Source organism: Methyloversatilis sp. (assembly GCF_051861465.1).
Lineage (GTDB): Bacteria > Pseudomonadota > Gammaproteobacteria > Burkholderiales > Rhodocyclaceae > Methyloversatilis.
The window spans coordinates 1-115,343 of record NZ_JBHYCQ010000008.1 but is presented as its reverse complement, the minus strand read 5'-3'; the positions used below and the strand labels follow the sequence as shown (position 1 = coordinate 115,343).

Below are 115,343 nucleotides of genomic sequence, written 5' to 3'. Positions count from 1 at the left end.
CTTCGCCGAACAGGAAAAGGACATCCTGATCCGCGTGACCGAAGCACGTGCAAAGGTGGGGGCCATCCAGGCCACGCCGGAGCTGATCAACGACCCGCAGGCATTCGCGAAATTCCAGGCCGCCCAGGGCGAAATGGGCAGCGCGCTGTCGCGCCTGCTGGTGGTCGCTGAAAACTACCCGCAGCTCAAGTCGGATGCCAACTTCCGTGACCTGCAGGCGCAGCTCGAAGGCACGGAGAACCGCATCACCGTGGCGCGCAACCGCTACATCAAATCGGTGCAGGACTACAACGTGACGGTGCGTTCCTTCCCGAGCAACCTGACGGCGATGGTGTTCGGGCATGACGTGAAGCCGAACTTCACGGTCGAGAACGAGGCCGAGATTGCCCGCCCGCCGACGGTGGATTTCGGCACCGCACCGGCGAAACCGGCGGGCGCCACGCAGTGAGCCCGCAGTGAACCTGTTGTCCGGCCTGCGCGCCGCATGCGGCGCGCTGCTGCTGTTCGCCGCACTGGCCTTCGCGCAGCTGGCGGTACCGCCGCTGACTGCGCGCGTCACCGATCAGACCGGCACGCTGAGCGCGGCCACGACGGCCGCGCTTGAACAGTCTCTGGCGGCCTTCGAGGCGCGCAAGGGCAGCCAGATCGCGGTGCTCGTCGTGCCGACGACCGCGCCGGAAACGATCGAGCAGTACGCACTGCGCGTCGCCGAAGCCTGGAAGCTCGGCCGCCAGGGCGTCGATGATGGCGCGCTTTTGCTGGTGGCCAAGGACGATCGCGCGCTGCGCATCGAGGTCGGTTACGGGCTGGAAGGCGCGCTGAGCGACATCACGGCCAAGCGGATCATCGCCGAAATCATCACGCCGCGCTTTCGCGAAGGCGACTTCGACGGCGGCGTGCGTGCCGGCGTCGAACGCATGGTGTCGGTGATCGACGGTGAGCCACTGCCTGCGGTATCCCCGAAATCCGGTCAATCGGCCGGCGACATCGAAGGCTATGTGCCGGTGCTGTTCGTCATTGCGCTGGCCATGGGCGGCATCCTGCGCTCGGTGCTCGGCCGTCTGCCCGGCGCACTGGTAACCGGCGGCGCGGTGGGCTTCGTTGCCTGGCTGATGGTGGGTGGGCTGGGCATCGCCATCGCCGCCGCCATCATTGCACTGCTGGTCACGCTGTTCGGTGGTGGCGGGCGCGGCATCGGCGGTCTGGGCGGCGGACGTGGCGGCGGTTTCGGAGGGGGCGGCGGCTTCGGCGGTGGCGGCGGGGGTTTTGGCGGCGGTGGCGCGTCGGGCCGATGGTGAGCAAACGAATGAACGAGCGAACGAACGAGCAGGTTAGCGGAGTTAGGACATGACCGTGCTGCGCATGCTCAAGCATGCCTTCCATCTGCCGTGGCAGATGCGCCGCGCCTTTCCGGCGGAGACGCTGCGCGACATCGAACAGGCGATCACGGCCAGCGAAACGCGCCACGCGGGTGAGCTGCGTTTCGTGGTCGAGGGCGCGCAGGCGCCGCTGGCGGTGTGGCGCGGTCAGACCGCACGCGAGCGGGCGATCGAGGTGTTCTCGCTGTTGCGCATCTGGGACACGGCGCACAACAACGGCGTGCTGGTCTACCTGCAGATGGCCGACCACGACATCGAAATCGTCGCCGACCGCGGCATCCGCGCCCGCGTCGGCGACGCCGAATGGGCGGTGCTGTGCCAGCAGCTCGAAGCGCGCTTCGCGCGCGGCGAATTCCGCGCCGGCGCGCTGGAGTGCGTCGAGGCGGTCACGCAGGCACTGGCGCGCCATTTCCCGCCCGACGGCCACCCGCACAACGAGCTGCCGGACCGGGTGGTGCTGCTGTAGAAGCCGGCCGGCATCCGCCGGCGCAACCAACCCGCCGTTCCGTTGCCCAAGCGCGGACTGTCACGACCGGCCGGGTAAAATCCGCCCATCGGGCCTGTACGGCGCACCCTTGCAGTCCCTCTCGGAGAAAGATTTGCTGAGCTATTTCGAACAACGGGTCGATCCGTATCCGGACGGCACGCCCCCTTCGCCACCCAAAGGACTGTTCGCCTTCCTGTGGAGCGGCACCGAGGGCATGCGCGGGCTGATCCTGCTGATGACCGCGTGTACTGCGCTGATCGGCGTGTTCGAAGCCATGCTGTTCGCCATGCTGGGCAACATCGTCGACTGGCTGGGCAAGATCGAGCCGGCACAGCTGTGGGTGGAGGAGCGCACCCACCTGCTGATGCTGGGCGGCATCCTGCTGGCCAGCCCGCTGCTGATCGCCTTGCAGACGCTGATCAAGCACCAGTCGCTGGCGGGCAACTTCCCGATGCGGCTGCGCTGGAACTTCCACCGGCACATGCTCGACCAGAGCATGAGTTTCTACCAGGACGAATTCGCCGGCCGCATCGCCGCCAAGGTGATGCAGACCGCGCTCGCCGTGCGCGACACCTGGATGATCGTGGCCGACATCCTGGTGTTCGTCGTCATCTACTTCGTCACCATGGTGGCGGTGGTCGGCAGTTTCGACCTGTGGCTGCTGCTGCCTTTCGCCGGCTGGCTGTCGCTGTACGTGGCGGCCATGGTCTACTTCGTGCCGCGGCTGGGCAAGGTGGCGCAGTCGCAGGCGGACGCCCGCTCGCTGATGACCGGGCGCATCACCGACGCCTATACCAATATCGCGACCGTCAAGCTGTTTTCGCATTCGGCGCGCGAAGCGCTGTTCGCGCGCGACGCCATGCGCGAATTCATGGTGCCGGTGTACGCACAGAGCCGGCTGGTCACCGGCTTCGAAATCGTCAACCACATCCTGAGCATGGGACTGATCGCGAGCACTGCCGGCACCACGCTGTGGCTGTGGATGCAGGGCCAGGTCGGGGTCGGCGCGGTGGCCGCGGCAACCGCCATGGCGCTGCGCCTGAACGGCATTTCGCACTGGGTGATGTGGGAACTGGCGTCGCTGTTCGAACAGATCGGTACCGTGCGCGACGGCATCAACACGCTGTCGCGGCCGCGGCTGGTGAATGACCGTGCCGACGCGCAGCCGCTGCATGTGACGCGCGGCGACATCCGCTTCGAGCATGTCACTTTCGACTATGGCAACGGCCATGGCAGCGGCGAGCGGGTGATCGACGACCTTTCGCTGCACATCCGGCCGGGCGAAAAGATCGGTCTGGTCGGCCGCTCGGGCGCCGGCAAGTCGACGCTGATCAACCTGCTGCTGCGCTTTCACGACGTCGAGGGCGGCCGCATCCTGATCGACGGTCAGGACGTGTCGCTCGGCACCCAGGACAGCCTGCGCGCGCAGATCGGCATGGTCACGCAGGACACCTCGCTGCTGCACCGCTCGGTGCGCGACAACATCCTTTACGGCCGTCCGGACGCCGACGATGCCGACATGATCGCCGCCGCCGAACGCGCGGAAGCGGACGAATTCATCGCCGATCTGGTCGATCCGAAGGGCCGGCGCGGCTACGATGCCCACGTCGGCGAACGCGGCGTGAAGCTGTCGGGCGGGCAGCGGCAGCGGGTGGCGATCGCCCGCGTCATGCTGAAGGATGCTCCCATCCTGCTGCTCGACGAGGCGACCAGTGCGCTTGATTCGGAAGTGGAGGCCGCGATCCAGGCCAGCCTGTACCGGCTGATGACCGGCAAGACCGTGGTCGCGATCGCGCACCGGTTATCGACCATCGCCGCGATGGACCGCCTGATCGTGCTCGATCGCGGCCGCATCGTCGAGGAAGGCGACCACGCGACACTGCTCGCCCGGGGCGGGCTGTACGCGCGGCTGTGGGCGCACCAGAGCGGCGGCTTCCTCGGCGAGGATGTCGACGACCGCGTGGAAGCGGCCGCCGCCGTGGCCTGAACAGACGACAACGACCCCACCGGGGCTGCGGTCGAGGCGTCAGCCGGCGGAGCGGCGATCCGGAAAGTCGATGAGCACGCGGTTGCGGCGACGGTCGACCATCGGCGCGGCCGCCCCTTCATTCATCGGCTGCAATCCGACCAGACTGGCCATGCCGGCGCGCGCGAGATCGAGCGCTGCCACGTAGTCGCGCGCCAGTCGCAGAATGCGTGCGCTGTTCGGCGCGCCCAGCGGGCGGCGCACCACCGAGCGCGCAGGGGCGGCATCGCCATCGTCGGACGGCGTGCGCCGCTCGCGCATTTCTCCGCGCGCCACGTCGGTCACCTCGCTCTGCATGCGGAACAGCCGCTCGCGCAGGGACACGAGCGAGGTCGTCAGGCGGACCACGGTGGCCATGGTTGGCGGTTCGTTCGCGGCATCCGGACCGGCCGCGCGCGATGCATTCGATGTGCTGCGCAAACGTGTGAAACGCGTCTCCCACACGCAGGCATCCCACTCGCTGTCGACATTGCCGCCGGCCGCCTGCCAGGCGGCGACGACATCGAGTTCGCGTTCCCACGGCATGCCGAAACCGGCCTTCTCCGCCTGCAGCACGTCAACGGGCGGGAGGAATTCGGCTGCGATGTCCTCCCCCGTTCCGGCGCCGGACCTGAACTGGCTTTCGGTGCTCATGTAAGGTCCGGAGTCGGGGCTCTTTCCTGCACGTTTCATGACGGTCTCCTCCATCGTTGGTCGACGCTTCGTCCTGCGCGGCGCGTGGCCGCACGCGCGAAGCTTTCCTGGATCGCCGCTTGCAGGGCGCGGGCCTCGGGCGGTGCCGGGGTTTCATCGTCTGCCGGCCGCTCATTCGAATGTTCTTGGGTGGCGCAGCGGCAGGGCCTGCAATCGGCACACAATACCCACCCGCAGCGGGGCAGGCGCGCGTACCGTTTCAGCGTAGAGGTTTTCGCGCAGGTTTCCCGCTGCACTGCAGCGACGTCGCCCTGACCCCATTCAAGAAAGCGCACCGCATGTCCGAACCACCCGATGATGCAGACCTGATCACCCGCTCCACGCTGGGCCACTACGATCGCCATGCCGAGGACTACTGGCAGGGGACGCGCGACCACGACGTGAGCCAGAACATCTCCGCCCTGCTGTCATTCATCGAAGCCGAGCCGCCATTCGAGCTGCTGGATTTCGGCTGCGGACCCGGCCGCGACCTGAAGGCGCTGAAGGACATGGGCCACCGCCCGACCGGGCTCGAAGGCGCCGCGCGCCCCGCCGCGATGGCACGCGATTTCAGCGGCTGCACGGTCCTGGAACAGAATTTCCTCGAGCTCGACCTGCCGCCGGCGCGTTTCGACGGCGTCTTCGCCAATGCCTCGCTGTTCCATGTCCCGTCGCGTCTGCTGCCCGAGGTGCTGGGCAAGCTGTTCGCCACACTCAAGCCCGGCGGCGTGCTGTTCAGTTCGAATCCGCGTGGCAACGGACAGGAGGGGTGGAATGGCGAACGCTACGGCAGCTACCACGACCTCGACGGCTGGCGCCGCTATCTGTGCGACGCCGGCTTCGTCGAACTGACCCACTACTACCGTCCGCCCGGCCTGCCGCGCGAACAGCAGAACTGGCTGGCCAGCGTGTGGCGCCGACCGCCCGACTGAGCGGGCCGCACGCAGCGTCGCGGGAGCCGTGCCTGTGGGAGCGGCGGTCTGTGGGAGCGCTGAAGGTTTTGTGGGAGCGGCGATCCACTGCTGGCCCTGCATGGCCAGCCGGCTCTGCGGGCGGCGAGCAGTGCTCGCCGAAACCCCCGCTCCGCCCTCGCCGCGATACGCACTTCGCACAACGACGGTCGCGGCACGATCGCGGCGGGGCCGCCGCTCCCACAGGCCGCTCCCACAAAACCCTCGCCGCTCCCGCTGAGCGGCGGCGTCAGCGCGACCAGGCCTGCATCGCGCGACCTTCCGGCAACTCGGTTTCGCCGGCCGGATTCAGCGGCCAGTGCCAGGTGTCGTGCTGCAGCCAGCCGGACGCGGCAAGGCGCGCCGGCAGATCGGGCAGCAGGAGCATGTCGGCGGGCCCGGGCGGCGGATGCGTCTGTGCGTATTCGATGATCAGGCAGGCGTGCGCCGCCTGCTGCAGCGCATCGACATGCGCCTGCTGGATGGCACGGCCGCGCCGCTCGACCTCGGGTTCGGCCATGCCCTGCCGCAACCACGCGCCGCAGGGCAGCAGCGGCAACTGGCTCAGCAGGTTGACCGATGCGCACCAGGCATCACCGGGCAGCGGCGGCATCGCAGCGCGTGGGTCGCGCGCGGGGTCGGCAATCAGTCCGGTCACGTCCTGCATCACGCAGGCGACGCGCCCGGGGTAACGGCGCACCGCGTCACGCGCTGCCGGCGCGAAGGCGACGTCGACCAGATCGATGCGTTCGAAGCAGTCGAGCAGGTCGTCGAGCGGCACGTCGTGCAGCAACCCGGCGCCCATGACCCAACCCCTTTTCGGCGCATCCAGCGCCTCGGCCGCCTGCCGCGCCGATACCAGCAGCGCGGCGCGCGTGCGGGCCAGGTGATCGGCCCAGTGCCGACGCAGGCGCCGGTGGCGCACGACGAGCGCCGCCGCTTCGCGCCGGTAACCCAGGCGCCCGGCCGCGGGCAGACAGTCGATGCGCCACCAGGCGAACAGTTCGGCGATCACGGAAGGACCGGGCCCCCGGGGGCGTGCAGCGCACGGGCGCGCGGCGCCGGATCCTGCCGGTAGAACAGCGCCAGTTGTGCGTAGAGATCCGGCCATACGTCCTGGATCAGATCGGGAATCTCGAAGAAGCATTCCGACATGACAGCGAAGAATTCGGCCGGGCTTTCCGCGGCGTAGTCGTCGATGCCGGTTTCGACACCGGCTTCGATGTCGGCGCAGAAGCGCTGGTACGCGTCCGACCAAACCCCGGCCCAGCGCGCCACGCTCATGCCTTCGTGCAGCGGCGGCAGGCCGTCGGCATCGCCGTTTCGCATGTCGAGCTTGTGCGCGAATTCGTGGATGACGACATTCACGCCGTCGGCCGCGTGATCGTCCGGCTGCCAGGACAGCAGCACCGGGCCGCCGGCCCACGCTTCGCCGATCAGCGGCTCCGAGTACTCATGCACCACGCCGGCGTCGTCCACGCTTTGCCGCGGCACCAGGAAGTCACCCGGGTAGAGCACCACGCCCACCCAGTCGTCGTACCAGTCCAGCCCCAGCCTGAGGATGGGCAGACAGGCCTGCAGCGCGATCTCGAGCAGCTGGTCGTCGTGCAGCACCATGTCGTGCGCGCCGTGGAATTGCCTGCTCGCGATGAACTGACGCGCCAGCTCGCGCAGCGCCGGCCGGTCGGCCGGATCGAGATAGGCGAGAAAGGGCAGCCGTGCCTCGATGCGCGCCCAGGCATCTGGCGTCACCTCGGGCAAGTCGGCGTCGGCTGGCGCAAGCGCGCGTCTGAGCCAATGAAACATTTGGCAATGGTCCTTGCTTGCGTAAGGTCAGGGGCGCGCCTATCGTACTGGCTCCGCAACCATGAAAGGAGGTGATCCGTGATGAAACGTCTCGCGATCCTGTTGGGGCTGGCGATGTTTGCGTCGTCCAGCGTTGTCATTGCATGCCCGGGCGAAAAGCACGGCGACGCCAAACCCCAGAGCTCCCAACCGGACAAGCCGAAGACCTGATTCGGGCAACTGTCGTGAGACAGGTGTCTGCGGGGCGACCGAGCGATCGGTCGCCCCTTTTCGTTTCTGTGCCTCACGTGTCGGTGGCATCCGTCCATGCTGCTGCGCCGCAAGCCCCCGCGTCCCTGATCAGCGATAATCCCGAATATGGTTTCCGTCGTCCATTCCCTCGTCAGCGCAGATACTGCCCGCACCACGCTTGAGCTGCTGGTCGACGGTCTGGGTGACGCCGAGGCCGCCACGCTGCGCGCCGCCCACGACCGCGTAGCGACGCTGTACGCCGGCCGCACGCTCGGCACCGGCGAGCCGATGCACGAACACGTGGTGGGTCAGGCGCTGATCTGCGCCTCGCTGCGGCTCGACCTCGAAACCCGTCTGGCGGCGTTGCTGTTCCCTCTGCACGAAGTCATCGACGACGCCGATCAGCAGATTGCCGAACAGTACGGCCAGTCGGTCAGCGAGCTGGTATCCGGCCTGCAGCGGCTCGACCATCTGCGCCTGATCACCCGCTCGCACGCCACCAAGAGCACCACGGGTGCCGAGATCGGCAACCAGGCCGAGGTGCTGCGCAAGATGGTGCTGGCCATGGTGGCGGATGTTCGCGTCGTCATGCTGCGACTGGCGTCGCGCGTGCAGAGCCTGCGCTGGCTCACCGTCAATCCGAACGAGCAGCGCATCGACATGGCGCGCGAATCGCTCGACATCTATGCGCCGCTCGCCAACCGGCTCGGCGTGTGGCAGTTGAAGTGGGAACTGGAAGACCTGTCCTTCCGCTTTCTCGAACCGGAAACCTACAAGCGCATCGCCAGGCAGCTCGACGAGAAGCGCGTCGAACGGGAAGCCTTCATCGCCGATTCGATGGCGCGGCTGCGCGCCGAACTGGCCGGCGCGGGCATCAAGGCGGAAATCCAGGGCCGGCCGAAACACATCTACAGCATCTGGAACAAGATGCGCGCCAAGCGCATCGAGTTCGCCGAGGTGTACGACGTGCGCGCGCTGCGCGTGCTGGTCGACGAGGTGCGCGACTGCTACGCCGCGCTGGGCGTGGTGCACCAGCTGTGGCAACCGCTGCCGCGTGAATTCGACGACTATATCGCGCACCCGAAGGGCAACAATTACCGCTCGCTGCACACCGCCGTCGTGGCGCCGGACGGCCGCTCGCTAGAGGTGCAGATCCGCACGCGCGAGATGCACCAGCACGCCGAGATGGGCGTGGCGGCGCACTGGCGCTACAAGGAAGGCTCGGGCCAGGACAAGGACTACGACGACAAGATCGCCTGGCTGCGACAGCTGCTGTCGTGGCGCGACGAAATCGCCGACCACTCGGAGTGGGTGGAGCAGTTCAAGCGTGCCGCGCTCGACGACACGCTGTACGTGCTCACGCCGCAGGGCAAGGTGATCGACCTGCCGCAGGGTGCAACGCCGATCGACTTCGCCTACCGGCTGCACACCGATCTGGGCCACCGCTGCCGCGGTGCGCGTGTGAACGGCCAGCTGGTACCGCTGAATACGCCGCTCGACAACGGACAGCGGGTCGAAATCATCGCCGCCAAGCAGGGCGGGCCGTCGCGCGACTGGTTGAACCCGCAGCAGGGCTATCTCGCGACCCATCAGGCACGTGTGAAGGTGCGCCGCTGGTTCGCCCAGATCGAGGAAGGCGAAACGCTGGCGCAGGGCCGCAACTGGCTCACGCGCGAGCTGTCGCGCGAAGGCGCGACGCAGACCAATCTGGACGAACTGGCACAGAAGCTGGGTTACAACAGCGTGGACGCCATGCTGATCGCGTGCGCGCACGGCGAGGTCGGACCGCGCGCGATTCATGTTGCACTCAAGGGTGAAGAGCCGCTCCCGGACGAACCGCTGATCAAGCCACGCGCACCGCGTGCGGTGGGCGAACGCGGCGTGCTGGTGGAAGGGGTCGGCAAGCTGCTGACCCAGCTCGGCCGCTGCTGCAAGCCGGCCCCGCCGGATCCGATATCGGGCTTCGTCACGCGCGGGCGCGGTGTCGCCGTCCATCGCAGCGACTGCCCGAACTACATCAACATGGTGGCGCGCAACCCGGAACGCGTGGTCGACGCGCAGTGGGGCGAAATCGCCAGCCAGGATCCGGAATCGCGCTTCGCCGCCGACCTGCTGGTCGAAGCGCATGACCGGCAGGGTTTGCTGCGCGACATTTCCGAACTGCTGTCGCGCGAGCGCATCAATGTGACGGCGGTGAGCACACTGTCGAAGGCCGACATGGCGCGCATGAGCTTCACGGTCGAAATCGCCAGCGTCGGCCAGATCCAGAAGATACTCACCCTGCTGCGCGACGTCGACGGCGTGGTCGAGGCGCGGCGCGGCTGAGCCGCCCGCCCCCGCACACACCGACCACGCTCAGAAAAGTTCGACTTCGCCGGTCGACATGGCCGTCTGGCTGACCGCATTCAGGCTCATCACCTGCGTGGCGGCGTCGGCTTCGGCCAGCAGGCGCGACAGCACCTCGTTGCGCTGGGTCACCCGCGACACGCCGTCGCGCTGCTCGACGTCTCGGTGCGCGTCGAATACGCCATTCACGTAGTGCGCCATCAGTTGTGACTGTTCGCGCACCCGCGCCAGCACCTGGTTCACCATGTCTTCGAACTGCATCGACACGATGCTCTGCATCACCGTGTCGTGGATGGCACCCGACAGCTCGTTCACGCGCTCGGCCTGCAGGGCGGCGTGACGGTTGATGTCCTCCATCCGGCGCCGCAGCTGTTCCGCGTTTGCCTCGGCCGCGCGCGCCGAACCGATGTCGGTGCTCGCCGACTGCGTCACCACCTGACCCGTTTCAACGATGGATTCGTTCACGTGCTTGAGCAGCGCACCGATTTCGTGGCTGAAGGATTCCGTGCGTTGCGCGAGCTTGCGCACTTCGTCGGCCACCACCGCGAAACCACGCCCCGCCTCGCCGGCACGCGCCGCTTCGATTGCCGCGTTCAGCGCGAGCAGTGAGGTCTGGCGGTTGATCTCGTTGACCTGGCCGATCAGGCCACGCACCTGATCGAGCTGGCCGCGCACGCCCTGAAACCGTTCGGCGATGACGGTGCTGTCGGCGCCGAGCTTTTCCGCGGTGGCAACGAACGCAGAGAGCGCGGTCTGGGTGTCCTGTGCAAACTGCTCGATGTCAGTGCGACGCCGGGCCTGTTCTTCGTCTGCGGCCAGTGCCTGCAGTTGTTCGACCATCGCACGCAGCGTGTCCTGCCCGCTGCTTTCGCGCAGCCGGCTCGCAGCGCCCGACACGATGCCCTGGCTGTGTTCGAGCGAACCCTGCAAGCGCTGGAACTGTTCGCGGCTGCCGGTGGCGAGGGCCGAACACAGTTCGTCATAGCGACCGACGCTGTGGTCGATCTCCGCCATGCGGGCAGCCTGACGGGCCGCATGATGCCAACGTGCCCGCCGGCTGAGCACCTGCGACGCGATCAGGCTGGCGATCGCTGCCGCCAGCAAAGCGTGGATCCATCCTGTCGCCAGCCCGCTTGCCGACAAACCTGCCGCGGTGCCGCTCAACACCAGTCCTGCCCATACCGCGACGTCGTCGCCCCGCATCGACCGCATGCCCATGATTGCCCGTGTCCTGTCTGTTGGAATTGTTCGACGTGAGCTTAATCGGTCGATCTGGACAGGGTCTTGAATCGGCGGTCGTGAGAATTGACCGGGTTCGGCAGGAATGGCGGGCGCGCGGACAAGGCGGAGGGGCGGGGGCGGGCGGTGCTGGTGGCCCCAACAGGAATCGAACCTGTACCTACCCCTTAGGAGGGGGTTGTTGTATCCATTCAACTATGGAGCCGGCGGCCGCGATTGTACCCGGGTGACCGGCTTGCTGCGGTGCGGCGATATACTGCTGCGCCGCTCCACTTTCCGTGTTCCCCATGCCACTGATCACCCTCGATGACGCCTGCCTTGCTTTCGGCGACGTGCCGCTGCTCGACCACACCGCGCTGGTGGTCGAACCCGGCGAGCGGCTGGCACTGATCGGACGCAATGGCACCGGTAAATCCAGCCTGCTGAAGATTCTCGCCGGCGACGCCGCGCTCGATGACGGCACGTTCTGGCGCCAGCCCGGCATGAAGCTGGCCTATGTGTCGCAGGAACCGAAATTCGAACCCGGCGCACGCGTTTTCGACGCGATCGCGCAGGGACTGGGCGAACTGGCGCAACTGCTGATCGATTATCACGACGTGGCCGACGCGATGGCGCACGGCGACGAAACCGTGTTCGACCGCATGTCGGAACTGCAGGATGCGCTCGAACACCATCAGGCCTGGCGCTTCGAACAGCGCATCGAACAGGCGCTGGAGCGGCTGGCGCTGCCGGGCGACGCGAAGGTGGAATCGCTGTCCGGCGGCATGCTCAAGCGCGTGGCGCTGGCGCGCGCGCTGGTGGCCGAACCGGACATGCTGCTGCTCGACGAGCCGACCAACCACCTCGACCTCGACGGCATTGCGTGGCTGGAAACGCTGCTGAACGATTTCCGTGGCGCCAGTCTGGTGATCACTCACGACCGGCGCTTCCTCGACAGCTTCGCCAGCCGCATCCTCGAACTGGACCGCGGCCAGCTGCGCAGCTACCCCGGCCGCTACGCCGAATATGTGGCGCGCAAGGCCGACGAACTGTCGGCCGAGGCGCTCGAATCGGCGCGCGCCGACAAGATGCTGGCGCAGGAAGAGGTATGGATACGCAAGGGTGTCGAGGCGCGGCGCACGCGGGCGCAATTCCGCGTCAAGCGACTCGACGAGTTGCGCGCCCGGCGCGAGGCGCGCCGTGACCAGATGGGCCGGGCGCGCATCGAGGTCGATCGCGGCGAAGCGTCGGGCCAGCTGGTGGCCGAACTGGAAGACGTCAGCAAGCGCTTCGGCGACAAGGTGGTCGTACGCAACTTCACGGCGCGCATCGTGCGCGGCGACAAGGTCGGCTTCATCGGCCCGAACGGTGCCGGCAAGACCACGCTGCTCAAGCTCATCCTCGGTCAGCTGCAGGCCGACAGTGGTGTGGTGCGCAACGGCACGCGCATCGAGGTCGCTTATTTCGATCAGTTCCGCAGCCAACTCGACGATTCGGCCACGCTGGCCGAGGTGATCAGCCCGGGTTCGGACTTCGTCGAGATCGCCGGCAAGCGCACGCATGTGATCGGCTATCTCGGCGACTTCCTGTTCCCGCCGCAGCGCGCGCGTGCCAAGGTCGAGTCGCTGTCCGGCGGCGAGCGCAACCGCCTGCTGCTGGCGCGGCTGTTCGCCCGCCCGGCCAATGTGCTGGTGCTCGACGAGCCGACCAACGATCTCGACATGGAAACGCTGGACCTGCTCGAACAACTGCTGCAGGACTACGACGGCACCGTGCTGCTGGTGTCGCACGACCGCGCCTTCCTCGACGCCGTGGTCACGCAGACCGTTGCCTACGAAGGCGACGGACGCTGGCGCGAATACATCGGCGGCTACACCGACTGGGTGGCGCAGCGCGCCACGGTGCAGGCGGCCGCCAGTGCGGCAGCGAAAGTCGCCGGCGCGCCGGCTGTGAAAGGCGACAAGCCGGTGGCCGCCGCCGCTGCGAAGTCGAAGCTCAGTTTCAAGGAACAGAAGGAACTGGACGGACTGCCCGACCTGATCGCCACGCTGGAAGCGGAACAGACAACGCTCACCGATCGCCTGTCGGCCGGCACGGGTACCGATGCGGCGAAAGTATCGGCGCGCCTGGGCGAACTGGCCACGCTGATCGATCAGGCGATGGTCCGCTGGGAGGCGCTGGAGGCGCGCCGCTGAACCGGATCAGGCCTTCAGGACCGTTCAGGCTCGTCCGGCAACGCCGGTGTGGGGGGCGGTGATCCATCCATCGGCAGGCCAAGCCGGCCGAGCAGGGTTTCGTGGCTGACGCGCAGCAAGGCCTCGATCGCCGCAAAATCGTCCGGCAACGCCGGATCGTCCCAACCCTTGGCGCTGTGGCGCGCCAGATCGATGGCCAGCGACACGTTGCGGGTGCGCGGCGTCGCCGCATGGCTGCCATCCATCAGTTCGACCAGCAGCGAAGGCAGCTTCCAGGCCCGCACCAGCGCGAGCTGGAGTTCATGCGCGGTCACGTTGAACACCGCCTTTTGCGCGGCCGCCGTGCGCATGCCGGGGTTGGCGCGCAGCAGGTCACGCAGGTCCAGCGACAGTTTGGGCGCAAACACCCAGCACAGCACTTCAGCGACGTCATGCAGGAGCGTGGCGACGGTGATTTCGTCCACGTCCATGTCGTGCCGCATGAGCGCCCACTCGCGCGCCCAGCTGGTCGCGCGGCGCGCGCGTGCAATCACGCGCATGACGCCGAGCAGCGCCTGCGGATGGCCGTGCAGATGATCTTCCAGCGTCGGCAGGCCGTCGAAATGATTGAAGAAGGGCGAAATGCCGATCATCATCAGTGCCCGCTCGATGGTCGTGATGTCGTGATGCTGGCTGTGGCGATTGCGTGCTTCGATGAAGGCGAGCACCCGCAAGGTCATCAGCGGGTCGTGCAGCACGACCTGTGCGATGCTGCGTGCGCTGACCGAGTTCTCCTTTTCCCGCAGCACCGCAAGTTCACGCACGGTGCGAGCAAGAACCGGCAGAGGCTTGTCCCCCATGTACGCCACCCAGCCATCAAGGGTGGCGATCGAAACATCACGCATGATTCAGGTCCTTCGTTCAGATGACCTGTTTACGGCCGGGATGGGCGCCGGCTGAATGGTGGCTGCGATGCGTGGTTCAGTCCTCGTCGTCGATCGCCGCGTCGCCGGCCCAGTCATCATTGTCGGCCTCGCCATCAGCTTCGGCAACCAGCGCCATCGCATTGATCTGGGCGATCTGGTCGAGCAGGCTCGGCATCGGCGGGATGTCTTCGCCGGCCTGAAGGGTGCGGTGGGTGTGGCGAAAACCGAGTGCTTCGGACGTCGGACGCTGCATGGGCATGACTGGACTCCTTGAGCGGGCAGGTAATGACGGATGATGTCGAATACTTCTCCCTTTACGACGAACGGATTCAGGACTTGAAGGCATGTCGCACCCTGTCACGCAAGATTCATCACGGAAGTTGTCGCTGACCGGGCGCAGCGCCGACCTGTTCTGCCGCGTCATCGACAACTTCGGCGATATCGGCGTGTGCTGGCGGCTTGCGCGCTGCCTGGCGCGCGACCAGGGCTGGCATGTCAGGCTGTGGGTCGATGTGCCGGATGCGCTGGCGCGCATCAAGCCGCGCGGCGCTGCGGAGCCGGGCATCGAGGTCAGGCAATGGAATGACGACACCACGACCTGTGTACCGGCCGGCTGCGTCATCGAGGCCTTTGCCTGTGACCTGCCGCCGGCTTTCGTGACGGCCATGGCGGCGCAGCACCCGCCGCCAGACTGGATCAACCTGGAATATCTCAGTGCCGAAGCCTGGGTGGAAGGCTGCCATGGACTGCCGTCGCACGACGCGGCGAGCGGACTGACCAAGCGCTTCTTCTTTCCCGGTTTCACGGCGCGCACCGGTGGCCTGCTGCGCGAGCGTGATCTGCCGGCACAGCGCGACGTCTGGCTGGCCGATGCCGCGGCCCGGAAACACGATCTGGCGCGTCTCGGCATGGCCGTCGATGCCGGGGCGCTGCAGCTTTCCCTGTTCGGCTACGAAAGCCGATCGATCGCGACGCTGATCGAAGCCCTCGCGGCGCATGTGCAACCGGTGCAGCTGTGGGTACCGGAAAGCCGGTCGCTGACGGTGGCGGCCGAGGCACTCGGTCGGCCATTGCGCGCCGGGGACGTCGTACGGCGCGGCGCGCTCTCGCTGCACGTACTCGCCTTCATGGACCAGGATGACTACGACCGGCTGTTGTGGCAGTGCGACCTGAACATCGTGCGTGGCGAGGATTCATTCGTGCGCGCCCAGTGGGCCGCGCGGCCCATGCTGTGGCACATCTACCCTCAGGATGGTGGCGCCCACCTGCGCAAGCTGGACGCCTTCCTCGACCGGCATGCGGAGGGGCTGGCCGCCGAGGTGGCGACGCGCCTGCGCGCGCTTCATCATGGCTGGAACAGCGCGAACGCGGTCCCGGTGCAAGACTGGCAGGCCCTGCTCGGTGACCTGCCGCATCTGGCGTCGCACGCACGCCAGCGAGCCGTCGCACTGGCGTCCCAGGACGACCTCGCGACACAGCTTGTGATGTTTAATCAACCACCTATATAATGCTGGGTTTGCCGCGGCGAGCGTTGCAACAGGGGTTGCAAAGGTTCGAGCTGTACATCGGCGGCTTTCAATCACAACCCTCCCCACAGGAACGAACCCTGCATGAAAACCGCTCAGGAACTGCGCGCCGGCAACGTCGTGAAAATCGGCAACGAAGCCATGGTCGTGCTCAAGGCCGACTACAACAAATCCGGCCGCAACTCGGCTGTCGTCAAGCTGAAGATGAAGAACCTGCTGACCGGTTCCGGTCAGGAAACGGTCTACAAGGCGGATGACAAGTTCGACGTGGTCATCCTCGAGCGCCGCGAAGTCACCTTCTCGTACTTCGCCGACCCGATGTACACCTTCATGGATGGTGACTACAACCAGTATGAAGTCGACGCCGAGAACATGGGCGACGCACTGAACTACGTCGAAGACGGCATGGCGTGCGAAGTGGTGTTCTACGAAGGCCGCGCGATTTCGGTCGAACTGCCGAACTCGGTGGTGCGCGAAATCACCTACACCGAACCGGGCGTCAAGGGCGACACCTCAGGCAAGGTGCTCAAGCCGGCCAAGATCAACACCGGCTATGAAGTGTCGGTGCCGCTGTTCTGCGAGATCGGCGACAAGATCGAAATCGACACCCGTACCGGCGAATACAAGAACCGCGTGAAGTAAGCCGTTGCATCGCCGTTGTTCCGGAAAGCCCCGCCCGGTGCGGGGCTTTTCTTTTGCAGCGTACCGCGTGCGAGCGGCGAAGGTCTTGTGGGAGCGGCGGCCTCGCCGCGATGCGCACTCTGCACAACGACCATCGGGGCACTGCTCGCCGCCCGCAGGGCCGTCAGGGAATCGCCGCTTCCACCGCGGTGGCGCCGACAGTCCATGCAAGCCGTGAAGTCCGGGCGACCGGCGGGGTACACTTGCACAATGTCCCTGCACATTGTTCTGCCCGGCCTGCTTTGGCCTTCATCCCCGCACCACCCACCCGCCCTGCAGTCGTTGAAGACGCCGGCACTGTCGCGTCTGGCCGGTTGCGGCAGCACCTTGAGGCGGCCGGCGCTGGCGGCCGAATTCCTGCTGGCGTCGCTGTTCGGGCTCGACGAGCGGGCACCGTTCGGCGCGCTGCGCCGTGCCGGCCAGGGCGAGGCGGTCAACAGCCGGCAATGGCTGGCAGCCGACGCCGTACATCTGCGCTTCGCGCGCGATGCCCTGCTGCTGACCGATGCACCCGATGTGGCACCCGACGCGGAAGAAGCCGCCGCGCTGTGCGCGTCGTGGAACGCGCATTTCGCCAATGTCGGCTGGCTTTACATGGGCGCGGGCGGTCACGGCCATCTGGCGCTGCATGAACCCGTCACCGTCGACACCACGCCGCCGGGCGGCGCGCTCGGACGCAAGATCGACGTACGCCTGCCATCCGGTCCGGATGGCGCGAAGGTGCGTCAGTGGATGAACGAAACCCAGATGCTGTTTCACAGCCACCCGGTGAATGCCGCGCGCGAAGAGGCCGGGCGCCCTGCCATCAACAGCCTGTGGTTCTGGGGCGCCGGCGTGGCGGTCGCACGCGCGCAGGCGCGACCGATCCAGGTATGGTCCGACAACGCGCTGGCACGCGGCATGGCACTGACGGCCGGCGTGCGCACGGCGCCGCTGCCGGCACAGGTCAACGTGGCGTTGTTGCCGGACAATCTCGTGGTGCTCGACGCCGCGCTGGCCCCTTCGCTCTACCTCGACGCCGAAGCCTGGGCGCAGGCCGCGGTCACCATCGAGCAACACTGGATCGTGCCGGCACTGGCAGCGCTCCGGCGTGGCGATGTACAGACGCTCACGCTGACGCTGAGCGGCGACGACGGCCGCGTCGATGTCACCGTGCAGCGGCGCGACCTGATGAAATTCTGGCGCCGTCCCTTTTCCGTCGTTGCGTCGCCCTGATGCGCAGCCCCTGCCTGCCGGAATTCCGATGACCTGCATCAAGCACCGCCCCGTCCCGCTGCGCAGCAGCGAAATGCTCGCCCAGCAGGGCGTGCACCCGCTGCTGGCCCGCCTGTACGCCGCGCGCGGCGTACAGGACCGCAGCCAGATCGACTACTCGCTCAAGGCGCTGCTGCCGCCGGATTCGATGCGCGGGCTGGCCGACGCCGCGGTCATGCTGGCCGATGCGATCGAAGCCGACGCCCGCCTGCTGATCGTCGCCGACTACGACTGCGATGGCGCCACCGCGTGCGCCATCGGCATCCGTGCGCTGCGCGCTATGGGCGCCAACGTGAGCTATCTGGTACCGAACCGCTTCGAATACGGCTACGGCCTGACGCCGGAAATCGTCGATCTGGCGGCGCACGCCGAACCGGACATGCTGATCACCGTGGACAACGGCATCGCCAGCGTCGAGGGCGTGGCACGGGCGAACGAGCTGGGCATGTCGGTGCTGGTGACCGATCACCATCTGCCGGGCGACGAACTGCCGGCGGCGGACGTCATCGTGAATCCGAACCAGCCGGGCTGCACATTCCCGAGCAAGGCCATCGCCGGCTGCGGCGTCATGTTCTACGTCATGCTGGCGCTGCGCGCCGAACTGCGCAACCGCGGCGCGTTCGACGGCCGGGAAGCACCGAATCTGGGCAATCTGCTCGATCTGGTGGCACTCGGCACCGTGGCCGACGTGGTGAAACTGGACCACAACAACCGTATTCTGGTCACCCAGGGCATGCAGCGCATCCGTGCCGGGAACATGGTGCCCGGTCTGCGCGCGCTGTTCGCCGCGGCCGGGCGCGAGCCGTCGCAGGCACAGTCCTTCGACCTGGGCTTCGCGCTCGGGCCGCGGCTGAACGCGGCCGGACGGCTGTCGGACATGTCGCTCGGCATCGAATGCCTGATCACCGACGACTTCGCGCGCGCGCTCGGTCTGGCGCAGCAGCTCGACGCGATCAACCGCGAGCGGCGCGAAATCGAACAGGGCATGCAGGAAGACGCCGAGGCGCAACTGGCCGGCATCGATATCGGCGAGTCGAAGTCCTTGTCGCTGTTCCACCCGGATTGGCACCAGGGCGTCATCGGCATCGTCGCCTCGCGCATCAAGGAGCGCGCGCACCGCCCGACCATCGCCTTCGCGCGCGGCCACGAGGGTGAAATCAAGGGCTCGGGCCGCTCGATTTCCGGCCTGCACCTGCGCGACGCACTCGATCTGGTGTCCAAGCGCGAACCCGGCCTCATCATCCGCTTCGGCGGGCACGCCATGGCAGCCGGCCTGACGCTGCTCGAACACGACCTCGACCGCTTTCGAACCGCCTTCGAACGGGCGGTCGCCGACATGGTGGAACCTTCCGCGCTGACCCGCACCATAGAAACCGATGGTGCGCTGGAAGCGTCCCTGATGAACCTCAATGCGGCGACGCTGATCGAAGCTGAAACATGGGGCCAGGGGTTTCCACCGCCGGTTTTTTCCGACCGCTTCGAAGTGCGCAACCAGCGCCTGCTGAAGGACAAGCACCTGAAGCTCGCGCTGGTGAAGGACGGTGCAAGCTTCGACGCCATCTGGTTCAACCGCGCGGAACCGCTGCCGGCGCGCGTGACCGCCGCCTACCGGCTGGACATCAACGAATACCAGGGCGTACGCCGGATACAACTGATGGTCGAGCACGCCGAACCACTCTGAAAGCGGCGCCCGACCTTGCGCCTGGAAGCTTGATCTTGAATCTGAAGCGAAGTGTCGTCAGCGCCATGTCGCATCGAACCGTTGTGGTGTCCGCGCAGACTGATGATCGAAAGGACCGAAACACATGTCACATGACCGCTACTTCCGCCGCGAAATGTCGCGCCGCGACTTCCTCTGGTTGTCCGGCATCGCCGGCGCCGCGGTAACGCTGCCTCAGCTGACCGGCTGTGCGACCGACCCGATCACCGGCAAGCAGGTCGTCGTCGGAATGTCCGAGGAAGGCGAACTGGGCATCGACCGCCAGCATTCGCCGAAGCAGTTCTCGGCCGACTACGGCGCGGTACAGGACAACGCCCTGAACCGCTACGTGAACAACCTCGAACTGTCGCTGGCGAAGAACACGCATCGGCCGGAGGTGCCGTACAACGCACGCGTCGTGAACGCCAATTACATCAACGCCTACACCTTCCCCGGCGGCAGCATGGCGGTCACGCGCGGCATCATGCTCGACATGGACAGCGAGGACGAACTGGCCGCCCTGCTCGGCCACGAGACGGGCCACGTCAATGCCCGTCACAGTGCCAAGCAGGCCGGCCGTTCGATGATTGCCCAGGCCGGCGCCACGGCGGTGAATGTCGCGGTGGCGATGTCCGACTACCGGGGCGCCGCACCGCTGGCCAATATCGCGACCCAGGTCGGCGCCAGTGCGCTGCTGGCCGGCTACTCGCGCAGCGACGAGCGCCAGGCGGATGCGCTGGGCCTGGAATACATGACCAAGGCCGGCTACAACCCGGACGGCATGGTGAATCTGATGGACATGCTGCGCAGCCAGAACAAGGCCAAGCCCAGCCTGCTGCAGACCATGTTCTCGTCGCACCCGATGTCCGACGAGCGCTATGCCACCGCCGAACGCGAGGCGCAGGGCACTTATGGTTCGCTGCGCAACAAGAAGCTGTCGCGCGAACGCTACATGGACAACACGGCGTCGCTGCGTCGCATTGCGCCCGCCATCAAGGCGCAGCAGGACGGTGAGTCGCTGATGGCGAAGAAATCGATCGAAGAGGCGGAGGGCAACTTCGCGAAGGCATTGAAGGTCGCGCCGGACGACTACTGCGGCAATGTGCTGATGGGCAAGTGCCTGATTGCGCAGAAACAGTATGAAGATGCCGACCGCCATTTCGCACGCGCTGCGGAGGTCTATCCCGGCGAAGGCCAGGCGCTTTACCAGCGCGGCGTGTCCAGGCTGGCGCTGAACCGGCCGCAGGAAGCGCTGGCATCGTTCAATGCCTACGACCGCATCCTGCCGGGCAACCCGTCGACGCTGTTCCTGAAGGGTGTTGCCTACGAATCGATGCAGGACAAGCGCAACGCCAGCCAGCACTACGCGGCCTACATCCGCAGCGGCAACAAGGACGCGCAGGCGCAGTTCGCCTTTCAGCGATTGCAGAACTGGGGCCTGGTGAAGTAAGGAAACCGTAAGGCAGAAAATATACGGTGCGCGCGCCTGCGCAGCGACGCTGCACTGCGCCTTGTGGTGGCCGGTACGCCGGGGTTAGCATCACCGGGCGTCGTAGCTGTACGGCACACGGCGAGCATTGCACCGCACAGCAGGATGCGGTCACAACAACGACGATGAGGAGAGCAAGACATGTCCGAACAGAACAAACCCCAATCAGCCCGCAGAAATTTCCTGGCCAGAGCCGCCGGCACCGCAGCCGGTACGGCGGCAGTCGCCTTCCCGAGCATTTCGGTCGCCCAGTCGCCGATCACACTGCGCTTTCAGTCCACCTGGCCGGCAAAAGACATCTTTCACGAATTCGCCCAGGACTACGCCAAGCTGGTCAATGAAATGTCGGGTGGCCGCCTGAAGATCGACGTGCTGCCCGCCGGCTCGGTGGTGAAGGCGTTCGACCTGCTGGATGCGGTCAACAAGGGCACGCTCGATGGCGGCCACGGCGTGATCGCCTACTGGTACGGCAAGAATTCCGCGCTTGCGCTGTGGGGCTCCGGCCCGGCCTTCGGCATGGACGCCAACATGTTGCTGGCGTGGCACGAATTCGGTGGCGGCAAGGCGCTGCTGGAAGAAATCTACAAGAGCCTCAACATGGACGTCGTGTCCTACATGTACGGCCCCATGCCGACCCAGCCGCTCGGCTGGTTCAAGAAGCCGGTGTCCAAGGCGGAAGACATGAAGGGCCTGAAGTTCCGTACCGTCGGCCTGTCGATCGACGTGTTCACCGACATGGGCGTGTCGGTCAATGCATTGCCTGGCGGCGAAATCGTGCCGGCGATGGACCGCGGCCTGCTCGATGCGGCCGAGTTCAACAACGCGTCCAGCGACCAGGTGCTCGGCTTCCCCGATGTGGCCAAGGTGTGCATGCTGCAGAGCTTCCACCAGGCGTCGGAACAGTTCGAAATCCTGTTCAACAAGAAGCGCCTGGAGGCGCTGGCGCCCGACCTGCGCGCCATCATCGCGTCGGCCGTTCCGGCTGCTTCGGCCGAAATGTCCTGGAAGGCGATCGACCGCTACTCGACCGCCTACCAGGAAATGCGCGACAAGCAGGGCGTGAAGTTCTACAAGACGCCGGACCCGATCCTGAAGGCGCAGCTGGCCGCATGGGACAAGGTGACCGAGAAGAAGGCGTCGGAAAATCCGCTGTTCGCCAAGGTGCTCGAATCGCAGCGTACGTTTGCGAAGCGCGCCGCGGCCTGGCAGAACGACACCACCGTCAATTTCCGCATGGCGTACGACCACTTCTTCTCGAAGAAGGGCTGAGCCCCGGCGATAGCCAACAGACCGGCGCTACCGAACGGGGCGCCGGTTTTTTCATTTCGGGCATCGATGCGCGTGCCTGCCGGATCAGGAAACCGCCATGCAACAACTGCTGCTGCGCATAGATCGATTCAACACCCTGGTCGGACACGCCTTTGCGTGGACCGTGGTGCTGCTGACGCTGGTCATCACCTGGGAAGTGTTTTCCCGCTACGTGCTGAATTCGCCGCACGCCTGGGTGTTCGACGCCACCTACATGCTGTACGGCACACTGTTCATGATGGCCGGCGCCTACACGCTGGCGGCGAGCGGTCACGTGCGCGGCGACGTGCTGTACGGCTTCTTCCGGCCGCGCACCCAGGCCACGCTGGACCTCATCCTGTACTTCGTGTTCTTCATTCCGGGCGTGCTGGCGCTGTGCTGGGCCGGCTGGGACTTCGCGTCCGAATCCTGGGTGATCAACGAACATTCTTCGGTGTCGGCCGACGGCCCGCCGATCTACCCGTTCAAGGCCATCATTCCGCTGGCCGGTGCCTCGCTGATGCTGCAGGGCGTGGTCGAAATCCTGCGCTGCATCATCTGCATCCGCCAGGGTGAATGGCCGTCGCGCGTGCGCGACGTGGAGGAGGTCGACGTCGAAAAGCTGCGCCACATGGTGCACGCCGATCTGCCTGAAGAGGCGCCGGCCGGGAGCGCAAAATGAGAAAGGAACTGCGTTTCGGCTTCGGCCTGATGGCGATCATCATCGCCGCCACGGCCATCCTGATGCCCGCGCCGTCGGAATGGACGACCGGCCACCTCGGCCTGCTGATGCTGGCGCTGGTCGTGGTGGCCATCATGCTGGGCTTTCCGACCGCGTTCACGCTGATGGGCATGGGCGTCATCTTCGCCTGGCTCGCCTACCGCTCGCAGAACCCGGACATCGCAACCCAGCAGACGCTGGACCTGATGGTGCAGCGCGCGTTTTCGGTCATGACCAACGACGTGCTGATCTCGATTCCGCTGTTCGTGTTCATGGGCTATCTGGTCGAGCGCGCCAACCTGATCGAAAAGCTGTTCAAGAGCCTGCATTTGGCGATGTCCCGCCTGCCCGGATCGCTGGCGATCGCCACGCTGGTGACCTGTGCCATCTTCGCCACCGCCACCGGCATCGTCGGCGCGGTGGTCACGCTGATGGGTCTGCTGGCGCTGCCGGCCATGCTGCGCGCCGGCTACGACGTGCGCCTGTCGGCCGGCGTCATCACGGCCGGTGGCTGCCTCGGCATCCTGATTCCACCGTCGGTCATGCTGATCGTCTACGGCGCGACGGCTGGCGTGTCAGTGGTCAAGCTGTATGCCGGGGCCTTCTTCCCCGGCCTGATGCTGGCTGGTCTGTACATGGTGTACGTGATCATCATGGCCAAGCTGCGCCCCGACTGGGCGCCGCCGCTGCCCGAGGCCGAACGCCACGTTCCGCTGCCGGCACTTGCGTCGCAGGTGGCGCGCCAGTACGGCTCGCGTGCCCTGCCCTCGCTGCTGGCTGCGTTGAAAGGCCCACGCAACGCCGATGTGCCGATGGGCAATCTGCTCGGCCAGCTCGGACTCGCGCTGCTGCCGCTGATCGCGGTGACGGTATCGCTGTTCGCCATCCACGGCTCGATGACGGCGGTGAAGGTGATCGACGAAGTGCCGGCCGGTCTTGAATCGTTCGAAAGCAGCTATTCATCGTCAACACTGGCCGAACCGGACAGCGATGGCGGGCTGGCAGAGCCGCCGGCCGAAGGCGGACTGGGCGAACCACCGCTGGAATCGGGACTGTCCGAGCCGCCCGAGGCGGGCGTATCCGAGCCACCGCAGGAAGCAGGTCTCGCGGAACCGCCCGGAGCGGCGCCCATGGCCGCCGAAGCGCCGGCTCCCTCACTGGCCGAACCGGGTGCCGAAACGCCCGCTGCGAACGACGCCGTCGCCGCGCCGACCGCCCCATCGAGCTTCTGGATTGCCTGCGCCATCTGCGCCGTGCTGCTGATTGCGTTCTACGCCATCCTCAGTTTCGAGCGGCTGGAAATCTTCAAGATGCTGCTGTCGTCCTTCTTTCCGCTGGCCGTGCTCATCCTGGCGGTGCTCGGTTCCATCGTGTTCGGACTGGCGACACCGACCGAGGCGGCGGCGATCGGCGCCTTCGGCGGCGCGCTGCTGGCGGCGGCCTACGGCCAGCTGAATTTCGGGGTCATCAAGGAGTCGGTCTTCCTGACCGCCAAGACCTCGGCCATGGTGTGCTGGCTGTTCGTCGGCAGCGCCATCTTCTCGGCCGCGTTCGCGCTGCTGGGCGGACAGGAGCTGGTGGAGAATTTCGTGCTGTCGATGGATCTGACCCCGATCCAGTTCATGATCCTCGCGCAGTGCATCATCTTCATCCTCGGCTGGCCGCTCGAATGGACCGAAATCATCGTCATCTTCATGCCGATCTTCGTGCCGCTGCTGGCGCACTTCAACATCGACCCGCTGTTCTTCGGCCTGCTGGTGGCGATCAACCTGCAGACCGCCTTCCTGTCACCACCGGTGGCGATGTCGGCCTTCTACCTGAAGGGCGTCGCGCCGTCGCACGTGACCCTGAACCAGATCTTCGCCGGCATGCTGCCCTTCATGGGCATCCAGGTGATCATGCTGATCCTGCTCTACATGTTCCCCGGCATCGGCCTGTGGCTGCCGAACTATCTGTACAACTGACGTAACCGTCACAGCACGCTGCGGAGGTGCCGATGCACCTCCGCATTCCTGCTGCGCCACGTAAAATCCGATCGATGCCTCCTGCAGAACCGAATCGACTGCTGGTCCGCCTGCGCTGGACCGCCTTCCTGCTGCTCGCCTGCTCCTATGTGCTGGTGTTCTTCCATCGCACCGCGCCGGCCGCCATCGCGGGCGAGCTGACGCGCGACTTCGCGGTGGGCCCGGCGTCTCTGGGCATCCTGGCCGCCAGCTACTTCTGGATCTACACGGTGATGCAGATCCCGACCGGCGTGCTGATGGATACGCTCGGGCCGCGTCGCATCGTGGCGTTCGGGGGCGTCATCGCCGGCATTGGTTCGATCATCTTCGCCCAGGCGGATTCGCTGTTCGTCGCCGTGGTCGGCCGCGCACTTGTGGGGCTGGGCGTGTCCTTTCCATTTCTGGCACTGCTCAAGATCAACGCCGCCTGGTTTCCGGAAAGCCGCTTCGCCACGATGAGCGGGCTGACCCAGTTCATCGGCAACCTCGGGGCGGCCGTCGCGGCGACGCCCTTGGCCTGGCTGGTGGGCGTGGTGTCGTGGCGCTCCGTGTTCGTGTCGCTGGGCCTGCTGTCGATGCTGCTGGCGGTGCTGACCTGGCTGCATGTGCGTGACCGGCCGGAAGACGCCGGCCTGCCGTCATTGCGCGAGCTGTCCGGCAAGCCGGCGCATGCGCCACTGGCCGACGACTGGAAAGCCGGACTGCGGCGCGTCGCCGGGAACCGTTCAACCTGGCCCGGGCTGTTCGTCAATCTGGGCATCGCCGGCAGCTTCTTTTCATTCGCCGGCCTGTGGTGTGTGCCCTGGCTGATGAAGGTTCAGGGCATGGATCGCGCGCTGGCGGCGCAGCACGCCACCCTGATGCTGGTCGCCTTTGCCGTCGGCGCGCTGTTCATCGGTCGCCTCTCCGACCGGCTGCGCCGGCGCAAGAGCGTCATGCTGGTAGTCGGCACCGTCTATCTGCTGTGCTGGCAGCCACTGACCCAGGGCATACCGCTGACACCGCTGGCCAGCCATGCGCTGTTCGCGCTGCTCGGCATGTCGGCCGCCGCCTTCACACTGAGCTGGGCCAGCGCAAAGGAGGTGAATCCGCCGGCGCTGTCGGGCATGGCCACCAGCGTGGTCAACGTCGGCTGCTTTCTCGGCGCCGCCATCCAGCAGCCGCTGGTCGGCTGGGTGATCGAACGCGAGATCGGCGGCCCGGGCGAGCCGACCGCTGCCGCCATGGCGTCCGGCATGTCGGTGTTCGTCGTCGCTGCGCTGATCGGTCTGGCCGGTGCGGCCCTGGTGACCGAAACGCGCGGCCGCAATCTGACCGAGGTGCAGGCGTGACGCTGGGCAGCACTCTGCTCGGCCTGATGGTGCAGGTCATGCTGCCGCTGTCGCTGCTGGTCGCGGCCGGTGGCTGGTGGGCGATGCGCATGGGCGAGGGTCACGATGCAGGCGTGCTGCGCGCACAGCTGAACCGGCTGGTGCTCTACCTGTTCTATCCGGCCATCCTGTTCGCGGTCGCCGCCAGCACGCCGATCAGCTTCGAGTTGCTGACGGTGCCGCTGCTGGTCGGCATCGGCACGCTGGCCAATGGCGCGCTGCTCTATGTATTGCTGTGGAAGACACGGCTGGGCGCCGGATTGCACGACACAACGCGCGCGTCGCTGATGCTCGGCGGCATGTTCGGCAACACCTTCAACGTCGGCGCCCCGGTGCTGGAGTTCTTCTTCGGCGCCGGCGCCATGCGCTACGCCATCTTCAACGACATGTTCATGACCATGCCGGTCGTGTGGACGCTGGGCGTGTGGATCGCCACCCGGCTCGGTTCGCATGCCGACGGCGAACGCCCGGACGTGCTGCGCACCGTGTTGATGATGCCGCCGATCTGGGCTTTCGCGCTCGGACTGGGCGCGCAGTACAGCGGACTGGCCTACCCGCCGCTGATCGAGGCGGCGCGCTTCATCGGTCAGGCGGCCATCCCGGTCATCGTGTTCGTGCTCGGCATGACCATTCCCTGGCGCCGGCTGGTGCCGCGCACCGAAGTGCTGGTCGCCGCATCGGTCAAGCTGCTGGTCGCACCGCTGCTGATCTGGGCCATCGTGCTGCTGTGGTCCGACGCGCCGACCGAAGCGCAGCGCGCCTCGCTGGTCGAATGCGCCACCCCGACCTTCATGACCTCGCTGCTACTGGCCGAGCGCTTCAAGATCGATGCCGCCGCCTCGGCACTGCTGATCGGCTGGAGTACGCTGCTGTTCTGGCTGTCGCTGCCGCTGCTGATGGCGCTCGGGCTGTTCGGGTGAGAATCGGATGCAAGCTGCAAGATTCAAGCAGCAAGCATAAAGCGGTTGGGCCTTTCCTGTCGTGGCAGCCTCCAACTTGAGTCTTGCATCTTGAATCTTGTATCTGCGCTGCTTCGCAGCGCCAACCTGATCGACGGCCAGTGGATCGCGGCCGACGAAGGCGCCACGCTGACCGTGCGCAATCCGGCGACCGGCGAATGGCTGGCCGACGTGCCCCGCTGTGGCGCTGCGGAAACCGCCCGGGCGATCGACGCGGCTGCACGCGCCCTGCCCGGCTGGCGCGCACGTACCGCCGCGGCACGCGCCGGCGTGCTGCGTGACTGGTTCGCACTGATCCTGGCGCACGAAAAGGCGCTCGCGGCACTGATCACGGCCGAGGGCGGCAAGCCACTGGCCGAGTCGCGCGGCGAGGTCAAGTACGGCGCCTCCTTCGTCGAGTGGTTTGCCGAAGAAGGCAAGCGCGTCTATGGCGACACCATTCCTTCGCCGGCGTCCAACACCCGGCTGCTGACGCTGCGCCAGCCGGTCGGCGTGTGCGCCGCCATCACGCCGTGGAATTTCCCGCTGGCGATGATCACGCGCAAGGTTGCACCGGCGCTGGCGGCCGGCTGCACGGTCGTCGTGAAGCCGTCGGAACTGACGCCACTGACGGCGTTTGCGCTGGCTGAACTGGCCATGCGCGCCGGTGTGCCGCCGGGCGTGCTCAACGTGATCACCGGCGATCCGGCACGGATCGGCGACGCCCTGTGCGCAGATCCGGCGGTACGCAAGCTGTCCTTCACTGGCTCTACGGCGGTCGGCCGGCGGCTGATGGCGCAGTGCGCACCGACCTTGAAACGGCTGTCGCTCGAACTGGGCGGCAACGCACCCTTCATCGTGTTCGACGACGCCGATGTCGATACCGCAGTGCAGGGCGCGCTGGCAGCCAAGTACCGAAACAGCGGCCAGACCTGCGTGTGCGCCAATCGCTTCTTCGTGCAGTCCGGCGTACATGAAGCCTTCGTCGCCGGCCTGGCCGACGCGTCGGCGCGGCTGGTGGTCGGCGACGGCGCCGATCCGGGTGTCGAACAGGGGCCGCTGATCAACATGGCCGGACTCGAGAAGGTCGAGGCGCTGATCGCCGATGCGAAGGCGAAGGGTGCGCGGGTGCTGTGCGGCGGACGCCGCCATGCGCTCGGTGGCACCTTCTTCGAACCGACCGTGCTGGCCGATGTGACCCCTGCGATGCACATCGCACGCGAAGAGGTGTTCGGCCCGGTGGCGCCGGTGTTCCGTTTCGATTCCGAAGCGCAAGCCATCGCGCTGGCCAACGACACCGAATCCGGACTCGCCGCCTATTTGTATACACGCGATATCGGCCGCGGCTGGCGCGTCGCCGAAGCACTGGACTTCGGCATGGTCGGCCTGAACACCGGACGCATATCGAACGAAGTCGCCCCGTTCGGTGGCATCAAGCAGTCCGGCTTCGGGCGCGAAGGGTCGAAACACGGCATCGAGGACTATCTCGACATCAAGTATCTGTGCGTCGACATCGGCCACGCACCTGCCGCGTAACCGTCGAACCATGACTGCCACGTTCGCCGATCATTTCGCCACGCTGGCCAGCCAGTACGCCAGCAGCCGCCCGACCTATCCGCCGGCACTGTTCGACTGGCTGGCCGACCGGTGCGCCGCGCGCGACTGCGTGTGGGACTGCGGCACCGGCACCGGTCAGGCGGCGGTCGATCTCGGCCGCGTGTTCGAGCGGGTCATCGCGACCGACGCCAGCGCCGCCCAGATCGCCGAAGCCACCCCGCATGCACGCGTCGACTACCGGGTTGCACCCGCCGAGGCGTCGGGGCTGGACGATGCATCGGTGGATCTGGTCGTCGTCGCCCAGGCGCTGCACTGGTTCGATCTCGACCGCTTCTACCCTGAAGTGCGGCGGGTACTGAAGCCGGGTGGCGTGATCGCGGCATGGTGTTACGGCGTGCTGCATGTCGGCGACGAAGGCGACGCAGTGGCCCCCCTCGTGCAGCACTTCTATCGCGATGAGGTCGGCCCCTGGTGGCCCGCCGAACGACATCATGTCGAAACGGGATACCGCGATCTGCCTTTCCCGTTTCCGCTGCTGCCCGCACCGGACTTCGCGCTGTCGGCGCGCTGGACGCCGGCGCAGCTGCTCGGCTACCTGCGCAGCTGGTCGGCCACCGCGCGCTTCAAGGCCGCGCATGGCTTCGATCCGGTGGAACGGCTGTCGGTCGCGCTGCACGCCGCCTGGGGCGACCCGGACATGGCGCGGACGATCAGCTGGCCGCTGTCGCTGCGCGTCGGCGTACGTTAGGGACTGTTGCCATTGAATCGCGCGCCGCGTTTGCAGCCGCCACTCAGCGACGCGCGAAGCGGGCGCTCACGGCAGGCGCCCAGCTCGACGCAATCACGGCACCGGCGAGCATGAATTCGAGATTGACGAACAGGTATTCCAGCGGCGGGTAGGCGGTCGCGCCATCCCACGGCACGCAGCCCGCCAGCGCGACAACGGCGAACAACGGGCGCGCCCAGCGCCGGAACAGCAGCAGGCCGGCCGTCGAGATCGATGCCAGCGCCAGATAGACCATGCCGCCGGTGCCGGTCATCCAGCTGGTTTCGTCCTGCGCCGCAATGTACCCGCGGAGCGGCTCGGGCAGATCAGCTGCGGTGGCGATATGCGACACGACCGCCAGTACCACGCACAGCAGGTAGAGCGCGATCAGCAGGCGGAAAAGTCCGGGCGTCACGGCGTGTCGGTGCAGTGCATGAAGAGCGACGGACGCCGGCACGGCGCAGCACGACGCGGCATGGGGTGTCCGGCCGTGCTCATTCGTCGCCGCCCCGCCGACCGGCCTTGATCGCCGAGCGGTGCGTCTTGCCCGCCAGCCTTCGTTCGATCGCCGCGCGGCCGGGCCGCGTCGGACGGCGTGTCTTTGCGACATGGGCGGCTGTGCCGATCAGTTCGTCCAGGCGGCGCAGGGCCTCGGCACGGTTCTTCTCCAGACTGCGGAAGGTCTGCGCCTTGATCACCACGACGCCTTCATGGGTGATGCGCTGATCGCCGAGCACGAGCAGGCGCGCCTTCAGTTCGTCCGGCAGCGACGAGGCGCCGATGTCGAAGCGCAGATGCGCCGCGCTCGATACCTTGTTGACGTTCTGACCGCCGGCACCCTGGGCGCGAATGGCGGTGAATTCGATCTCATCCGGCAGCAGGGTGTAGGGCATGCGCATGAGGCAGGGCAAGCGTTCGGCAATGCTGGATTGTGCCCCGGACCCGTGCGTCGTACACCACCGGGGCATCGACCGGACGGTCCGGGGCGGCGTATCAGTTCCTGCGCTTGCGCGCCGGCAACAGACGGTCGTACTCCTCCTTCACGACGCCGTAGCACTCGCACACGCGCTTTTCCATCTTCGAGCGCTTGACGACGGTGATGAGGCCGCGCGAGCGCTCGATCAGGCCTTCCTTCTCCAGCAACCCCAAGGTCTGCGTCACGCTTTCGCGCCGCACGCCGAGCAACTTGGCGACCCGCTCCTGTGTGACGGCCAGCTCGCAGCCGTCGAGCCGGTCGATGCTCATCAACAGCCAGCGGCACATCTGCTGGGCCAGTTCATGGTGCTGGTTGCACACTGCGTTCTGCGCCGTCTGGCTGATCATCGCCTGCGTGAACAGCAGCGCCAAAGCCTGCAGATGACCGCCGAGCCCGAATTCGTTCTGCATCACCTTGCGACTGAGACGGTAGGCCTGACCGGCGCTCTGCACTTCGGTACTGGTCGGCATGCTCTCGCCGCCCATGAAGATCGAAATGCCGACCATGCCCTCCTTGCCGACCAGCGCGGTTTCGCTGGAAGAACCGTCTTCCAGCGAATAGAGCAGCGACACGATGCCGGCGACCGGAAAGTGCAGGAAATTCACGTGATCGCCGGATTCCGACAGGGTCCAGCCTATCGGCATCTCGACAAGTTCAAGATCGGGCAGCAGGCGCGCGAGGTCCTTGTCAGGCAGTGATGCAAGTATCCGGTTCGCCGTCGGATCGGGCGGCGATGCACTTTCGGAATCTTTTTTCGACATGGCCTGTCCCTTCCAGGGTGGGTTGGAGTGTGTAGACGTTCGGAAAACAGCGCGAATGGAAGGCGTGTCGCACTGCACCGCAGGCCGCTCAAGGCGACGCATCGGGGATGATCCGCGCCGAGGCCCGTCATGCGTATAGCCCTAATCGGGCCGGGTGACAACCCGCGGATTCCCCGGGCCGGTTGTCGGCTCATGAAGGACGTCCGCCGCGAACCGGTCTTTGGCCAGCGCAGCGAACGTGCGCCGGGCATTCGATACATAAAAAACCGCGTGCCGCTTGCGCGGACACGCGGTTTCACGGGGTGCCGGCCGATCAGCTCAGCGACTTCACGTGGCCGATCATTTCCGACACGACACCCTGCGCCGAGCCATAGCACAGGCGGCAGTTCTCTTCGAAGAACAGCGCGTTCTCGATGCCGGAATAGCCGGCGCCCTTGCCGCGCTTGATCACGATGACGTTCTGCGCCTTGTCGGCGTTCAGGATGGGCATGCCGTAGATCGGGCTGGTCTTGTCGGTGCGGGCCACCGGATTCACGACGTCGTTGGCGCCGATGACCAGTGCCACGTCGGCCTGCGAGAACTCTTCGTTGATTTCTTCCAGGTCGAAGATCTGCTCGTAGGGCACGCCGGCTTCGGCCAGCAGCACGTTCATGTGGCCCGGCATGCGGCCCGCCACCGGGTGGATGGCGAACTTCACCTCGACGCCCGCCTCTTCCAGCAGCTTGGTCATTTCATAGACCTTGTGCTGCGCGCCGGCCACCGCCATGCCGTAGCCGGGCACGATGATGACCTTCTGCGCGTAGCGCATCATCGAGGCGGCATCCATCGACGAGCATTCCTTCATCGTGCCGGTCGGGCCCGAGCCCGCCTGCGCTTCGCCGGTGATCGGCGAGAACAGGATGTTGGTGATCGGGCGGTTCATCGCCTTGGCCATCAGCTGTGTCAGCAGCGTACCGGCGGCACCCACGACGATGCCTGCGATGATCAGCGCCGGAATGCCCAGCACATAGCCTTCGAAGCCCACGGCCAGACCGGTGAAGGCATTGAACAGCGAAATGACCACCGGCATGTCGGCGCCACCGATCGGCAGCGTGATGATGACGCCCAGCACCAGCGACAGCACGAAGAACGTGATGATCTGGGTCGGCGTCGGGTCGCCGCTGACCACGATGCCGACGCCCACCAGAATGGTGACCAGTGCCAGCACGATGTTGACGGCGTTCTGCGCCGGCAGCCGCCACGCCTTGTTCATCAGACCCTGCAGCTTGGCGAACGCCACGCAGGAACCCGAGAACGACACGGCGCCGATCAGCGCGCCCAATGTGGCCAGCGTCGTGAACACCACGCCATGCACGCCCCCGCGCGCAAATTCGAGCGCGGCGATCGCTGCGGCGGCACCGCCACCCATGCCGTTGTAGATGGCGACCATCTGCGGCATGTCGGTCATCTTCACCACCTTGCCCGACCACCAGGCTGCGACGCCGCCGATGACGATGGCGAGGATGATGAGCCCGAAGTTCTGCATGCCGGGCGTGAAGAAGGTGACCAGGGTGGCCACCACCATGCCGATGCCTGCCCACACGATGCCCTTGCGAGCGGTCACTGGCGAGGCCATGGCCTTGAGGCCGAGGATGAACAGTACGGCGACGACGAAATAGGAGGCGTCGACCAGGAGTTTTGCAGTCACGTTGTCGGCTCCCTCAGTTCTTCTTGGTGAACATGGCGAGCATGCGCTCGGTCACGACATAGCCGCCGGCAGCATTCGCCGCGCCCAGCACCACGGCGATGAAGCCGATGGCGAGCTGCAGCGGATCTTCCGGATCGGCATGGCCGAGCACGACCATGGCACCGACGAGCACGACGCCGTGCACGAAGTTGGAACCCGACATCAGGGGGGTGTGCAGGATGACCGGCACACGGGCAATCACCTCATAACCGGTGAAGGCGGCGAGCATGAAGATATAGAGCGCTTCCATCATTCGATCCTTTCTTTTTTGGGCGGGCTCAGAGGCCGAACACCTTCTTCACCATCGTGTGACGCACCTCACCACCGTGGGTGAGCGCGGTACCGGAGATCACATCGTCGTCCCAGTCCGGCGCGAACTGACCGTCCTTGACGAAAGGTGACAGCAGGTTGAAAAGATTCTTGGCATACATGTCCGACGAATGCACCGGCATGCGCGACGTGATGTTCGTCGGGCCGATGACCAGGGCGTTGCCCACATGCACCGACTGGCCGGCGATCGTGCCGTCGACGTTGCCGCCCGATTCGCACGCCATGTCGACCACGATGGCGCCGGCCTTCATGCCCTGCACCATGTCGAGCGTGATGATGCGCGGCGCACGCTTGCCCGGGATGGCTGCGGTCGTGATGAGCACGTCGGCGTTGGCCACCGCCTTGCCCAGCTTCACGGCCTGCTGCGCCTTTTCCTCTTCGGTCAGTTCGCGCGCGTAGCCGCCCGCACCGGCTGCCGACACGCCGGTATCGACGAACTTGGCACCGAGCGACTCGATCTGTTCCTTCGTTTCCGGCCGCACGTCATAGGCTTCGACGATGGCACCGAGCCGCTTTGCCGTGGCGATGGCCTGCAGGCCGGCCACACCGGCACCGATCACCAGTGCGCGAGCCGGACGGATCGTGCCCGCAGCGTAGGTCAGCATCGGAAAGAACTTCGGGCACTGCCCGGCAGCGATCAGCACGCATTGATAGCCGGCCACGGCGGCCTGCGACGACAGCGCGTCCATGCTCTGGGCGCGCGAAATGCGCGGCACCAGTTCGACCGCAAAACTCGTGATGTTGCGCTCGGCCAGCCGCACGGCGCGCGCGCGGTCGGCATAGGGCTGCAGGAAGCCGGTCAATACGGCACCCGGCTTCAGCGACTCGATCTGCATATTGGTCGGCACGCCGACCCGCAGCACGATATCGGACTGCGTGTGGATCGCTTCGCTGCTGTCCACGATGGTTGCGCCCGCGGCGACGTAGTCCTCGTCGCTGTAATGGCTGCTTGCACCTGCGCCGGTCTGTATCTGTATCGCGGCGCCCAGTGCGGCAAACTTCTTGACCACTTCGGGCGTCAGCGCCACGCGCTGTTCGCCCTCGGCCGACTCCTTCGGCACACCAATGGTGACTGCCATGTACCCTCCCCCGTAATGAACTTCCTGCGCTGAACATCGTGCTGACGGGCCGCGTCGATGGCGCGGCGGTGCCGATGTTTCTGGATGCCCGGGCGGTCGCCGAAAGCGGCCCCCCGGCCGGCTTCGCATACTATCCTCAGGCAGCGCAGTGCGCAGGGGGGTATACCAAAATAAAGGTTTACTTATGAATCGACAAACCACGCCGAAACGAGCCCGCGGCGCGTCACGCCGGTCCAGCAAACGCGGCCTGGCACCGGGCTCGGTGGTGTTCATCGGCGCGACGCGCGAACAGGCGGCCGGCATCTCGCTGATCGAGTACGGACCGGACGCGTTGCAGGAAACCCGCTTCACGTCGCTCGAACAGTCGCGTCAGCATGAGGCCACGCTGCCGCTGCGCTGGCTGAACGTCTATGGCGTGCACGACACCCGCGTGCTGGCCGAAATCGGCCAGCGTTTCGGGCTGCATCCGCTGGTGCTGGAAGACATCGCCAACACCGAACAGCGGCCCAAGGTGGAAGACTACGGCGACCAGCTGTTCATCGTCGCGCGCGTGCTTCAGCTGTCGGATGACGGTCACACGCTGTCATCGGAACAGTTCAGTCTGGTGCTCGGCACTGATTTCCTGCTCAGCTTCCAGGAACGTCCGACCGGCAGTTTCGAACCGGTGCGCGAGCGGCTGCGCAAATCGCTGGGCAGCCTGCGCAACAGCGGCATCGACCTGCTGGCCTACAGCCTGATCGATGCCGTGGTGGACAACTATTTCGGCGTGATCGAGCGCATCGACGACCGGCTTGATCGACTGGAAGAAGCGCTGTTCGAACACCCGGCGAGTGCACAGATCGCCACGCTGCACGAGGCGAGGCGCGACACCATGGCGCTGCGACGCGCGCTGTGGCCGTTGCGCGAAGTGATCAGCAGCCTGCAGCGCGGCGACCATCCGCTGGTGACGCCGGAAACGCGTGTCTATCTGCGCGACGTGCAGGACCACCTGACATTCCTGATCGAATCGGTCGATGCGATGCGCGAAACGCTGTCCGGTCTGCTGGATGTGTACCTGTCGGCGATGAGCCAGCGGGTGAATCAGGAGGTGCGCATCCTGACCGTGATCACCACGCTGTTCATGCCGGCGGCGCTGGTGGCCGGTGTGTTCGGCATGAATTTCCGCCACATGCCCTGGCTGGATTCACCGCATGGCTTCCTGCTGGCACTGGCGCTCATGACCGGCATTGCGGCGCTGCTCGGCATGCTGTTCTGGCGCCGGCACTGGATGGACTGAGCCGTTGCGGCCAGGCGGCCGCGCTCAGTCCTTCATGCCGCCGAGCTTGCGCCGGGCCGAATCCAGCCGTTCGCGTTCGGCCTTCTCGCGCGCTTCGACGTCGATCAGCTTGATGAGGATGAGCGACACATTGTCACCGGTCGGCCGGCCCCTGTCCCGCGCGCGCTTGATCAGCGTTTCGGCCGCCTCGCGAGCCGAAAAGACGGACAGCACACCGCCGATTTCCTCGTCGGAAAAATAGGCCCAGAGGCCGTCCGAACAGATCAGGAAGCTGTCGCCGTCGGCCAGGTCGGTGGCGCCGCCGTAGTCGATCATCGGCTCCTTCTGCGCACCAAGGCAGTGCAGCAGCAGATTGCGCTGCGGATGCGTCTTGGCCCCTTCCTCGTCGAGCCGGCCCTGGCGGATCAGTTCGCCGACCAGTGAGTGGTCCTGACTGATGGCGACACGCTTGTCATGGCGGAAATGGTAGATGCGCGAATCACCGCAGTGCGCCCAGTCCACGCGACCCGACTGCATCAACAGCACGCAGGCGGTGGAATGCGGATCCTGTTCGGTCGTGAAACGGGTGAGCTTGATCACCACGTGCGCTTCCTCGACCACGCTGCGCAGCAGGTCTTCCGGCGTTTCGACCGCGGGCGCGTAGGCCTCGAAGTTGTCGCGTGCCTTCATCACGACCTGCTCGGCCGCCATCGCACCGCCGCTGTGCCCGCCCATGCCGTCGGCGAGCACCGCCATCAGCATGCCCTTGTGGCGGCTGTGCGGGAAGACTGCGGCGCGGTCCTGCTGTTCCTTGCGGTCACCGATGTGCTGCGCAACGCAACTGTCTAATTTTAGTGCCATGAAGGTTTCCGGGTACGTCCCCTGATTCTAGCCGTGCAGGCGGGTCCGCTGCGACCCGCGTCACCCGGCGTCACAAACACCGGAAGATTGTGACGAATATTCACACCGCCAGACTGACGTGCCGTTCATTGATTTCATCGATGTATTCGTCCAGCGCCGCAGCGTGGATACCGAGTTCGGACAGGATTTCCGGCCCGCGCACCGCCCAGGACGGGTCGCCCAGCCCCTTGTTGCGCAGGTAGATGTGGGTGGCGAGCGCGACGATGCCGATCGTGCTGCGCAGGCCGAACGTGTCATCGTCCGGCATGACGTGATGGTGCTGGATCGCCTGCACGATCAGTTCCGGCAGACCCCAGTTGCGGGCAACCCAGTAGCCCACCGTCGCGTGATCCAGCCGATAGCTCGTGTTTTCGAGCGCGAGATCGACCCAGACAGTGTCGTCATCGAGATTGAGCCGCTTCCAGTACTCCGGAAAGCGGGTGCACAGCAGCGGCACACCACAATCGTGGAACATTGCGGCCAGATAGGCCTGGTCCGGGAACACATTGCACACCGCGACGCGCTCGCTGGCGATCTGCGAGGCGATCGCGGCAATCTCGTCGCACCGCGACCAGAAGTGCGACATCTGCGGACCGGCTCCGCTCGCCACCTGACGGATCGAAATGCCTCGCACGAGATTCACGGTCTGCGACAGACCGACCAGCATCAGCACCTGCTCGGCGTTACTCGGCGCGCGGCCGCGGCTGTAGGCCGGTGATCGGCACAGCTTGAACAGCGCCGACAGCACGCCTGGATCGCGCGAAATGGATTCGGCCAGATCGCCCACCTCGAAATCCGGCGCTCGCATCAGGTTGTCGATTTCCATCAGCAGATGCGGCTTTGCCGGCAGCAATACGGCGGTGGAATCGAGCAGGGCATCTGCGGTATCGGGAATCTTGCTGCGCGCTTTTTGCATGGCGGGGGTTCTCTTCCGGATCTATTGCGGGTTACGTCAAGTAACGGCAGGAATTGCCGCAACTTGAACCGCAAGCGATGCGCTCATGCAGCCGTTGTCAGCGCCTCCTCCAACCATTCGATCCAGTGCCGTACCGGCGTTCCGGTGCCGGTCTGCAGGTGTGCGATACAGCCGACATTGGCACTGGCGATCCCCTTCACCGGCGCCGCCTGCAGCGCGTGCAGCTTGTTGTCGCGCAGCGTGCGGGACAACTGCGGCTGCAACAGCGAATAGCTGCCGGCCGAACCACAGCACAGGTGGCTGTCGGTGACCGGTGCAAGTTCGTAGCCGGCGGCACTCAGCAGACCTTCGGCGAGACCGCGCACCTGCTGGCCGTGCTGCAGCGAACAGGGCGGATGATAGGCAAGCGCGGTCGGCACCGGCGGCTGCGCCGCGAACAGGCCTTCGATCTGCACCCGCTCGGCGTGCAGGATTTCCGACAGATCCTTCGTCATCGCACCGACGCGTGCGGCGCGCTGTGCGTACTGCGGGTCATCGGCCAGAAGGTGGCCGTACTCGCGCACCGTGGTGCCGCAGCCGGACGCAGTCATCACGATGGCTTCGATCTCGCCGCTGTCGATGGCCGGCCACCAGGCGTCGATCAGCGCGCGCATGTCGCGTCGTCCGCCGTCCTGGTCGTTCAGGTGAAAGCGCAAGGCGCCACAACAACCGGCACGCGCTGCCTCGACCAGCGAAATGCCGACCAGATCAAGCACCCGCGCGGCGGCGGCATTCACGTCCGGCATCAGCGCCGGCTGCACGCAGCCGGCCAGCACGAGCATGCGTCGTGCGTGACGCACCGGCGGCCAGCTGCCGGCATCGCGTCGAGGCGCCACCTTGGCGGCCAGCGAGGCCGGCAGCAACGGTCGGGCGAGCCGGCCGAGCGCCAGTGCCGTGTTGAACACACCCGATCGCGACAGTCCTTCCCGCAGCACCCAGCGCGCCGCGCGCGCGGCCAGCGGCCGTTGCGTGCGACGCTCCGCCACGGCACGGCCGATATCGACCAACTCGCTGTAGCGCACACCGGACGGACAGGTGGATTCGCAATTCCGACAGGTCAGACAACGGTCGAGGTGCGGCAGCACGGTTTCGGCCGGTACGGCGCCCTCGAACATCTGCTTCATCAGGTAGATGCGGCCGCGCGGACCGTCGAGTTCGTCGCCGAGCAGCTGATAGGTCGGGCAGGTGGCGTTACAGAAACCGCAATGCACGCACTTGCGCAGCACTGCCTCGGCCGCGTCGCCCTCCGGCGTGCTGCGGATGAAATCGGCCAGTCCGGTCTGCATCGGGATCGCTCTTAAAGTTCGGAGTACAGCCGTCCGGGGCTGAACACGCCGGACGGGTCGAAAGCCTGCTTCAGGCGCTGGCTGACTGCCATCACCTCGGGCTTGAGCGGTTCGAACACGCCGAGCGCCCGGTCCACGGTCCGGCCGCCGCGGAACAGGGTGGCATGTCCGCCCAGCGCACCGACCACGTGACGCAGCGCATCGGCGTCGGTGTCGCTGCGCAACCAGCGCTGCAGGCCGTTCCATTCGGTCAGGCTGTCGCCATCGAGCGCCAGATGCGGCGCCGTCGGCGGCAGCGCGACGCGCCACAGCGGCGCATCGCCATCGAAGAAGGCGTGCGTGTGATTGCGTACCGACTGCCACAGCGCGGCCGCTTCGACGGCGTCGACCGCCTCGCCGCCGATCAGCTGTGCCGCGGCATCGAGCGCCGCCTGGGCGCCCGACAGCCTGACGTGCAGCCGGCCGCCATGCCAGCAGGTGGCGGAAATCGGCAGTGGCTGCGCGCCCCACTCGCGCAGGCGCTGCAGCGCCATCGCATCGTCGAGTTCGAGCAGGCAGGTCTGTTCGGCCTGGGGCACCGGCAGCACCTTCAACGTCACGTCGAGAATGAGGCCCAGCGTGCCGAAACTGCCGGCGATCAGACGCGATACGTCAAAGCCCGCAACATTCTTCATCACCTGGCCGCCGAAGCGCAGCACGCGCCCCTGGCCGTCCATCACGGTGACGCCGAGCACGAAGTCGCGCAGGCTGCCCGCAGCCATGCGGCGCGGGCCGGACAGGCCGCTCGCCACCATGCCGCCCACGGTGACGCCGGGGCCGAACAGCGGCGGCTCGAACGCCAGCATCTGCTGGCGCGCGGCCAGCAGCGCTTCGATGTCCGCCACGCGTGTGCCGGCGTGCGCCGTGATGTAGAGCTCGGACGGCTCGTAGGCGATGACACCCTGGGCACCGCGCATGTCGAGCGGCGCGCCAGCGAGCTGCTGCGCGAGAAAATCCTTCGAGCCGCTGCCGTGCGGGCGCAGTGTGCGGCCTTGCGCGGCCGCATCCAGCACCAGCTCGTGCAACGTCGAATGGAAAGGATGGGTCATGGTCAGAAGCGCGGCAGGTCGGGGTGCGGCAGTTCGCCGTGATGCACGTGCATGCCCCCCATTTCGGCGCAGCGGTGCAGCGTCGGCACCGCCTTGCCCGGATTCATCAGACCGGCAGGATCGAAGGCCGCCTTCACGCGATGGAACATGTCGAGCTCACCGGGTGCGAACTGCACGCACATCTGGTTGATCTTCTCCAGCCCGACGCCATGCTCGCCGGTGATGGTGCCACCCAGCGCGACCGACAGTTCGAGGATTTCGATGCCGAAGGCCTCGGCGCGGTGCAGCGAATCCGCATCGTTCGAATCGAACAGGATCAACGGATGCAGATTGCCGTCGCCCGCGTGGAACACGTTCAGGCAGCGCAGGCCGTACTTGTCCGACATCGCATTCATCGCTTCCAGCATGTCGGCCAGCTTGCGCCGCGGAATGGTGCCGTCCATGCAGTAGTAGTCGGGCGAAATGCGGCCGGCCGCCGGGAAAGCCGCCTTGCGGCCGGCCCAGAAACGCAGCCTTTCGGCTTCGCCGTCGGACACGCGGACTTCGGTAGCACCGGCTGTGTCGAGCAGCGCGCGCACACGGGCAATCTCGTCCTCCACTTCTTCTGCCGTGCCATCGGACTCACACAGCAGGATGGCCGCGGCATCCAGCGGGTAACCGGCATGCACGAACGCTTCGACCGCCACCGTCGTTGCCTGGTCCATCATTTCCAGGCCCGCCGGGATGATGCCGGCCGCGATGATGTCGGCCACCGCCTGACCGGCACGGCGCACGTCGTCGAAGGCCGCGAGCACGCAGCGCGCCACGCGTGGCCGGGGCACCAGCTTCACGGTCACTTCGGTGACGACGCCGAGCAGGCCTTCCGAACCGATGGTGACGGCCAGCAGGTCATAGCCCGGACTGTCCGGCGCGGCACTGCCCACCTCCATCACGTCGCCGGCCATGCTGACCATGCGCACGCGCAACACGTTGTGCACGGTCAGGCCGTACTTCAGGCAATGCACGCCGCCGGAGTTCTCCGCCACATTGCCGCCGATGCTGCAGGCGATCTGCGACGATGGATCCGGTGCGTAATACAGGCCGTGCGGCGCCGCCGCTTCGGACACCGCAAGATTACGCACGCCCGGCTGGACCACCGCCTGCTGCGCCAGCCGGTCGACCGACACGATGCGGTTCATGCGCGCCGTCGACAGCACGACGCCCTGCTTGTGCGGCGTGGCACCGCCGGACAGTCCGGTGCCGGCGCCGCGCGGCACCACCGGCACACCGAGCCGGTGACAGGTGCGCAGCACGGCGACCACCTGCGCCTCGGTCGTCGGCAGCGCGACGGCAAGCGGCATTTCGCGCATCAGCATCAGACCGTCGCATTCGTAGGCACGCAGGCGACCGGCGTCCGTGATCAGGCAGTCGGCCGGCAGCACGCGCGACAGTTCGGCAATCAGGACAGCCGGGGCGATCGCCGCGGGTGCAGCGGCAGCGGAACGGGTGTGGGCGGTTTCGGCGTGGGCCTGCGGCAATGCGCTCATGGCTCGTTTTCGGGTGCAATCATGCGGTCGATGATACCCGCAGACATCCGCGACGGCGGACGGTTGCGACGAAGCGATCCGGCGACACCGAAACGTGCCGACTTGAACGACGGCTGGCCGGGCATGACCCGCCGCGGGTGGAGCGGGTGCTGTGGGAGCGGCGATCCCACAGGGGCGCCGCCTGCTGACGCTTTCCGCTGAAAGCGAATGCGCGTCAGGCCTTCTTCTCGACGTAGATGGCGCGGAAGTCGTTCACATTGGTCAGCGTCGGTCCGGTCACGATGAGGTCCTCGATGCCGTGGAAGAAGCCGTACGCGTCGTGCACATCGAGCATGTGGCGGGCGTCGATGCCGGCGGCGCGCGCGCGGGCGAGCGTGTCGTCAGTGACCAGGGCGCCTGCGTTGTCCTCGCTGCCGTCGATACCGTCGGTATCGCCGGATACCGCATGGATGCCGGGCATGCCGTCGAGCGCAATCGCCAGCGACAGCAGGAATTCCGAATTGCGGCCGCCGCGCGGCTTCTGCCCCGGCTTGATCTGGCCCAGCGTCACCGTGGTCTCGCCGCCGGACAACAGCACGCAAGGCGGCGCCAGCGGCGTGCCGTTGATCGCGCACGCCTTGGCGATGCCGGCCAGCACCTTGCCGGCATCGGCCGACTCGCCTTCGATCATGTCACCCAGCACCAGCGGCGTCACGCCGTGCGCGCGGGCCACCTCGGCGGCCGCCAGGAGCGAGGCCTGGGCGGTCGAAATGGTGCGCGTTTCGCAACGCGCCAGACGCGGGTCATCCGCCTTCGGCGTTTCGGATTCGGGGCGCGACAGCCAGTTCATGACCGCGGTCGGCACTTCGATGTTGTAGCGGCGGATGATGGCCAGCGCATCCTCGCGCGTCGTGGTGTCGGGCACCGTCGGGCCGGACGCGACCACCGCCGGATCGTCGCCCGGTACGTCCGAAATGACCAGCGTGAACACGCGCGCCGGATAGCAGGCCTGCGCCAGTCGGCCGCCCTTCATCGACGACAGGTGCTTGCGCACGCAATTCATTTCCTGGATCGCCGCGCCGCTGGTCAGCAGCGCGCGGTTGACCGCCTGCTTGTCCTCCAGCGTCAGCCCTTCGGCCGGCGCGGACAGCAGCGCCGAGCCGCCGCCGGATATCAGCGCGATCACCAGGTCGTCTTCGGTCAGTCCCTGCACCGACTGCAGGATGCGCTTCGCCGCCTGCTGACCGGCCGCATCGGGCACCGGATGCGATGCCTCGACCACTTCGATGCGTCGGCACGGCGCGCCGTGGCCGTAACGGGTCACCACCAGCCCGGACAGTTCGCCCGGCCAGTTTTTCTCGACCGCCAGCGCCATCGACGCGGCCGCCTTGCCGGCGCCGACCACCAGCGTGCGCCCCTTGGGCGGCGGCGGCAGGTTGGCCGGCACGCACAGATCCGGGTTGGCGGCGTCGAACGCCGCCTGGAACAGCTTGCGCAGGAAGTCTTTGGGGTCGATTGTCTGGGTCATGCTTGCGGCAGCTCCATGTTTTGCATCCGGTCAGCACGCAACGCACGTGACCATGGGAATATATGAAGAATTCTAACTGGTACGGCCTTATATATAAGCCGACTTATAATCAATAGCTCTTATCCATCTCATCACGAGCAGCCATGGCCAACCGACTTTCAAAAATTACGACACGCACCGGTGACGGTGGCGAGACCGGCCTGGGCGATGGTACGCGGGTGTCGAAATGCAGTGCCCGCGTGCACGCGCTGGGCGACGTCGACGAACTGAACAGCGCGCTCGGCGTCCTGCTGTGCGAAGCGCTGCCGCCCGACCTTGCCGCGCTGCTGACCGACGTCCAGCACGATCTGTTCGACCTCGGTGGCGAACTGGCCGTGCCGGGCTACAACCTGGTCAAGCCCGAACAGGTGGCACGGCTGGAAACCGAACTGGAACGACTGAACGCCGAACTCAAGCCACTGAAGGAATTCATCCTGCCGGGCGGCACACGCGCGGCTGCGCTGTCGCACCTCGCGCGCACGATCTGCCGGCGCGCCGAACGCGCGGTGATCGCCGCCGCCGCCGAAGGCCAGGTGCCGGACGCCAGCCGGCAATACCTCAACCGTCTGTCCGACCTGCTGTTCGTCATCGGCCGCACCTTCAACCGGCTCGATGGCCGCGGCGACGTACTGTGGCAACGTGGCCGGGCGCACGACGGCGAGACGGGCTGAGCAGACCGCGTGCGGATGAGCGCCGAAGATGCGGGCCAAGGCAGCTGGATCCGGAACAATCACGATATCGCGATGACGCTGCGTTCTTCAGGCACGACCACGACCGGAGGGCCATCGTGACGCCGGCGAGCAGTGCCCCGACAGGCGTCTTCGACTCCGGCCTCGGCGGCCTGTCGGTGCTGCGCCACGCGCGGTCGCGCCTGCCCGCCGAAGACTTCCTGTATGTCGCCGATTCGGGCCACGCGCCGTATGGCGAACGCAGCGCCGACTGGATCCGTGCGCGCAGTCTGAGCATGGGCGAATTCCTGCTCGGCCGCGGTGCGAAAGCGCTGCTGATTGCCTGCAATACGGCCACCGCGGCTGCGGCGCACGCCCTGCGCGACCGTTGGCCGGAGGTGCCGGTGATCGGCATGGAACCGGCCGTCAAACCCGCCGCCGCCGCCACGCGCTCGGGTGTGGTCGGCCTGCTTGCCACCACGGGCACGCTGGCCAGCGCTCGCTTTGCTGCATTGCTCGACACCTTCGGCCGCGATGTCCGCGTGATCACCCGGCCCGGCACCGGCCTCGTCGAGGCGGTCGAACGTGGCGAACTGGACACGCCGGCCACCCGCGCGCTGGTCGCGTCGCATGTCGAACCGCTGCTGGCCGGCGGTGCCGACGTGATCGTGCTTGGCTGCACGCACTACCCCTTCCTGCGCGGCTTGATCGAGCAGCAGGTCGGGCCGTCGGTACAGGTGATCGACACCGGCGATTCGGTGGCCCGTCAGCTGGCGCACCGACTCAACGACGCCGGACTTCTGCGCAGCGGCAACCCTGGGGGAACCGAAAGCTTCTGGTCCTCGGCCGCCTCGGACACCGCGGAGCGGGTGCTGCAGCGGTTGTGGCATCCGGATGCGCGACTTGCAGCCTTGCCGGGATAAAAAAATCCCGCACACTCGTCGGATTCTTTTACGAATCAGACAGGTGGGCGGGTAAGACCGAAGGGTTGGCCAAGGGAAGCGGTATCCGGGGCGGTGAGCTGCCCCGGACGAGTCCCTGCGGCGTCAGCCAGTGAGCCGCAGCGGGTTGTCGGGTTGAAGGGATGCCATCTGTCGTGAGTGGGACGAGCCGTTGTGACGATCCGCCCGGTGACTGCGATCACCGCCTGCGGCGCCCGGTATGAAGCCGGCCAGAGCGAGCCGGAAGCGAACCGCGTCGTCCATGCACAGGATTCCGAACATCTTCGCGTGCCCCAGCGCTGTCAGACGTGAAGTGCGCCACCCGTGTTTGGGCAGAGAAGCAAGCGGGCTGGGCGCGAGGGTGATGGACACGGATGATTCGGGTTGCAATGAATGATGCGAGATGCTAAAAACTTTGATCCATTAGTACAAATATTATTTTTTTCTTGATTCGATAATAAAAAGGTTATGAATATTACGCTCCGGCAGTTGCAGGTGTTTGCGAAAGTGGCTGAAACCGGCAGCTTCACGCGCGCGTCGGAGCAGCTCTTCCTGACCCAGCCGGCAGTGTCCCAGCAGGTACGGCAGCTGACCGAAACAGTCGGCGAACCCTTGTTCGACACCATAGGCCGGCGCACCTTCCTGACCCCGGCCGGGGAGGAACTGCTGTCGGCGTGGAAGGGCATACAGCTTCAGTGGCAGCAATTCGAGGAAAACCTTCAGGCGACCCGCAGCCTGCACCGAGGCACACTCAGGCTGGCCGCGGTCAGTACCGCGAAGTACTTCGTGCCGCGGGTGCTCGGGCCCTACTGCGCGCAGCACCCGGGCATCGATGTGAAGCTGGAAGTGGCGAACCGGGACCGCCTGATCGAGCGCATGCAGGCCAATCTCGACGATATGTACGTCATGACGAAGCCGCCAGAGGACATGGATCTCACCTGCGACTCCTTCCTCGACAATCCGCTGGTCGCAATTGCGCCAGCGTCGCACCCGCTGGCCAACGCCGGCTTGCTGAAGCTGCAGGATCTCGCCAAAGAGCGCTTCATCATGCGCGAACAGGGTTCGGGCACGCGCATCGCGATCGAGAACTATCTGTCGCAGCAGGGCGCAACACTGAATGTACGGATGGAACTGGGCAGCAATGAGGCCATCAAGCAGGCGGTGGCGGGCGGACTGGGCTTGTCCATCCTGTCTCGCCACACGCTGCATCGCGACCCGCTGCTCGAGGATGAAGTGGTCATCCTCCAGGTAGAGGGGTTTCCGCTGATGTCACGCTGGCAGGTGGTCCGGCTGCAGCAGCGTCGCCTGTCGCGGGCTGCCGAAGCCTTTCTCGAATTGCTGCAGGCCTGGATACCCGCCTATCTGGGCACCAAGGGCATGGGAATCTGACGGCCTGGCTGCCGGACTGACGGAGCAGCTGCGGCGCCCTTCGCCGTGCAGCGGGCAATATGCCGTTCAGAAATCGGGGGATTTTACCGGCGGAATGCGGGAGGTACTCCCGCATTCCCGGGACAGGCCGTCGATCGTGCGTCGCGACAGCCTGCGGACGCCGTGCGATCAGCGCAGCAGGAAAACCGTAACCGCCAGCCAGCCAGCCATTGCGACGATCAGGTGCGGGTCGCGGAACAGGTCATACGACGGATCACCGCCACCACCGCGGCGGTGCAGCATGTACAGGTAGCGGAACAAGCCGTACAGCACGAACGGCAAGGTGTAGATGAGATCCGCCGTACCGTGGATGCGCACCGTGTCCTCATCGACCGTGTACAGCGAATACGCCACCACGGCGCAGGCGCCGGTAATTGTGATGAACTGGTCGAGCAGTGCGGGCGAATACAGATCGAGCACCTTGCGGTGCGCCCCGCCCGACTCGTCCATCAACATCATTTCCGCCCGCCGCTTGGAAAAGCCGAGGAAGAGGGTCAGCAGCAGGCCGCACATCAGCAGCCAGTTCGACGGGGGAATATCCAGACCGGTTGTACCGGCCAGCAGGCGCAGCATGAAGCCGGCGCTGATCAGGAACACGTCGAGCACCACGACGCGCTTGAGGCCATAGCTGTAGCCGAAGTTGATCAGCCCGTAGACACACAGCAGATAGACCAGCGTGTCACCGACCTGCCAGGCCAGCAGCAGCGAGCCGATCGAGCAGGCCGACATCAGCAGGATGGCCACCGACGGCGACAGCGCGCCGGATGCCAGCGGCCGCTGCCGCTTCGCCGGATGCAGCCTGTCCTGCTCGATGTCGCGCAGATCATTCAGCGCATACACCGCGCTCGACATCAGGCAGAAGGCGAGGAAGGCCACGATGGCCGCCTGCACCGTGGCCGCGTTGTGCCAGGCGTGACCGAACAGCAGGCCGAAGAACACGAAGCCGTTCTTCACCCACTGGTGGGGTCGCAGCAACTTGAGCGCGGCGGCAATCATGATCGGTGGCCGGATGGCAAACCTGCAGGCATTCAGCGGAAGTAACGCTCTTCGAAATAGCAGCCCTGCTGCGGCAGCCAGCCCGGAATCGCGTACCAGTAGCGGCGCGCCGGTTCGAGCACGCCGGCATGATAGGCCGCGAAATCGAAGCCGTGTCCGCGGATGCGCCAGAACTTCGCGCCGCGCACCGTGAGCAGGTCGACCTGCACGTCGCGGAAATACGGCGTGTAGTCGGTCAGCTCCGGCGCTTCCTTGCTGAGCACCAGCACATCGCGACCGTCGAGGCGGCGGAAATCGGTCAGCATGTCATCGTGGCGCGCATGGCTCGACGCCGGACCGAACACCGGCCAATAACGTCGGTGGTTGTAGCCGACGGTGACCGACGGCGAGTAGCCGTCGGTCATCAGCTCGTAGCGATTCACGTCGTCGCCGAGCGCGGCGATCACCTCATCGGTCTTGACCGTCTGCACCACGCCGGCGTACTTGCGTTCGCCCAGCAGCGAGGCCCAGCGCTCGACCGGCTGGCTGGCCACCGCCAGCACGGCCGCCACATGCACGGCAGCGATCACGGCAGCGAACCTGATCGTCCGCTGCAGCGTCACATCGGACACGCTGCGGCCATACAGCAGGAACACCAGCGGCACGAAGGAAAACACCCAGTGCAGGCCGATCGTCTTGACCAGCGACAGCAGGCCGAAAATCGACAGCGGCACGACGACCAGCCAGGGCAGCGCCGCCTGGCGCAGCCAGGCGCCCGGCGCGCGCAGCAGGCCCCAAACGACCATGGGCGTCAGCAGCCACACCATCATCGCGCCGTAGAGCAGCGGCGTTTCCCAGGACAGGTGGGCGTTGCCATGCCGGTTGAACACGTTGAACATCACGTTCGCCCAGCAGTGCTGACTGTTCCACCAGGCGTTGTACAGCCCGGCCGGCAATGCGCACAGCACGAGCAGCGCCAACGCCTTCCATTTCCAGACGGCCGGCCGCCACAGTGCCCAGCCGATGTAGGCAAAGCCGAGCAGCACGGCGAAGTACTTCGACAGGAAGGCGCCGCCCAGCAGCAGGCCGCTCAGCGCGAACAGCCCGAATGTGCGGCTGCGCACGGCACTCAGGAACACCAGCGCCGACGCGACGCTGAAATACACCAGCGGAATGTCGGTCGTGATGAGGACGTCGAGCACGCTGGCCGGCGCGAGCAACACCAGTGTGGCCACACCCCAGCGCGTGGCGTGCGGGTCGTCGCGCAGAAAGGCGAGCAGCATGAAGGACAGCAGCGCAGGCTGCAGGATGGCCGGCAGGCGCAGCCACCACTCCGCTTCCGACACGGCGATCAGCCCGGCGAGCCACCAGCCGACCATGGGCGGGTGGTCGTAAAAGCCCCCGGCGGGAATCCTGCCCCACCAGTAGAAATACGCCTCGTCGCCGGTGAAGGGCAGCGCTGCACCCAGCCAGCCGCGGAACAGCAGCGTGAGCAGCAGCGCCACAAAGTAGAAACGGCGCCAGTTGTGGGCTGGCGCCGTTGCGGAGAACAGGCTCACCGATCAGTCGCGGTCGGCAATGGCACGACGGCGCGCGCGCACGGCTTCGGCCAGCGTGTCGAGCAGCTCCACGCTCTTGTCCCAGCCGAGGCAGGCGTCGGTGATGCTCATGCCGTACTCCGGCTCCTTGCCGGCGACCAGGTCCTGACGGCCTTCCTTCAGGTGCGATTCCACCATGACGCCGAAAATGCGCTCTTCGCCACAGGCGAGCTGGGCCGCAACGTCGCGCGCCACGTCCATCTGCAGCGCGCATTGCTTGCGGCTGTTGGCGTGCGAGAAGTCGATCATCACCTTGGCCGGCACACCGGCAGCGGCCAGTTCGCGGCACACCTTGTCGACCGCCTCGGCGTCGTAGTTCGGCTCCTTGCCGCCGCGCAGGATGACGTGACAGTCTTCGTTGCCCCCGGTCGTGACGATGGCGGAGTGGCCTGCCTTGGTCACCGACAGGAAGACGTGCGGCGCCTGCGCCGACTTGATCGCATCGGACGCGATGCGCACATTGCCGTCGGTACCGTTCTTGAAGCCGACCGGGCAGGACAGGCCGGAAGCCAGTTCGCGGTGCACCTGGCTTTCCGTCGTGCGCGCGCCGATCGCGCCCCAGGCGACCAGGTCGCCGGTGTACTGCGGCGTGATGGTGTCGAGGAATTCGGTGCCGGCCGGCAGGCCCAGTTCGTTCACTTCGAGCAGGATGCGGCGCGCCAGGCGCAGGCCGTCATTGATCTGGAAGCTGTTGTCCAGATACGGATCGTTGATCAGACCCTTCCAGCCCACCGTGGTGCGCGGCTTTTCGAAATAGACGCGCATGACGATTTCGAGGTCGGCCGACAGACGCTCGCGCTGCTTCATCAGCAGCTTCGCGTATTCCATGCCCGCCTTGTAGTCATGGATCGAACACGGACCGATGACGACCAGCAGCCGGTCGTCGGCGCCGCGCAGGATGCGGTGGATCGCCTGACGCGCGCCGAACGTGCTTTGCGCAGCGACATCGCTGGCCGGCAGGTCTTCGAGCAGCTTCATCGGCGGGATGAGTTCGCGGATATCCTTGATGCGGACGTCGTCGGTGATCATTTGCATGTGAGCGTTCATGGCCTTCAGTTCGGGGACCGCGCAGGCACGGGAGCCGGTAAAAAGTTCGAGATTCTAACCCGGCGCGCGCGTTCGTTCGATGACGGCGCGCCGCCGGGGTCAGCGCGGGCTGTCGTGCTTCGAGTGGGGCTCGGAATGGGCCTCGGAATGCGGTTTCGAATCGCGCCACAGCAGATGGACCGCAAGATAGCCGACGATCGCTCCGGTGCACGCCATGATGAACAGCCCGGTAACCAGCGGCATGCCGGCCGCACCGAGCCAGATCCAGAACCCTTCCAGCCAGCCGGTCGCCAGTTCGCCGATCTTTTCGGCCGACTGTTCGATGTTCTGCACCTCGCGGTCGGAACCCGGCCGGTCGAGCACGAAACTGCCCAGTTCGTAGGCCGCCCAGTAGATCGGCGGGAACGTGAATGGATTGGTGATCAGCGTACACCCTGCGCTGATGGCCACGTTTGCCCGCATCGCGAATGCCGTCGCGATTGCGAACAGGAATTGCGCGAACGGAATCATCAAGCCGAAGAACAGGCCGATCGACACGGCCTTGGCGACACTTTGCCGGTCGGCGTGCCACAGCCGGTCGTCGGACAGGTAGCGGGCAAACGGCGCCAGCCAGCGTATCGCGAGCAATTGTTCGCGGGTGGGCATCCAGCGGGCGAGAAAGGGAGGCATGGGGTAGGCGCCGCAATCCGGGGGATGCGGCGGCAATCAGTCAGTGATCGGGCTGTCGCTCAGGCGGTGCCGCCCACGGTCAGTCCATCGATGCGCAAAGTGGGCTGGCCGACACCGACGGGAACACTCTGGCCTTCCTTGCCGCAGGTGCCGACACCGCTGTCCAGCGCCATGTCGTTGCCGATCATCGACACGCGGGTCAGTGCGTCCGGGCCGTTGCCGATCAGCGTTGCTCCCTTGATCGGGTAGGTCACCTTGCCATTTTCGATCATGTACACCTCCGCCCCCGAAAACACGAACTTGCCGCTGGTGATATCGACCTGGCCACCGCCGAAATTGACGGCGTAGAGACCTTTTTTCACCGAGCGGATGATTTCTTCCGGCTCGCGGTCACCATTGAGCATGTAAGTGTTGGTCATGCGTGGCATCGGCAGATGCGCAAAGCTTTCGCGCCGGCCGTTGCCGGTGGGCGCCACGCCCATCAGGCGCGCGTTCAGGCTGTCCTGCATGTAGCCGACCAGAATGCCGTCCTCGATCAGGGTCGTGCAGCGGGTCGGATTGCCTTCGTCGTCTATCGTCAGCGAACCGCGGCGATCCGGCAGCGTACCGTCGTCAACCACGGTTACACCGCGCGACGCCACCTGCTGACCGATGCGCCCGGCGAAGGCGGAACTGCCCTTGCGGTTGAAATCGCCCTCCAGACCATGGCCGATCGCTTCGTGCAGCAGGATGCCCGGCCAGCCCGGGCCGAGCACCACGCTCATCGTGCCGGCCGGCGCCGGACGTGCGTCGAGATTCACCCGTGCCTGATGGACCGCACGCGCCGCGTAGTCGCGCAGCACCGCGTCGGTGAAATAGCCGTAGTCGAAACGACCGCCGCCGCCGCTGGAGCCCTGCTCCCGGCGCGTGCCATCCTGCATGATGACGGTGACCGACACGCGCACCAGCGGTCGCACATCAGCGGCCATGTGACCATCGTTGCGCATCACCAGTACAGTTTCGTGCGTGCCCGCGATGTGCGCCATCACCTGCGTGACGCGGCTGTCTTCCGCACGGGCATAGCTTTCGAGCCGCTCAAGCAGTTGCACCTTCGCGGTGTCGCTGAGCGAGGCGTGCGGGTTGGCGGCCGAATACAGCGGCCGTGGCAGCTTCGACTTGCTGGTCAGCGTGCGCGCACTCAGGCTCTGGCCCTGCGATGCGATCGCGCGCGTCGCACGTGCTGCGGCTTCCAGCGCCGGCGCGCTGATTTCGTCCGAGTAGGCGAACGCAGTCTTTTCGCCCTGGATCGCGCGCACGCCCACGCCCTGCTCGATATTGAAGCTGCCCGACTTGACGATGCCCTCTTCCAGGCTCCAGGCCTCGCTGCACTGGTGCTGGAAATACAGGTCGGCATAGTCGATGCGGTGCGAGGCGAGCAGGCCGAACACCCGGTCGAGGTCATGACGCGCCAGATCGAAGGGCGCAAGCAGCGTCGATCGCGCGGTATCCATCATGTCGAGGCCGGGTACGGCTGCCTGGATGCCGGTCGTGCGGGTGGAACCTGTCATGGGTCAGTGCATCCTCTGTCAATTTGGGGGGCTGGACCGTGTCGAACCTAGCGTCCCAGCCTGTCCGCGATGGCATCTTCTTCCTGTCGCGGGAAAAAATACTTGTACATCGATTTCTCTTCCTTCAGATCGCGCCAGCGCCCGCCCAGTTCATCGACCCGGCTGCGATACATTTCGCGCGTCAGCCTGAGCAGCACCGCAGGTGCGCCGACACGGCTGCACATGCGTTCCTCGGCGGCCGGCACGAAGGACAGATATTTCTCGTAGAACACGCGGTGGCGCGGGTTCACCTCGATCAGCACGTCGTCGCAGTGCTGCAGGCGGAACGCGTAGATGCACATCAGGTGGAACAAGGTGCCCATCAGGCGTTTCGACTTGACCGACTGTTCCACCGCAAACTTGCCGAATTCGCACACGCGACGCCCGTCTCCGCGCAGCGCCGCCATCACGTCGGGGTAGGTCTCGTCGGCCGACAGTCCCGTGTCGGAATCGAGATTGACGGTAATCGTTCCATAGATGTGGCCATCGAACTCGGCCACAAGGGTGATGCGGTTCGGTACCTCGTCGATCTGCTTCTTCGTGTGATAGCCGCGCCACGAATACATCTTCTCGATCAGCAGGCTGGTGCCTTCGCGTTTCTCGTTGTCGCTGCTCAGCAGACGCACCCGGAACTTGTCTTTCTGTTGCGCCATTTCGCGCGTGCCGGCAATGTCTTCCTGCTCGATGCACATGGAACGCAGCCGGTCGACGTCCATGACCGTGACTTCAGCCAGCGTGTGCGGAAACTGCGAATGTGGGCGGGTGGGTTGATCAGCCATGATGACCTCAGCAACAAATGTTCAGCATGAAAGGCGTCGGTGTCCCAGAGCTGGAAGATTCTGCCGGATTTCAACGAGATAGTCCTCGTTCAGATCGCCAAGTACCACGCCCGGTCCACGCGCAAGACGATTCAGCACCTGACCCCACGGGTCGATCAGCATCGAATCGCCGAAGGTACGCCGCCCCGACGGGTGCACGCCCCCCTGCGCCGACGCCAGCACATAACACTGGTTTTCGACCGCGCGCGCGCGCAGCAGCAGCTCCCAGTGTGCGCGACCGGTCGTTTCGGTGAAGGCCGCACCCAGCACCAGCAGCTTCATGGTGCCGAGCGCGCGGAAAAACTCCGGGAACCGCAGGTCGTAACAGATCGACAGCCCGACCCGCCCGAACGGCGCCTCGAAGGCGACCGGCGTGCTGCCCGCCTCTATCGTGCGCGCCTCGTCGTAGTTTTCCGCGCCGCGGTTGAAGGCAAACAGGTGGATCTTGTCGTAGCGTGCCACCTGGAGGCCATCCGGGCCGTAGGCAAGGCAGGTATTGCGCACCTTGTCGGGACGATCGGCCACCAGCGGCACCGAACCGCCGACCAGCCAGACGCCGTGCCGCCGCGCCGCCTCCGCCATGAAGTGCTGGATCGGGCCGTCGCCCTCGTTTTCGCGGATCGCCACCTTGTCGGCTTCGTCACCTGAAATCAGCGCGAAATACTCGGGCAACGCCACCAGCTTCGCACCCTGGCGGGCTGCTTCGGCGATCCAGTGCCCGGCTTCGTCGAGGTTTTCGGCGACGTTCGGGCCGGACACCATCTGCACGGCAGCAACGCGGGTCAGGGCAGAAGTATTCATGGCGAGCCTTTCAGTTTGATGATGCGCCGCCGCGGCGCGATTCGGCAACCGGCACCTCCGACAAGCGGATCGCGATCCGTGCGCATCAATTTTCGGCCTGCTTGCCCGCGGGCGGCGGCACCGCGAGCTTGGCCACGACCGGATCGTCCCAGGAACCGGTCACACCGTACTGGAAGGCGAAAATCTGGCCGAGCGGATCGCGCAGCACCTTCTGGGCGAGGTAGGTGGCTACGCCGACCGCCGGATTGGCGATCAGCACGCCGACCGATACGCTGTCGCTGAGCGCCGGCTGCACGCGCACGACCAGATTCTGCGTTTCGGCCGCGATGTCGGCACTGCCGCTGATGCGCACGCGCGCCGCCGGGCCGGCCAGTTCGAAGTCGTCGGTTTTCATGATGCCACGCTCGACCGCGACATTGCCTTCGATCAGGTCGAACGCGAAACCTTCGCTGAACACGTCCCGGAAATCCAGCGTGATGCGGCGCGGCAGCGCCTGCAGGCTGAGGATGCCGAGCAGGCGCCCGGCACCGGGGTTGATCTTGCTGAACTGCCCCTTGCTGACCGACAGCTTGAAGGCACCGGACAGCGACGGGTAGTCGATCGACAGCGGATTGCCGTTCCAGCGCAGGCTGCCCTGCATGTCGGCGGTGCCCCGACGCAACGCATCGGCGTGACCGAGCCGGTCGAGCAGCTTGCCGGCGTCGTCCGCCCTGATCGAGAAATCGAGCCGCGTCTCGCGCACGCCGCCGGGCGCACCGAGCGGCTTGCCCCAGGCGCCGCTGGCATCGAAACTGCCCTCCGGCAGTTCGAGTGCCAGACGGTCGATCAGCCAGGCGCGCCGCTCGTTGCTGGCCTGCAGCGCCAGCTTGCCCAGCATCTTGCCGTCGAGCACGAAGCGCGCGGCTTCGATATCCAGCGCAGGCAGATCTTCGAGCACGTCGGCCGCGTCCGCCTCCGCATCGGGCAACGCCTGCACGCCCGGCTCGCCCGCCGTATTGATCAGCAACTGGTCGAAACGCGCCTGCAGGCGGCCTTTGCCCTGACCGGACCAGTTGATGCGGCCGCGCGCCTGCGTACTCGCCAGATCGATGTCCCAGGCGTCGCCCTGACGCTGCGCGTCGGCCTTGACCACATCGAGCCAGTGGTCCATCAGGCGCACATGCTTCGCGTCCAGCCGCACCCGGGCAAGCGGCAGGTCGTCGCCGCCGCTGTCCGCCGCACCGACCGTTCCTTCGGCGGCCGGCCGCGGCGCGAACGCGCGGCGCAAGGCGTCGAGGTCAAGCGTGTCGGCACGCAGCGACAGCGCAAGCCCGCGCTCCGGCATCGCCGGCTGTTGCGGCAGCCCGATCGCGCCCCGGTCGATCACCCAGCCGGTCGGCGTCGCGCGCCGCACGATGTCGGCGCTGGCCAGTTCGCCGAGCGTGATGTGCAGCAATTCGCGGTCCGGACCGATGGCGGGCAGGCCGCGCCGGGCGGATTCGCGCGGGTCGAGCGTGCCGATGCGTTCGATGCGCAGCGCCATCGGCTCGCCGGCCGCCTTGCCCAATGGCGCCGGCAGCGTCGAGGTCAGTTGGGCGAGATCGGCATCCAGCGTGATGTCCATGCCGTTGCGGCGCACGCCCAGGCGGGCCTGCCAGGCGGCCGTGCCGGCGAGCGCCGCCAGCCACGGCTGGCCCAGCTGGGTGCGCAGCGCGTCCATCGATGCGCGTCCGCTGGCGGTCACGTTCACCACGCCGCCGCCCGCCGAAGCGACGTCGAGCGTCATCGGAAAGCCGAGGGCCGTCGCCTGTGCGCCGCGCACGGTGAGCGCGCTTTCGGTGAATGCGATCTTGCCGGCCGCATCGGTCAGCGGCGGCACTCCGTCATCGATGAGCAGCCGGTTGCCGGAGAAGGTGAAATCGCCTTCGATCTTCGCGTCCTGCGAGTGGCGCAGCGGTATGGCCAGCGACACATTGAGGCGTCCATTGCCCTCGGCGCGGATGCCGCGGGTGAATCCGTCGATGCGCCCAGCCACCGGACTGATGTCGATGTAGCGCAGGAATTCCGATGTGACGCCGCTGGCTGAGCCGCGCACCAGCAGCATTTCCTCGGCTGCTTCGAGGTCGGGGATCTCGGCCGTCGTGGTGCCCAGTTTCGTGTTCAGGATGCGGCCGTCGCGCGACGTGATCAGCATGCGCTTGCCTTCGAACAGCACGTCGGCGTCGAGGCCGGTGATGGCCGGCCAGGTGCCGCCGAAGGCGACGGTCACATCTTCGGCCTTCACCTTCACCAGGAAGACGCCGGGTTGCCCGCGATCGAACGGGAAATCGTCGAGCTTGCCGCGCAGCTTCAGCGTCGCGTCGGGCGAACCGCCCGCCACCAGCGCATCGCGCAGCCAGTCGCGCGTGTCCGCACCGATGGTCAGCGGCAGGTAGCGCCAGATGGCACGCGCGTCGCTGCGCTGGAGGCGCCCGTCCAGATCGAGCTCGCCGGCGGTATTGGCCAGCGTGCGGTAGCGGCCGGTGAATTCGCCTTCGGTATCCGCGTTCTGGAACACCACGGATTCGAGCGCGACAGTGGTTTCGCCGTCGCTGCGCGACCAGCCGGCACGCAGCTTGAAGCGGGCGAAGGTGATCTGCGGCTCGGCGAACACCGTCGGCAGGTCGAAGGTCAATCCGGGCGCGTCGACCACCACGCTGCCGCGCGCATCGCTGCCTTCGAGCTTGCCGCTCAGACCGGCCACGCCGGGCACGTCGCCACGCGCATTGAAGCCGATGCGGTCGAGCCCGGCGCTGACGCGAAAGCCGAGCGGCGCCGACAGCTCACCGCTCCAACCGGCATCGAGGTCGGTCAGACGGCCGTGCGGCGCATGATCGCGCAAGCGCTCGCGCAGCGTGTCGGGCAGCGGCATGAAGTCGGACAGCCGGGTCAGCGCGGCGAGGTCGAGCACGCTGGCCGACACCTCGCCCTGCCCGGCACGGCCGTCGGCGGCAGCCTGCCATTTCAGGTCGATGCTGGTGGGCCGCACGCGCACGCCGTCGCGCGTCAGCAATTGCAGCTGGCGCGCATTGGCGGTGACCCGCGTGCGGCTCAGATGCTCGGCACTGATGCGGCCGGACAGGCTCACCAGATCGAGCTGCGGCAGATCGGGCAGCAGGCGCAGCTTCACGTCCGACAGCGCCAGTTCGCCGGTGACCGCATTCAGCGTGGCGCCGTCGAAATTCGCCCAGGCGCGCACGGCACCGCGCCCCTGGGGCAGATCGACCGGGTAGTCGACCCAGCGCTGCCAGATGGCGAGATCGGCGTTGTCCAGCGACACGTACAGTTCGCCCGACGCGCCGGCTGGCAGGGCGATATCGGGCAGTTCCACGTCGCCACGCAGCTCCAGCTGCCGGGCCAGTTCCGCCGGCGGCGTGGCAAGCAGTCCGAAGCGGTGCCGGTCGCCCGCATTGTCCAGTCGCAGATTGACCTGGGTCAGCGTCAGCGGCGGCGCACCCGCGCGGGTTTCGTCATGCCATTCGAGCCGTGCATCGCGGATGTTGATCTGCCCCTGCGCCAGCAGCCACGGCAGAAAACCACCCCGTGTGCCGTCCTGCCGCAGCGCAAGCCCGGCGACATGCAGCACGCCTGCCGTGTCGCGCCGGATCTGGAGCTCCGGGCTGTTGATGTCGAGCCGATGCAGATGCATGCGCCCGCGCACCAGCGACGAAAACCCGAGCGCGGCATCGACCTGTTCCAGCCGCAGCGCCGGCTGACCGGCTTCGTCGAGCAGGGTGACGCCACGCAGCGCAAGATGCGGGTGCAGACCGCTCCAGTCGGCACGGATGCTGTCGATGCGCACCTCCCGGGCCAGCGCCTCGCCCAGTACGGCTTCGATCTGCGTACGGTAGGCATCCACCTGCGGCAGCAGCAGATGACGCGCGCCGAGCACGACCAGGGCCACGACAATCCAGGCGACCAGCAGCACGTCGACTGCGCGGCCGGACAGTCGCCCCCAGGACGGCCGCGCCGGGTGTGGGTCTGCGGACCGGTGGGTGACGTCGGCGGAGGAGGAATCGGACAAGATCAGGGCCTGCAGTCAAAAGGAGGATGACTGCGTTTGTGGGACGATGCGGGAGTTTACCCGCAACGTCGCACCCGGCGCGTTTTGTAGGGAGTCCTTACAACAGGCGCGTAAGGCGCCGGGCGGGCCGATGCACCGGGCCCGGCGCGTGCGCCGACCCCGGCCTTATCATGACCGACCGCAGAGACAACACATGGACGCACCCACCGCCATTGCCCACGCCCGACGGCACAGTCGCTACCTCGATCGCCTGCTCGATGCCCGACCGGCGCTGATCGACGCGCTGACCGACACCCTGCAGGCGCATGCCAGTGCGGCTGTGCTCGAAGACTGGCTGGCGCAGACGCCGTTCGAGCCGGCCGACGAAGCCGGCATCAAGCACGCGCTGCGTCACCTGCGTGCCCGCACGATGGCCCATCTGATCGTGCGCGATCTGGCGGGCCTGGCCGACCTCGACGAAGTGACCGAGGGCATGACGCTGCTGGCCGAACTGACGGTGCGCGTGGCGGCCGATCAGGCGCGCATCCCGCTCGTTGCGCGTTTCGGTGAGCCGCGCGGCGAAACGGAAGACGGCAGCCCCGGCACCGTGCAGCCCTTCATCTGCATCGGCATGGGTAAACTGGGCGGGCGCGAGTTGAACGTCAGTTCCGACGTCGATTTCATCTTCGTCTATCCGGAAAGCGGTGAGACCGATGCCGACACGCCCAACGGGCTCGGCAAGCACATCGACAATTTCGATTTCTTCACGCGGCTGAGCCGCAAGGTGATCGAACTGCTGTCCGAAGTGACCGCCGACGGCTTCGTGTTCCGGGTCGACATGCGGCTGCGCCAGAATGGCGACAGCGGCCCGCTGGCGGTCAGTTTCGACATGCTCGAAAACTACTTCTTCACCCAGGGCCGCGAGTGGGAACGCTATGCCTGGATCAAGGCGCGCGCGCTGACCGGCAGCCGGCACGACGAACTGGAGTCGCTGCGCAAGCCGTTCGTGTTCCGCAAATACCTCGATTTCGGCGCGATCAACGCGATGCGCGACCTGCACGCGCAGATCCGCCGCGAAGTGGCGCGGCGCGACATGGCCGACAACGTGAAACTCGGCCCGGGCGGCATCCGCGAGATCGAATTCATCGCCCAGGTGTTCCAGTTGATCCGCGGCGGCCGCGAAAGCGCGCTGCAGATCCGTCCGACCCAGAAAGTGCTCGACCGGCTGGCGATGCGCGGCGTGATGACCGAAGAGGCGGTGGACGAACTGCACGCCGCCTACGTGTTCCTGCGCCGGCTGGAACACCGGCTGCAGTACCTCGACGACGCGCAGACGCACAAGCTGCCGGCCGACGCCGCCGACCAGGCACTGATCGCCAGCGCGATGGGGTTCGACGACTACGCGGGCCTGCTGGCCGAACTCGATATGCACCGCGGCCGGGTCAGCCGGCATTTCGACGCCGTGTTCGGCGCCCAGGAATCGGACACCTCCGCGCCGCGTGCGCTTTGGCAGGACGCCGATCAGGGCGACGACTGCCGCAGTGCGCTGGCCACGCTGGGTTTCAGCGAGCCGGACGAACTGTCGAACCGGCTGGCGGCGTTCAAGTCAGGCAGCCGCTACCGCCAGCTGCCCGACACATCGCGCAGCCGGGTGGACGCGCTGGTGCCCAAACTGCTCGAAGCATGCCGCGAAACACCGCACCCCACGGCCACCGCGCTGCGCGGACTCGATCTGCTCGAAGCGATCAGCCGACGCGCCGCCTACCTTGCCCTGCTGGCCGAGTTTCCGCAGGCACTCGGCCAGGTGGCGCGCCTGATCGGCGCATCGAGCTGGGCCGCCGGCTATCTGGTGCGCCACCCCATCCTGCTCGACGAACTGCTGGATGCCCGGCTGCTGACCGCCGAACCGGAGTGGCCGGGCTTCGAAGCCGCGTTGCGCGTGCAGCTCGAGGAACTGGGCGACGACACCGAGCGCCAGATGGACACCATGCGCGATGCGCATCACGCCCAGGTATTCCGGTTGCTGGCGCGCGACCTGGCGGGCGAGCTGTCGGTCGAACGGCTGTCCGACCACCTGTCTGCGCTGGCCGACGTGATGCTGCGCGTCACACTTGATCTGTGCTGGCGCAAGCTCGCGCGACGCCATCGCGACACTCCGCGCTTCGCGGTCATCAGCTACGGCAAGCTGGGCGGCAAGGAGCTGGGTTACGCGTCCGATCTGGACGTGATCTTCCTGTTCGACGACGATCACGAATCGGCCCCCGAAATCTACGCCCGTCTGGCGCAACGCCTGCTGACCTGGCTGTCCAGCCACACCAGTGCCGGCATGCTGTTCGAAACCGACACCCGTCTGCGACCGAATGGTGAATCCGGCCTACTGGTCAGTTCGGTCGAAGCCTTCCGCGACTACCAGCAGAAATCCGCCTGGGTGTGGGAGCACCAGGCACTGACCCGCGCCCGCTTCTCGGCCGGGGACGTGCAGGTCGGCGAGCAGTTCGAAGCCATCCGCAACGAGGTGCTGACGCGCGTGCGCGACCTCGCGACGCTGCGTGGCGAGGTGTTGGACATGCGGCGCAAGATGCGCGAAGGCCACGCCAACAAGTCCGATCTGTTCGACATCAAGCACGATCCGGGCGGCCTGATCGACCTCGAATTCGCGGTGCAGTACCTCGTGCTGGCCTACGCGTCGCGTTACCCCGAACTGACCGGAAACCTCGGCAACATCGCGCTGCTGCGCATCGCTTCGCAGGTCGGCCTGCTGCCGGCGCTGGACGCGGTCGCCGCCGGCAACGCCTACCGCCGCCTGCGGCATCTGCAGCATGGCCTGCGCCTGAATGACGCGCCGAAGGCGCGCGTCGACCCGGCACAGGTGGTCGTCGAGCGGGCAGCCATCACTGCGGTCTGGACGCGGCTGTTTCCGGATGCCGCGAACTTGCCCCCCCCGCCCTGACTCAAACGATCATGAAACGATGCCGGAGCACCCGCCATGCCCATTAGCCGCTGGATACTTTTCGCCCTGCTTGCCGTGACGCTGGGTGGCTGCGCGACCTCCCCGCCGCGCCCGCCGGCACCGACCACCGACGAGATCGTGCAGATGTCGAAGGACGGACTGACGCCAGCCGAAATCATCCAGCGCATCGACGAAAGCGGCGGCCTGTATGCGCTGAAGGCATCGGAACTGGCCAATCTGCGCGAACAGGGTGTGTCCGACGAGGTGATCGACCACATGCAGCTCACGCTGATCGAAGCCACCCGTGCGCGCGAAGCGATGCGCGAGCGCGAACGCATGTGGATGTTCGGCTACCCCGGCTATCCAGGTTATCCGTGGGGTTACTGGCGGCGGCCGTTCTACTGAGTTCAAATACATTCCAGAACTATCTTTAGAACCAAATATCACTTTTTGAGATAAGTATTGCTGGCTAGACTGCGCCCTCCCCAAGGAGTGCCGTGCAGTGAAAATCCGCCACATCGACACCCGTCCGACCGCCGTCGGGCAAGCCCACGAAGCGCTCGGCCTGCCGCCGGTCGAACAGGTGATCGACCGCGCGCAGGCGCACCCGCTGGTCACCGTCGCCACCTGGCTGATCGGCTTCACCTTGTTCGGCCTGGCCACGGTATTGCTGGTGCGCGGCCTGCCGGTCGGCGATCCGGCCGCAGCGCTGGCCATCGTCATCGAGGTCGTCACATCGGAGGAATTCCTCACGGCCGCAGCCGTCGGCTTCGTGGCGCAGAGCATCGACGGCGCACTCGGGATGGCCTACGGCATATCCGCCACCACCTTCCTGCTCGGCACCGGGGCGTCCCCCGCGGTGGCCAGCGCCAGCGTACACATCGCTGAAATCTTCACCACCGGATTGTCCGGCCTGTCGCACCTGCGCCTGGGAAATGTCGATCGCAAGCTGATGCTGCGTCTGCTGGTGCCCGGCGTGATCGGCGGCGTGCTGGGCGCGCTTTTCGTCACCCAGCTCGACGGTGCGGCGCTCAAGCCCTGGATTTCCGGCTACCTGCTGCTGATGGGCGTCTACGTGCTGACCAAGGCCTGGCGCCATCGGCGCAAGCCGGCGCAGGAACCGAAGCATGTCGCCAAACTGGCGCTGTTCGGCGGTTTTGTCGATGCAGCGGGCGGCGGCGGCTGGGGCCCGGTGGTCACGACCAGCCTGGTCGGCGCCGGTCAGGACCCGCGACGCACCATCGGTTCGGTGAACTTCGCCGAATTCTTCATCGCCATTGCCAGTGCCGGCGCCTTCGTGCTGTTCATCGACGCGGCGCCCTGGGCCACCGTTGCCGGGCTGGTCGCCGGCGGCATGTTCGCCGCGCCCCTGGCCGCCTTCCTGTGCCGCGCCCTGCCGGCGCGCGCGCTGCTCGTGCTGGTCGGCACGCTGATCAGCGCGCTGAGTGCCTACAATCTGCTGAAGGCGCTTGGATGAGCGCAGTTGCAAGACGAGAGTTTCAGGTTGCAAGGGTGGAATCGGCGCGTTGCAACGTGAGCGCAACCATGATCGCCGCAGCAAGGAGCATCCGGGAGACGCGCACCCGGCCAACCCATGAATCACTCGAGATTCGGCTCAGACCGCAACACCGAACCAGGATCCGACCAGCGCAGTCAGTGCCATGGCCGCAGCGCCCCAGAACGTGACGCGGAGCGCACCGCGCAGCGGTGACGCGCCGCCCACGCGCGCCGCAACCGCACCGAGCAGCATCAGCGAAACCAGTGACGTGACGGTCACCACCGTGGTCAGGGTGTCTTCCGCGGCCAGCACGACGGCGAGCAGAGGAATGCCGGCGCCCGCCGCAAAGGCCAGCGCCGAGGTCAGCGCAGCCTGCAGCGGACGCGCCTGACCATCGACCGGAATCCCCAGTTCGTCTCGCGCATGCGCTTGCAGCGCGTCACGCTTCATCAGCTGTCGCGCCACTTCGTCGGCGGTCGACGGATCGAGCCCTCGACCGACGTAGATGGCGGCGAGTTCGCTCATTTCATGCACCGGATCATTCTCCTGTTCGCGCCGCTCCTGCTCGATGTCCGCCCGTTCCGTGTCCGCCTGAGAATGAACCGACACGTATTCGCCGGCCGCCATTGACATGGCACCGGCCACCAGCCCGGCCACGCCGGTCAGCAGCACGACCTGCGGTGTCGCGTGCGCGGCCGCCACGCCGGCGATCAGGCTGGCGGTCGACACCACGCCGTCGTTCGCCCCCAGAACGGCGGCGCGCAGCCAGCCGCTGCGGTGGCTGCGGTGCATTTCCTTGCGCGAGGCACGAGTCATCAAGGTTCAGCCTTCAATTTTGTGTCCAGACCACACGGTATACTTTCCGACCGTCCTGATTGAGTCACTCATGACCCGTTTCGCCAATATTGCCGCCTATCGCTTCATACGACTGGACGAGCGCGATGCGCTGCGTACGCGCATCCACGATGCCGCGCACGCTCGCGGCCTGCTGGGGACGGTGCTGCTGGCGACCGAAGGCATCAATCTCTTTCTCGCGGGCGCGGCAGACAGCCTGCGCGCCTTCCTGGCCGAACTGGCGGAAGACCCGCGGCTTGCCGGGCTTGACGCGAAATGGAGCTATTCCGACACGGTGCCTTTCAAGCGCCTGCGCGTGCGCCTGAAGAAGGAGATCGTCACCGTTGGCGCTCCGGATTTCGATCCGGCCGAGACGCCGGCGCCCTACCTGCCGCCGGCAGAACTGAAGCGCTGGTACGACGAAGGCCGCCGTTTCGTCATCATCGACACGCGCAACCGCTGGGAAGTGGAACAGGGCAGTTTCGACCAGGCACTCGACCCGGGTGTGGACAGCTTCGGCCAGTTCCCGGCGGCGCTCGAGCAGTATGCCGACCTGAAGGACACGCCCATCGTCACCTTCTGCACCGGCGGCATCCGCTGCGAAAAGGCCGCACCGCTGATGAAGAAGGCCGGCTTCACACAGGTGTATCAGCTTGAGGGCGGGATCCTGCGCTACTTCGAAGAGGTGGGCGGCGCGCACTGGCACGGCCACTGCGTCGTGTTCGACGACCGCGGCGCACTGAAACCCGATCTCAGTCCGGCGAGCTGAGCGCGCGAGCGCTGTCCGCAAGAACAGACCGTTATGCGCCCCTGGCGCCGCGCAGCTTCTTCACGCCCAGCACGACGGCCAGCGTAAGCGCGCCGGCGACGATGCCGGTCAGCGCGTCGGCAATGAAAGGCAGCAGCACGCCGGCCACCGTGCCCGCAGACTGCGCTACCGCTTCGGTCAGGCGGCCGATTGCGTCGTGCAGCGGCGCAATGCCGTGCGTCAGGATGCCACCGCCGACCAGGAACATGGCCGCCGTGCCGGCGACCGACAGGAACTTCATCAGCCACGGCGCGGCCGTCAGGATGCCGCGGCCGAAGGCGCGCAGCGGTGCAGAGCCTGAACGACTGAGGTAAAGCCCGCCGTCGTCCAGCTTCACGATACCCGCCACGAGACCGTACACGCCGACCGTCATGATGGCGGCGATGCCCGCCACCACGGCGACCTGGGTGCCGAATGGCGCATCGGCAACGGTGCCGAGCGTGATCGCGATGATTTCCGCCGACAGGATGAAGTCGGTCCGGATCGCGCCCTTGATCTTGTCCTTTTCCAGCGCGACCAGATCGATGTCCGCATCGGCCAGCGCCGCCAGGTGTTCCTTGCGCTGGGCCAGGTCCTCGTCCGGGCTGTGCAGGAACTTGTGCGCCAGCTTTTCGAAGCCTTCGTAACAGAGGAACACCCCGCCCACCATCAGCAGCGGCGTGACCGCCGCCGGCACGAAGGCGCTGATGGCCAGTGCCGCCGGCACGAGAATGAGCTTGTTGCGTGCAGAACCGACGGCCACCGCCCACACCACGGGCAGTTCACGATCGGCCTTGACGCCCGCCACCTGCTGCGCGTTCAGTGCCAGATCGTCGCCCAGCACGCCGGCGGTCTTCTTCGCGGCAATCTTGGTCAGCACGGATACGTCGTCCAGCACGCTGGCGATGTCGTCGATCAGTGCAAGAAGGCTGGCGCCAGCCATATCGATATTCCGTTGTGAAGGTTTGCCGCGCGGATCCGTTCGGCATGCGACGCGCCGCATCCTACCCGAAGACAGGTTCCACCGGCGCCCGAGCATCCTTGTAGGACGGGGCCGACAGCCGGTGCGCCGGATGCTGACTGGCCCCCCGCGGCGCCCCTCTTAAGCTCTGGTCACGGCTTCATGCCATCCAATTTTGCCACCCGATTGAATACAGACCGGAGAAATCGATGTCAGCAGCCCAACTTCTGATGTGCGCATTGATGCTGATCGCCACGGTTGCGCTGATCGTGACCGGCCCGGACGACGGGCCCGTCGAGCAGGCCGCCGCAGCGGCCAGCGAAAGCCTGTTGTCGCTGACCCGGGTCCTGAATCACTGAACCTGACCACGAGACCGACCATCATGAAACAGAACACCAGAAAAATCGCCGGCACCGCCGGCCTGATCAGTTGTTGCTTCATGCTCGCCGCGTGCGATCCGCAATCCACCTTCCCGATCGGCCCGCAATCAGGCGCCGCGGAGTCGGAGAAGCAGGAGCGAGCGGCCACGGACACCCGGAAGTCGGCTGAACCCCGAACGGCCGCCGCAACGCCGGCACCGGCCGTACGCGCCGATCTGGGTGAAGTGATCGCAGTGGAGCCCATCGTGGCCGAAGGTGAAGCCAGCGGTGTCGGGGCAGCCGTGGGCGGTGTGGTGGGCGGCCTGCTCGGCAACCAGATCGGCAGCGGCAGCGGCCGCAAGGTCGCCACGGCCGTCGGCGCAGTCGGTGGTGCGGTCGCCGGCCACACGATCGAAAAGAACCGCAACGAACATGTATCTGGCTACCGCATCAGCGTGCGCATGGATACCGGCGAGCAGCGCAGCTTCACCGAAAGCGCCGATACCGCTGTGCGCGCCGGAGACCGGGTGCGCGTGGTCGACGGCAACCTGCAGCGCACCTGACGTCCGCATCAATCGTCAGTTCGCAGGCGCCGCGGAGATCAGTCGTCACGCCAGCCCGGGACCGACCAGCCGGTCAGCACCGCCAGCAGGCGCAGACCGGCGATCAGCACCACTGCGACACCGAGCGACACCAGCGGCGTGACCGCGAGCGCATTCATGCCCAGGTAGGCCCAGGCGCCGACGAAGGCGCACAGCGCATACGGCCGATGGTCGCGGAACACGTAAGGTACTTCGTTGCAGATCACGTCCCGCATGACGCCGCCGAAGACGCCGGTGATGACGCCCATCATCGCCGACACGAACACCGGCATGCCCGCCTCGTAAGCCAGGCCGACGCCGGTCACGGTGAACAGCCCCAATCCGAGCGCGTCCGGAATCACGATGGCGCGTTCGGTGAAATGGTGATGGCGCGCGCGCAGCCAGGGCACGGCCGCCAGCGACAGCAGGAAGATCAGCCACACATGGGCCTGGTGTTCGACCCAGAAGAAGGGGCGGCGGTCGAGCAGCACGTCGCGCACCGTCCCGCCGCCGAACGCCGTGATGAAGGCCACCGCGAACACCCCGACCACGTCCATCCGACGGCGCGCCGCTTCGATGAAACCGGACAGGGCAAACGCAAGGGTGGCCGCGAATTCGATCGCGGCGATCAGGAGCTGGAATCTGGGCATCGCGCGATTCTAGGGTCTGTAGACGTTGAATAGCGGGCCGCGCGCGCCGCCCTCTCCACGCTCAGGGTGCGGGCGGGTCGGGAAGCTCCCGGATCGCCCGCGCCGCCCGCAGTCAGCAGATACGTTCCCACAGGCTGGTTTCGTCGCCCAGACGCTCGAATTCCACGCCGTTGAAGTCGCCGCGCGACACCACGCCGAGAATGCGCCCGTCCTCGACCACCGGCAGATGACGGTAGCCGCCGTCACTCATCGCGCGCAACGCGTCGAGCGAGGTTTCGCCCGGACCGATGGTGCGCGGATCCGGCGTCATCGCGACCGCCAGCCGGGTGTCCGGGCCATCGTGCGCCTCGGCCAGGATGCGCACTGCATCCCGGCCGGTGAAGATTCCGGCCAGCGCCCCCTGGTCATCGACGACCAGCACGGCGCCGACGCGGCGTTCCCACATGCCGCGGCAGGCGTCGCCGACCGTCTGTACGGTGGTCAGCAGCAACGGGTCCTGATCCTTGATGACAAGTTCGATGCAACGTTTCTTCATGTCTGCTCCCGCTTGAATCGGAGCCCACGCTCCATGATCCAACCATAGTCCTGATTGCGATCCGCATCTTGAGCCTGATCAGCTTCCGGCCCTGCCGGGTGCCGGCTCGGCTAAGCTCTCGTCCGCCCGTCCCCTCCGATACACCATGAGTGCCACTGAAGTCTCCCCGTCAGCCCGCCTGGGCGGCTATCTCGCCGCCGCCGGCACCGTCGCCATCTGGACCGGCTTCATCCTCGTGTCACGCATGGGTGGAAAAAGTGCGCTGACGCCCTACGACACGCTGGCGCTGCGTCTGGGCACGGCCGCCTTGATCCTGCTGCCTTTCGCCGGCAGCCTGCCGCGCGGCGCCTGGCGCGACGCCAGGCTGTGGGCGCTGGCCATGATGGGCGGGCTGCTGTACGGCGTGCTCGCCTTCGCGGCGTTCAAGTTCGCCCCGGCCGCCCATGGCGCCATCCTGCTGCCCGGCATGCAGCCCTTCCTGATCGCCGCCGTCGCCTGGGCAATCAGCGGCGCACGGCCCGGCGGTGCCAGCGTCGCCGGGCTGGTATTCATCGCCATGGGCATCGCCTGCGTGGCGCGACACGAACTGGTCGGCCACGGCAGCTGGACACCCGAACTGCTGATCGGCGACGCACTGCTGCTCGGCAGTTCGCTCGCCTGGGCCATCTACTCGGTGCTGGCCAGGAAATGGGCCTACGACCCGTGGACGCTGACCCGCTTCGTCGCACTGGCGTCCGCGCTCGTGTTCCTGCCGGTCTATCTGCTGTGGTTGCCGAAAGCGCTCGACGCCGTACCGCCGTCGATGCTCGCGCTGCAGGGCCTTTACCAGGGCGTGGCCGTCACGATCGTCGCCATGGTGCTGTTCCTGAAGGCGGTGGCGGTACTGGGGGCACAGCGCACCGGCGCACTGGTGGCACTGGTGCCTGTGCTGGCCGGCGTGATGGCCGCGCCGCTGCTGGGCGAGGCGCTGTCCGGCTGGCTGATCGCCGGCCTGCTGTTCGTGTCGGCCGGCGCCTTCGTGGCGGTCAGACCCGGGCGCAGAAAGACAAACGGCGCGCCCTGAGGCGCGCCGTCGCGGGCGTCAGACGCGCCGGATCAGAACGGGATATCGTCGTCCATGCCGCCGAAGCCGCCCGAACTGCTGGCCGGGGCGGACTGCGGAGCGGGCTTCTGCGGCGCGCGCGCAGCGGGCGCCTGGCGCGGCGACTGATCGAAATCGTCGCTCCCGCCGCTGCCGCCCGCACCGCCGCTGTAGCCTTCGTTGCCGGCACCACCGCCGCCCATGCCCTGGCGGCTGCCCAGCATCTGCATCTGGTCGGCGCGGATTTCGGTCGTGTAGCGGTCGTTGCCGTCCTTGTCCTGCCACTTGCGGGTGCGCAGGCTGCCTTCGACATACACCGCCGAACCCTTGCGCAGGTACTGGCCGGCGATTTCGGCCAGCCGGCCGAAGAAGGCAACGCGGTGCCACTCGGTCATTTCCTTCTTTTCGCCGGTCGCCTTGTCCTTCCAGCTGTCAGTCGTCGCGACGGTGATGTTGCAGATCGCGTCGCCATTCGGCGCGTAGCGGGTTTCCGGGTCCTTCCCGAGATTGCCGACCAGAATGACCTTGTTCACTGAAGCCATGATTTCTCTCCCGGAGTGTCTTTGAACGTGCGCCTCGACGAGGCCCACGGACTGCATGATCAAAACGGCGCTGCGCGCCGCATCTTGCTACGCGTCGGGCAGATTACGCCCTTTGCATAATTTCAGGTACCGGCGACCGGCTGGTCGAGCAGCCTGCGCACGACGTCTTCGTCCCACAGTTCCAGATTGACCTTCAGGAAAGCCATGCGACGCTCGGCCTCGATGCGCACCTCGCGCAGGCCGGGCAGGTCGTTGATCTGGTCGCGCAGGCGGTCCAGATCGACATGGTCGCCGATCGCATACTCGCGCAGCGCGACCACCGGCGGCGGCTTCATGCTGCGCGCCCACAGCAGCCACACGACTGCGAGCGCGGTGCAGAACAGATAGACGCCATCTTCGCCGAAGCGCAGCGCAATGGCACCGCCGACCGCGCTGCCGGTGGCCGCGCCGAAGGACTGCGCGGTGTTGAATACGCCCAGCGCCGCACCCTTGGCGTCCGGCGGCGCGATGCGCGACACCAGCGACGGCAGCGTGGCTTCGAGCAGGTTGAACGCCACGAAAAACACGAACAGGCCGCCGATCAGCACCCAGGCGAGGTCGAGATGCAGCAGGAACATCACCTGCGACACGATCAACGTGACGATGGACGCAAGGAAAACGGTCTTCACGCGCGACTTGCGTTCGGCCCAGATGATGGCCGGAATCATGCAGATGAAGCTGGCGATCACGATCGGGAAGTACAGGGTCCAGTGTTCGGCAACCGGCAGGTCCATCACCTGCACGAGGGCGAGCGGCACCATCAGGAACATGGCCATCTGCACCATGTGCACGACGAACATGCCGAAATTGAGGCGCATCAGCTGGCGGTCGCCCAGGACGCGCGCGAACGGCGCCGGCTTCACGACCGGCGCGTGTTCCGGGTCCGGCACGACGAACAGCAGCAGCGGTATGCCGGCCAGCGCCAGGCCGCCGATCAGCAGGAAGATGCCTTCCATGCCGATCCAGCCGTACAGCGCAGGCGCCAGCACCAGCGAGCCCGCAAACACCAGGCCGATCGACGTTCCGATGACCGCCATGATCTTGGTGCGATGCTCGTCGCGCACCAGATCGGCCACCAGCGCGGTCGCCGCGGCCGAAATGGCACCGCTGCCCTGCAGGATGCGGGCGGCGATCATCCAGTTGATGTCGGGTGCCCACGCGGCCATCGCGCTGCCGGCGGCGTACAGCAGCAGGCCGATCACGATGATGCGCTTGCGGCCGAAGCGGTCCGAGGCGGCGCCGAGCGGAATCTGCATCACGCCCTGCGCCAGACCGAACATGCCGAACGCCAGGCCGACCCAGAAAATGTTGTCGCCGCCCGGCAGCGTGCGTGCGAACACCGCGAACACGGGCAGCACGAGGAACAGCCCCAGCATGCGCAGGGAAATGATGAAGGCCAGCGCAGCCCCCGCGCGCAGTTCCGTGCGGGTCATGCGGTCTTTTGTCGGGGGAGTCATGTGAGGCAGGAAAACGGTCAGCCGGGATTCTAGCAAGCCGGCAAGGTCTGATGCGCCCGACCCGACTCTTTTCTGCGCACGCGACGCCCGCGCACGGACAACCCGTTCACGTGACGCCCCTTGCCCCTTGCCCCTTGAATCCTGAATCTTGAATCTGGATAGCTGCCCTCCTCGCCTTTCCCGGCAAAATGGGTTCTCATAGCCGGTTGCATGAAACCGGGCGGGCTGATGGACTGGATACGCATTCGTGGGGCGCGCACCCACAATCTGAAGAACATCAATATAGACATCCCGCGCGACCGGTTGACCGTGATCACCGGGCTGTCGGGCTCCGGCAAGAGCTCGCTGGCGTTCGACACGCTGTACGCCGAGGGCCAGCGCCGCTACGTGGAGTCGCTGTCCGCCTACGCGCGGCAATTCCTGCAGCTGATGGAAAAGCCGGATGTGGACCTGATCGAAGGGCTGTCGCCGGCGATTTCGATCGAACAGAAGGCGACCAGTCACAATCCGCGCTCCACCGTGGGCACGGTGACCGAAATACACGACTACCTGCGCCTGCTGTTCGCACGGGTCGGCACGCCCCACTGCCCCGAGCATGGCGCACCGCTGGCCGCGCAGAGCGTGTCGCAGATGGTCGATGCGGTGCTCGCGATGCCGGAAGAGAGCAAGGTGGCCATCCTTGCGCCGGTGGTGAGCGAGCGCAAGGGCGAACAGGTCGAGCTGATTTCCGAGCTGCGTTCGCGCGGCTTCGTGCGGGTGCGGCTCGACGGCAGGATGATGGACATCGACGCGCTGCCCAAGCTCGACAAGAACATCAAGCACACGATAGACGTCGTCGTCGACCGGCTGAAGGTGCGCCCCGACATGCGCCAGCGCCTCGCCGAATCGATCGAAACCGCGCTGCAGCAGGCCGAAGGCCGCGCCATCGCGCTGGACATGGACAGCGACGCCGAACAGCTGTTTTCGGCCCGGTTCGCCTGCCCGGTGTGCGGCCACAGCGTGTCTGAACTCGAGCCGCGCTTCTTCTCGTTCAACAATCCGGCCGGCGCCTGCACCAGTTGCGACGGTCTGGGCATGGTCACCTTCTTCGACCCGGCGCGCATCGTCGCCCATCCGCACCTGTCGCTCGCCTCCGGCGCCATCCGCGGCTGGGACCGGCGCAACCAGTTCTACTTCCAGCTGCTGTCCAGTCTGGCCGGTTTCTACAAGTTCGACATCGACACCCCGTTCGACGAACTGGACGCGGTGCTGCAGGCCATCGTGCTCGACGGTTCGGGCAAGGTCCGCATTCCGTTCCGCTACCTGTCGGAATCGGGCCGCGCGACGATACGCGAGCACGTATTCGAAGGCGTGGTGCCGAATCTGGAACGGCGCTACCGCGAAACCGATTCGGTCGCCGTGCGCGAAGAGCTGGGCAAGTACCGCAACACCAAGGTGTGCCCGGACTGCAAGGGCACGCGGCTGCGCAGCGACGCGCGCCATGTGAAGGTGGCCGATCACACGCTGCCGGAACTGGCCGGGCTGCCGCTGCGCGCCTGCAAGGCCATTTTCGACGGCATGGAACTGGATGGCGCGCGCGCTGCGATCGCCGCCCGCATCATGCGCGAGGTGGCCGCCCGGCTCGGCTTCCTGATCGACGTCGGACTGGACTACCTGAGCCTCGATCGCTCGGCCGAATCGCTGTCCGGCGGCGAGGCGCAGCGCATCCGGCTGGCCAGCCAGATCGGTTCCGGCCTGACCGGCGTCATGTACGTGCTCGACGAGCCGTCGATCGGCCTGCACCAGCGCGACAACGCGCGCCTGCTCGGCACGCTGTCGCGGCTGCGCGACCTCGGCAACACGGTCGTCGTGGTGGAACACGATCAGGAAGCGATCGAAATGGCCGACCACGTGGTCGACATGGGCCCCGGCGCCGGCCAGCACGGGGGCGAGGTGATCGCCCAGGGCACGCCGGCCGACATCGAAGCCTGTGAAGCCAGCCTGACCGGTGCCTATCTGTCGGGCCGCAAGCAGATCGCGGTGCCGCAAACCCGCACGCCGGCGAAGGACGACTGGTTGCACATCCGCGGTGCACGTGGCAACAACCTGCACGGCACCGACGCGGCGATCCCGGTCGGGCTGCTGACCTGCGTGACCGGCGTGTCCGGCTCCGGCAAGTCCACCTTGATCAACGACACGCTGTACGCCGCAGCCGCCCACCATCTGTATGGTTCGGCCGCGCTGCCGGCTGCGCACGATGCGATTGAAGGGCTGGACCTGTTCGACAAGGTGATCAATGTCGACCAGTCGCCGATCGGCCGCACGCCGCGCTCCAATCCGGCCACCTACACCGGTCTGCTGACGCCGATCCGCGAACTGTTCGCCGGCGTGCCGGAAGCGCGTTCGCGCGGCTACGGCCCGGGCCGCTTTTCATTCAACGTGAAGGGCGGCCGCTGCGAAGCCTGCCAGGGCGACGGTCTGGTGCGCGTCGAAATGCACTTCCTGCCCGACGTGTTCGTGCCGTGCGACGTGTGCAACGGGCGCCGCTACAACCGCGAGACGCTGGACATCCGCTACAAGGGCAAGACCATCCACGACGTGCTGTCGATGAAGGTGACCGAAGCGCGCGACTTCTTCGATGCCGTGCCGACGGTGGCACGCAAGCTGGAAACGCTGTGCGAGGTCGGGCTGGGCTACATCGGCCTCGGCCAGAGTGCGACCACGCTGTCCGGCGGCGAGGCGCAGCGCGTGAAACTGGCGCTGGAACTGTCCAAGCGCGACACCGGCCGCACGCTGTACATCCTCGACGAGCCGACCACGGGCCTGCATTTCCACGACGTGGACATGCTGCTCGGCGTGCTCGGCCGCCTGCGCGACGCCGGCAACACCATCGTCGTCATCGAGCACAACCTCGACGTGATCAAGACCGCCGACTGGATCATCGATCTCGGCCCGGAAGGCGGTGCCGGCGGCGGACGCATCGTCGCCACCGGCACGCCCGAACAGGTCGCCGCCGAGCCGGTGTCGCACACCGGACGGTATCTGGCGCCGCTGCTCGACAAGGACGCGCGGCGCCAGCCACATCCGGCCGGCGCCGGAACCGGACGCTGACGCTGACGCCCGAATCCGCGTCGCCGCGGCGTCCGGTCCGGCGACAGAGCCGGTCACCGCCGCAGCGGCTTCCAACAAAGTGCCGGGTGGCGTCAGTCGATGCGTCGGGCAGGTGAGCGCGGCGTGTTGGGCATCGCTGCGCTCACCCAACCTGCAGAGCCGGATGATGCGTAGGTTGAGGTGAGCGCAGCGATGCCCAATGATCGAGCTTCGACCGTGATCGTGATCCGAGCCAACAAGTCCGGTCCGGCTTTGCTGCGGAAAGCTTCTGGCCGCGTCCTGGCCTTACTCAGTCGATCAGCTTGAGCTGCCGCGCCGCGTGCATCAGTTCGATGTCGGTCGACACGCCCAGCTTGGACTTGATCTGGTAATGGATGTTGAACACCGTCTTCACGCTGATGTGCAGCGTGTCGGCGATGTCCTCGCGCGATTTCGCGGCGACCAGCATGCGCAGGATTTCGAATTCGCGTGCGCTCAGCGCAGCCAGCGGGTTCTTCGCGCCGCTGCCGGCGCGGCGCAGCGCCGCCAGTTCCGCCTGAACGTCGGGACTCAGCGTCTGCCGGCGGTGATACACCGCGCAGATCGCCTCGACCAGCAGGTCCGGCGGCGAACTCTTGGTGACGTAGCCGAGCGCACCCGATTCGAGCGCCTTTTCGACGAAGGTGGCGTCGCGGTGCATGGTGAAGATGAGCACGCGCGCATCGCGGTCGCGCTGCAGGATGTGCTGCAGCGTCTGGATGCCGCTGGCGCCCGGCAGCGTGATGTCCATCACCACCACGTCCGGCGCCAGTTCGACGTAAAGCCTGTAAGCCTCTTCGCCTGAGCCGGCTTCGGCCGCGATGGTCAGCGGCGGATGCCGCTCGATCAGTCGCCGGTAGCCTTCGCGCACCACCGCGTGGTCGTCGACCAGCAGCACGCTGACCGGTGTGTCCGTCATGGTGCGATTCCCCCATCGGTCAGTTGCCACGGCACGACGATGTCGACCGCCAGCCCCTGCGGTTCGCGCGCCGACCACTGCACGCGACCACCGAGCGCGATCACCCTTTCCTTCACGCCGATCAGGCCGAAGCCGCCGGATGCGCCATGCGGCGCCGGCAGGTCGGGTCCGCGCACGACGCCGTCGTCGCTGACGCGCAGCCGGATGTCGTCGCTCGCCGCACGTCGTTCCAGTTGCACGTCGACGGCCGTCGCGTCGGAATGCTTGGCCGCATTGGTCAGACATTCCTGCACGATGCGGTAGAGATTGATCGCGATGTCATCCGGCACGTCCGCGAAATCGCCGCTCACGTCGAGCCGGTAACTGCAGCGGCCGCGTGCCTGGGCGTCCCACATGCGCACCAGCCTGTCGAGGCCGGCGATCAGCCCGTACTCGTCCAGTCCGACCGGCCGCAGGTCGCGCAGGATGCCGTGCAGCGACTCCATCATGCTGCCGACCGTGCGCAATACCGTCTGTCCGCTGGCGCGCAGCGCAGTCGGCTCGGGTTGCGGCCGCGCGGCTTCGTCCACGACACAGGCCGCCTCGGCGCTGATCGACGCCAGGCTCTGCCCGAACTCGTCGTGCAGTTCGCGCGCCAGCCGCCGGCGCTCGCCTTCCTGCACGGTGAGCAGCCTCTGCGCCAGCTGCTGCTGTTCCTGCGTCTTCTGTTTCAGATTGCCGGCCATCGCGTTGAACACGGACCCGATGCGGTCGAACTCGTTCAGTTCGAAGGCGGGCAGCCGCGCATCCAGATCGCCGCGTTCGAGCTTGCCCAGACCATCGAGCACTGCCCCGGCCGGGCGCAGCGCGCGGCTGATGCTGACGTAGATCAGCACATTGAACGCGAGCAGCGCGAGCGCTGCCCACATCAGCAGTCGCGTGATCTCGTTCCAGACGGCCGCGCTTTCGCGGTCGGCGTCGACGCGGATGAGCACTTCGCCCATCTTCAGGCCGGGTGCGCGCCCGACGTCGAGACCGACGCCGTAGGGCTGGTACCAGAGCACGCGCCGCCCGACCTTGACACCGGGCGATTCGCCGCCGTCGGCGGCCGATTCGGCGCCGCGATCGATGCGCCGGTTCAGCATGTAGCGGATCAACTCGCTGAACCAGACCGGTGCCTGCGTCGCGTCGCGTGGCGGCGGGGCTTCCTGCTGGCAACTGTTGGCCGACAGCAGGCCGTCGAGGTCGAAGTACTGCACGCACAGCCGTGTCACTTCGGAAAACTCGGCAAAGCGCGCGAGGTCAGGCTTGCCGATATTCAGTTCAAGCCCGCTCAACTGGCGCGACATCTGGTCGGAAATGAGCCGCGACACCAGGTCGGCATTGCGCACCGCCTCGGCCTGCAGCCGCGTCGTGGTGCGCCAGATCAGGCCGGCCGACGCCAGCGCGCCGATCGCCACGGCGAGCAGCGTGATGCGCAGCATCAGCGTGAGTTTCAGATTGGTGCCGCGCTTCATCACCGGAGTTTAGCCGCACCGACAGCGGGCATCTTGCCCGCGCGGCGACCGACCTTCAGTCGGCAATGCCCCCGCGCAACACGAAAAGCCGTTGCGCGATGCGCGCCGCCACCGCTTCGAGCCGCGCGCGGCAGGCAGCGCGGCCGGCATCGTCCAGCCAGGCGCTGATGAAGGTGGTGCCGATGCCGGCCACCGGGTAGCCGCCGGCATCGCAGATCGGCACGCCCATGCCGCTGGTGCTGCGATCCAGCACCATGCCGTCGAACGCACTGTAGCCATGCGCCAGCGCGAATTCGATCGCCGCCCGGTGGCGCGTTTCGTCGTAGCGTTCGACCCGGTGAAAGCGCGACAGGTTGATGCGCACCACCTCCCACACCTCCGCTTCCGGCAGGCGAGACATCATGGCGATACAGCTTTGCGTGACGCCGAACGCGGTGCGCAGACCGACGTCGCCGCGCCCGACCTGTACCTGCGACCGTGTGTCGTAGCGGCCGATGCACACGCTGTCCAGCCCGCTGCGGATGTTCAGGAACACCACCTGGTCCAGTTCTTCGGCCAGCGCGCTCAGTTCGGTCGCCGCCGCACGTTCGACCGGCTGGCGGCTGATCGCCGAATAGCCCAGCGCGGCCAGATCGCGTCCGAGGTTGAAGCGCAGCGTGACCGGATCGCGCTCGACCCAGCCCATGTCGATCAGCATGTCGAGCACGCGGTGGATGGTCGGCCGCGGCAGCCCGGTGCGTGCGACCAGTTCGGTCAGCAGGCTGCCGCGGCGGGAGCCGCGCGCAATCGTCGTCACCAGCAGGCGTGCGCGGTGCAGGCTGCCTGCCGGCACTTCGTCCGCGTCGCTGCGCGGCGCAGAAGTTCGCGCGTTCATCCGGTCGCCCGCCTCCTGTTCGTCGGTTCGCAAAGACAATGTCCGATATGCGGACACCTATGTTCCGCTCGCCGCTTGCGGCATGCAAATGCGAACACTAGCATCGGCCTCACACAACAAGAACCCGAATAACCGGTTTGTCCGTTCATCGGACAGCTTTCCTGATCCAGGAGGAGACATGGCCCCGCTCTACGGCGCGCAGCACCGCGCGCTGCAGGATGAATTCGACATGCGGCCGCTGGCCGACCGCGTGCAGCAGTTCATCGTGCATCCGGAGATCCAGCCCGAACACCGGGGCTTCATCGAGTCGCGCGACTTCTTCTTCCTCACCACCATCGACCACCGCGGCTACCCGACCGTGTCGCACAAGGGCGGCCGCCCCGGCGTCGCCAAGGTGGTCGACGGCACGACGCTGGCCTTTCCGAGCTTCGACGGCAACGGCATGTTCCTGTCGATGGGCAACATCACCGTCCACCCGAAGGTCGGCCTGCTGTTCATCGACTTCGAAACACCGCATCGCATCCGCCTGCACGGCGACGCCACCGTCAGCCGCGACGACCCGCTGCTGCACGAGAACCTGCCGGCCTTCCACGGCGCGGAGTTCGTCGTGCGCGTGACACTGGCGGAAATCTTCGTCAATTGCCCGCGCTACATCCACCGCTACCAGCGTGTGGCCAGTGCGCGTCACGTGCCGCAGCCGGGCTGCGAAACGCCACCGGCCACATGGAAGCGCATCGACGGGCTGCAGGACGTGCTGCCCGTGCGCGATCGCCACATCGGCGAACAACGCGGGCTGATCAGCCCGGACGAGTACGCCGAACGGGTGCAGCAGGGACGCACGTGAGCGCCGCGGCCCCGGCCGCCTTCCCTTCACGCCTGACCGCATGCAGCCCGCACGCTGCAGGGACCGGGCTTGCCCATCGCCACGCATCTGCCGTCCGGAGACTGCCATGAAACCACTCGCCGCCCTCACCTGCGCCAACGTCATCCTCGCCGTCGTCATGACCTTCTCGATGCAGTCCTTCACGCTGCCGCTGTGGTCCATGGTGATCGCCTGGGCCGGCTTCTTCCATCTTGGAGGGAGCGATCACCCGCCCACGGCGCTGGCGGCGGTGCTGGCGCACGCGGTGTTCGGCGTATTCGCCGGCTGGCTGGCGGCGCTGGCCATCCTGTTCAACCCGACCGGACTGTCCGGCACGGTGTGGGTGCCGCTGGTCGTCGGTGCGGCGGTCGGCGTCATGAGCCTGGCCTCCGGCTGGCCCCGGCTCGCGGTGCTGCCGGTCTGCGTCTATGGCTTCGCGGCGAACTGGGCCTACCTCGATGTGCCCGGTCGCTTTGATCCGGCGGTACTCACTGCGCTGCGCGCCGACAACGTCATCGTCGCGCTGCCGCTGGCACTGCTGATCGGCGGCCTGTTCGGCTGGGCGAACGCGAAGCTGATCGCGCAGCTGAGCACACCGGCCGCACGACCGCTTCCGTAGTCGCTCGATCACGCTGGGCAATTTGCCCGCCACCTCCTGCCTAGACTGCGGCGCTGTCGGTGCATGGGCAGCGCCCCGCCTCCACTTTCGATTCCGCATCCGGGAGACAGCATGATCAGAGAAGAACACCTGCAGGACTGGCGCGAGGCCGCGCTGCGCGTCGAAACCGAAGTCCGCAAGGCCGTGATCGGCCAGGACACCGTGGTGCGGCTGATCAATGTGGCGCTGTTCGCGCGCGGCCACGTGTTGCTGGAGGGCGACGTCGGCGTCGGCAAGACGACCGTGCTGCGCGCCTTTGCCCGCGCCATCGGCGGCGACTTCGAACGGGTCGAGGGCACGGTCGACCTGATGCCCAACGACCTCGTCTATCACACCTACGTCGACAACGAGGGCAAGCCGCGCATCGAACCCGGTCCGCTGCTCCGCCACGGCGAGCGCCTGACGACCTTCTTCTTCAACGAAATCAACCGCGCCCGCCCGCAGGTGCAGTCGCTGCTGCTGCGCGCGATGGCCGAGCGCACGGTGTCGGCCTTCAACCGCGAGTACAGCTTTCCGCACATGACGGTGTTCGCCGACCGCAACAAGGTCGAGAAGGAAGAAACCTTCGAACTGGCGTCGGCTGCGCGCGACCGCTTCATGTTTGAACTGCGCATGGAAACGCCGCGCGACCCGGCGGTGCGTCGCGCACTGGTGTTCGACACCGCCTTCCACGACGTCGACGCGCTGATCGACCAGGTCGCGCCGGGCATCCTCGACTGGCAGTCGCTGAACTCGATGGCGGCGGCGATCCAGCGCAGCGTGAGCGCGAGCGAAGCACTCGAACGCTATGTGATGGACCTGTGGGACGCGAGCCAGAATCCGGCCGCCTTCGACGTGCGCATCGACGGCGTCGACATGAAGAAGCTCATCCTGGCCGGCGCCAGCCCGCGCGGCATGAGCGCCCTGCTGCGCGCCGCGCGTGTGGTCGCCTGGATGGCCGGCCGCACCCACCTGGTGCCGGACGACGTGCAGGCCATCCTGCCGTCGACGCTGGGCCACCGCGTGTTCTTCACTCCGGTCTATGAAATGCGTCGCGCGCAGATCGCCGACGCGCTGGTGGCGCAGATCATCGAGAAGGTCGCCACGCCGCGATGAGCGACGCCGACGAAATGCATGAATTCCACTACCGGCTGCCGCATCGCGCGGCGGGTCCGCGTCCCGGTTCGCACCCGGGCAGCAGTCTGGGCGCCGGTCAGGAATTCGTGTCGCACATGAGTCTGTACGACCGGCCGGACCCGCGCCGGCTCGACCTGCGTGCCAGCCTGCGCAGCACCACCGGAGACTGGCTGGTGCGTGTCAATCGCCAGCGCGTCGGCGTCGCCGTGCAGCTGCTGGTGGACGTGTCCGCCTCGATGGGCTTCGGCGCCCGGCGGCGCAAGCTCGACGTCGCGGCCGATTTCGTCGAATCACTGGCGCGCAGTGCGTTCCGCATCGGCGATGCGCTGGGCATGCTGGCCTTCGATCACCGCGAGCGCGCCGACCTGTGCGTGCCGGCGACACTGAGCCGCGGCCTCGGCAGCGTGATGGCCGACAGTCTTCGTCAGTGCGAACCGGCCCCCGGCGGCATCGAAGGTCTCGAGGATGCGCTGCAGCAGATGGCCGGCCGCGAGGCGCTGGTGTTTCTGGTCAGCGATTTCCACTGGCCGCTCGACCGTCTGGGTGCCGCACTCGACCTGCTGTCGCATGCCTTCGTCGTGCCGGTCATCGTGTGGGACCCGGCTGAAACCGAACCGCCGTCGCACGACGCCATCGCACCGATGCGCGATGCCGAAAGCGGCATCCGCCGCACGCTGTTCCTGCGCCCGAAACTGCGCACGCAGTGGCGTGACGCAGTGGCCGCGCGGCGCGCCGAGCTGGATGCCTTCTTCTCCGCGCGCGACCTGCGCCCCTTCTTCATCCACGGCGCCTTCGACGCCGAGGCGATGTCCGATTACTTCTTCGAGGCCACCGCATGACGCCCTTGATCCGAGCGTCCCTGATCGCGAGTCTGCTGCTTGCACAAGGCGCGTTCGCGCAGACACCCACCGTTGCTGCGCCGGAGGCGCCGGCAGCGGCCAGCGAAGTCAGCCCTGCGCCGCAGGAAACGCCGGGCGCAGACGCACCCGAAAGCGGCGCTGACGTCGCTGCCACGCCCACGCCGGACGCTACCGCCCCGGCATCCGCTGCGCCACCCCTGCCGCAAGGCGCGCCCGCCCGCGTCGAGCAGCCGCGCGCCTTCGGCCACACGCTGGGCGATCTGCTGACGCAGCGCGTGCGGCTCGCCATCGACGGCAAGCCGGTCGAACTCACCAAGCCCCCGGCACCGGGCCGCGTCGGCGTGTGGCTGGAACGCCGCCCGACCCGCGTCGAACGCGACGCCGACGGACGGCGCTGGCTGGTGATCGAACATCAACTGATCAACGCACCGCAGGCGCTGACCGCGCTGACCCTGCCCGCGCTCGACCTCCCGACCTCCGGCGGCCTGCTCGGCGTGCCGGCCTGGCCGTTCAGCGCAGCGCCGCTGACGCCGCGCAACGCCTTCGCCCGGGGCGCGCTTGACGCGCTGCAGCCTGATCGCTCCGCGCCCGCGGTCGACACCGCGTCGATCCGCCGGCAGATCGCGCTGTGGGGTGGCCTGTGCGTCGCCACATTGCTGGCCTGGGGCGGCTGGCTGGGCTGGCGCAGCTGGCGCGCCGACCGGCAGCAACCCTTCGCCCGCGCGCTGCGCGAACTGAACGGTCTGCGCGACCGCAGCGACGACGCGCCGGAAGCCTGGCAGGCGCTGCACCGCGCCTTCGACCGCACTGCCGGACGCAGTCTGCAGCCGGCCTCGCTGGCGCGCCTGTTCGAACGCGCACCGCAGTACGCTCCGTTGCGCGACGACATCGAACGCTTCTACGCGCAGTCGGCCGTGCTGTTCTTCGGCGTCGGCGGGACGAACGACGCGCTGCCGCTGCGCAGCTTCGCACGCCGGCTGCGCAGCATCGAAAAGCGGCACGAAGCATGACATTCGGTGCCATCGACTTCGCCCAACCCTGGGCGCTGCTGCTGTTGCCGCTGGCGGCACTGCCGCTGCTGCGCCGGCGGCGCGACACGCTGCTGTTCCCGACGCTGGACTGGCTGCCGCGTGACCGCGCCGGTCGCATCGCCGGGTTCGCCTGGCGGGCGCTGGCAGTGTTCGCGCTGGCCGGCATCGTGATCGCGCTGGCGGGCCCCGGCACGCCGGAAAGCACGGTGACGCGCACCGGGCGCGGCGCGGAAATCCTGATCCTGATGGACCGCAGCCGCAGCATGGACGCCAAGATGAAACCTGCGGACTGGCGCACCATCGATCCGCATTCCATGCTGTATCAGGTCGAATCGCGCGGTGAGCCGAAGTCGGCGGTGGCGCGCGACCTGCTGTCGAAATTCGTCGAGCAGCGACCGGACGACCGCTTCGCGCTGATGTTCTTCAGCGCCGGACCGATGAACGTCGTGCCGTTCACCCAGCACGACGCCGTCGTACAGGCCGGCATCAAGGCGGGCGGTCTGGGCCGCGGCCTGTCCGACACCGATGTCGGCCGTGCGCTGACCGCCGCGATCGACACCTTCAATGCCCGCGCCTATACCGGCAGCCGCATCATCCTGCTGGTGACCGACGGCGGCGCCCACCTCGACGAACCGACGCGCAAGCGTGTTCGTGAAGGGCTGCAGGCCAACCGCATCGCGCTGCACTGGCTGTATCTGCGCACGCTGAATGCACCGGAGCTGGACGCCGAAGCGAGCGCTCCACCGCCGCAAGCCGACGGCGACGACCCGGCCGCGATCGAAACCCGCAATGCCTACTACGCGCAGGAGTCGATCGCCGAGGTGTCGCTGCACCGCTTCTTCCAGTCGCTGCCGGTGACCTACCGGCTGTATCAGGCGGACAGCCCGGAAGATCTTGCGAAGGCGGTGGCCGAGGTCGGTCGGCAACAGAACTTCCCGCTCGACTTCGACGAGCGCGTGCCGCGGCAGGACCACAGCCGTCTCCTCTTTTCGCTGGCGGCGCTGTGCTGCGCGCTGCTGCTCGTCTATCGATCCCTTCTTCTGCGGAGCTGGCTGTGAAACGACGCACCGTCCATCTGATCTTCGGCACCACGGCACTGCTCACCGGAGTCGCCGCCGGCTGGCAGACCACGCAGCTGTGGCAGGCCGAACGCGTGAATGCCGCCATCGCCGCCGCAGGCAACATCGATGTCGACCTGCCGGAGGCGCAGTTCGCGCAGGCGCAGGCGCTGAGCCGCGGCGCGGACAGCGAAGCCGCGACCCGCGCATGGAAGGGGCTGATCGCCGGCGAGCGCGAGGACCTGCGCGAGGGCGCGCGCTACAACCTCGGCAACCTGCATCTGCGCGAGGCGCTGGCGCGCGGCGAGGCCGACGTCGCCAACGCACTGCCGCTGGTCGAGCTGGCCAAGCAGCGCTACCGCGACGCGCTGCGCGAACGCCCGGACGACTGGGACGCGCGCTACAACCTCGAACGCGCGCTGTGGCTCGCCCCCGAAATCGAGCAGGCCGCCGTCGCAGCCGACGACGGCCCGGCGCCGCCGAAGGAGCGCGTGGTCACCACGCTGCAGGGCGTGCGGCTGGACCTGCCGTGAAGGCGCGCGCATGAGAACCCGCGCCTTCCTGCGCAATCTGCTGACCAGCCTGCGCGAGCGCGACGCGCGTTCGCTGATCGCCGCGCTCGCGCTGCTGGTGTTCGCCGCCGCGCTGCCGCCGGTGAATCTGCCGCGCGACAGCTGGGACACCATCGTCGTGTTCGACCTGACGCAGAGCATGAATGTGGAGGACTACGAGCAGGATGGCGTTCCGGTCAGCCGGCTCGCCTATGCACGGGAGTCGGCGAAGCGCGCGCTGCGCGAGTTGCCGTGCGGCTCGCGCGTCGGCTGGGCCGGCTTTGCCGAGTACCGCACGCTGCTGCTGCTGGCGCCGATCGAGGTGTGTGCCCACTACGGCGACCTGATCGCCTCGCTCGACCAGATCGACGGCCGCATGCGCTGGGGCAATTCGAGCGAGGTGGCGAAGGGTGTGTTCTGGTCGGTGCGGGCTGCCAAGGAGATCGGCGACACGCCCAGCATCGTGTTCGTCAGCGACGGGCAGGAAGCGCCGCCGCTGCGCGACGGCGACAAGCCGGGCTTCGACGACATCAAGCCGGGCGACATCCGCGGCTGGATCATCGGCGCCGGCGGCGAGGCGGCGCGGCCGATTCCGAAGAGCGACGACGACGGCCGTCCGGTCGGCTACTGGAAGGCGGGCGAGGTCATCCAGCGCGAGCTGCGCACCGCCGACGGCAAGCGCGTGCCGGGCACCGAACACCTGTCGGCCCTGCGCGAGACGCACCTGCGCGCCATCGCGCAGCAGGTCGGCTTCGACTACGCCACGCTGACCGACGCCGACACCCTGACCCGTGCCATGAAGAACGCCGACGCGGCGGTCTCCCGCCCGGTGCCGACCGACCTGTCATGGCTGCCGGCGGCGCTCGCCCTGATCGTCCTGATCGCGCGCTTCCGCCCGGAAGCCCGCGGCCCGCGCTGACGGCACCCGCCCGCCTGTCGCAAAACCCTGCACGCCGGATGACGGCCGCCTCGACCGACCGCGCGTCGGCGTGCAGCGGGCCGAGCGCTGACGCGCATTCGTGCAACCCTTCGAAAGGGTGGGGAATGGCTGCGCAGCGGCGCGGTCTGAGTCGTCAAACCCAGCGACCGTCACACCATGAATCCGCTGCATCCGAAAAAGCTGCTGCTCACCAAATGGACCGCCGTTGCGCCGGTCGGCCGCAACCTGCACTTCCTGGTCTGCAAGGTGATCGAGCCCGACCCGCCTGAAACAGCGATCCGCTGGATAGACATCGAGGCGGTCCATTCGAAATCGGTGCAGCGCATCGAATGGCGCGAGCTGAAGGATGCGACACGCTGGCGGCAGGGCTGGGTCTGACCGCTCTCCGGAGATCGCCTGTCAGCCGGCTGACTGCTCCGCCCGCCAGGCATCGACCACTTCCTGCGCCGCCCTGAAGGCATCGACCGACGCCGGCACACCCGCATACACCGCGCAGTGCAGCAGCGTTTCGCGGATTTCCTCCACCGTGCAGCCATTGTTGAGCGCGCCGCGCACATGGCCCTTGAGCTCGTTCGGGCACTTCAGCGCGGTCAGCGCCGACAGCGTGATCAGACTGCGCGTGCGCCGGTCCAGACCGTCGCGTGTCCAAACGCCGCCCCACGCATGCTCATTGATGAAGGCCTGCAGCGGCTGCGTGAAGTCGGTCGCGTTGCCCAGTGCGCGATCCACAAAGGCATCGCTCATCACTTCGCGGCGTACCGCTTCCCCGCGCTTCGCGCCATCGCTCATGATCATTTCTCCGGTTGCATTCGTGTCGAGCGGCGGATTCTACGGATTCCGCAGCACGCTGAACCAGCCGGCTGCGCGGTGCAGGACCTGTCGTTGTGCCGTCGCCACGGCTGATCGGAGTAGCATCGCCCTGCCCGCAATTGGCGCATCGGATCGTGCGACGCATCAATGCAGGGCGGGCCGGATCGGGGATTCATGTCACGCATGGCGTTGCGACGCCATTTGCGAGGCGCACCCACGAATCCGGTCACTGGCACGGGTGATGCATGAGAGGGTCGCCGGTCGGGATGGCCGGCGTGGAAGTCTTTCATCAGGATGGCGCCATGTTCAGTGTGGGCGAATTCAGCGACGCGGTACTCGATCTGCAGTCGCTGGCGCAGGCAAAGGCGATAGACGATTTCCAGCAGGCGGCGCTCGAACGGGTGCAACCGCTGGTCGGCTTCGACAAGGCCTGGTGGGGCATCATGTCGCCGGCTGCCGGCAGCTTCGCGCTGCACAGCTCGCAGCCCTTCAATCTCGACGACGGCTTCGTGCCGCTGTGGGAAGAAACCAAGTACGACGATGCGTTGGCCAAGGCGGTTAAGGCCAAGCCGCGGGAAACCGTGTACTTCGATCAGCGCAGGTTCAACGAGGCGCCCGGGCTGGCGACACTGATGGGTGAGCACGGTGTCGGCCAGGCCTTCTGCACCTCGGTCTATCTGCCGTCCGAAACCGCTTTCGTGTTCCTGTCGCTGTACCGCACGGTCGGTGACGCCCGTTTCACGCGGGGCGACCAGCAGATGGCGCAATTCCTGATGCCGCACCTGTGTTCGGCGTGGACATCGAATCGCATCTTCCAGATGGAATATCTGAAGGCCAGCATGGCGAACGATCAGGTCGCCATGGCCATCCTCGACCGTCAGGGCCAGTTGCTGAATGCCGAGCCGCAGTTCGTCGAGGCGCTGCGCTGCGAGTGGCCGGACATCGGCGACGGCTGCCTGCCGGACACGATAGGCCTGTGGCTGAAGACCGACGACTTCCGGCTCAAGCTGCGCACCGTCGTGCTGCAGCGTCACCTGCTGGGCGACTTCACCTTGCTGGTGGTGCGCGGCCGCTCGCGTCTCGACGTGCTCACGCCGCGCGAAACCGCGGTGGCCGAAGCCTTCGGGCGCGGCAGCAGCTACAAGGAAATCGCGCGCCAGCTCGACCTGTCACCGGCCACGATCCGCTTCTATCTGCGCACCATCTACGAAAAGCTGCAGGTGCGCGACAAGGGCGAACTGGCGTCGCTGCTGCGCCAGGAAGAACTGCACATCGACGGCGCCACGCTGGCGGTGCGCTACCGCCAGCTGCATCAGGCGCGTTTCATCTGACGGCGCGCCCGACCCCCGGGCGAGCGGTCAGCGCCCCCGTGCGTTCAGTGGCGTCACGTCAGCGCCATTGCTTCTCGTCGGCGATCCATGCCCAGCCCGGCAGCGGGCCATCCTTCAGGCAGGCGTCGACCACGTTCTTCGTGATGCGCGAAACATTGTTGTCGAAGTCGTTGCTGGGCAGCGCGCTGCTCCACGCAATCGAGCCGGTGCAGAACACCGCGCCGTGATTGGGCGCCGTGAACCAGGTCATGTCGGCGCGCACCTTGGGTTCCTGCGTGCCGCCGAAGCCTGGGTGCATGTAGACGATCTCTTCCACGACCAGCATGTAGTTGTCACTGTGGCCGCCTGACGACGCGAGGATGCGCGTGTGCGGCGGCGTGCCCAGCGCGAGGTCGTAGCGGTCGAGCTCGACGCCGGCAGCACCGCCGCGTGCCAGACCGAAGTCGCCGATGATGTCGCCCTCGACGCCCTCCATGATCCACGACACGGTGCGGTGGTAGCTGTCCGGCATGCGACGGTAGGACTTCGACTCTTCGAAGCCTTCCGCGGTGAAGCCCACCCCGGTGAGTTTCTGCGGCGGACGACCGCGGTTCTTCCACAGACCGCTCTTCTCGCCAGTGGTGCACAGATAGTGCTCGCCGGGTCGCGCCTCCCAGGCGCGCGAACCGGAGTCGAGCTTGCGCACTTCCATGATCCACGGTTCGTCGTCGCGGAAGCCGACGCACCAGTAGTAGCCGTTGCCGCCCATGTACAGCAGGCGACCACCGCCGCTGACATAGTCTTCGGTCGCATCCAGCATGCGTTCAGAGTAGTACTCCGGATGCGAGCCGCTCAGCACCACCTTGTAGGGCTCGAGCGCAGCCAGCCCGTCGCGGTGCAGGTCTTCGTCGGTCAGGATTTCGTAGTCATAGCCGAGCTTTTCCAGCCAGGCGACGATGGACAGGTCGGCCGGGAACTGCCAGGTCAGCCCCATGCTGGACATGCGGTACTTCGGCCTCATGTTCACCACCGGCCGGCGGTAGGAACTGTAGGACACGCCCAGCCCGTCGAGGAAGTGGTCGTAGGTGGACAGACCGAATTCGTGGTTCTTGTACATTTCGATGTCGACCTCACTGACGATGGGCGGCTGGCCGGCCATCGGCTGGATGATCTGTGCATCGAAGCTGAGCTTTTCGTTGGCGTACGCGAGATAGCTGGCGGTGGGCATCAGCAGCGCCACCGGCGCCTTCGGCACGGCCGCACGCAGGAAGAACACCACGTGGTCCTCGGCCAGCCCGGCACCGTCGCCGACGCGCAGGCGCACCGCATACACACCGCTGCGCAGCGACGCCGGAATCGTGAACGACAGCGTTTCGTCCCAGTTCGAGTCGATCATCGCATCGACGTGGAACTCGATGCCGCCGTACTGTTGCGGCGCGAGCCGGAAACAGTCGTCGCGGCCATTCCAGTTCCAGCCGGTCTGGGCACGGATCGGGCGGTTGTAGCCCTCGGCATGCAGGTGGTACGGGCCGGTGTCGAACACGGTGTCGCCGATGCCGCGGTCGGTGTAGCCGTGCGTGGTATCCCAGTACGCGAGCAGGCCGTTGGCGTGCGGTGCTCCGCCGGCGGCCAGCGCCTCCAGTTCGACGCGCGTCAGTGCGCGGTCATACATGCCGTGACGATCGATCTTGCCGCAGAAACACTGCGCGACGAAATGCCCGCGCAGTTCATGCCAGTCCTGCGCGCCGGCCACCAGAAAGGGGGCATCGGCGCTGACCGGCTTCACGCGCAGCGTTTCATGCACGTGCGAACCGTAGTCCATCGGCGCGACCGGCGACAGCAGACTGTTGTAGCGGTTGAGCACCGACTGCTGATGGATCGTCGCGCGGCCGGTCGACGCGTCGTAGCTGACCGCGATGAAGTACCACACGCGCGCCACCAGCGGCACCTCCGCCGCCACGTAATCGACCGCCTGGCCGTCGCCGACCCAGAACTCCAGATAGCCTTTCTGGTTGATGCCCAGGCAGTAGCCTTCGTTGCGATCGATCGACCATCGGCCCAGCAGCGCCTGGCGAACGCCGATGTCCGGCAGCGTCGAATTGATGAAGGCATGCAAGGTGAAGCTGCCGACGGCGGCAAGCCGATGGTCCGGGTCGTGCACGCGCAGGAAGGAGCCGACCTGGGTGTATTGCTTCTTCGCCGGCCAGTCGTGGTTGATCGGGCTGTCGATCGCCTCCTCGACAAAGCCCGGGCCATCCGGGTGCGCGTCGCCATGGATGAGCCGCACCAGTTGCGCGGTCACGCTGTCGGCGCCATCGACGCTGGCTTTCACGCTGAGCGTGTCGCCCGCCTTGACCGTGAGCTGGTCGCAATAACCGAAAACCTTGATCTGTGCCATGTCCTGAAACGCCTGATGAAATGGATTACGACTCGAGCAGATCCTGTACGCGACGCAGGAACACGCCGTGATAGGCCTCGTCCTCGGTCGCATACACCTTGTCGTCGACCACGCGCGGCGCCACGCCGCGGAAGCCGGACAACGCGATCACGCGGTACTCCTTGAAGGGCACGGTGGCGACGATGGCGTACTTGTCGTTCTGCACGCCGCGGCGGAAGTACACCAGCAGGCGTTCCAGCTGTTCGCTGTGCTGGCCGAGCGGCTTCGCGCGGTGTTCCTCGATCACGTCGTCGGTCACCAGCGTCTTCAGGAAATCGCGCTGCTGCTTGTCGAAGCGACGGGCGAAGATCTGGTCCTTGTCGCGGGTTTCGGTGGCTTCTTCGGGCAGCATTTCGCCTCCTTTTTCAGCGCGGGTTGAACGGCGTTCGCTTTTCTTCTTGTTCCGCCAGGCGCGGAACTGCTGCTTCATGCCGAACAGGCCGCCGCGCAGGAACAGCACGACGCCGAGCATGATCAGACCGATCAGGATGAGCCGGGCCGGCCCCCAGTCGATCAGGTACTTTTCGATGAAGATGACGATCAGCGTGCCGACCACCGCCCCTTCGGCCCGACCCAGCCCGCCGATGACGATCATCGCCAGCATCATCAGCACCAGGTCGAAGGAGAACAGCGTCGGCGAGGCGCCGCGGAAGTGGGTGGCGTAGAAGCCGCCGATGACACCGAGCGCGATCGATGAAATCAGGAACACGCGCACCCGCGCCGAACGGAAGTCGATGCCGGTCGCTTCGGCGAAAGCCTCCTTCTTCTCGGGTGCTGCGCGCAGGATGCGGCCCAGACGCGTGCCATTGACGAAGCGGTACAGGCACAGCGCGGCAATCATCAGCACCAGGCAGGCATAGACGCCCAGCCTGAGCTGGCTGGTTTCGTCCCAGCCCTCCGGCATATAGGACGGCGCGCCGTACAGACCACCGGTGGCCGAGCCGAACACGCGCGACTGCACGACATAGACGCGGCACAGTTCGTTGATGCCCAGCGTCAGCAACGCGTAGTAGAAGCCGTCGAGGCGGGTCGCCGGTATCGCGATGATGGCGCCGAAGATCAGCCCGATGCCGCTGCCGATGAAGGGCAGGGTCCACCAGGGCAGGCCGTATTCGATGGCCAGCCATGAGGAGCCGTAGGCCGCGGCACCGACCACCGCCGGGCTGGCCAGCGAAAAGATGCCGGCAGTGCCGATGGTGAGCATCCAGCACAGATTGATCGCGGCATAGATGCAGAACACGGCGCCCGCCGCCAGCAATGCGCCGGAATCGACAAAGGGAGGCAGCAGCGCCAGCAGCGCGAGGCCGAGCGTCCAGTAGATCGGCCGGCGATCGACGATGGTGCGCTCGGCGCGCAGCGTCTTCGGGTTGTAGACACCGCGCGTGCGCAGCACGGTGCGCCGCGTGAATGGGTAGCGAAGACGCCACAGCGCACTGCCCTGCGCCGGTCCCTTCCAGTACCAGCGCAGCCGGCCGACCGGCAGCATGCGCGGTTTCCAGCGCGGCGCATCGGGCGCCCAGCTGTCCTGCGGGTTCTTCCAGCCGACCGATTTCGTGACCTTGAACATCATGCCTCCCGCGCCTTGTCCAGCATGCCGGCGATGCCGCGCGGGCGGATCAGCAGGATGATGATGATGACGATGAACTGGGTGATCAGCACATACTGCCCGCCCAGGTACGCGGTGGTCAGCGCTTCGACCAGGCCGAGGATGCAGGCGGCGATCAGCGCGCCGGACACGCTGCCGAGCCCGCCGCACAGGGCCACGCTGACACCCTTGATCATCGGCGTCAGGCCGGAGAACGGGCTGACGAAATAGGTCTGGCACAGCAGCACCGCGCCGAGCCCGGCCAGCGCACCGGTGATCGCCATCACGTAGATGCCGGTGCTGCGCACGCCGATGCCGCAGATCGCTGCGCCATACGGATTCATCATCATGGCGCGGATTTCCAGCCCGCGCCGGCTGCCCTTCATCCACGCCAGCGTGAGGCCGAGCAGCAGCAGCGAAGACACCAGCGTACCCACCTGATCGGCGGTCAGGATCAACTCTTCGGACAATTCCCACTGCCACTCGCCGAACAGCGGTGGCAGTGTCTTGGCCTGCGGACCGAAGGTCATCAGCAGCAGCTGGGTGCCGATCAGGCTCAGCGCCAGCGTGGCGATCAGGCCGCGCACATTGAAGTTGGGCTTGTCGTGGATGGGGATGAAGGCGATCAGGCACACGATGACGCCGATCAGCGCGCCGGTGACGATGCCGGCCAGGATGACCAGCACACCGGCTTCGCTGAAGTGCTCGGCCATCAGCCAGCCGCCGTAGCCGGAGGCGGCGAAGGTCAGGCCGTAAGCCATGTTCACCATGCCCAGACTGGACCAGGTGATGGAAATGCCGATCGCCAGCAGGCCGTAGATGGCCGCCAGCGTGATGCCCGACAACAGGATGGACGGCCACTCCACGAATCAGACCTCCGGACGGGATCGGGACGCCGCGGATGCTTCGCCCTTGAGTTTTCCGACATGCATGCCGATCAGGCGCGACACGCGCCCTTCCAGCAGCGACACGTTCTGTTCTGCAATCACCATCGCCGCGTCATTCAGTTCGACGCTCATCAAGGCATTGATGACGCTCTTGCTGATCTTCGGCGCGAGGCCCAGCGACGGTTCGTCGACCAGGAACAGCGATGCTTCGGCCATCAATCCGCGACCGAGCGACACCATGCGCCGCTCGCCGCCGGACAGCCGGCCGACCGGCGTCTTCATCAGCTTTTCGAGTGGTGGAAAGATCTCGAGCACACGCCGTTTGCGCGCGGCGCGCTCGCGCCAGGCGCGCGGCGTGAAGGCCCCGCTGTCGAGATGTTCCTCGACCGTCAAACCCTGGAAGATTTCATCGCCCTGCGGCATCAGCGCCAGACCGAGCTTGACCACGCGATGCGTGTAGCGACCCGGACCCTGGCTGCGCGTGCCGCCGACTTCGACGCCGTTGAGCTTGATCGAACCGCGCTGCCAGCCGGTCAGGCCGGCGATGGCGAGGAACAGCGTGGACTTGCCGTGACCGTTCAGGCCGACGATACCGACCCGCTCGCCGGCATGCACCGACAGGTCGAGGTCGTGCAGCACGCGCAGCGGGCCGTAGCCGGCGGACAGGCCTTCCACCTTCAGGATTTCGCGCCCGACGTCGGCCGGTGGCGTGACGGTGGCGCTCATGCATGCACCTCGCCGATGCTGTCGAAGTAGGCGGCGCGCACCCGGGCGTCGCCGAGGATGTGCTGCAGGCTGCCTTCGGCGATCACCTCGCCGACGTCCATCACCATGACGCGGTCGGCAATCGCGTCGAGCAGTTCGATGCGGTGCTCGACGATCAGGATGGCCAGGTTCAGCTCCTTGGCCAGCAGGCGCACCAGATGGTCGATCTCGTCGACTTCGGAATTGATCAGCCCGGCGGCCGGCTCGTCCATCAGCAGCAGCGGCGGGCGGCGCATCAGCAGACAGGCCAGCAGCAGCTTGCGCCGGTTCAGGGTTTCGAGCCGGCCGGCGATCAGGTCTTCATCGACCGTCAGACCGAGCAGCTCGCACGCCCACTCGGCGTGGTGCCGCGTCAGATAGGGCGTGTAGGCCTGGCGCGCCGATTTCAACACTTCGGCCACGGTCAGTTCCTCCGGCACCACCGGGGTCTGGTAGGTGCGGCCCAGACCGAGCCGGGCGCGCTCGTGCAGGCGCAGCGCGGTCACGTCCCGACCCTTGAAGGTCACCGTGCCCGACTTCGGCCGGATGCGCCCGGACAGCACTTCGAGCAGGCTGGTCTTGCCGGCGCCGTTGGGCCCGATCATGCCGAGCACCTCGCCGCGCCGGATCGACAGCGACACGCCGCGCAGGATTTCGCGCCCGCCCAGATCGAGGCGGATGTCGTCGCAGGCGAACAGCGGGTCCCCTGCCTGAGCCATGGCCACGTCGATTACATCCAGGACGCGGGCTTGAACGGCGTTTCGATCAGCTTGTTTGGATAGATGATCTTGTGCTCGCCGTTCTGCACCTGGAAGTAGAGCTGGGCCATGCCCTTTTCCAGATCGTCGGTGCCGACCGGGTAATGCACGCCTTCCTGCCGCGCATTGTTCAGGTAGGACCAGCCGCACACGCCGCGGAACGGCGTCTTGCGGATGTAGTCATTCACCGCATCGAACTTGTCCGGGTCGCCGACCGCCGTCCACGCCTGGGCGAGGAAATTGACGATGTCGTAGCCGCTGCCGGTGTAGCACAGGCCCATCACCTTGGCCGGGAAGCGCTTCTTGTACTTTTCGCGGAAGGCGCGGCCCTTTTCGTCGGCATACACGCCGAGCACCGTGCTCCACACGAAGCCCTCTGCGTTCTTGCCCGCGAGCTGCAGGAATTCGGGCTGCGACGGTCCGTACTGCAGATACACCAGCGCGCCCTTGAGCGGGTTGGCGCGGAATTGCTTGACGAAGGCGGCGTACTCGGCGGCCACCCAGTGGTCGATCATCACCGCGCCGGCGCCGGTCTTCTTGATGTCGCGGATGACCGCGCCCCAGTCCTGCACCGGATACTGGATGTCGGTCACCTTGGCCAGTTCGAAGCGGCTCGTCTTCAGCGCTTCCTGGCAGGCGCGGGAAATCGTCTGGTTGTAGGCGATCTGCTCCTGGACGATGTGCACCTTGTTGTTGATCGGTTTCCAGCCTCCCTTGTCCTGCATGTCCTCGAGGAACTTCGGGAAGGTGTAGCCGTAATACACCTCCGACGGATCCATCTGGAAAATGTGGCCGTACTTCTGCGGATTGGCGGCGACGAGGTCGGTCGCCGCGCGCTGCGTGTTGCCGTTCAGATAGGGACACTTGTAGCCGACCGACGCATCCATGGCCGGAATCGGCACGAACAGGAAGGGCGATGAAATGGCATGCACCTTCATGTCGACCAGCTTGCGCACCACGGCCTGACAGCTTTCCGGCGACAGCAGATCGACGTCGACCGGCCGCAGTTCGAGCGGCCGGCCGAGGATGCCGCCATTGGCATTGATCTCTTCCATCGCGAGGATGGAACCGTTCAGGTGGTCGCCGTGATCCGCCACGCCGGCCGCCGCGGTCTGCGAAATGGTCAGGCCGAGCACGATGGGCTTGCCGGTGGGTTTCTTCTGCGCCTGCGCCGGCAGGGAGAACGGCAGCGCAGCCGACGCGGCCAGCGCGCCCATGCTCTTGATGACGTTGCGACGATCGACAGGGTGAGTCATCTGGAGCGCTCCTTCAAGGTCGGATGGGAGGACAGCTGCTTGCTGCACTGCGATGGACCTGAGCTTAGGCCGACCCGCCGCGGGCCGGTACCCGTACAGATGTACGGTGCCGCACCAGGGTGGGTGCTGAGGCAGGTACGCTGAAACCCGCTTGCTCAGAGGTGTCGAGCCAGGCTGCGTGCCCTTGAAGGTGTCATGACACGACACCCTTACCGACCCCCGTGGCCTGCGTGGAAGGCGTCGTCGCCTTGCTCTATCCTTCGGCGTCCTGTCCGCGCGACCGTCAAGCCGTGCACCCGACTGTTTACGACTGGAGTTGCACGCAATGTCCGGCCACTTTCCTTACACGCGCGACCTGCGCATCGATTTCTTCCGCGGCATCGCGCTGGTCTGCATGTTCTGGGACCACATACCCGGCAACCCGCTGGGTTACCTGACGCTGCGCAACTTCGGTCTGAGCGATGCGGCCGAGCTGTTCGTCTTCCTTGCCGGCTACGGCGCGATGCTCGCCTACGGCCGGGTGTACGTGCGCGATGGATATTTTCCGGCTGCGCTGAAGGCGCTGCGCCGTGCGTGGGTACTTTACGTGGCGCACGTCTTCCTGCTGGCGCAGTTGCTGGCGGTCGTGTTCGTTGCCAATGCGCGGGTCGAAACGCGTGACTTCATCAGCGAAATGGGGTTGGGCTACTTCCTGAACGAGCCCGAGGCGGCACTGGTCGGCGGCGTGTTGCTGCAGTTCAAGCCCGTGCTGATGGACCCGCTCCCGCTGTACGTGATCCTGATGGCGGTGCTGGCCGGTGTGCTGCCGCTGCTGGTGCGCCATCCGTGGTGGGTGTTGGTGCCGTCGGCGCTGCTCTGGCTGCTCGAAAAACACGTCGGGCTCAACCTGCCGGCGGCGCCGGAAGGCGTGTGGTTCTTCAACCCGCTGGCCTGGCAGTTCCTGTTCTTTCTCGGTGCCTGCTGCGCGCGGCCGCGGCCGCTGATCCGCCAGCGCGCGATCGACCGCCGCGCCGTAGACCGGCTGCTGCTGCCGCTCTCGTGCGCCTTTCTGCTGGGTTCCTTCGTGCTGTCGCTGTCCTGGCGGGCACCGGAGCTGCATGACGCGGTGATGCCATTGACCGTGGCGCAGTGGATCTACCCGATCAGCAAGACCGACCTCGACCTGCTGCGCGTGCTGCACTTCCTCGCGCTTGCCTGGGTCGCCGCGCGCTACGTCCGGCCGGGTGCATGGCTGCAACGTGGTGTCGCGACCATCCTGTGCCTGATGGGCCGATACTCGCTGGAGGTGTTCTGCCTGAGCGTGCTGCTGGCTCCGCTGGCCGATGCGGCCGGCGCACTGTCCGGCGATTCACCCGGCATGCAGGTGCTGGCCGGCATGAGCGGCGTCGCACTGATGGCCGCCCTGGCCGCCTGGCTCGACATGCTGCGCCGACCACGGAACCTGCTTGGCCCGGCCGCCGCGGACGCGGAGGCCGGGCTTCTGCCGCAGGGGACTCAGGGCAAGGGCATCCTGTAGCCGCAGACTCAGCCGAGCTGCAGCCTGCGCCGGCGCGCCAGCCAGCCGATCAGGCCCAGACCGGTGAGCAGCAGGGCCGCCTGCTCCGGTTCGGGTATCGGTTGCGACACGTCGAGCAGGATGGGCGTCTCGGGTGACGCAAGCTGCATCAGTACGCGTGCGTCGCCCTTCACCCCGTTCAGGTCCCAGTTCGCCTTGATAGGGGAGAGGAGCTTTCCGTCCTTGTCCTGAGGAATGTAGGCGAGCTCGATGCCCGTGTAACTCAGACTGAGCGATGCGAGCGGATCGCCGCCCGACGCCCCCGACAGGCTCAGCGAGGTCAGCCTGACGTCCTCGAAGGTCATCGTGAAGAAGCGATACGGTCGCTCCTCGCCCTGCTCGACGAAGCTGAGCACCACCTCGTCGAAGGCTCTGCCGCCAGCCACCCCGGCAAACAGATCGGGGATGCTCTGATTCACCGCCTGCGTCCATTCCAGATCACCGAACACCGGCCGCGACGTCGTGCCACCGCTGCCGGAACCGGGCTGCACGGTGTTGAACACATTCCAGCTGAAAGACATCACTTCGATCTGGTCTTCGAAGTTTGCGACGACCGAACCGCCATCGATGTCCGGTATCTCCAGGTAGAAATCAGCGGCCAGCGCCGGCGCGGCGGCGAAGCACAAAGTCGAAGCGGTGATCCATGAGGCGGCAAGTCTGCGTTTCATCGGTTTCTCCCGGAAAATGAAGGACATCCATCTGCCGGTTCGGGCCTTGGCGACCGTGCCGGCGCAAGCGTTGCACCGGAACACTATCAAGGACGCCTCAGTCCGCACAGCCTTGAAGACCGTGTTTCCCCTGCTATTCGTGGCGTGCCGTGACGCAGTTCAGAATGCGCCCTTCACCGTACCGCCATCGACCCGCACGGCCGCCCCGGTGGTCGCCGATGCCAGCGGACTGGCCAGATAGACGACCATCGCGGCGACTTCTTCCGGCGCGGCGAAGCGCTTGATCAGCGAGGTCGGGCGCACCTTCTCGAAGAACTCCTTTTCGAAGGCCTCGAAGCTCTGGCCGCTTTCATTGGCCAGCGTCTGCACGAAGTCCTCGACGCCGCGCGAGCGGGTCGGACCCGGCAGCACGCTGTTGACGGTAATGCCGGTGCCGGCGACCGACTCGGCCAGACCGCGCGCAATCGCGATCTGCGCCGATTTGGTCATGCCGTAGTGGATCATTTCAGCCGGAATCTGGATGCCGCTCTCACTCGATATGAACAGGATGCGGCCCCAGTTACGTCGCTTCATGCCGGGCAGTACCTGGCGCGACAGCCGCACGCCGCTCAGCACGTTCACATCGAAGAAGCGCGTCCAGTCCGCGTCGGGAATGTCCTCGAAAGCTTTCGGCTCGAAGATGCCGAGGTTGTTCACCAGGATGTCGATGTCGGCGTGCGCCTTCGCCAGTGCATCGGCGCCGGCTGCGCTGGCAAGATCGCCGGCAAAGCCGATCGCGCCGACACCCAGCTTCGCGACGGCGGCGTCGACCGCCGCCGGTGTGCGGCCATTGACGATGACGCGCGCCCCTTCGCGCAGCAGCGCTTCGGCAATGGCGTAGCCGATGCCGGCGGTGCTGCCGGACACCAGTGCGAGACGGTTCTTCAGTTGCAGGTCCATGGACACTCCGTTTCAGAGCGGCGCCCGATGGGCGCCTTCAAGGTTCAAGATGCAAGATTCAAGATTAAAGATTCAAGGAGCAAGGGTCAGGCGCGCGGCGCGAACAGGATGATGGCCATGCCGGCCAGCGCGACCGTCGCGCCCACGACGTCCCACAGATGCGGCCGCTCGCCGTCGACCAGCCACAACCACGCGATGGCCACGCAGACATACACACCCCCGTATGCTGCATAGACGCGCCCGGTGGCAGTCGGATGCAGCGTCAGCAGCCAGACAAACAACGCCAGCGACAGCGCCGCCGGCAGCAGCACCCAGACCGGCGCGCGGTCCTTCAGCCACAGCCAGGGCAGATAGCAGCCGACGATCTCCGCCAGTGCGGTGGCGACGAAAAGCGCCGTGGTTGAAAGCAGATTCAAGATGCAAGTCTCAAGATGCAAGGGGCAAGGGGCAAGGGGCAAGGGGCAAGGGGCAAGGTACAAGGTGCAAGGTTCAAGGGGCAAGAAGACAGCGATGCAATTGAGCGGCACAGTGAACTTCGCGCGGCGGCGCATTTCCTTGTACCTTGCATCTTGAACCTTGCATCTGCCTTTTCCCATGCCCTCCGCCCTGTCTGCCGTGCTGTGTGCCGCCCTGCTGTTGATGGTCACGATGGGCGTGCGCCAATCGTCCGGCCTGTTCATTTCGCCGATCAACACGTCCACCGGTCTGGGCATCGTCAGCCTGAGCCTGGCGCTGGCGATCGGCCAGTTCGTCTGGGGCGCGATACAGCCGGTGGCCGGCGCGGTGGCCGATCGCTACGGGCCGGGCCGTGTATTGGCCACCGGGCTGATCGTGCTGGCGCTGGGCTGCGCGCTCACGCCCTTCATGGACAGCAGCTTCGGCATGATGATGGCGCTCGGCGTGCTGTCGGCGGCCGGCTCCGGCGCCGGCAGTTTTTCGGTGCTGATCGGCGCCGCCTCGCGCAAGCTCGATTCGGCGAAACGCGGCCAGGCCGCCGGCATCATCAACGCCGGCGGCTCGCTCGGCCAGTTCGTGTTTGCGCCACTGGCGCAGAAGCTGATCACCACCGTGGGCTGGATGGGGGCGATGTATGCGCTGGCCATCGCAGCACTGGCCGCGCTGCCGCTGGCGCGCGCCCTGCGCGCACGCGAGCCGGTGGTCAGTCACGCCGCGTCCGATGGCAGCGGCGGCCTGCGCCATGCGGTGCGCGATGCGCTGCGTGACCGCAGCTACCTGCTGCTGCACGCTGGCTTCTTCACCTGCGGTTTTCACATTGCCTTCCTGATCACCCACCTGCCGGGCGAGGTCGGGTTGTGCGGCCTGCCGGCCGAAGTGGCGAGCACTGCACTGGCGCTGATCGGGCTGGCCAACATCGCCGGCAGCCTGCTGGCCGGCTGGGCGGTCGGCCGCTGGCGCAGCAAGATGATCCTGTTCTGGATGTACGCGTCGCGTGCGGTACTGGTGTTGATCTACCTGGCGTCGCCGCAGACCGAATGGACCTTCTACCTGTTCGCCATCGGTCTCGGCGTGACCTGGCTGGCCACCGTACCGCCGACCGCCGGCGTGGTCGGCAAGCTGTTCGGCACGCGCTATCTTGCGACGTTGTTCGGCCTCACGCTGCTGTCGCACCAGATCGGCGGCTTCTTCGGCGCCTGGCTGGGCGGGCTGGCGCTCGCGCACACCGGCAACTACCTGTGGATGTGGTATGCCGATGCGCTGCTGGCGGCGATCGCAGCGCTGGTCAACCTGCCGATCCGCGAGGCGCGCATGCATTCGGCGGCCGCGGCGTAGGCGGATGCCGATGGCGGGATGGCCGGTCATGCACGACAATGGTGCGATGACGAAAAAGGGAGAACACGGATGAAACTGCTCGGCGCACTTGGAATACTGGTGATGGGCCTGCTCGCCGCCTTCGTGATCGCCAACTGGAGCGTGCTGGTCATGCCGGTCGAGGTGTCGCTGCTGGTGGCGACGATCAACGCACCGGCCGGCATCATCCTGCTCGGTGCCACGACCTTGCTGCTGGTGCTGCTCGGCGCCTATACGCTGACGCTGCACACGTCCACCCTGCTCGAAGCACGCCGTCATGCCAAGGAACTGCGCGAGCAGCGCTTGCTGGCGGATCAGGCCGAGGCGTCGCGCTTCACCGAACTGAACGCCGCGATGCAGAAGGAATTCGCCGAACTGCGCGCGGCCATGCAGCAGACGACGGCCGAATCGGTGAATTCGCTTGCGGCGGCCATCGGTGAGGTCGAAGACAAGCTGGACCGCAGCCTGGGCGAACGTCGCACCTGACGCCGCACGCCACCCGCTCAGGCGTGGCCGTGCTGGTACAGCGTGAAGCCGTTGCGGCCCGACTGCTTGGTGCGGTACATCGCGGTGTCTGCGCGCTGCAGCACGTCTTCAAGTTCAACGCCGTGATCGGGAAAAAGTGCAATCCCGATGCTCGGCGTGATGGTCAGCGTCAGTTCCGTCACGTCCATCGGCACCGACAGTGCGTGCACGATCTTGCGGGCGGATTCGCAGGCGGCTTCTGCGTCGTCGACCTCTTCGAGCAGCACGACGAACTCGTCACCGCCCAATCGCGCCGCCGTATCGGTGCCGCGCACGGTCGCCAGCAAACGCCCGGCGACCATGCGCAACACTGCATCGCCAGCGTGATGGCCGAGATTGTCGTTGATGTCCTTGAAACGATCGAGGTCGATCATGAGCAATGCGGTTCGCAATCCGCTGCGCTTTGACCGTTCGACCGAGCGCTCGAAGCGTTCGGTCAGCAGCAGTCGGTTCGGCAGTCCGGTCAGGGTGTCGTGGTGCGCCAGTCGGCGGACATACGATTCGGTGCGCCGGCGCTCGGTGATGTCGTAGGCGAAACCGATGTAGCCATGAATGTCACCGAGCGCATCGCGCAATGCATTGATTGCCAGATTGACGGGGACTTGTGTACCGTCCTTGCGCACATAGGTCCATTCCCGCTCATCCACATCGCCTTCGCGCACCGGCAGCACGAACACCTCGAAACCGCGCACCGGCACTCCCTTTTCGGCCGTCAGCTGCGCGCTGCGCTGATGTATTTCGGTGTCCAGATGCAGCAATTCCGGCGTGGCAACGCCCACCAGTTCGTGACGCGCATAACCCAGCAGCCGCTCGCCAGCCGGATTGATCGACTGGATGACGCCCGTCGTGTCGGTGGCGATCACGCAAAAAGGTGCGTGCTCCAGAATAGCCTGATTGAGCAGGTCGGATTCGCGCGCCGCACGCTGCGCGTCGAGCAGTTCCGTCAGGTCGGTCGCCATGATGATGAGGCGCAGGCCTTCGGATTGCTCTTCTGTTGACGTGATCGCCAGCTCTATCGTGCGAGCGCCAACGGTTGCATGCACGGCGCTTACGTTGCAGCGAAGAAGCCGCCGGTCGCCATGACGGATGTCGCGCAGCTGCCGTTCCAGCGTCACGTCGCCGTGACTCGAAAAGAGCTGTGTCAGTGGCATGCCTTGCAGCAAACCGGCTTCGATGCCGAGCATGTCGCCGATGGCCGGGTTCGCACTGAGCACACGCGACGCCGATGTGGCGTCGCAGATCAGGATACCTTCCGCGCTCGCCTCGATGACCGAGCGCATGCGCGCTTCGCTTTCGCGATGGGCGACCGACATGCGATGTGCCAGATTTTCGGCCCGGCTGCGCAGACCGAGTAGCGCCGCCAGCGTGCTGCACAACAGCACGGTCAGTCCCAGACCGGCGGCCGCGGCCAGATTGGCCTTGCTCGCCGGCGCGGCCACGTCAAACGCCGGCAGGGTCGAAAAGCGCAAGGTCCAGCGGTGCATGCCAACTTCGATCGGGCGCGTCTCGACGAAGCTCGGCGTGTAGGCCGCAAGATTCTTGAGCACGGCCCGACGACGCTCGAACAGCAGTGCCGATTCATCAGTGGCCCTGCCATCGAACAGCTCGACCACCATGTCGGCGGCGCGGTCACCGAGCGCCGCCTGAACCAGATCATTCATGCGGAATGGCGAATAGACGAAACCGCGCAGCGCCGCCCGATGTGCCTCGACCGTATGCAAGCCGCGCGACGTTCGATAAACAGGCACATACATCAGCGCCCCTGGCCGGGGTGCTGCGCTGTCCTGCACCAGCGTGACCGCCCCCGACAGTGCGGCCTTGCCGCTGTCAGCCGCACGATCCATCGCCGCACGACGCACCGGCTCCGAATACATGTCGTAACCGATCGCATCGAGATTGGTGCCCACCTCCGGTTCGAGGTACACGATGGAGGTCAGCATGTCGCGATCGCCGGGCGGCCGGATGGCATAGCCGGGTCGCCCCGTTTCACGCAGCGCCGCTTCGTGCGCGACGCGCTCCGCAGGGGTCAGCATCTGTGCAAAACCGAAACCCTTGAGCCCGGGAAAGCGGGTATCGAGTTGCACGCTGTCGGCAAATGCCCGCCAATCTTCGCGCGTGACATCCGACGAGGCGGAAAACAGCGCAGCCCCTGCCCACAACAATTGTTCGTAGTCGGCCATGGCTTCGGTCAGCGCCCGTTCCGCCTCAGCCGCGCTGCGATCAAAACGGGTTTGCGCCTGCGCCTGTTCCTGCGCATGCAGGGTGTGCCACGCCATCCACGATAGCGTCGCGCCAGTGATGCCGGTCAGCAGCAGCACCGTAAGGGTGGACGAGCGCAACCCGCGGGCAGGAGAAGAGAAATTCATCTAGCGGTCAATCCGGAGCCAGCACTCAGCACTGATTTAAACCAAAAAACATAACACTTTGGTTTACGTGCGTCGATCACCAGACTTTAGTCACGCATCAAACAATTGATGGTTATCGGCTTCGATGTACCGTCTCGGCCGCAGTGCGGAAAACGGTCACTTGAAGGAAAAAACGTAGCGCACATCGACCGCCTGCTCGGTGCCGGTGCTGCCGATCAGCGCGAGATGGCGCGTCAGTGTCCAGGTCAGCTTGACCACGCTGGTCGCGCCGGCCACACCCTGTTCGTACGACAGCAGCGCATTGTTGGTCAGCCGCTTGCCGACGCTGACCACCTGGCCGCCGACCGTCGTGCTGCTGCGCTGCGAACTGCTGACCACCTGACTGCGCGGACCGCTGGCGATCGAACTCTGGGTCAGGGCGATCTGGTCCAGACCGAGCGCCTGGGCCAGCGATCCGGTGATGCCTTCGCCCTCGCCGCCCAGCAGCGCGCCGGCGGCGGTCGCCAGCATCGACAAATCGGAGCCGCGGGCGGTTTCCTGGCCGCGGCCGAGCACGATCCACGACAGTTTTTCGGAGTCCGGCATCGCACTGTCGGATACCAGCCGCACGCGCGGCCGCTGCACCGTGCCGCTCACTTCCACGCCGGCCTGCACCGGCAGGTTCGGGCGGATGGCGCGCACGTTCAGCCCCGGATTCGCCAGCGAGCCCTGAAAGCTGACGACGCCGCGTTCGATGTCGAGGTTCTGACCATAGGCGCGATAGCGCCCACCCACCGTGCGGATGTTGCCGGTGGCGCTGATGCCGCGCCCCTGATCGCGCAGCGCCAGCTGGCCGGCCAGCCGCGTATCGAGCCCGCGCCCCTTGAAATAGAGCCGCTCGCCCAGATCGACGTCGATCTGAAGCGCCAGCGGCGGGCCGCTTGCGGCGCCGCCGTTGCGACCTTTCATCACGACGTCGTCGCCGAGCGTCGGCGGCGACTCCTCCGGCACGGTGAACAGCCCGGCATCGGCCGTCAGCGACAGTTGCAGCGCAATGCCGACCTTGGCCGACCCGCGCACGCTGCCATCACCGGACAGCATGAGCCACTGCTCGCCGCCTTGCAGCGGCACGAAGCGGCGCACCTCGATCGCGATGTCGGCTGCCGCCGTGGCCAGATCGACCGTGCCGCGCGCAGCGAGGCGGCCCGGCACCTTCGTCAACGCCGCGGCATTCAGGCGTGGATCGGCCGGCGCGCGCGCATTGGCGCTTTCGAAGCTCAGGCTGTCGAGATTCAGCCGGTCACCGGCGAATTGCGCGCGCAGGCTGCCACGCTCCAGCCGCAGGCCTTCGTCGGCCAACCGGAAGGTCAGGCCGTCGCCGTCGATGCGCCCCGACAGCTCCGGCGCCCGCAGCCGGCCCGCCATCTTCACATTGGCCTTCAGGCTGCCGGCGGTTGTCATGTCGAGCCGCAGCGCGCGACCGATCCAGTTCAGTGTCGGCACCTCAAGCGTGGCCTCGCCGGTGGTCTGCTCATCGAGGTCAGGCAGCCACAGGCTGCCGTCGCGGCGCAGCGGCACGCGCACCGCAGCCTGCAGCTGGCCGACGTCGGGGCCGGCGATGCGTGCCGTGACGGCGGCCGACTGGCCGGCAAAATCGATCTGCGCGCGCGCCTCATCGAAGGCAAGTTCAACCCGGCCTTCACCCGAAATGACCGCGTTGCCGCTTTCGCGGAACACGGCGACCCGGCCGCTCAACCCTTCGCCGCCGGTCAGCGCGGCACCGACCGCCCAGTCGGCACCCAGCTTCAGTGGCGCACGGACTGCGATGCCGGCGTCGCGGTCGCGCCAGACAAGGCGCAGCGGAAAGCCGCGCATGCGGCCGCTGGCATCGAGGTGCTCCGGCGTCCACAGCGTGCGCGCGAGCACCACTTCGCCGCCGCCGGTCAGCGCCAGCGTCGCGTCATCGAGGGCCACGCGCTGCGCCGACGCCGACAGCGACGCCGGGCGAACCAGCGTGGCACTCAGTTCGGGCGACAGCACCAGCGCCAGCTGATCGATGCGCCCGGTCCAGGACGGGCCGTCACCGGATGACACCAGTGCGCCCTGCGCCGCAAGGTCGAGCGACTGGCGCAGCGGCGCATCGCCACGTTCCGCCGGCTGATCGGCGAGTTTCACGCTGACCGACAGGCGGTGTGCCGCGCGCGTGCCATCGATGTCCAGCCGTACCGCCTCGATGGGCGCCGGTGCGGACGGGCTGCGCAGATCGCTCGCCACCAGCTTCAAGGTCATGCGCCCGTCGGCACCGGGCGCAAGTTCGGCACTGACGTCGGCGCTGGCCACGCTGCCCAGCTCACCCAGCTTGAGTGCGCGCGCAGCCAGTGTCAGCGTGCCGAAAGGCGCGTCCAGCGTACCGGCGAGGCGCCCGCTGCCGGAGAGGCGACCAGCCAGTTCCAGCCCGGTGAGCGCACGCAGCGGCGCCAGACGCTGGGCGTCCAGCGACCAGTCGAGCACATCGTCTGCCTTGCCGGCCCGGCCGCCGAAGGCGCCCTGCGCCGCCAGCCGGTTGCCCGCCCAGTCGAGTGCGATGTCGATCCCGGACAGCCGCCGGCCCTGCAGCCGGCCCTTGACCGCACCCGCCAGCGCCTCGCCCATCAGCGTGCTGGGCGCGAAGTCGAGCGCCAGCTGCGCATCGATCTGTGGCTTGATCTGTCCGTCGGCGGAGAATTTCGCCGACAGACGGGCCGCCGGCACGCGCGCGAATGCCGACGGGTCGAATTTCTGCAATTCGCCGGCCAGCCGGAAGGCGAGCGTGTCGTCCAGCTTCAAGGTGCCGGCCAGCGTGGATTCGGCACCGCGCGCCGACACCCGGGCCCGCTCCAGCGTGAGCAGCTGCTGCGCCACATCGCCGCGCGCATCGAGCGCGATGCGGCTGGCGCCGCGATCAGTCAGCGCAATGTCGAATTGCTGGCGCTCGCCCGACGCGCTGATGTCGATGCGACCGCCCAGCTTCGTCGCCAGCCCCTGCCCATGCAGCGCGGCGGCATCCACATCGCGCAGCACCAGCGCCGCGTGCACCGGCAGATCGCCTTCGGCGCGCCAGCCGGCTTCGCCGCGGATGTCGCCGCCGCCGGACATTTCAATCAGCAGGTCGCGCAGATCGACCTGTGTCGGGCTCGCTTCGACCTGTGCCGACAACGCGCTCACCGGCACCCGGTTCTGGTCGATGCGACCGGGTTCACGATTGCGCGCGGTCAGCGGTCCGGTCAGGGAAAGCGCCGCGCCGTCGCGCGACTGCAGATCCGCCTCGACCGTCCAGCGACCGGCCGGAGCGGCGGCGTTCAGGCGCTGCGGATCGAATTCGTCGAGCGCCAGCTTGAGTGCGGTCAGCGGCTGTTCGACGAAGGGCCGGGCAATCACATCGGCCTGACCGGACAGCCCGAAACCTTCGGCGCGCAGCGCGGCGGTGGCGCCGTCGACCAGCGTGCCGCCCAGCGCGGCAGTCGCCGCGTAGTCCGGCCCGGTGAAGGCAAGTTCGCCGGACAGCGCGAACGGCGCGTCGCCGACCAGCGCGAGCGCACCGGCCAGCGCACCCCACGGCGTGGTCACGGCGACCTCGTCCAGTCGGTGCGTCACGCCATCCGAATCGATGGCCGCCGTCACGTTGGTCAGTACGATGCCGTCGACGCTCGGCGTCGCGTAGTCGGCCAGCACGATGCGCGCGATGTCCAGCCTTGCCTTCAGCGCGAGTGGCAACGCGAGACTGGACGGCGTGGTCGGCGGCGCGTCGCTGGATGCGGTGGCAACGCGCACATCCCCGGCCGACAGACGCGCGATGTCGAGCCGGCGATCGAACAGCGCCGCAGCCGGCGCCCAGTCGAGCGCCAGCGATGTGATCTCGGCGCGAAGCGTGCCGTCGTCGTAGATCACTTCAGCCAGCCGCGGCGCCGTCCACAGGCTGCCGGATTCGACCTTGACCGATTGCAGTGCCGGCACCGCCCACTGCGCGCCGGCCGCGATGGTGCGCAGGCCGCCCGCAGTCGTCAGCAGCCAGTACAGCAGCAGAAAGGGCAGCGCGATCAGCGCGACGTCGGTCAGTGCGATGCCGGTGCCGCGCACGCGGCTGCGCGCGCGCAGGCTGCGGCGCGGCGTCACGGGTTGCGGGGCTTGATCGGGCGCGTTCATCAGAAGGCAATCGCCAACGAAAAGTGAGGTCGCCAGCTCTGTTCGCGTTCACCGTAGGCGATGTCGAACGCGATCGGGCCGGCCGGCGAACGCCAGCGCACACCTGCACCAGCGCCGTAGGCGAAGTCGAAATCCTTGCGGCTGTCGGTGGCGTCGCCCGCGTCGACAAACACCGCGCTGCCCCACTGATGCGACCACCAGTGCACGTACTCGGCACTGAGCACGCCGAGCACGCGGCCACCCACGATGGCGTTGCCTTCGCGCACGCCGAGCTTCAGGTAGTCGTAGCCGCGCACCGAATTCGAGCCGCCGGCCCGGAACAGGAAATCCTGCGGCAGCGCGTCGGCCTTGCCGCTGGTCAGGCCGGCTTCGCCGCGCAGGATGATCTGGTCGCGTTCGCCGACCGGTATGAACCACTGCCCTTTCATATAGGTACGCAGGAAATTGGTGTCGGACAGCAGTCCTTCGACACCGCCACCGATCTGCGCGTTGAGCACCCAGCCACTGCGCGGATCGAACAGGTCATCGACCTCGCGCCAGGTCCAGGAGGTGTTCAGTGCCAGCGACTTCTGCGTACGGGTGACCAGACCGTCGATTTCGCGCTGTTCACGCTGCAGGCTGATCGAATGGCGGATTTCGATGTTGCCGCGAATGCGCGCGCGTACCGCGCCGATGCCAACGCGCTTGGTCACCAGGTCCTGGATGTCGGCGTTCTCGGCCAACGCGCCGAAACTGTCACGGTAGCCATCGGCGGCCGGCGGCAGCAGCACGTCGGCGAAGGCGATCTGGCGCAACTGTTCGAGACGCACGGCGGTATTGAACAGCCAGGAGCGTTTGAACAGATTGTTGTCCGACCAGCCCACCTCGGCGCGATAGCCGGTGTTGCTGCTCAGGCCGGCACCGAACGACAGACGGCGCGAACTGGCTTCGGCCACGGCGATGCGCACCGGTGTGGCCGCGGCCGCGGCCGGATCACGATCGACGCTGATCTGCGCCGAACCGAAGTAGGGCGACGACAGCAAAGCGCGTTCGAACGCCAGCAGGGCGTCGGTGGAATACGGGTCGCCGGCCCGCACGGTCGAATAGCGGCGCACCAGATCAAGGTCATGCAACGCCAGCCCGGTCGCCTCGATATCACCGAAACGGAAAGCCGGACCACTGTCGAGCCGCAGCCGCAAGTCGACCCGGGCGGCGACGGCATCCACCTCGGCCTGGCTTTCGATGAGCGCGCCCGCGGCATAGTCACGCGAGGTCAGCGCGTCGAGCAGGTTCTGCTTGGCCGATGACCAGTCGGACTGGCGGAACGGCTGCCCCTCGGCCAGGCGCCAGCTGCGGCGCAGTTCGTCGCGTCGCTCGGCGCGTTCGGCTTCGGCATCGGCCACCGCCCCCTCGAACTCGATGTCGACACGGCCGATGACCGCGCGCGGCCCCGGTTCGATGACCAGTGCGGGCGGGTCGCCGTCGATCTCGACCGACGGCGTGAAATAGCCTTCGGTCGACAGCAGTTCGGTCACCTCGCGCCGCACCCGGCGCAGCAGCCGGCGCTGCGCACGTTCGTCGGTCAGCGCCTCGCGCAGCACCAGCGAGCGCGCGTGACGTTCGAGCATGTCGTTCACGTCGTCGGGCAGTGCGTTCGGACGCAACGGCAGGCGACCGAAAGCCGCTGCGGGCGAGTCGTCGTCCGGCAGCCGCTCCCGCATGTCATCGACCACCGCGGCATCGTCAACAGCCGGCTCGGCGGCACCGACCGGAGACAGGCAGGCGAACAGGCAAAAAAAGGCGGCCAGCGGCCAGCGCGTGAACCGGCCGCGCAGTTGCAGGAGCCTGTGCAATCAGCCCGCGCTCAACAGCTCGACCTCAAAAACTAGGGTGGCATTCGGCGGAATGACACCGCCGGCACCGCGCGCGCCGTAGCCCAGATGCGGGGGAATGGTCAGCTTGCGCACGCCGCCTTCCTTCATGCCCGCCACGCCTTCATCCCAGCCGCCGATGACCTGGCCGGCGCCCAGATTGAAACCGAAGGGCTGCTTGCGGTCCTTGCTCGAGTCGAACTTCTTGCCGTCCGTCAGCCAGCCCGTGTAATGCACGCTGACCCGCTGGCCGGCAACCGCTTCGGCGCCGCTGCCCGGGGTGATGTCTTCGATGATGAGACCGCTTTCGGTGGTGATGGCAGACATTTTTCGTTCCGTTGGTTGAATTGAAAGGTCGCAGTTTACCCGGCTGACGCGCCGGTCACCGCTGTCGGGGACTGTTGGCACGCAATCGCGCGCCGCCGACTGCGATCGACGGTCAGCAGACCCGTGTCTTGACGCGCGTCGCGAACAACCGGCGCAACCGGTCGATCTTCGGTGCCACCACGGCCATGCAGTAGGGCTGCATCGGATTGTGGTCGTAGTAACCGACATGCCAGAGCTCGGCCGGCCAGAACGTGACGTCGCCTTCGACCCGGGTGACAATGGGCGCAGCAAAGCGCTGCGCGTCGGTCAGCTGCGCGATGACGTTCCGGGCGGTCGCCGCCTGCACGCCGTCGCGGCAGAAGATCACCGATCGGTACTGGGTGCCGATATCGTTGCCCTGCCGGTCTTCGGTGGTCGGATCGTGCAGCGCGAAAAACACCTCGAGCAACTCGGCAAAGCCGATGATCGACGTATCGAACGCAATGCGCAGCACTTCGGCGTGACCGGTCCGTCCGCCGCACACCTGTTCGTAAGTCGGATTCGGCACCGGACCTCCGGCATACCCCGGTTCGACTTCGATCACGCCTTCGACACGGTTGAACACCGCCTCCAGGCACCAGAAACAGCCGCCGCCCAGCAGGGCGGTTTCGGTCGGTACGGCATTCATCAGCAGGTCCTCCACGGACGGAGCCGCCGGTCGCTCCCGGCTTCTGAAGACGCGCTGCAGCCCGCGGCTGCATTCGCCCATCCATGGATCGACCCGTGACGGAGGCCGAGGTTCATCCGGGCCGCGCAGCGGTCGGTATCTGCATGTATCAGGAGGTCCCACGCCGTTTGCGAAGCACTTGTCCGGCGCGCTGCAACATGCGTCTCACCGGCAAACCTTGTATCGTTCGGGGCAAATCACCCGTCCATAAACGTCGCCGGAACCCAAGTTGATGCTCTCCCAGGAAGCCTTGCAGGACTGGCGCGGCCTTGCGCTGCGCGTTGAAGAAGAGGTGCGTCGCGCCATCGTCGGCCAGGACGACACCCTGCGTCTGATCAATGTGGCGCTGTTCGCCCGCGGCCACGTGCTGCTCGAAGGCGATGTCGGCGTCGGCAAGACGACGGTGCTGCGCGCCTTCGCCCGCGCCATCGGCGGCGACTTCGAGCGCGTCGAAGGCACGGTCGACCTGATGCCCAACGACCTCGTCTATCACACCTATGTAGACAACGAGGGCAAACCGCGCATCGAGCCGGGCCCGCTGCTCCGGCACGGCGAGCGACTCACGACGTTTTTCTTCAATGAAATCAACCGCGCCCGCCCGCAGGTGCAGTCGCTGCTGTTGCGCGCGATGGCCGAACGCACGCTGTCGGCGTTCAATCGCGAATACAGCTTTCCGCACATGACCGTATTCGCCGACCGCAACCGGGTCGAGAAGGAAGAAACCTTCGAACTGGCCTCGGCCGCGCGCGACCGCTTCATGTTCGAACTGCGCATGCTGACGCCGTCGGACGACGACACGCGGCGCGCGCTGGTGTTCGACCCGCGCTTCCACGACACCGATGCGCTGATCGACACGGTGACGCCCGGCGTCGTCGACTGGATGCAGATGAACACCATCGGTGCGGCGATCCAGCGTTCGGTCAGCGCGACCGACGCGCTGCAGCGCTACGCGATGGACATCTGGGCCGCCACCAGCGACCCGGTGAAGTACGGCCTGCAGATCGACGGCGTCGACATGTCGCGCCTGATCCTGGCGGGCGCCAGCCCGCGCGGCATGGGCATGCTGATGCGTGCCGCACGCGTGGTGGCCTGGATGGACGGCCGCGACTACCTGACACCGGAAGACATGCGCGCCGTGCTGCCGTCTACATTGGTGCACCGCGTGTTCTTCACGCCGGTCTATGAACTGCGCCGCGCCGAACTGGCCGATGCGCTGGTATCGCAGATGCTGGAACGGGTTGCCACGCCCTGATCGGGCAACGGGCAAGACCGTCACCATGAACGCTCCGAAAGACTTCCACTACCGCATGCCGCGACGCGTCGGCGGCCAGCGGCCAGGTGCGCATCGCAGCGTGACGGCGGGCAGCGGGCAGGAATTCATCGCCCACCAGACGCTGTTCGACCGGCCGGACCCGCGCCGCCTTGACCTGCGTGCCAGCGTACGCGATCCGGAACAGCGCTGGCTGGTCCGGGTGACGCGCCAGCGCGCCGGCATCCCGGTCTATCTGGTGGCCGACGTATCGGCGTCGATGGCGTTCGGCTCGACCGCCACCAAGCTGGAACGGCTGGCCGAGTTCGCCCGCTCGCTCGGCGATTCTAGTTTTCGCATGGGCGACGCCGTCGGCCTGCTGGCGTTCGACCGCACCGAACGCACCGACCTGATGCTGGCGCCGATGCGCTCGCGCGGCGCCGGCCTGATGATTGCCGATGCGCTGCTGCGCACCCGTGCCGATCAGCCGTCGAGCGCCGGTCTGGCCGAAGCCTGCATGCGCATCGCCGGCCGGCAGGCACTGGTGTTCGTGGCATCCGACTTCCACGCGCCGCTGCCGGAACTGGGCAAGGCGCTCGACCTGCTGTCGCACGCACACGTCGTGCCGCTGGTCATCTGGGACGAAGTGGAGCCGCGTGCACCGGACGGCGACGGCCTGCTTGCGTTGCGCGACATCGAAACAGGTCGCCGTCGCGGACTGTGGTTGCGCCCGGTCATCCGCCGGCGCTGGAAGGACGCTTTCGCACAGCGTCGTGCCGATCTGCAGAAGCTGTTCGCCGACCGCGGCATGCGACCCTTCTACATGACCGGCGCGTTCGATGCGGACGCGCTGTCGCGCTATTTCTTCGAGGCTGTCTGACATGCAACCCACCTACTGGAGACTGCGCCTGCTCAGCCTTGGCGCAGCACTGGCCCTGCTGACGTTCGGCCCCTGTCATGCGCAGGACGCTGCTGCGCCAGCTCAGGCAGCGGCTCGGGAGACCGTGCAGGACGCTCCGCCGGCAGCTCCCCAGGCCGCGGCACTGTCGATCGCGCCCGATGTGCAGCCGCTGCGGCCGTTCGGCCACGTCATCGGCGACGTCATCACCCAGCGCGTCGCGCTCGACCACGAAGGTCGCCAGCTGGATCCCGAAGCGTTGCCCGAGCTGGAACGGGTCGGCAACTGGTTCCAGCGGCGCGATGTGCGCATCGAACGCGATGCGGCCGGCCGGCGCTGGCTGGTCATCGACTACCAGATCATCAATGTGCCGGACGAATTGCGGGCGCTCGACCTGCCGGCGCTCGACCTGCCGACGAAAACGCCCGGCGTGCGCCTGGAAACAGGCGTGCTGCCGGTGACCGTCGCGCCGCTGACGCCGGCTGTCGTGCTGGCACGTGCCGGCCTGGAAGAAATGCGGCCGGACGCCGAGGCGCCGCGCATCGACACCGCGTCGCTGGAGCGGCGACTGCATTTCGCGCTGTACGCCGCCGCTGCGCTGGCGGCCGCCTGGCTCGCGCTGTACGTGCTGCGCCAGCTGCGCGCGCGCAACAGCCTGCCGTTCACCCGTGCAGCGCGCGACATGCGTCACCTCGACCCGGGATCGACCGCGATCTGGCAACGCCTGCACCGCGCGCTCGACGAAACGGCCGGTCATGTGGTGCGCGGTCACAACCTGGCGTCACTGCTGGCCCGCGCGCCATGGCTGGCGCCGCTGCAGTCCGAGCTCGAACGCTTTTTCGAGGCCTCGCAGAAGCGCTTCTTTGCCGACCACCCGGTCGATGGCCAGGAACCGGCTGCACTGTGTGCGCGCGTGGCCAGGCTCGAACGGCAGGCGCTGGCATGAACGATGCGGTGAATGGTCTGCTTGGTGGCCTTTTTGGCGGACTCGAATTCGCGTCGCCGCTGTGGCTGCTCGCGCTGCCGCTGGCCCTGCTGCCGCTGTGGCCGCGGCGTCGCCATACGCTCGATTACGCCTGCATCGACTGGCTGCCACGCGATCGCCTGGGCGATGCGCTGCTGCGCGGCGGGCGCATTGCGGCGGCGCTCGCCATGCTGGCCGCCATCATCGGTGTGGCCGGCATCGGCCAGCCGGCCACCGAGCTGCAGCGCACCGGTCGCGGCGCCGAAATCGCCATCGTGCTCGACCGCAGCCGCAGCATGGATGAACCCCTGGTGCCCAAGGGCCGGCAGCCGGTCATCGACTCGTCGCACGAATCCAAGGGCAAGGTGGCGCGCCGGCTGCTCAGCGATTTCGCGCAACGGCGACCGGAAGACCGCTACGCGCTGCTGCTGTTCAGCTCGACGCCGATGGCAGTGGTGTCGTTCACACAGCACGGCGACGTGGTGCAGGCGGCGATCGAAGCCGGCGGCATCGGCCGCGGCCTGTCGGAAACCGACATCGGTCGCGCCCTGCTGGCAGGGGCCGAACAGTTCGAGCGGCGCGCCTACTCGGGCAGCCGCATCCTGCTGCTGGTATCGGACGGCGCTGCCCAGGTCGATCCCGACATGCGCGAACGCATCACCCGCGCGCTGAACAAGAACCGGGTCGCGGTGTACTGGGTATTCATCCGCTCCGCCCTCAGCCAGGGACTGAACGGCGACCCGGACGACGGCAACATGCCGGAGGCAGCGCTGCACGCCTTCCTGAAATCGACCGGCGTGCCCTATCAGGCTTTCGAAGCCGAAGACCCCGAAGCGGTCAAGCAGGCGGTGGCCGAGGTCGACCGCCAGCAGAACCTGCCACTCGACTACGCAGAACGCATTCCGCGCCGCGACTTCTCGGCCTGGTTCTTCGCGCTGGCACTGCTGGCCGGCGCCCTCGCGCTGGCCAGTCGCCTGCTGACGAGACCGGCCTGGACACAGGACCTTCCATCATGAAACTTCGCCAGGCGGGCACGCCGCTCGTCATCCTGCTCGTGTTGAGCCTGCTGTTTTCGGCCTACGAAGCCTACCGGCTGTCGCAGGCGCGCGACTTCAACCGTCTGCTCACCACGGCCGTCGATGCCGCGGCCATGCAGACCACGCCGGAAGCGGAATTCGCCCGCGCCCTGTCACTGGCCGCGCGCAACGACTACGAAGGTGCCGTACGTGCCTACAAGACGCTGTCGCGCGCGACCGAGGGTGCGCTGCTGGAGGCGGTGCTGTACAACCTCGGCAACCTGCATCTGCGCGAGGCGCTGAAGTACGGCCCGGAGGAAATCGGCCGTTCGCTGCCGCTGGCTGAACTGGCCAAGACCAGCTATCGCGAACTGCTGCAGCGCAATCCGCACCACTGGGACGCGAAGTACAACCTCGAACGCACGCTGCGTCTCGCCCCCGAGCGCGAGGAGGTGCTGACGGAAGCGCCGCCGCTGCCGCAGAACAGCGAGCGCGCGGTGACGACGATGAAGGCCTTCACGCTGGGGCTGCCATGATGTTTTCGCCTGCGGTGCTGCTGGCCCGCGCGCGCAGCGCGCACGCGCTGCCGCTCAGTCTGGCGGCGCTGCTGTTTGCGGTCGCCGTCGCGCTGCCGCCGCTGCCGCTGCCCGGTCGCAGCTATCACCACATGGTCGTGATGGACATCACGCAGAGCATGAATACGCGGGATTACGAACTCGACGGCAAACCGGTCAGCCGGCTCGACTACGCCAAGCACAGTCTCGGCCAGTCGTTGCGCACCCTGCCCTGCGGTTCGCGCATCGGCTGGGGGGTGTTTTCGGAGTACCGCCTGCTGGCGCTGATGACGCCGGTCGAAGTGTGCGGCAACTATCACGAACTGCTGGCGACGCTGGCCAATATAGATGGCCAGATGTCGTGGGCCGGCGCCAGCGAGGTGTCGAAGGGCCTGTTCTCGTCGATTCGTGCGCTGCGCGACATGGAACAGCCGCCGTCGCTGGTGTTCGTGACCGATGGGCATGAAGCGCCACCGCTGAATCCGAAGATGCGCCCGTCCTTCGACGGCGAACCGGGGTTGGTGAAGGGCTTGATCGTCGGTACCGGTGGCGCCACGCTGAGCCCGATTCCGAAGCTGGACCTCGATGGCCGGCCGCTCGGCTACTGGAAGGCCGACGAGGTGGTGCAGAGCAATACGGCCTCGCGCGGGCGCAGCGGCAGCGCGGCGCAGGAGACCATGGTCGACGAGTCCGGTCAGGCAATCGAAAGCACGCGGGCCAGCGGCACCGAGCACCTGTCGAACCTGAAGGGCGCACACCTGCGCGATCTGGCCACCCAGACCGGCATGCGCTACGAGGCACTCGCTTCGCCCGACGAACTGGCCGGTGCGCTGGTCGATCCGGCGTTCGCGCGTCAGCAATCGGTGCCCACGGAACTGGGCTGGGTGCCGGCGCTGCTCGGACTGCTGTGCCTCGCCTGGGCCTACCGACCCGACCTCCGTCCGCCACGCCCTGCGGCGTGACGCAGCGATTCGCTGCGCTGTCGGGCGGCGATGCATCATGCAACAGTCCGTCTCGCGGGTCCGGCTGAACGCGACTTTTTGCCCCCGCCCGGACCAACCCGGGAAAACGCTATCTATTTGACGGGGAAGACTTCCCAATCGACGGGAGATGGTTCACCTACCCCGGGGAGAATCTCCTGCCGTTGCAGTTTGCCATGCTATAAAACCCATAACCCGATTGAGGCGAGTCACTTATGACCTCTCGGGCCGGCGGTTGCGTTTCACCCTGCAAAACGCCCCGGTTAATAGATAGCAACAAGGAGAAGCCAATGTCCAACAAGTTCAAGCAAGTGCCGCTGTGGGTGGCCGCGCTCGCAATTCCGGGGACCGCCCTGGCCAACGCCGATGTCGCCAAGCTGATCAAGGACCCGAAGAACTGGGCCATGCAGGCCGGCAACTTCGAGAACCAGCGTTACAGCACGCTGAACCAGATCAACAAGAAGAATGTGAAGGACCTGAAGGTTGCCTGGACCTTCTCGACCGGCGTGCTGCGCGGTCACGAAGGTGGTCCGCTGGTCATCGGCGGCATGCTGTTCGTGCATTCGCCCTTCCCCAACAAGGTGTTCGCGATCGATCTGGAAACCCAGAAGATCGTCTGGAAACACGAGCCGAAACAGGATCCGTCGGTGATTCCGGTGATGTGCTGCGACACGGTCAATCGCGGTCTCGCCTACGCCGAAGGCAAGGTGTTCCTGCAGCAGGCCGACACGACGCTCGTCGCACTCGATGCCAAGACCGGCAAGGTGCTGTGGTCGATCAAGAACGGCAACCCGAAGATCGGCGAAACGAATACCCAGGCGCCGCATGTGTTCAAGGACAAGGTGATCACCGGCATTTCCGGCGGTGAATTCGGTGTCCGTGGCTTCGTGGCGGCCTACGACATCAACACCGGCAAGATGGTCTGGAAGGGTTACAGCACCGGCCCCGACGCCGAAATGCTGATGGACCCGGAAAAGACGATGACCTTCACCAACGGCAAGATGGCGCCGGTGGGCAAGGATTCGTCGCTGAAGAGCTGGCAGGGCGACCAGTGGAAGATCGGTGGCGGTTCGACCTGGGGCTGGTACTCCTATGATCAGGCCGAAAATCTGATGTACTACGGCTCGGGCAACCCCTCGACCTGGAACCCGTCGCAGCGCCCGGGCGACAACAAGTGGTCGATGACCATCTGGGCACGCGATGTCGATACCGGCTGGGTGCGTTGGGCCTACCAGATGACCCCGCACGACGAGTGGGACTTCGACGGCGTGAACGAAATGATCCTTGCCGATATCGACGTGAAGGGCAAGAAGCGCAAGGCGCTCGTGCACTTCGACCGCAACGGCTTCGGCTACACGCTCGACCGCGTGACCGGCGAACTGCTCGTGGCCGAGAAATTCGACCCGAAGGTGAACTGGGCCACGCACGTCGACATGAAGACCGGCCGCCCGCAGGTCGTGGCCAAGTATTCGACGCGGCTGAACGGCGAAGATGTGAACAGCAAGGGCATCTGCCCGGCCGCGCTGGGTTCGAAGGACCAGCAGCCGGCTTCGTTCAACCCGAAGAATGGCCTGTTCTACGTGCCGACGAACCACGTCTGCATGGATTACGAGCCATTCCGTGTTGAATACACCGCCGGTCAGCCGTACGTCGGCGCCACCCTGTCGATGTACCCGGCCCCGGGCAGCCACGGCGGCATGGGCAACTTCATCACCTGGGACGCGGGCAAGGGCAAGATCGTCCAGTCCAAGCCGGA

General features: G+C 66.7%; 102 protein-coding genes and 1 tRNA gene (1 of these 103 running past the window's edge). 52 read left to right on the top strand and 51 right to left on the bottom strand.

Annotated features, from left to right (window positions below; all coding sequences use genetic code 11):
* From ACTIFF_RS13015 to ACTIFF_RS13000, 4 genes are all read left to right on the top strand, one after another.
* Positions 1-448, top strand: the 3' portion of a protein-coding gene (locus ACTIFF_RS13015; protein ID WP_439537211.1) for a LemA family protein. It extends 176 nt beyond the left edge of the window; 448 of the gene's 624 nt are visible here — the last part of the coding sequence; the start codon falls outside the window, past its left edge; it ends in the stop codon at positions 446-448.
* A gap of 7 nt (positions 449-455) precedes the next feature.
* Positions 456-1,298 (top strand): TPM domain-containing protein, encoded by an 843-nt coding sequence (locus tag ACTIFF_RS13010; protein ID WP_439537210.1) that lies wholly within the window; start codon positions 456-458, stop codon positions 1,296-1,298.
* Between the two features lie 49 nt (positions 1,299-1,347).
* On the top strand, positions 1,348-1,845 hold the full coding sequence (locus tag ACTIFF_RS13005; RefSeq protein ID WP_257080007.1) for a TPM domain-containing protein: 498 nt from the start codon (positions 1,348-1,350) through the stop codon (positions 1,843-1,845).
* A 133-nt stretch (positions 1,846-1,978) separates the two neighbouring features.
* Positions 1,979-3,853 carry an ABC transporter ATP-binding protein gene (locus ACTIFF_RS13000; RefSeq protein WP_439537209.1) on the top strand — a complete coding sequence of 625 codons (1,875 nt, stop codon included), beginning with the start codon at positions 1,979-1,981 and terminating at the stop codon, positions 3,851-3,853.
* 39 nt (positions 3,854-3,892) lie between these two features.
* On the opposite strand, the gene ACTIFF_RS12995 is transcribed toward ACTIFF_RS13000, so the two are convergent.
* Positions 3,893-4,564, bottom strand: coding sequence for a hypothetical protein (locus ACTIFF_RS12995; protein WP_439537208.1), 672 nt, complete (start codon positions 4,562-4,564; stop codon positions 3,893-3,895).
* A 299-nt stretch (positions 4,565-4,863) separates the two neighbouring features.
* On the opposite strand from ACTIFF_RS12995, the gene ACTIFF_RS12990 reads away from it, so the two are divergent.
* Entirely contained in the window at positions 4,864-5,496 is a 633-nt protein-coding gene (locus ACTIFF_RS12990) for a class I SAM-dependent methyltransferase (protein ID WP_439537207.1), read from the top strand.
* 268 nt (positions 5,497-5,764) lie between these two features.
* Here the strand turns inward: ACTIFF_RS12990 and ACTIFF_RS12985 are convergent, their stop codons facing one another.
* Entirely contained in the window at positions 5,765-6,529 is a 765-nt protein-coding gene (locus ACTIFF_RS12985; protein ID WP_439537206.1) for a hypothetical protein, read from the bottom strand.
* Positions 6,526-7,320, bottom strand: a complete 795-nt coding sequence (locus ACTIFF_RS12980; RefSeq protein ID WP_439537205.1) for a zinc-dependent peptidase — start codon at positions 7,318-7,320, stop codon at positions 6,526-6,528. The genes ACTIFF_RS12985 and ACTIFF_RS12980 overlap by 4 nt, the downstream gene beginning before the upstream one ends.
* Positions 7,321-7,398: 78 nt before the next feature.
* Here ACTIFF_RS12980 and ACTIFF_RS12975 point away from each other — a divergent pair, with 78 nt between their 5' ends.
* Both ACTIFF_RS12975 and ACTIFF_RS12970 read left to right on the top strand, forming a co-directional pair.
* Entirely contained in the window at positions 7,399-7,530 is a 132-nt protein-coding gene (locus tag ACTIFF_RS12975) for a hypothetical protein (protein WP_257784847.1), read from the top strand.
* A gap of 147 nt (positions 7,531-7,677) precedes the next feature.
* Positions 7,678-9,876 (top strand): RelA/SpoT family protein, encoded by a 2,199-nt coding sequence (locus ACTIFF_RS12970; protein ID WP_439537204.1) that lies wholly within the window; start codon positions 7,678-7,680, stop codon positions 9,874-9,876.
* A 30-nt stretch (positions 9,877-9,906) separates the two neighbouring features.
* On the opposite strand, the gene ACTIFF_RS12965 is transcribed toward ACTIFF_RS12970, so the two are convergent.
* The gene (locus tag ACTIFF_RS12965; protein WP_439537203.1) at positions 9,907-11,115 is read right to left on the bottom strand and encodes a methyl-accepting chemotaxis protein; all 1,209 of its coding nucleotides are present in this window, start codon (positions 11,113-11,115) and stop codon (positions 9,907-9,909) included.
* Positions 11,116-11,266: 151 nt separating this feature from the next.
* Positions 11,267-11,341 (bottom strand) — tRNA-Arg (locus tag ACTIFF_RS12960).
* 82 nt (positions 11,342-11,423) lie between these two features.
* On the opposite strand from ACTIFF_RS12960, the gene ACTIFF_RS12955 reads away from it, so the two are divergent.
* Entirely contained in the window at positions 11,424-13,310 is a 1,887-nt protein-coding gene (locus ACTIFF_RS12955) for an ATP-binding cassette domain-containing protein (RefSeq protein WP_439537202.1), read from the top strand.
* Positions 13,311-13,324: 14 nt separating this feature from the next.
* Here the strand turns inward: ACTIFF_RS12955 and ACTIFF_RS12950 are convergent, their stop codons facing one another.
* Both ACTIFF_RS12950 and ACTIFF_RS12945 read right to left on the bottom strand, forming a co-directional pair.
* The gene (locus tag ACTIFF_RS12950) at positions 13,325-14,194 is read right to left on the bottom strand and encodes an HDOD domain-containing protein (protein ID WP_439537201.1); all 870 of its coding nucleotides are present in this window, start codon (positions 14,192-14,194) and stop codon (positions 13,325-13,327) included.
* A gap of 76 nt (positions 14,195-14,270) precedes the next feature.
* Complete coding sequence (locus tag ACTIFF_RS12945) at positions 14,271-14,474, bottom strand: hypothetical protein (RefSeq protein WP_439537200.1); 204 nt, start codon at positions 14,472-14,474, stop codon at positions 14,271-14,273.
* Positions 14,475-14,559: 85 nt separating this feature from the next.
* Between ACTIFF_RS12945 and earP the strand changes: the two genes are divergently transcribed.
* The 12 genes from earP to ACTIFF_RS12885 all read left to right on the top strand — a co-directional run bounded on the left by earP (position 14,560) and on the right by ACTIFF_RS12885 (position 29,488).
* Complete coding sequence (gene earP / locus ACTIFF_RS12940; RefSeq protein ID WP_439537199.1) at positions 14,560-15,723, top strand: elongation factor P maturation arginine rhamnosyltransferase EarP; 1,164 nt, start codon at positions 14,560-14,562, stop codon at positions 15,721-15,723.
* 102 nt (positions 15,724-15,825) lie between these two features.
* Entirely contained in the window at positions 15,826-16,383 is a 558-nt protein-coding gene (gene efp, locus ACTIFF_RS12935; protein ID WP_306477986.1) for an elongation factor P, read from the top strand.
* 249 nt (positions 16,384-16,632) lie between these two features.
* Positions 16,633-17,637: a hypothetical protein gene (locus ACTIFF_RS12930; RefSeq protein WP_439537198.1), complete on the top strand. Its 1,005-nt coding sequence runs from the start codon at positions 16,633-16,635 to the stop codon at positions 17,635-17,637.
* A gap of 28 nt (positions 17,638-17,665) precedes the next feature.
* Positions 17,666-19,357 (top strand): single-stranded-DNA-specific exonuclease RecJ, encoded by a 1,692-nt coding sequence (gene recJ / locus ACTIFF_RS12925; RefSeq protein WP_439537197.1) that lies wholly within the window; start codon positions 17,666-17,668, stop codon positions 19,355-19,357.
* A gap of 124 nt (positions 19,358-19,481) precedes the next feature.
* Positions 19,482-20,825 (top strand): M48 family metalloprotease, encoded by a 1,344-nt coding sequence (locus ACTIFF_RS12920; protein ID WP_439537196.1) that lies wholly within the window; start codon positions 19,482-19,484, stop codon positions 20,823-20,825.
* 180 nt (positions 20,826-21,005) lie between these two features.
* Positions 21,006-22,133 carry a TRAP transporter substrate-binding protein gene (locus ACTIFF_RS12915; RefSeq protein ID WP_439537195.1) on the top strand — a complete coding sequence of 376 codons (1,128 nt, stop codon included), beginning with the start codon at positions 21,006-21,008 and terminating at the stop codon, positions 22,131-22,133.
* A 97-nt stretch (positions 22,134-22,230) separates the two neighbouring features.
* A complete protein-coding gene (locus ACTIFF_RS12910; RefSeq protein WP_439537194.1) occupies positions 22,231-22,833 on the top strand; it encodes a TRAP transporter small permease subunit in 603 nt (200 codons plus the stop codon).
* Positions 22,830-24,836, top strand: coding sequence for a TRAP transporter large permease (locus ACTIFF_RS12905; protein WP_439537193.1), 2,007 nt, complete (start codon positions 22,830-22,832; stop codon positions 24,834-24,836). Before ACTIFF_RS12910 ends, ACTIFF_RS12905 begins: the two co-directional genes overlap by 4 nt.
* Positions 24,837-24,910: 74 nt before the next feature.
* Positions 24,911-26,206, top strand: coding sequence for an MFS transporter (locus tag ACTIFF_RS12900; RefSeq protein WP_439537192.1), 1,296 nt, complete (start codon positions 24,911-24,913; stop codon positions 26,204-26,206).
* Positions 26,203-27,165, top strand: coding sequence for an AEC family transporter (locus ACTIFF_RS12895; protein ID WP_439537191.1), 963 nt, complete (start codon positions 26,203-26,205; stop codon positions 27,163-27,165). The genes ACTIFF_RS12900 and ACTIFF_RS12895 overlap by 4 nt, the downstream gene beginning before the upstream one ends.
* A 90-nt stretch (positions 27,166-27,255) precedes the next feature.
* A complete protein-coding gene (locus ACTIFF_RS12890; RefSeq protein ID WP_439537190.1) occupies positions 27,256-28,719 on the top strand; it encodes an NAD-dependent succinate-semialdehyde dehydrogenase in 1,464 nt (487 codons plus the stop codon).
* A 10-nt stretch (positions 28,720-28,729) separates the two neighbouring features.
* Positions 28,730-29,488, top strand: coding sequence for a class I SAM-dependent methyltransferase (locus ACTIFF_RS12885; protein WP_439537189.1), 759 nt, complete (start codon positions 28,730-28,732; stop codon positions 29,486-29,488).
* A 43-nt stretch (positions 29,489-29,531) separates the two neighbouring features.
* On the opposite strand, the gene ACTIFF_RS12880 is transcribed toward ACTIFF_RS12885, so the two are convergent.
* The 6 genes from ACTIFF_RS12880 to ACTIFF_RS12855 form a co-directional block, all read right to left on the bottom strand.
* Entirely contained in the window at positions 29,532-29,921 is a 390-nt protein-coding gene (locus ACTIFF_RS12880; protein ID WP_439537188.1) for a hypothetical protein, read from the bottom strand.
* Between the two features lie 79 nt (positions 29,922-30,000).
* Positions 30,001-30,399 (bottom strand): alternative ribosome rescue aminoacyl-tRNA hydrolase ArfB, encoded by a 399-nt coding sequence (gene arfB, locus ACTIFF_RS12875; protein WP_439537187.1) that lies wholly within the window; start codon positions 30,397-30,399, stop codon positions 30,001-30,003.
* Between the two features lie 100 nt (positions 30,400-30,499).
* Positions 30,500-31,243: a Crp/Fnr family transcriptional regulator gene (locus ACTIFF_RS12870; protein ID WP_439537186.1), complete on the bottom strand. Its 744-nt coding sequence runs from the start codon at positions 31,241-31,243 to the stop codon at positions 30,500-30,502.
* Between the two features lie 313 nt (positions 31,244-31,556).
* Complete coding sequence (locus ACTIFF_RS12865) at positions 31,557-32,930, bottom strand: NAD(P)(+) transhydrogenase (Re/Si-specific) subunit beta (RefSeq protein WP_439537185.1); 1,374 nt, start codon at positions 32,928-32,930, stop codon at positions 31,557-31,559.
* A gap of 13 nt (positions 32,931-32,943) precedes the next feature.
* The gene (locus ACTIFF_RS12860; protein WP_069040710.1) at positions 32,944-33,219 is read right to left on the bottom strand and encodes an NAD(P) transhydrogenase subunit alpha; all 276 of its coding nucleotides are present in this window, start codon (positions 33,217-33,219) and stop codon (positions 32,944-32,946) included.
* A 28-nt stretch (positions 33,220-33,247) separates the two neighbouring features.
* Complete coding sequence (locus ACTIFF_RS12855) at positions 33,248-34,378, bottom strand: Re/Si-specific NAD(P)(+) transhydrogenase subunit alpha (protein WP_439537184.1); 1,131 nt, start codon at positions 34,376-34,378, stop codon at positions 33,248-33,250.
* Positions 34,379-34,562: 184 nt separating this feature from the next.
* On the opposite strand from ACTIFF_RS12855, the gene corA reads away from it, so the two are divergent.
* Positions 34,563-35,654: a magnesium/cobalt transporter CorA gene (gene corA, locus ACTIFF_RS12850; protein ID WP_439537183.1), complete on the top strand. Its 1,092-nt coding sequence runs from the start codon at positions 34,563-34,565 to the stop codon at positions 35,652-35,654.
* 24 nt (positions 35,655-35,678) lie between these two features.
* Here the strand turns inward: corA and ACTIFF_RS12845 are convergent, their stop codons facing one another.
* The 6 genes from ACTIFF_RS12845 to ACTIFF_RS12820 form a co-directional block, all read right to left on the bottom strand.
* The gene (locus ACTIFF_RS12845) at positions 35,679-36,494 is read right to left on the bottom strand and encodes a PP2C family protein-serine/threonine phosphatase (RefSeq protein WP_439537182.1); all 816 of its coding nucleotides are present in this window, start codon (positions 36,492-36,494) and stop codon (positions 35,679-35,681) included.
* Positions 36,495-36,594: 100 nt separating this feature from the next.
* Complete coding sequence (locus ACTIFF_RS12840; RefSeq protein WP_439537181.1) at positions 36,595-37,449, bottom strand: HDOD domain-containing protein; 855 nt, start codon at positions 37,447-37,449, stop codon at positions 36,595-36,597.
* An 83-nt stretch (positions 37,450-37,532) separates the two neighbouring features.
* On the bottom strand, positions 37,533-38,774 hold the full coding sequence (gene glcF, locus ACTIFF_RS12835; RefSeq protein WP_439537180.1) for a glycolate oxidase subunit GlcF: 1,242 nt from the start codon (positions 38,772-38,774) through the stop codon (positions 37,533-37,535).
* An 11-nt stretch (positions 38,775-38,785) separates the two neighbouring features.
* Positions 38,786-39,862: a glycolate oxidase subunit GlcE gene (gene glcE / locus ACTIFF_RS12830; protein ID WP_439537179.1), complete on the bottom strand. Its 1,077-nt coding sequence runs from the start codon at positions 39,860-39,862 to the stop codon at positions 38,786-38,788.
* 2 nt (positions 39,863-39,864) lie between these two features.
* Positions 39,865-41,388 carry an FAD-linked oxidase C-terminal domain-containing protein gene (locus tag ACTIFF_RS12825; protein WP_439537178.1) on the bottom strand — a complete coding sequence of 508 codons (1,524 nt, stop codon included), beginning with the start codon at positions 41,386-41,388 and terminating at the stop codon, positions 39,865-39,867.
* A 214-nt stretch (positions 41,389-41,602) separates the two neighbouring features.
* Positions 41,603-42,895, bottom strand: a complete 1,293-nt coding sequence (locus ACTIFF_RS12820) for a glycerate kinase type-2 family protein (RefSeq protein WP_439537177.1) — start codon at positions 42,893-42,895, stop codon at positions 41,603-41,605.
* Positions 42,896-43,038: 143 nt separating this feature from the next.
* Here ACTIFF_RS12820 and ACTIFF_RS12815 point away from each other — a divergent pair, with 143 nt between their 5' ends.
* The 3 genes from ACTIFF_RS12815 (at position 43,039) to ACTIFF_RS12805 (ending at position 45,932) form a co-directional block, all read left to right on the top strand.
* A complete protein-coding gene (locus ACTIFF_RS12815) occupies positions 43,039-43,605 on the top strand; it encodes a cob(I)yrinic acid a,c-diamide adenosyltransferase (RefSeq protein WP_439537176.1) in 567 nt (188 codons plus the stop codon).
* 116 nt (positions 43,606-43,721) lie between these two features.
* A complete protein-coding gene (murI, locus tag ACTIFF_RS12810) occupies positions 43,722-44,525 on the top strand; it encodes a glutamate racemase (RefSeq protein ID WP_439537175.1) in 804 nt (267 codons plus the stop codon).
* A gap of 486 nt (positions 44,526-45,011) precedes the next feature.
* Positions 45,012-45,932, top strand: coding sequence for a LysR family transcriptional regulator (locus ACTIFF_RS12805; protein WP_439537174.1), 921 nt, complete (start codon positions 45,012-45,014; stop codon positions 45,930-45,932).
* A 168-nt stretch (positions 45,933-46,100) separates the two neighbouring features.
* On the opposite strand, the gene ACTIFF_RS12800 is transcribed toward ACTIFF_RS12805, so the two are convergent.
* The 8 genes from ACTIFF_RS12800 to ACTIFF_RS12765 form a co-directional block, all read right to left on the bottom strand.
* The gene (locus ACTIFF_RS12800) at positions 46,101-46,967 is read right to left on the bottom strand and encodes a decaprenyl-phosphate phosphoribosyltransferase (RefSeq protein WP_439537173.1); all 867 of its coding nucleotides are present in this window, start codon (positions 46,965-46,967) and stop codon (positions 46,101-46,103) included.
* Between the two features lie 32 nt (positions 46,968-46,999).
* Positions 47,000-48,505 carry an ArnT family glycosyltransferase gene (locus tag ACTIFF_RS12795; protein ID WP_439537172.1) on the bottom strand — a complete coding sequence of 502 codons (1,506 nt, stop codon included), beginning with the start codon at positions 48,503-48,505 and terminating at the stop codon, positions 47,000-47,002.
* A 3-nt stretch (positions 48,506-48,508) separates the two neighbouring features.
* Entirely contained in the window at positions 48,509-49,579 is a 1,071-nt protein-coding gene (aroG, locus tag ACTIFF_RS12790) for a 3-deoxy-7-phosphoheptulonate synthase AroG (RefSeq protein ID WP_439537171.1), read from the bottom strand.
* Positions 49,580-49,690: 111 nt separating this feature from the next.
* Positions 49,691-50,260: a DUF2062 domain-containing protein gene (locus tag ACTIFF_RS12785; RefSeq protein ID WP_439537170.1), complete on the bottom strand. Its 570-nt coding sequence runs from the start codon at positions 50,258-50,260 to the stop codon at positions 49,691-49,693.
* Positions 50,261-50,319: 59 nt separating this feature from the next.
* Positions 50,320-51,750, bottom strand: a complete 1,431-nt coding sequence (gene tldD, locus ACTIFF_RS12780; RefSeq protein WP_306478000.1) for a metalloprotease TldD — start codon at positions 51,748-51,750, stop codon at positions 50,320-50,322.
* A 104-nt stretch (positions 51,751-51,854) separates the two neighbouring features.
* Positions 51,855-52,625: an N-acyl amino acid synthase FeeM domain-containing protein gene (locus ACTIFF_RS12775; RefSeq protein WP_069039704.1), complete on the bottom strand. Its 771-nt coding sequence runs from the start codon at positions 52,623-52,625 to the stop codon at positions 51,855-51,857.
* Between the two features lie 21 nt (positions 52,626-52,646).
* Complete coding sequence (locus ACTIFF_RS12770; protein ID WP_439537169.1) at positions 52,647-53,465, bottom strand: carbon-nitrogen hydrolase family protein; 819 nt, start codon at positions 53,463-53,465, stop codon at positions 52,647-52,649.
* Positions 53,466-53,550: 85 nt separating this feature from the next.
* Positions 53,551-57,507, bottom strand: a complete 3,957-nt coding sequence (locus ACTIFF_RS12765; RefSeq protein WP_439537168.1) for a YhdP family protein — start codon at positions 57,505-57,507, stop codon at positions 53,551-53,553.
* A 193-nt stretch (positions 57,508-57,700) separates the two neighbouring features.
* Between ACTIFF_RS12765 and glnE the strand changes: the two genes are divergently transcribed.
* From glnE to ACTIFF_RS12750, 3 genes are all read left to right on the top strand, one after another.
* On the top strand, positions 57,701-60,436 hold the full coding sequence (gene glnE, locus ACTIFF_RS12760) for a bifunctional [glutamate--ammonia ligase]-adenylyl-L-tyrosine phosphorylase/[glutamate--ammonia-ligase] adenylyltransferase (protein WP_439537167.1): 2,736 nt from the start codon (positions 57,701-57,703) through the stop codon (positions 60,434-60,436).
* A gap of 36 nt (positions 60,437-60,472) precedes the next feature.
* Entirely contained in the window at positions 60,473-60,841 is a 369-nt protein-coding gene (locus ACTIFF_RS12755; protein WP_439537166.1) for a hypothetical protein, read from the top strand.
* Positions 60,842-60,938: 97 nt separating this feature from the next.
* Positions 60,939-61,913, top strand: coding sequence for a sulfite exporter TauE/SafE family protein (locus ACTIFF_RS12750; protein WP_439537165.1), 975 nt, complete (start codon positions 60,939-60,941; stop codon positions 61,911-61,913).
* Positions 61,914-62,051: 138 nt separating this feature from the next.
* Here the strand turns inward: ACTIFF_RS12750 and ACTIFF_RS12745 are convergent, their stop codons facing one another.
* Positions 62,052-62,750, bottom strand: coding sequence for a VIT1/CCC1 transporter family protein (locus ACTIFF_RS12745; protein ID WP_439537164.1), 699 nt, complete (start codon positions 62,748-62,750; stop codon positions 62,052-62,054).
* A gap of 70 nt (positions 62,751-62,820) precedes the next feature.
* Between ACTIFF_RS12745 and trhO the strand changes: the two genes are divergently transcribed.
* Positions 62,821-63,537: an oxygen-dependent tRNA uridine(34) hydroxylase TrhO gene (trhO, locus tag ACTIFF_RS12740; RefSeq protein WP_439537163.1), complete on the top strand. Its 717-nt coding sequence runs from the start codon at positions 62,821-62,823 to the stop codon at positions 63,535-63,537.
* 31 nt (positions 63,538-63,568) lie between these two features.
* On the opposite strand, the gene ACTIFF_RS12735 is transcribed toward trhO, so the two are convergent.
* Positions 63,569-64,498, bottom strand: coding sequence for a DUF808 domain-containing protein (locus ACTIFF_RS12735; protein WP_439537162.1), 930 nt, complete (start codon positions 64,496-64,498; stop codon positions 63,569-63,571).
* A 227-nt stretch (positions 64,499-64,725) separates the two neighbouring features.
* Here ACTIFF_RS12735 and ACTIFF_RS12730 point away from each other — a divergent pair, with 227 nt between their 5' ends.
* Positions 64,726-64,875, top strand: a complete 150-nt coding sequence (locus tag ACTIFF_RS12730; RefSeq protein WP_439537161.1) for a hypothetical protein — start codon at positions 64,726-64,728, stop codon at positions 64,873-64,875.
* Between the two features lie 23 nt (positions 64,876-64,898).
* On the top strand, positions 64,899-65,438 hold the full coding sequence (locus ACTIFF_RS12725) for a glycine zipper 2TM domain-containing protein (protein WP_439537160.1): 540 nt from the start codon (positions 64,899-64,901) through the stop codon (positions 65,436-65,438).
* Between the two features lie 38 nt (positions 65,439-65,476).
* On the opposite strand, the gene ACTIFF_RS12720 is transcribed toward ACTIFF_RS12725, so the two are convergent.
* Positions 65,477-66,106, bottom strand: a complete 630-nt coding sequence (locus ACTIFF_RS12720; protein WP_439537159.1) for a trimeric intracellular cation channel family protein — start codon at positions 66,104-66,106, stop codon at positions 65,477-65,479.
* A 112-nt stretch (positions 66,107-66,218) separates the two neighbouring features.
* A complete protein-coding gene (locus ACTIFF_RS12715) occupies positions 66,219-66,641 on the bottom strand; it encodes a CBS domain-containing protein (RefSeq protein ID WP_439537158.1) in 423 nt (140 codons plus the stop codon).
* Between the two features lie 145 nt (positions 66,642-66,786).
* On the opposite strand from ACTIFF_RS12715, the gene ACTIFF_RS12710 reads away from it, so the two are divergent.
* The gene (locus tag ACTIFF_RS12710; RefSeq protein ID WP_439537157.1) at positions 66,787-67,704 is read left to right on the top strand and encodes a DMT family transporter; all 918 of its coding nucleotides are present in this window, start codon (positions 66,787-66,789) and stop codon (positions 67,702-67,704) included.
* Positions 67,705-67,736: 32 nt separating this feature from the next.
* Here the strand turns inward: ACTIFF_RS12710 and ssb are convergent, their stop codons facing one another.
* Positions 67,737-68,264 carry a single-stranded DNA-binding protein gene (gene ssb / locus ACTIFF_RS12705; RefSeq protein ID WP_439537156.1) on the bottom strand — a complete coding sequence of 176 codons (528 nt, stop codon included), beginning with the start codon at positions 68,262-68,264 and terminating at the stop codon, positions 67,737-67,739.
* A gap of 122 nt (positions 68,265-68,386) precedes the next feature.
* A complete protein-coding gene (locus tag ACTIFF_RS12700) occupies positions 68,387-69,736 on the bottom strand; it encodes an MFS transporter (RefSeq protein ID WP_439537155.1) in 1,350 nt (449 codons plus the stop codon).
* Between the two features lie 252 nt (positions 69,737-69,988).
* Here ACTIFF_RS12700 and uvrA point away from each other — a divergent pair, with 252 nt between their 5' ends.
* Positions 69,989-72,850 (top strand): excinuclease ABC subunit UvrA, encoded by a 2,862-nt coding sequence (uvrA, locus tag ACTIFF_RS12695; protein WP_439537306.1) that lies wholly within the window; start codon positions 69,989-69,991, stop codon positions 72,848-72,850.
* Positions 72,851-73,139: 289 nt separating this feature from the next.
* Here the strand turns inward: uvrA and ACTIFF_RS12690 are convergent, their stop codons facing one another.
* Genes ACTIFF_RS12690 through ACTIFF_RS12680 form a run of 3 tightly spaced genes read right to left on the bottom strand, consistent with a single transcriptional unit; the run spans position 73,140 to position 76,157 of the window.
* A complete protein-coding gene (locus ACTIFF_RS12690; RefSeq protein ID WP_257080117.1) occupies positions 73,140-73,787 on the bottom strand; it encodes a response regulator in 648 nt (215 codons plus the stop codon).
* The gene (locus ACTIFF_RS12685; RefSeq protein ID WP_439537154.1) at positions 73,784-75,283 is read right to left on the bottom strand and encodes a histidine kinase; all 1,500 of its coding nucleotides are present in this window, start codon (positions 75,281-75,283) and stop codon (positions 73,784-73,786) included. The genes ACTIFF_RS12690 and ACTIFF_RS12685 overlap by 4 nt, the downstream gene beginning before the upstream one ends.
* 55 nt (positions 75,284-75,338) lie before the next feature.
* Positions 75,339-76,157, bottom strand: coding sequence for an IclR family transcriptional regulator (locus tag ACTIFF_RS12680; RefSeq protein ID WP_439537153.1), 819 nt, complete (start codon positions 76,155-76,157; stop codon positions 75,339-75,341).
* A gap of 178 nt (positions 76,158-76,335) precedes the next feature.
* Here ACTIFF_RS12680 and ACTIFF_RS12675 point away from each other — a divergent pair, with 178 nt between their 5' ends.
* The 9 genes from ACTIFF_RS12675 (at position 76,336) to ACTIFF_RS12635 (ending at position 83,611) form a co-directional block, all read left to right on the top strand.
* Positions 76,336-77,001, top strand: a complete 666-nt coding sequence (locus ACTIFF_RS12675) for a pyridoxamine 5'-phosphate oxidase family protein (RefSeq protein ID WP_439537152.1) — start codon at positions 76,336-76,338, stop codon at positions 76,999-77,001.
* Positions 77,002-77,107: 106 nt separating this feature from the next.
* Entirely contained in the window at positions 77,108-77,638 is a 531-nt protein-coding gene (locus ACTIFF_RS12670) for a DUF1097 domain-containing protein (protein WP_439537151.1), read from the top strand.
* A gap of 111 nt (positions 77,639-77,749) precedes the next feature.
* Positions 77,750-78,772, top strand: a complete 1,023-nt coding sequence (locus tag ACTIFF_RS12665; protein WP_439537150.1) for an AAA family ATPase — start codon at positions 77,750-77,752, stop codon at positions 78,770-78,772.
* Positions 78,769-79,632, top strand: coding sequence for a DUF58 domain-containing protein (locus ACTIFF_RS12660; RefSeq protein WP_439537149.1), 864 nt, complete (start codon positions 78,769-78,771; stop codon positions 79,630-79,632). Before ACTIFF_RS12665 ends, ACTIFF_RS12660 begins: the two co-directional genes overlap by 4 nt.
* On the top strand, positions 79,629-80,663 hold the full coding sequence (locus tag ACTIFF_RS12655) for a hypothetical protein (protein ID WP_439537148.1): 1,035 nt from the start codon (positions 79,629-79,631) through the stop codon (positions 80,661-80,663). Before ACTIFF_RS12660 ends, ACTIFF_RS12655 begins: the two co-directional genes overlap by 4 nt.
* Positions 80,660-81,742, top strand: a complete 1,083-nt coding sequence (locus tag ACTIFF_RS12650) for a vWA domain-containing protein (RefSeq protein WP_439537147.1) — start codon at positions 80,660-80,662, stop codon at positions 81,740-81,742. The genes ACTIFF_RS12655 and ACTIFF_RS12650 overlap by 4 nt, the downstream gene beginning before the upstream one ends.
* The gene (locus tag ACTIFF_RS12645; RefSeq protein WP_439537146.1) at positions 81,739-82,275 is read left to right on the top strand and encodes an MxaK protein; all 537 of its coding nucleotides are present in this window, start codon (positions 81,739-81,741) and stop codon (positions 82,273-82,275) included. The genes ACTIFF_RS12650 and ACTIFF_RS12645 overlap by 4 nt, the downstream gene beginning before the upstream one ends.
* Positions 82,276-82,285: 10 nt before the next feature.
* Positions 82,286-83,212 (top strand): MxaL protein, encoded by a 927-nt coding sequence (locus tag ACTIFF_RS12640; RefSeq protein ID WP_439537145.1) that lies wholly within the window; start codon positions 82,286-82,288, stop codon positions 83,210-83,212.
* Between the two features lie 177 nt (positions 83,213-83,389).
* A complete protein-coding gene (locus ACTIFF_RS12635; protein WP_439537144.1) occupies positions 83,390-83,611 on the top strand; it encodes a TIGR02450 family Trp-rich protein in 222 nt (73 codons plus the stop codon).
* Positions 83,612-83,632: 21 nt separating this feature from the next.
* Here the strand turns inward: ACTIFF_RS12635 and ACTIFF_RS12630 are convergent, their stop codons facing one another.
* Positions 83,633-84,022: a carboxymuconolactone decarboxylase family protein gene (locus ACTIFF_RS12630; RefSeq protein ID WP_439537143.1), complete on the bottom strand. Its 390-nt coding sequence runs from the start codon at positions 84,020-84,022 to the stop codon at positions 83,633-83,635.
* Between the two features lie 296 nt (positions 84,023-84,318).
* Here ACTIFF_RS12630 and ACTIFF_RS12625 point away from each other — a divergent pair, with 296 nt between their 5' ends.
* The gene (locus ACTIFF_RS12625) at positions 84,319-85,374 is read left to right on the top strand and encodes a response regulator transcription factor (RefSeq protein WP_439537142.1); all 1,056 of its coding nucleotides are present in this window, start codon (positions 84,319-84,321) and stop codon (positions 85,372-85,374) included.
* A 58-nt stretch (positions 85,375-85,432) separates the two neighbouring features.
* On the opposite strand, the gene ACTIFF_RS12620 is transcribed toward ACTIFF_RS12625, so the two are convergent.
* The 6 genes from ACTIFF_RS12620 to ACTIFF_RS12595 are packed head-to-tail and all read right to left on the bottom strand — an operon-like array spanning position 85,433 to position 93,020.
* Positions 85,433-87,751: a N,N-dimethylformamidase beta subunit family domain-containing protein gene (locus ACTIFF_RS12620; protein WP_439537141.1), complete on the bottom strand. Its 2,319-nt coding sequence runs from the start codon at positions 87,749-87,751 to the stop codon at positions 85,433-85,435.
* A gap of 25 nt (positions 87,752-87,776) precedes the next feature.
* Entirely contained in the window at positions 87,777-89,360 is a 1,584-nt protein-coding gene (locus ACTIFF_RS12615; RefSeq protein WP_439537140.1) for a branched-chain amino acid ABC transporter permease, read from the bottom strand.
* A complete protein-coding gene (locus ACTIFF_RS12610) occupies positions 89,357-90,241 on the bottom strand; it encodes a branched-chain amino acid ABC transporter permease (RefSeq protein ID WP_439537139.1) in 885 nt (294 codons plus the stop codon). The genes ACTIFF_RS12615 and ACTIFF_RS12610 overlap by 4 nt, the downstream gene beginning before the upstream one ends.
* 3 nt (positions 90,242-90,244) lie before the next feature.
* Positions 90,245-90,988 (bottom strand): ABC transporter ATP-binding protein, encoded by a 744-nt coding sequence (locus ACTIFF_RS12605; protein ID WP_439537138.1) that lies wholly within the window; start codon positions 90,986-90,988, stop codon positions 90,245-90,247.
* The gene (locus ACTIFF_RS12600) at positions 90,985-91,725 is read right to left on the bottom strand and encodes an ABC transporter ATP-binding protein (protein WP_439537137.1); all 741 of its coding nucleotides are present in this window, start codon (positions 91,723-91,725) and stop codon (positions 90,985-90,987) included. The genes ACTIFF_RS12605 and ACTIFF_RS12600 overlap by 4 nt, the downstream gene beginning before the upstream one ends.
* Before the next feature lie 11 nt (positions 91,726-91,736).
* Positions 91,737-93,020 (bottom strand): ABC transporter substrate-binding protein, encoded by a 1,284-nt coding sequence (locus ACTIFF_RS12595; RefSeq protein ID WP_439537136.1) that lies wholly within the window; start codon positions 93,018-93,020, stop codon positions 91,737-91,739.
* Positions 93,021-93,345: 325 nt separating this feature from the next.
* Here ACTIFF_RS12595 and ACTIFF_RS12590 point away from each other — a divergent pair, with 325 nt between their 5' ends.
* Positions 93,346-94,536, top strand: coding sequence for an OpgC family protein (locus tag ACTIFF_RS12590; RefSeq protein WP_439537135.1), 1,191 nt, complete (start codon positions 93,346-93,348; stop codon positions 94,534-94,536).
* A gap of 8 nt (positions 94,537-94,544) precedes the next feature.
* Here ACTIFF_RS12590 and ACTIFF_RS12585 read toward each other — a convergent pair whose 3' ends face one another.
* The 3 genes from ACTIFF_RS12585 to ACTIFF_RS12575 all read right to left on the bottom strand — a co-directional run bounded on the left by ACTIFF_RS12585 (position 94,545) and on the right by ACTIFF_RS12575 (position 96,598).
* Positions 94,545-95,243 (bottom strand): Hcp family type VI secretion system effector, encoded by a 699-nt coding sequence (locus ACTIFF_RS12585; RefSeq protein WP_439537134.1) that lies wholly within the window; start codon positions 95,241-95,243, stop codon positions 94,545-94,547.
* Positions 95,244-95,402: 159 nt separating this feature from the next.
* On the bottom strand, positions 95,403-96,182 hold the full coding sequence (locus ACTIFF_RS12580; protein WP_439537133.1) for an SDR family NAD(P)-dependent oxidoreductase: 780 nt from the start codon (positions 96,180-96,182) through the stop codon (positions 95,403-95,405).
* Positions 96,183-96,268: 86 nt separating this feature from the next.
* The gene (locus ACTIFF_RS12575; protein ID WP_439537132.1) at positions 96,269-96,598 is read right to left on the bottom strand and encodes a YnfA family protein; all 330 of its coding nucleotides are present in this window, start codon (positions 96,596-96,598) and stop codon (positions 96,269-96,271) included.
* Positions 96,599-96,776: 178 nt separating this feature from the next.
* Here ACTIFF_RS12575 and ACTIFF_RS12570 point away from each other — a divergent pair, with 178 nt between their 5' ends.
* Both ACTIFF_RS12570 and ACTIFF_RS12565 read left to right on the top strand, forming a co-directional pair.
* Positions 96,777-97,973, top strand: coding sequence for an MFS transporter (locus tag ACTIFF_RS12570; RefSeq protein WP_439537131.1), 1,197 nt, complete (start codon positions 96,777-96,779; stop codon positions 97,971-97,973).
* Positions 97,974-98,042: 69 nt separating this feature from the next.
* Entirely contained in the window at positions 98,043-98,477 is a 435-nt protein-coding gene (locus ACTIFF_RS12565) for a hypothetical protein (RefSeq protein WP_439537130.1), read from the top strand.
* Between the two features lie 17 nt (positions 98,478-98,494).
* Here the strand turns inward: ACTIFF_RS12565 and ACTIFF_RS12560 are convergent, their stop codons facing one another.
* The 5 genes from ACTIFF_RS12560 to msrA all read right to left on the bottom strand — a co-directional run bounded on the left by ACTIFF_RS12560 (position 98,495) and on the right by msrA (position 107,887).
* A complete protein-coding gene (locus ACTIFF_RS12560; protein ID WP_439537129.1) occupies positions 98,495-100,882 on the bottom strand; it encodes a CHASE domain-containing protein in 2,388 nt (795 codons plus the stop codon).
* A gap of 156 nt (positions 100,883-101,038) precedes the next feature.
* On the bottom strand, positions 101,039-105,043 hold the full coding sequence (locus ACTIFF_RS12555; protein WP_439537128.1) for a translocation/assembly module TamB domain-containing protein: 4,005 nt from the start codon (positions 105,041-105,043) through the stop codon (positions 101,039-101,041).
* Complete coding sequence (locus ACTIFF_RS12550) at positions 105,043-106,875, bottom strand: autotransporter assembly complex protein TamA (RefSeq protein ID WP_439537127.1); 1,833 nt, start codon at positions 106,873-106,875, stop codon at positions 105,043-105,045. Before ACTIFF_RS12550 ends, ACTIFF_RS12555 begins: the two co-directional genes overlap by 1 nt.
* Entirely contained in the window at positions 106,876-107,220 is a 345-nt protein-coding gene (locus tag ACTIFF_RS12545; protein WP_257082421.1) for an FKBP-type peptidyl-prolyl cis-trans isomerase, read from the bottom strand.
* 112 nt (positions 107,221-107,332) lie between these two features.
* Entirely contained in the window at positions 107,333-107,887 is a 555-nt protein-coding gene (msrA, locus tag ACTIFF_RS12540) for a peptide-methionine (S)-S-oxide reductase MsrA (protein ID WP_439537126.1), read from the bottom strand.
* A 271-nt stretch (positions 107,888-108,158) separates the two neighbouring features.
* On the opposite strand from msrA, the gene ACTIFF_RS12535 reads away from it, so the two are divergent.
* The 7 genes from ACTIFF_RS12535 to ACTIFF_RS12505 form a co-directional block, all read left to right on the top strand.
* Entirely contained in the window at positions 108,159-109,178 is a 1,020-nt protein-coding gene (locus ACTIFF_RS12535; protein WP_305632133.1) for an AAA family ATPase, read from the top strand.
* A gap of 25 nt (positions 109,179-109,203) precedes the next feature.
* On the top strand, positions 109,204-110,055 hold the full coding sequence (locus ACTIFF_RS12530; RefSeq protein WP_439537125.1) for a DUF58 domain-containing protein: 852 nt from the start codon (positions 109,204-109,206) through the stop codon (positions 110,053-110,055).
* A gap of 1 nt (position 110,056) precedes the next feature.
* Positions 110,057-111,019, top strand: coding sequence for a nonribosomal peptide synthetase MxaA (locus ACTIFF_RS12525; RefSeq protein WP_439537124.1), 963 nt, complete (start codon positions 110,057-110,059; stop codon positions 111,017-111,019).
* Entirely contained in the window at positions 111,016-112,053 is a 1,038-nt protein-coding gene (locus tag ACTIFF_RS12520; RefSeq protein WP_439537123.1) for a vWA domain-containing protein, read from the top strand. The genes ACTIFF_RS12525 and ACTIFF_RS12520 overlap by 4 nt, the downstream gene beginning before the upstream one ends.
* Positions 112,050-112,589 carry an MxaK protein gene (locus ACTIFF_RS12515; protein WP_439537122.1) on the top strand — a complete coding sequence of 180 codons (540 nt, stop codon included), beginning with the start codon at positions 112,050-112,052 and terminating at the stop codon, positions 112,587-112,589. Before ACTIFF_RS12520 ends, ACTIFF_RS12515 begins: the two co-directional genes overlap by 4 nt.
* The gene (locus tag ACTIFF_RS12510) at positions 112,586-113,569 is read left to right on the top strand and encodes a VWA domain-containing protein (protein WP_439537121.1); all 984 of its coding nucleotides are present in this window, start codon (positions 112,586-112,588) and stop codon (positions 113,567-113,569) included. Before ACTIFF_RS12515 ends, ACTIFF_RS12510 begins: the two co-directional genes overlap by 4 nt.
* A gap of 308 nt (positions 113,570-113,877) precedes the next feature.
* Positions 113,878-115,343 (top strand): PQQ-dependent dehydrogenase, methanol/ethanol family (locus ACTIFF_RS12505; protein WP_439537120.1); only part of this gene is annotated, 1,466 nt, incomplete at its 3' end.

Bases quoted from the DNA above. Each gene is read 5' to 3' on its own strand.
- trhO (WP_439537163.1), top strand. From the start codon at position 62,821: ATGACCCGTTTCGCCAATATTGCCGCCTATCGCTTCATACGACTGGAC.
- ACTIFF_RS12990 (WP_439537207.1), top strand. From the start codon at position 4,864: ATGTCCGAACCACCCGATGATGCAGACCTGATCACCCGCTCCACGCTG.
- uvrA (WP_439537306.1), top strand. From the start codon at position 69,989: ATGGACTGGATACGCATTCGTGGGGCGCGCACCCACAATCTGAAGAAC.
- ACTIFF_RS12670 (WP_439537151.1), top strand. From the start codon at position 77,108: ATGAAACCACTCGCCGCCCTCACCTGCGCCAACGTCATCCTCGCCGTC.
- ACTIFF_RS12735 (WP_439537162.1), bottom strand. From the start codon at position 64,498: ATGGCTGGCGCCAGCCTTCTTGCACTGATCGACGACATCGCCAGCGTG.
- ACTIFF_RS12770 (WP_439537169.1), bottom strand. From the start codon at position 53,465: ATGAATACTTCTGCCCTGACCCGCGTTGCTGCCGTGCAGATGGTGTCC.
- ACTIFF_RS12710 (WP_439537157.1), top strand. From the start codon at position 66,787: ATGAGTGCCACTGAAGTCTCCCCGTCAGCCCGCCTGGGCGGCTATCTC.
- ACTIFF_RS12980 (WP_439537205.1), bottom strand. From the start codon at position 7,320: ATGTTTCATTGGCTCAGACGCGCGCTTGCGCCAGCCGACGCCGACTTG.
- ACTIFF_RS12590 (WP_439537135.1), top strand. From the start codon at position 93,346: ATGTCCGGCCACTTTCCTTACACGCGCGACCTGCGCATCGATTTCTTC.
- ACTIFF_RS12560 (WP_439537129.1), bottom strand. From the start codon at position 100,882: ATGAATTTCTCTTCTCCTGCCCGCGGGTTGCGCTCGTCCACCCTTACG.
- ACTIFF_RS12585 (WP_439537134.1), bottom strand. From the start codon at position 95,243: ATGAAACGCAGACTTGCCGCCTCATGGATCACCGCTTCGACTTTGTGC.
- ACTIFF_RS12655 (WP_439537148.1), top strand. From the start codon at position 79,629: ATGACGCCCTTGATCCGAGCGTCCCTGATCGCGAGTCTGCTGCTTGCA.
- ACTIFF_RS12595 (WP_439537136.1), bottom strand. From the start codon at position 93,020: ATGACTCACCCTGTCGATCGTCGCAACGTCATCAAGAGCATGGGCGCG.
- ACTIFF_RS12730 (WP_439537161.1), top strand. From the start codon at position 64,726: ATGTCAGCAGCCCAACTTCTGATGTGCGCATTGATGCTGATCGCCACG.
- glcF (WP_439537180.1), bottom strand. From the start codon at position 38,774: ATGCAGACCGGACTGGCCGATTTCATCCGCAGCACGCCGGAGGGCGAC.
- ACTIFF_RS12555 (WP_439537128.1), bottom strand. From the start codon at position 105,043: ATGAACGCGCCCGATCAAGCCCCGCAACCCGTGACGCCGCGCCGCAGC.
- ACTIFF_RS12635 (WP_439537144.1), top strand. From the start codon at position 83,390: ATGAATCCGCTGCATCCGAAAAAGCTGCTGCTCACCAAATGGACCGCC.
- ssb (WP_439537156.1), bottom strand. From the start codon at position 68,264: ATGGCTTCAGTGAACAAGGTCATTCTGGTCGGCAATCTCGGGAAGGAC.
- glnE (WP_439537167.1), top strand. From the start codon at position 57,701: ATGGACGCACCCACCGCCATTGCCCACGCCCGACGGCACAGTCGCTAC.
- ACTIFF_RS12620 (WP_439537141.1), bottom strand. From the start codon at position 87,751: ATGGCACAGATCAAGGTTTTCGGTTATTGCGACCAGCTCACGGTCAAG.
- ACTIFF_RS12955 (WP_439537202.1), top strand. From the start codon at position 11,424: ATGCCACTGATCACCCTCGATGACGCCTGCCTTGCTTTCGGCGACGTG.
- ACTIFF_RS12640 (WP_439537145.1), top strand. From the start codon at position 82,286: ATGAGAACCCGCGCCTTCCTGCGCAATCTGCTGACCAGCCTGCGCGAG.
- ACTIFF_RS12845 (WP_439537182.1), bottom strand. From the start codon at position 36,494: ATGGCACTAAAATTAGACAGTTGCGTTGCGCAGCACATCGGTGACCGC.
- ACTIFF_RS12805 (WP_439537174.1), top strand. From the start codon at position 45,012: ATGAATATTACGCTCCGGCAGTTGCAGGTGTTTGCGAAAGTGGCTGAA.
- ACTIFF_RS12690 (WP_257080117.1), bottom strand. From the start codon at position 73,787: ATGACGGACACACCGGTCAGCGTGCTGCTGGTCGACGACCACGCGGTG.
- ACTIFF_RS12950 (WP_439537201.1), bottom strand. From the start codon at position 14,194: ATGCGTGATGTTTCGATCGCCACCCTTGATGGCTGGGTGGCGTACATG.
- ACTIFF_RS12660 (WP_439537149.1), top strand. From the start codon at position 78,769: ATGAGCGACGCCGACGAAATGCATGAATTCCACTACCGGCTGCCGCAT.
- ACTIFF_RS12800 (WP_439537173.1), bottom strand. From the start codon at position 46,967: ATGATTGCCGCCGCGCTCAAGTTGCTGCGACCCCACCAGTGGGTGAAG.
- aroG (WP_439537171.1), bottom strand. From the start codon at position 49,579: ATGCAAATGATCACCGACGACGTCCGCATCAAGGATATCCGCGAACTC.
- ACTIFF_RS12715 (WP_439537158.1), bottom strand. From the start codon at position 66,641: ATGAAGAAACGTTGCATCGAACTTGTCATCAAGGATCAGGACCCGTTG.
- ACTIFF_RS12825 (WP_439537178.1), bottom strand. From the start codon at position 41,388: ATGAGCGCATTGCCGCAGGCCCACGCCGAAACCGCCCACACCCGTTCC.
- ACTIFF_RS12720 (WP_439537159.1), bottom strand. From the start codon at position 66,106: ATGCCCAGATTCCAGCTCCTGATCGCCGCGATCGAATTCGCGGCCACC.
- ACTIFF_RS12860 (WP_069040710.1), bottom strand. From the start codon at position 33,219: ATGGAAGCGCTCTATATCTTCATGCTCGCCGCCTTCACCGGTTATGAG.
- ACTIFF_RS12525 (WP_439537124.1), top strand. From the start codon at position 110,057: ATGCAACCCACCTACTGGAGACTGCGCCTGCTCAGCCTTGGCGCAGCA.
- ACTIFF_RS12650 (WP_439537147.1), top strand. From the start codon at position 80,660: ATGACATTCGGTGCCATCGACTTCGCCCAACCCTGGGCGCTGCTGCTG.
- ACTIFF_RS12930 (WP_439537198.1), top strand. From the start codon at position 16,633: ATGTCCCTGCACATTGTTCTGCCCGGCCTGCTTTGGCCTTCATCCCCG.
- ACTIFF_RS12510 (WP_439537121.1), top strand. From the start codon at position 112,586: ATGATGTTTTCGCCTGCGGTGCTGCTGGCCCGCGCGCGCAGCGCGCAC.
- ACTIFF_RS12775 (WP_069039704.1), bottom strand. From the start codon at position 52,625: ATGGCTGATCAACCCACCCGCCCACATTCGCAGTTTCCGCACACGCTG.
- ACTIFF_RS12545 (WP_257082421.1), bottom strand. From the start codon at position 107,220: ATGTCTGCCATCACCACCGAAAGCGGTCTCATCATCGAAGACATCACC.
- ACTIFF_RS12665 (WP_439537150.1), top strand. From the start codon at position 77,750: ATGATCAGAGAAGAACACCTGCAGGACTGGCGCGAGGCCGCGCTGCGC.
- ACTIFF_RS12745 (WP_439537164.1), bottom strand. From the start codon at position 62,750: ATGACTCGTGCCTCGCGCAAGGAAATGCACCGCAGCCACCGCAGCGGC.
- ACTIFF_RS12905 (WP_439537193.1), top strand. From the start codon at position 22,830: ATGAGAAAGGAACTGCGTTTCGGCTTCGGCCTGATGGCGATCATCATC.
- ACTIFF_RS12900 (WP_439537192.1), top strand. From the start codon at position 24,911: ATGCCTCCTGCAGAACCGAATCGACTGCTGGTCCGCCTGCGCTGGACC.
- ACTIFF_RS12870 (WP_439537186.1), bottom strand. From the start codon at position 31,243: ATGTCGAAAAAAGATTCCGAAAGTGCATCGCCGCCCGATCCGACGGCG.
- ACTIFF_RS12630 (WP_439537143.1), bottom strand. From the start codon at position 84,022: ATGAGCGATGGCGCGAAGCGCGGGGAAGCGGTACGCCGCGAAGTGATG.
- ACTIFF_RS12615 (WP_439537140.1), bottom strand. From the start codon at position 89,360: ATGATGTTCAAGGTCACGAAATCGGTCGGCTGGAAGAACCCGCAGGAC.
- ACTIFF_RS12855 (WP_439537184.1), bottom strand. From the start codon at position 34,378: ATGGCAGTCACCATTGGTGTGCCGAAGGAGTCGGCCGAGGGCGAACAG.
- earP (WP_439537199.1), top strand. From the start codon at position 14,560: ATGTCGCACCCTGTCACGCAAGATTCATCACGGAAGTTGTCGCTGACC.
- ACTIFF_RS12915 (WP_439537195.1), top strand. From the start codon at position 21,006: ATGTCCGAACAGAACAAACCCCAATCAGCCCGCAGAAATTTCCTGGCC.
- ACTIFF_RS12820 (WP_439537177.1), bottom strand. From the start codon at position 42,895: ATGACCCAGACAATCGACCCCAAAGACTTCCTGCGCAAGCTGTTCCAG.
- ACTIFF_RS12755 (WP_439537166.1), top strand. From the start codon at position 60,473: ATGCCCATTAGCCGCTGGATACTTTTCGCCCTGCTTGCCGTGACGCTG.
- msrA (WP_439537126.1), bottom strand. From the start codon at position 107,887: ATGAATGCCGTACCGACCGAAACCGCCCTGCTGGGCGGCGGCTGTTTC.
- ACTIFF_RS12675 (WP_439537152.1), top strand. From the start codon at position 76,336: ATGGCCCCGCTCTACGGCGCGCAGCACCGCGCGCTGCAGGATGAATTC.
- ACTIFF_RS13005 (WP_257080007.1), top strand. From the start codon at position 1,348: ATGACCGTGCTGCGCATGCTCAAGCATGCCTTCCATCTGCCGTGGCAG.
- corA (WP_439537183.1), top strand. From the start codon at position 34,563: ATGAATCGACAAACCACGCCGAAACGAGCCCGCGGCGCGTCACGCCGG.
- recJ (WP_439537197.1), top strand. From the start codon at position 17,666: ATGACCTGCATCAAGCACCGCCCCGTCCCGCTGCGCAGCAGCGAAATG.
- arfB (WP_439537187.1), bottom strand. From the start codon at position 30,399: ATGCCCTACACCCTGCTGCCGGATGAGATCGAATTCACCGCCATTCGC.
- ACTIFF_RS12600 (WP_439537137.1), bottom strand. From the start codon at position 91,725: ATGGCTCAGGCAGGGGACCCGCTGTTCGCCTGCGACGACATCCGCCTC.
- ACTIFF_RS12910 (WP_439537194.1), top strand. From the start codon at position 22,231: ATGCAACAACTGCTGCTGCGCATAGATCGATTCAACACCCTGGTCGGA.
- ACTIFF_RS12530 (WP_439537125.1), top strand. From the start codon at position 109,204: ATGAACGCTCCGAAAGACTTCCACTACCGCATGCCGCGACGCGTCGGC.
- ACTIFF_RS12515 (WP_439537122.1), top strand. From the start codon at position 112,050: ATGAAACTTCGCCAGGCGGGCACGCCGCTCGTCATCCTGCTCGTGTTG.
- ACTIFF_RS12885 (WP_439537189.1), top strand. From the start codon at position 28,730: ATGACTGCCACGTTCGCCGATCATTTCGCCACGCTGGCCAGCCAGTAC.
- ACTIFF_RS12680 (WP_439537153.1), bottom strand. From the start codon at position 76,157: ATGAACGCGCGAACTTCTGCGCCGCGCAGCGACGCGGACGAAGTGCCG.
- ACTIFF_RS12815 (WP_439537176.1), top strand. From the start codon at position 43,039: ATGGCCAACCGACTTTCAAAAATTACGACACGCACCGGTGACGGTGGC.
- ACTIFF_RS12970 (WP_439537204.1), top strand. From the start codon at position 7,678: ATGGTTTCCGTCGTCCATTCCCTCGTCAGCGCAGATACTGCCCGCACC.
- ACTIFF_RS12725 (WP_439537160.1), top strand. From the start codon at position 64,899: ATGAAACAGAACACCAGAAAAATCGCCGGCACCGCCGGCCTGATCAGT.
- efp (WP_306477986.1), top strand. From the start codon at position 15,826: ATGAAAACCGCTCAGGAACTGCGCGCCGGCAACGTCGTGAAAATCGGC.
- ACTIFF_RS12580 (WP_439537133.1), bottom strand. From the start codon at position 96,182: ATGGACCTGCAACTGAAGAACCGTCTCGCACTGGTGTCCGGCAGCACC.
- glcE (WP_439537179.1), bottom strand. From the start codon at position 39,862: ATGACCCATCCTTTCCATTCGACGTTGCACGAGCTGGTGCTGGATGCG.
- ACTIFF_RS12965 (WP_439537203.1), bottom strand. From the start codon at position 11,115: ATGGGCATGCGGTCGATGCGGGGCGACGACGTCGCGGTATGGGCAGGA.
- ACTIFF_RS12995 (WP_439537208.1), bottom strand. From the start codon at position 4,564: ATGAAACGTGCAGGAAAGAGCCCCGACTCCGGACCTTACATGAGCACC.
- ACTIFF_RS12535 (WP_305632133.1), top strand. From the start codon at position 108,159: ATGCTCTCCCAGGAAGCCTTGCAGGACTGGCGCGGCCTTGCGCTGCGC.
- ACTIFF_RS12700 (WP_439537155.1), bottom strand. From the start codon at position 69,736: ATGACCCGCACGGAACTGCGCGCGGGGGCTGCGCTGGCCTTCATCATT.
- ACTIFF_RS12840 (WP_439537181.1), bottom strand. From the start codon at position 37,449: ATGCAAAAAGCGCGCAGCAAGATTCCCGATACCGCAGATGCCCTGCTC.
- tldD (WP_306478000.1), bottom strand. From the start codon at position 51,750: ATGGATACCGCGCGATCGACGCTGCTTGCGCCCTTCGATCTGGCGCGT.
- ACTIFF_RS12565 (WP_439537130.1), top strand. From the start codon at position 98,043: ATGAAACTGCTCGGCGCACTTGGAATACTGGTGATGGGCCTGCTCGCC.
- ACTIFF_RS12785 (WP_439537170.1), bottom strand. From the start codon at position 50,260: ATGCCTCCCTTTCTCGCCCGCTGGATGCCCACCCGCGAACAATTGCTC.
- ACTIFF_RS12945 (WP_439537200.1), bottom strand. From the start codon at position 14,474: ATGCCCATGCAGCGTCCGACGTCCGAAGCACTCGGTTTTCGCCACACC.
- ACTIFF_RS12570 (WP_439537131.1), top strand. From the start codon at position 96,777: ATGCCCTCCGCCCTGTCTGCCGTGCTGTGTGCCGCCCTGCTGTTGATG.
- ACTIFF_RS12605 (WP_439537138.1), bottom strand. From the start codon at position 90,988: ATGAGCGCCACCGTCACGCCACCGGCCGACGTCGGGCGCGAAATCCTG.
- ACTIFF_RS12685 (WP_439537154.1), bottom strand. From the start codon at position 75,283: ATGAAGCGCGGCACCAATCTGAAACTCACGCTGATGCTGCGCATCACG.
- ACTIFF_RS12920 (WP_439537196.1), top strand. From the start codon at position 19,482: ATGTCACATGACCGCTACTTCCGCCGCGAAATGTCGCGCCGCGACTTC.
- ACTIFF_RS12520 (WP_439537123.1), top strand. From the start codon at position 111,016: ATGAACGATGCGGTGAATGGTCTGCTTGGTGGCCTTTTTGGCGGACTC.